General features: G+C 41.5%; 119 protein-coding genes and 1 tRNA gene (1 of these 120 only partly in view). 6 read left to right on the top strand and 114 right to left on the bottom strand.

The annotated features are described in order from the left end of the window. The 19 genes from O0550_RS15355 to O0550_RS15265 all read right to left on the bottom strand — a co-directional run. A protein-coding gene (locus O0550_RS15355) for an efflux RND transporter permease subunit (RefSeq protein WP_258426751.1) crosses the window boundary here: on the bottom strand, positions 1-180 show its 5' portion. 2916 nt of this gene lie to the left of the window's left edge; only the first 180 of its 3096 coding nucleotides appear in the window; the start codon lies at positions 178-180; the stop codon falls past the left edge of the window. Beyond that, on the bottom strand, positions 177-1409 hold the full coding sequence (locus tag O0550_RS15350) for an efflux RND transporter periplasmic adaptor subunit (protein ID WP_258426750.1): 1233 nt from the start codon (positions 1407-1409) through the stop codon (positions 177-179). Before O0550_RS15350 ends, O0550_RS15355 begins: the two co-directional genes overlap by 4 nt. 284 nt (positions 1410-1693) lie before the next feature. Next, entirely contained in the window at positions 1694-2428 is a 735-nt protein-coding gene (nagB, locus tag O0550_RS15345; protein ID WP_258426761.1) for a glucosamine-6-phosphate deaminase, read from the bottom strand. 3 nt (positions 2429-2431) lie between these two features. Further along, positions 2432-3601, bottom strand: coding sequence for an N-acetylglucosamine-6-phosphate deacetylase (gene nagA, locus O0550_RS15340; RefSeq protein ID WP_258426749.1), 1170 nt, complete (start codon positions 3599-3601; stop codon positions 2432-2434). A gap of 327 nt (positions 3602-3928) precedes the next feature. Then, entirely contained in the window at positions 3929-5743 is a 1815-nt protein-coding gene (gene pepF, locus O0550_RS15335) for an oligoendopeptidase F (RefSeq protein ID WP_022583832.1), read from the bottom strand. Between the two features lie 121 nt (positions 5744-5864). Next, positions 5865-7175, bottom strand: coding sequence for a UDP-glucose dehydrogenase family protein (locus O0550_RS15330; RefSeq protein WP_258426748.1), 1311 nt, complete (start codon positions 7173-7175; stop codon positions 5865-5867). A 35-nt stretch (positions 7176-7210) separates the two neighbouring features. Further along, entirely contained in the window at positions 7211-8308 is a 1098-nt protein-coding gene (locus tag O0550_RS15325) for a glycosyltransferase (protein WP_258426747.1), read from the bottom strand. 4 nt (positions 8309-8312) lie between these two features. Continuing rightward, positions 8313-9269: an NAD-dependent epimerase/dehydratase family protein gene (locus O0550_RS15320; RefSeq protein ID WP_003341621.1), complete on the bottom strand. Its 957-nt coding sequence runs from the start codon at positions 9267-9269 to the stop codon at positions 8313-8315. Further along, a complete protein-coding gene (locus tag O0550_RS15315; RefSeq protein WP_101668057.1) occupies positions 9266-10117 on the bottom strand; it encodes a glycosyltransferase family 2 protein in 852 nt (283 codons plus the stop codon). The genes O0550_RS15320 and O0550_RS15315 overlap by 4 nt, the downstream gene beginning before the upstream one ends. Beyond that, positions 10114-11175: a glucose-1-phosphate thymidylyltransferase gene (locus tag O0550_RS15310; RefSeq protein WP_003341626.1), complete on the bottom strand. Its 1062-nt coding sequence runs from the start codon at positions 11173-11175 to the stop codon at positions 10114-10116. The genes O0550_RS15315 and O0550_RS15310 overlap by 4 nt, the downstream gene beginning before the upstream one ends. A 115-nt stretch (positions 11176-11290) precedes the next feature. Then, positions 11291-12472, bottom strand: a complete 1182-nt coding sequence (locus O0550_RS15305; protein ID WP_258426746.1) for a glycosyltransferase family 4 protein — start codon at positions 12470-12472, stop codon at positions 11291-11293. Then, a complete protein-coding gene (locus O0550_RS15300; RefSeq protein WP_003338619.1) occupies positions 12469-12909 on the bottom strand; it encodes a hypothetical protein in 441 nt (146 codons plus the stop codon). Before O0550_RS15300 ends, O0550_RS15305 begins: the two co-directional genes overlap by 4 nt. A gap of 261 nt (positions 12910-13170) precedes the next feature. Continuing rightward, positions 13171-13905: a DnaD domain-containing protein gene (locus tag O0550_RS15295; RefSeq protein ID WP_003341632.1), complete on the bottom strand. Its 735-nt coding sequence runs from the start codon at positions 13903-13905 to the stop codon at positions 13171-13173. A gap of 175 nt (positions 13906-14080) precedes the next feature. Beyond that, positions 14081-15046, bottom strand: a complete 966-nt coding sequence (locus O0550_RS15290; RefSeq protein ID WP_003341634.1) for a siderophore ABC transporter substrate-binding protein — start codon at positions 15044-15046, stop codon at positions 14081-14083. A gap of 406 nt (positions 15047-15452) precedes the next feature. Then, positions 15453-16211 carry an iron ABC transporter ATP-binding protein gene (locus O0550_RS15285; protein WP_003341637.1) on the bottom strand — a complete coding sequence of 253 codons (759 nt, stop codon included), beginning with the start codon at positions 16209-16211 and terminating at the stop codon, positions 15453-15455. Further along, positions 16205-17161, bottom strand: coding sequence for an iron chelate uptake ABC transporter family permease subunit (locus tag O0550_RS15280; RefSeq protein WP_163244419.1), 957 nt, complete (start codon positions 17159-17161; stop codon positions 16205-16207). Before O0550_RS15280 ends, O0550_RS15285 begins: the two co-directional genes overlap by 7 nt. After that, on the bottom strand, positions 17148-18104 hold the full coding sequence (locus tag O0550_RS15275) for an ABC transporter permease (protein ID WP_003338614.1): 957 nt from the start codon (positions 18102-18104) through the stop codon (positions 17148-17150). Before O0550_RS15275 ends, O0550_RS15280 begins: the two co-directional genes overlap by 14 nt. A 329-nt stretch (positions 18105-18433) precedes the next feature. Then, positions 18434-19726, bottom strand: coding sequence for an asparagine--tRNA ligase (asnS, locus tag O0550_RS15270; protein WP_003341640.1), 1293 nt, complete (start codon positions 19724-19726; stop codon positions 18434-18436). A 112-nt stretch (positions 19727-19838) separates the two neighbouring features. Then, the gene (locus O0550_RS15265) at positions 19839-21023 is read right to left on the bottom strand and encodes a pyridoxal phosphate-dependent aminotransferase (protein WP_096887567.1); all 1185 of its coding nucleotides are present in this window, start codon (positions 21021-21023) and stop codon (positions 19839-19841) included. Between the two features lie 218 nt (positions 21024-21241). On the opposite strand from O0550_RS15265, the gene O0550_RS15260 reads away from it, so the two are divergent. Then, entirely contained in the window at positions 21242-22225 is a 984-nt protein-coding gene (locus O0550_RS15260; RefSeq protein WP_258426745.1) for a hypothetical protein, read from the top strand. Between the two features lie 131 nt (positions 22226-22356). Here the strand turns inward: O0550_RS15260 and O0550_RS15255 are convergent, their stop codons facing one another. The 5 genes from O0550_RS15255 to O0550_RS15235 form a co-directional block, all read right to left on the bottom strand. Next, complete coding sequence (locus tag O0550_RS15255) at positions 22357-23466, bottom strand: WIAG-tail domain (RefSeq protein ID WP_258426744.1); 1110 nt, start codon at positions 23464-23466, stop codon at positions 22357-22359. Positions 23467-23579: 113 nt separating this feature from the next. Then, positions 23580-25076 carry an AAA family ATPase gene (locus tag O0550_RS15250; protein WP_003338607.1) on the bottom strand — a complete coding sequence of 499 codons (1497 nt, stop codon included), beginning with the start codon at positions 25074-25076 and terminating at the stop codon, positions 23580-23582. Then, the gene (locus O0550_RS15245) at positions 25069-25599 is read right to left on the bottom strand and encodes a hypothetical protein (protein WP_096887570.1); all 531 of its coding nucleotides are present in this window, start codon (positions 25597-25599) and stop codon (positions 25069-25071) included. Before O0550_RS15245 ends, O0550_RS15250 begins: the two co-directional genes overlap by 8 nt. Positions 25600-25798: 199 nt before the next feature. Beyond that, positions 25799-26281 carry a cell wall elongation regulator TseB-like domain-containing protein gene (locus O0550_RS15240; protein ID WP_003338605.1) on the bottom strand — a complete coding sequence of 161 codons (483 nt, stop codon included), beginning with the start codon at positions 26279-26281 and terminating at the stop codon, positions 25799-25801. A gap of 18 nt (positions 26282-26299) precedes the next feature. Beyond that, complete coding sequence (locus O0550_RS15235; protein WP_258426743.1) at positions 26300-27010, bottom strand: hypothetical protein; 711 nt, start codon at positions 27008-27010, stop codon at positions 26300-26302. Between the two features lie 133 nt (positions 27011-27143). Between O0550_RS15235 and O0550_RS15230 the strand changes: the two genes are divergently transcribed. Next, a complete protein-coding gene (locus O0550_RS15230) occupies positions 27144-27323 on the top strand; it encodes a hypothetical protein (RefSeq protein ID WP_003341647.1) in 180 nt (59 codons plus the stop codon). Between the two features lie 97 nt (positions 27324-27420). Here the strand turns inward: O0550_RS15230 and O0550_RS15225 are convergent, their stop codons facing one another. From O0550_RS15225 to O0550_RS15155, 15 genes are all read right to left on the bottom strand, one after another. Continuing rightward, complete coding sequence (locus O0550_RS15225) at positions 27421-28713, bottom strand: amidohydrolase (protein WP_035318530.1); 1293 nt, start codon at positions 28711-28713, stop codon at positions 27421-27423. 37 nt (positions 28714-28750) lie between these two features. Further along, positions 28751-29374, bottom strand: a complete 624-nt coding sequence (locus tag O0550_RS15220; RefSeq protein WP_003338602.1) for a redox-sensing transcriptional repressor Rex — start codon at positions 29372-29374, stop codon at positions 28751-28753. A gap of 11 nt (positions 29375-29385) precedes the next feature. Continuing rightward, positions 29386-30327: a ComEC/Rec2 family competence protein gene (locus O0550_RS15215; RefSeq protein WP_258426742.1), complete on the bottom strand. Its 942-nt coding sequence runs from the start codon at positions 30325-30327 to the stop codon at positions 29386-29388. A gap of 80 nt (positions 30328-30407) precedes the next feature. Further along, positions 30408-33296 (bottom strand): ATP-dependent DNA helicase DinG, encoded by a 2889-nt coding sequence (gene dinG / locus O0550_RS15210; RefSeq protein WP_258426741.1) that lies wholly within the window; start codon positions 33294-33296, stop codon positions 30408-30410. Positions 33297-33346: 50 nt separating this feature from the next. Further along, positions 33347-34816 carry a tetratricopeptide repeat protein gene (locus O0550_RS15205; protein ID WP_258426740.1) on the bottom strand — a complete coding sequence of 490 codons (1470 nt, stop codon included), beginning with the start codon at positions 34814-34816 and terminating at the stop codon, positions 33347-33349. Positions 34817-34913: 97 nt separating this feature from the next. Then, positions 34914-35297, bottom strand: a complete 384-nt coding sequence (gene panD / locus O0550_RS15200) for an aspartate 1-decarboxylase (RefSeq protein ID WP_258426739.1) — start codon at positions 35295-35297, stop codon at positions 34914-34916. A gap of 57 nt (positions 35298-35354) precedes the next feature. Continuing rightward, on the bottom strand, positions 35355-36212 hold the full coding sequence (gene panC / locus O0550_RS15195; RefSeq protein ID WP_258426738.1) for a pantoate--beta-alanine ligase: 858 nt from the start codon (positions 36210-36212) through the stop codon (positions 35355-35357). Beyond that, positions 36209-37075, bottom strand: coding sequence for a 3-methyl-2-oxobutanoate hydroxymethyltransferase (gene panB / locus O0550_RS15190; protein WP_081476707.1), 867 nt, complete (start codon positions 37073-37075; stop codon positions 36209-36211). Before panB ends, panC begins: the two co-directional genes overlap by 4 nt. Positions 37076-37343: 268 nt before the next feature. Further along, a complete protein-coding gene (locus O0550_RS15185) occupies positions 37344-38321 on the bottom strand; it encodes a biotin--[acetyl-CoA-carboxylase] ligase (protein WP_258426737.1) in 978 nt (325 codons plus the stop codon). Positions 38322-38404: 83 nt separating this feature from the next. Continuing rightward, a complete protein-coding gene (locus tag O0550_RS15180) occupies positions 38405-39646 on the bottom strand; it encodes a CCA tRNA nucleotidyltransferase (RefSeq protein ID WP_258426736.1) in 1242 nt (413 codons plus the stop codon). A gap of 199 nt (positions 39647-39845) precedes the next feature. Then, positions 39846-40964 (bottom strand): N-acetyl-alpha-D-glucosaminyl L-malate synthase BshA, encoded by a 1119-nt coding sequence (gene bshA, locus O0550_RS15175; protein WP_258426735.1) that lies wholly within the window; start codon positions 40962-40964, stop codon positions 39846-39848. Between the two features lie 72 nt (positions 40965-41036). Then, on the bottom strand, positions 41037-41738 hold the full coding sequence (gene bshB1, locus O0550_RS15170) for a bacillithiol biosynthesis deacetylase BshB1 (protein ID WP_258426734.1): 702 nt from the start codon (positions 41736-41738) through the stop codon (positions 41037-41039). Positions 41739-41751: 13 nt separating this feature from the next. Next, the gene (locus O0550_RS15165) at positions 41752-42141 is read right to left on the bottom strand and encodes a methylglyoxal synthase (protein ID WP_003341664.1); all 390 of its coding nucleotides are present in this window, start codon (positions 42139-42141) and stop codon (positions 41752-41754) included. A 56-nt stretch (positions 42142-42197) separates the two neighbouring features. Beyond that, positions 42198-43001, bottom strand: a complete 804-nt coding sequence (dapB, locus tag O0550_RS15160) for a 4-hydroxy-tetrahydrodipicolinate reductase (protein WP_258426733.1) — start codon at positions 42999-43001, stop codon at positions 42198-42200. Positions 43002-43012: 11 nt separating this feature from the next. After that, entirely contained in the window at positions 43013-43345 is a 333-nt protein-coding gene (locus tag O0550_RS15155; protein WP_003341666.1) for a nucleotide pyrophosphohydrolase, read from the bottom strand. A gap of 216 nt (positions 43346-43561) precedes the next feature. Between O0550_RS15155 and O0550_RS15150 the strand changes: the two genes are divergently transcribed. Then, positions 43562-44425: a YitT family protein gene (locus O0550_RS15150; RefSeq protein WP_003338586.1), complete on the top strand. Its 864-nt coding sequence runs from the start codon at positions 43562-43564 to the stop codon at positions 44423-44425. Between the two features lie 174 nt (positions 44426-44599). Here the strand turns inward: O0550_RS15150 and O0550_RS15145 are convergent, their stop codons facing one another. From O0550_RS15145 to O0550_RS14895, 51 genes are all read right to left on the bottom strand, one after another. Beyond that, positions 44600-45418 carry a sporulation protein YpjB gene (locus tag O0550_RS15145; protein ID WP_003341667.1) on the bottom strand — a complete coding sequence of 273 codons (819 nt, stop codon included), beginning with the start codon at positions 45416-45418 and terminating at the stop codon, positions 44600-44602. Between the two features lie 48 nt (positions 45419-45466). Beyond that, positions 45467-46078: a DUF1405 domain-containing protein gene (locus O0550_RS15140; protein ID WP_003341669.1), complete on the bottom strand. Its 612-nt coding sequence runs from the start codon at positions 46076-46078 to the stop codon at positions 45467-45469. 188 nt (positions 46079-46266) lie between these two features. After that, on the bottom strand, positions 46267-47064 hold the full coding sequence (locus tag O0550_RS15135; protein ID WP_258426732.1) for a menaquinol-cytochrome c reductase cytochrome b/c subunit: 798 nt from the start codon (positions 47062-47064) through the stop codon (positions 46267-46269). 30 nt (positions 47065-47094) lie between these two features. After that, on the bottom strand, positions 47095-47766 hold the full coding sequence (qcrB, locus tag O0550_RS15130; RefSeq protein ID WP_003338582.1) for a menaquinol-cytochrome c reductase cytochrome b subunit: 672 nt from the start codon (positions 47764-47766) through the stop codon (positions 47095-47097). A 1-nt stretch (position 47767) separates the two neighbouring features. Further along, complete coding sequence (locus tag O0550_RS15125; RefSeq protein WP_003338581.1) at positions 47768-48283, bottom strand: QcrA and Rieske domain-containing protein; 516 nt, start codon at positions 48281-48283, stop codon at positions 47768-47770. A 339-nt stretch (positions 48284-48622) separates the two neighbouring features. Further along, entirely contained in the window at positions 48623-49060 is a 438-nt protein-coding gene (locus tag O0550_RS15120; RefSeq protein ID WP_003338580.1) for a DUF2487 family protein, read from the bottom strand. 76 nt (positions 49061-49136) lie between these two features. After that, positions 49137-49343, bottom strand: coding sequence for an IDEAL domain-containing protein (locus tag O0550_RS15115; RefSeq protein ID WP_003338579.1), 207 nt, complete (start codon positions 49341-49343; stop codon positions 49137-49139). Between the two features lie 10 nt (positions 49344-49353). Then, positions 49354-50469, bottom strand: coding sequence for a hypothetical protein (locus O0550_RS15110; RefSeq protein ID WP_035318533.1), 1116 nt, complete (start codon positions 50467-50469; stop codon positions 49354-49356). Between the two features lie 258 nt (positions 50470-50727). Then, positions 50728-51675, bottom strand: coding sequence for a tetratricopeptide repeat protein (locus O0550_RS15105; protein WP_258426731.1), 948 nt, complete (start codon positions 51673-51675; stop codon positions 50728-50730). A 77-nt stretch (positions 51676-51752) separates the two neighbouring features. Beyond that, the gene (locus tag O0550_RS15100) at positions 51753-52403 is read right to left on the bottom strand and encodes an anti-sigma factor family protein (RefSeq protein WP_003341679.1); all 651 of its coding nucleotides are present in this window, start codon (positions 52401-52403) and stop codon (positions 51753-51755) included. Beyond that, positions 52400-52993: an RNA polymerase sigma factor gene (locus O0550_RS15095; protein WP_003338575.1), complete on the bottom strand. Its 594-nt coding sequence runs from the start codon at positions 52991-52993 to the stop codon at positions 52400-52402. The genes O0550_RS15100 and O0550_RS15095 overlap by 4 nt, the downstream gene beginning before the upstream one ends. 266 nt (positions 52994-53259) lie before the next feature. After that, on the bottom strand, positions 53260-54396 hold the full coding sequence (locus tag O0550_RS15090; protein ID WP_101668042.1) for an amidohydrolase family protein: 1137 nt from the start codon (positions 54394-54396) through the stop codon (positions 53260-53262). Between the two features lie 349 nt (positions 54397-54745). After that, positions 54746-55894, bottom strand: coding sequence for a DUF4097 family beta strand repeat-containing protein (locus O0550_RS15085; protein ID WP_258426730.1), 1149 nt, complete (start codon positions 55892-55894; stop codon positions 54746-54748). Positions 55895-56106: 212 nt separating this feature from the next. Next, entirely contained in the window at positions 56107-57390 is a 1284-nt protein-coding gene (gene aroA, locus O0550_RS15080; protein ID WP_258426729.1) for a 3-phosphoshikimate 1-carboxyvinyltransferase, read from the bottom strand. 29 nt (positions 57391-57419) lie between these two features. Further along, on the bottom strand, positions 57420-58520 hold the full coding sequence (locus O0550_RS15075; RefSeq protein WP_003338570.1) for a prephenate dehydrogenase: 1101 nt from the start codon (positions 58518-58520) through the stop codon (positions 57420-57422). Positions 58521-58683: 163 nt separating this feature from the next. Beyond that, the gene (gene hisC / locus O0550_RS15070; RefSeq protein WP_003338569.1) at positions 58684-59781 is read right to left on the bottom strand and encodes a histidinol-phosphate transaminase; all 1098 of its coding nucleotides are present in this window, start codon (positions 59779-59781) and stop codon (positions 58684-58686) included. 30 nt (positions 59782-59811) lie between these two features. Next, positions 59812-60630 (bottom strand): tryptophan synthase subunit alpha, encoded by an 819-nt coding sequence (gene trpA / locus O0550_RS15065; protein ID WP_003338568.1) that lies wholly within the window; start codon positions 60628-60630, stop codon positions 59812-59814. Position 60631: 1 nt separating this feature from the next. Then, positions 60632-61846: a tryptophan synthase subunit beta gene (trpB, locus tag O0550_RS15060; RefSeq protein WP_096887333.1), complete on the bottom strand. Its 1215-nt coding sequence runs from the start codon at positions 61844-61846 to the stop codon at positions 60632-60634. Then, entirely contained in the window at positions 61818-62519 is a 702-nt protein-coding gene (locus O0550_RS15055; protein ID WP_181749140.1) for a phosphoribosylanthranilate isomerase, read from the bottom strand. Before O0550_RS15055 ends, trpB begins: the two co-directional genes overlap by 29 nt. Next, positions 62516-63337, bottom strand: coding sequence for an indole-3-glycerol phosphate synthase TrpC (trpC, locus tag O0550_RS15050; RefSeq protein WP_258426728.1), 822 nt, complete (start codon positions 63335-63337; stop codon positions 62516-62518). The genes O0550_RS15055 and trpC overlap by 4 nt, the downstream gene beginning before the upstream one ends. Beyond that, entirely contained in the window at positions 63327-64352 is a 1026-nt protein-coding gene (gene trpD / locus O0550_RS15045; protein ID WP_258426727.1) for an anthranilate phosphoribosyltransferase, read from the bottom strand. Before trpD ends, trpC begins: the two co-directional genes overlap by 11 nt. Then, positions 64346-65890 carry an anthranilate synthase component I gene (gene trpE / locus O0550_RS15040; protein ID WP_101668036.1) on the bottom strand — a complete coding sequence of 515 codons (1545 nt, stop codon included), beginning with the start codon at positions 65888-65890 and terminating at the stop codon, positions 64346-64348. Before trpE ends, trpD begins: the two co-directional genes overlap by 7 nt. Positions 65891-66157: 267 nt before the next feature. After that, a complete protein-coding gene (aroH, locus tag O0550_RS15035) occupies positions 66158-66529 on the bottom strand; it encodes a chorismate mutase (RefSeq protein WP_003338561.1) in 372 nt (123 codons plus the stop codon). Then, positions 66526-67635 (bottom strand): 3-dehydroquinate synthase, encoded by a 1110-nt coding sequence (gene aroB, locus O0550_RS15030; RefSeq protein WP_003341696.1) that lies wholly within the window; start codon positions 67633-67635, stop codon positions 66526-66528. The genes aroH and aroB overlap by 4 nt, the downstream gene beginning before the upstream one ends. Then, a complete protein-coding gene (gene aroC / locus O0550_RS15025; RefSeq protein ID WP_003341697.1) occupies positions 67635-68798 on the bottom strand; it encodes a chorismate synthase in 1164 nt (387 codons plus the stop codon). Before aroC ends, aroB begins: the two co-directional genes overlap by 1 nt. A gap of 121 nt (positions 68799-68919) precedes the next feature. Further along, complete coding sequence (locus tag O0550_RS15020; protein ID WP_003338558.1) at positions 68920-69087, bottom strand: hypothetical protein; 168 nt, start codon at positions 69085-69087, stop codon at positions 68920-68922. 89 nt (positions 69088-69176) lie between these two features. Then, the gene (locus tag O0550_RS15015) at positions 69177-69956 is read right to left on the bottom strand and encodes a CheR family methyltransferase (protein WP_003338557.1); all 780 of its coding nucleotides are present in this window, start codon (positions 69954-69956) and stop codon (positions 69177-69179) included. Between the two features lie 116 nt (positions 69957-70072). Beyond that, a complete protein-coding gene (gene ndk / locus O0550_RS15010) occupies positions 70073-70516 on the bottom strand; it encodes a nucleoside-diphosphate kinase (RefSeq protein WP_258426726.1) in 444 nt (147 codons plus the stop codon). Positions 70517-70745: 229 nt separating this feature from the next. Continuing rightward, entirely contained in the window at positions 70746-71711 is a 966-nt protein-coding gene (locus tag O0550_RS15005; RefSeq protein WP_163244396.1) for a polyprenyl synthetase family protein, read from the bottom strand. Positions 71712-71720: 9 nt separating this feature from the next. Further along, positions 71721-72581: a menaquinone biosynthesis protein gene (locus O0550_RS15000; protein ID WP_101668034.1), complete on the bottom strand. Its 861-nt coding sequence runs from the start codon at positions 72579-72581 to the stop codon at positions 71721-71723. Next, positions 72574-73185: a UbiX family flavin prenyltransferase gene (locus O0550_RS14995; RefSeq protein WP_022583870.1), complete on the bottom strand. Its 612-nt coding sequence runs from the start codon at positions 73183-73185 to the stop codon at positions 72574-72576. The genes O0550_RS15000 and O0550_RS14995 overlap by 8 nt, the downstream gene beginning before the upstream one ends. After that, entirely contained in the window at positions 73182-74051 is an 870-nt protein-coding gene (locus O0550_RS14990; protein ID WP_003341705.1) for a UbiA-like polyprenyltransferase, read from the bottom strand. The genes O0550_RS14995 and O0550_RS14990 overlap by 4 nt, the downstream gene beginning before the upstream one ends. 35 nt (positions 74052-74086) lie before the next feature. Further along, entirely contained in the window at positions 74087-74806 is a 720-nt protein-coding gene (locus tag O0550_RS14985; protein ID WP_003338550.1) for a demethylmenaquinone methyltransferase, read from the bottom strand. A 3-nt stretch (positions 74807-74809) separates the two neighbouring features. Next, on the bottom strand, positions 74810-75640 hold the full coding sequence (locus tag O0550_RS14980; protein ID WP_003341709.1) for a heptaprenyl diphosphate synthase component 1: 831 nt from the start codon (positions 75638-75640) through the stop codon (positions 74810-74812). Positions 75641-75793: 153 nt separating this feature from the next. After that, complete coding sequence (locus O0550_RS14975; protein ID WP_003338548.1) at positions 75794-76297, bottom strand: hypothetical protein; 504 nt, start codon at positions 76295-76297, stop codon at positions 75794-75796. Between the two features lie 104 nt (positions 76298-76401). Beyond that, positions 76402-76752, bottom strand: a complete 351-nt coding sequence (locus O0550_RS14970; RefSeq protein ID WP_022583872.1) for a hypothetical protein — start codon at positions 76750-76752, stop codon at positions 76402-76404. 13 nt (positions 76753-76765) lie between these two features. Then, the gene (locus O0550_RS14965) at positions 76766-77734 is read right to left on the bottom strand and encodes a sugar-binding transcriptional regulator (RefSeq protein WP_003338544.1); all 969 of its coding nucleotides are present in this window, start codon (positions 77732-77734) and stop codon (positions 76766-76768) included. Positions 77735-77938: 204 nt separating this feature from the next. Beyond that, a complete protein-coding gene (lpdA, locus tag O0550_RS14960; RefSeq protein WP_258426725.1) occupies positions 77939-79318 on the bottom strand; it encodes a dihydrolipoyl dehydrogenase in 1380 nt (459 codons plus the stop codon). An 11-nt stretch (positions 79319-79329) separates the two neighbouring features. Continuing rightward, on the bottom strand, positions 79330-80691 hold the full coding sequence (locus tag O0550_RS14955) for a dihydrolipoamide acetyltransferase family protein (protein WP_258426724.1): 1362 nt from the start codon (positions 80689-80691) through the stop codon (positions 79330-79332). Between the two features lie 15 nt (positions 80692-80706). Then, complete coding sequence (locus O0550_RS14950; RefSeq protein WP_163244392.1) at positions 80707-81690, bottom strand: alpha-ketoacid dehydrogenase subunit beta; 984 nt, start codon at positions 81688-81690, stop codon at positions 80707-80709. Between the two features lie 27 nt (positions 81691-81717). Continuing rightward, positions 81718-82704 carry a thiamine pyrophosphate-dependent dehydrogenase E1 component subunit alpha gene (locus O0550_RS14945; protein WP_258426723.1) on the bottom strand — a complete coding sequence of 329 codons (987 nt, stop codon included), beginning with the start codon at positions 82702-82704 and terminating at the stop codon, positions 81718-81720. 166 nt (positions 82705-82870) lie between these two features. Continuing rightward, positions 82871-83041: a hypothetical protein gene (locus O0550_RS14940; protein WP_003341721.1), complete on the bottom strand. Its 171-nt coding sequence runs from the start codon at positions 83039-83041 to the stop codon at positions 82871-82873. Then, complete coding sequence (locus tag O0550_RS14935; protein ID WP_258426722.1) at positions 83038-85764, bottom strand: PTS sugar transporter subunit IIA; 2727 nt, start codon at positions 85762-85764, stop codon at positions 83038-83040. Before O0550_RS14935 ends, O0550_RS14940 begins: the two co-directional genes overlap by 4 nt. A 229-nt stretch (positions 85765-85993) precedes the next feature. Beyond that, positions 85994-87337, bottom strand: a complete 1344-nt coding sequence (locus O0550_RS14930; protein WP_003338537.1) for a PTS galactitol transporter subunit IIC — start codon at positions 87335-87337, stop codon at positions 85994-85996. A 28-nt stretch (positions 87338-87365) separates the two neighbouring features. Next, a complete protein-coding gene (locus tag O0550_RS14925; protein WP_003338536.1) occupies positions 87366-87653 on the bottom strand; it encodes a PTS sugar transporter subunit IIB in 288 nt (95 codons plus the stop codon). 18 nt (positions 87654-87671) lie between these two features. After that, positions 87672-88145 carry a PTS sugar transporter subunit IIA gene (locus tag O0550_RS14920; RefSeq protein ID WP_003338535.1) on the bottom strand — a complete coding sequence of 158 codons (474 nt, stop codon included), beginning with the start codon at positions 88143-88145 and terminating at the stop codon, positions 87672-87674. A 286-nt stretch (positions 88146-88431) separates the two neighbouring features. Beyond that, the gene (gene mtrB / locus O0550_RS14915; RefSeq protein WP_003338534.1) at positions 88432-88671 is read right to left on the bottom strand and encodes a trp RNA-binding attenuation protein MtrB; all 240 of its coding nucleotides are present in this window, start codon (positions 88669-88671) and stop codon (positions 88432-88434) included. Positions 88672-88716: 45 nt separating this feature from the next. Beyond that, the gene (locus tag O0550_RS14910; protein ID WP_258426721.1) at positions 88717-89457 is read right to left on the bottom strand and encodes a lytic transglycosylase domain-containing protein; all 741 of its coding nucleotides are present in this window, start codon (positions 89455-89457) and stop codon (positions 88717-88719) included. Between the two features lie 778 nt (positions 89458-90235). Then, a tRNA-Pro gene (locus O0550_RS14905) sits at positions 90236-90312 on the bottom strand. Between the two features lie 2348 nt (positions 90313-92660). Further along, entirely contained in the window at positions 92661-93392 is a 732-nt protein-coding gene (locus tag O0550_RS14900; RefSeq protein WP_258426720.1) for a geobacillin-26 family protein, read from the bottom strand. Positions 93393-93647: 255 nt separating this feature from the next. Beyond that, positions 93648-93791 carry a hypothetical protein gene (locus O0550_RS14895; RefSeq protein WP_258426719.1) on the bottom strand — a complete coding sequence of 48 codons (144 nt, stop codon included), beginning with the start codon at positions 93789-93791 and terminating at the stop codon, positions 93648-93650. A gap of 372 nt (positions 93792-94163) precedes the next feature. Here O0550_RS14895 and O0550_RS14890 point away from each other — a divergent pair, with 372 nt between their 5' ends. Further along, positions 94164-94571 (top strand): D-mannose binding lectin family protein, encoded by a 408-nt coding sequence (locus O0550_RS14890; RefSeq protein WP_003341800.1) that lies wholly within the window; start codon positions 94164-94166, stop codon positions 94569-94571. A 434-nt stretch (positions 94572-95005) separates the two neighbouring features. Here the strand turns inward: O0550_RS14890 and folE are convergent, their stop codons facing one another. From folE to O0550_RS14855, 7 genes are all read right to left on the bottom strand, one after another. After that, complete coding sequence (folE, locus tag O0550_RS14885) at positions 95006-95572, bottom strand: GTP cyclohydrolase I FolE (protein ID WP_173645579.1); 567 nt, start codon at positions 95570-95572, stop codon at positions 95006-95008. A gap of 289 nt (positions 95573-95861) precedes the next feature. After that, a complete protein-coding gene (locus tag O0550_RS14880) occupies positions 95862-96134 on the bottom strand; it encodes an HU family DNA-binding protein (RefSeq protein WP_003338529.1) in 273 nt (90 codons plus the stop codon). Positions 96135-96538: 404 nt separating this feature from the next. Next, the gene (gene spoIVA, locus O0550_RS14875; protein WP_003341806.1) at positions 96539-98017 is read right to left on the bottom strand and encodes a stage IV sporulation protein A; all 1479 of its coding nucleotides are present in this window, start codon (positions 98015-98017) and stop codon (positions 96539-96541) included. Positions 98018-98222: 205 nt separating this feature from the next. Then, the gene (locus O0550_RS14870) at positions 98223-98939 is read right to left on the bottom strand and encodes a hypothetical protein (RefSeq protein WP_181749154.1); all 717 of its coding nucleotides are present in this window, start codon (positions 98937-98939) and stop codon (positions 98223-98225) included. Between the two features lie 10 nt (positions 98940-98949). After that, positions 98950-99294, bottom strand: coding sequence for a 2Fe-2S iron-sulfur cluster-binding protein (locus tag O0550_RS14865; RefSeq protein WP_003338524.1), 345 nt, complete (start codon positions 99292-99294; stop codon positions 98950-98952). Positions 99295-99309: 15 nt separating this feature from the next. After that, entirely contained in the window at positions 99310-99609 is a 300-nt protein-coding gene (locus O0550_RS14860; RefSeq protein WP_101668024.1) for a 2Fe-2S iron-sulfur cluster-binding protein, read from the bottom strand. 11 nt (positions 99610-99620) lie between these two features. Further along, on the bottom strand, positions 99621-99785 hold the full coding sequence (locus tag O0550_RS14855; protein ID WP_255193573.1) for a DUF2768 family protein: 165 nt from the start codon (positions 99783-99785) through the stop codon (positions 99621-99623). A 149-nt stretch (positions 99786-99934) separates the two neighbouring features. Between O0550_RS14855 and O0550_RS14850 the strand changes: the two genes are divergently transcribed. Then, on the top strand, positions 99935-100501 hold the full coding sequence (locus O0550_RS14850; RefSeq protein ID WP_003341812.1) for a hypothetical protein: 567 nt from the start codon (positions 99935-99937) through the stop codon (positions 100499-100501). 132 nt (positions 100502-100633) lie between these two features. Here the strand turns inward: O0550_RS14850 and O0550_RS14845 are convergent, their stop codons facing one another. From O0550_RS14845 to prsW, 16 genes are all read right to left on the bottom strand, one after another. Further along, positions 100634-100897, bottom strand: coding sequence for a stage VI sporulation protein F (locus tag O0550_RS14845; protein WP_003338519.1), 264 nt, complete (start codon positions 100895-100897; stop codon positions 100634-100636). Positions 100898-100980: 83 nt separating this feature from the next. Further along, positions 100981-102015, bottom strand: coding sequence for an NAD(P)H-dependent glycerol-3-phosphate dehydrogenase (locus tag O0550_RS14840; RefSeq protein ID WP_081476708.1), 1035 nt, complete (start codon positions 102013-102015; stop codon positions 100981-100983). A gap of 12 nt (positions 102016-102027) precedes the next feature. After that, a complete protein-coding gene (gene plsY / locus O0550_RS14835; RefSeq protein WP_022583886.1) occupies positions 102028-102633 on the bottom strand; it encodes a glycerol-3-phosphate 1-O-acyltransferase PlsY in 606 nt (201 codons plus the stop codon). 18 nt (positions 102634-102651) lie between these two features. Further along, the gene (gene der, locus O0550_RS14830; protein ID WP_096887354.1) at positions 102652-103965 is read right to left on the bottom strand and encodes a ribosome biogenesis GTPase Der; all 1314 of its coding nucleotides are present in this window, start codon (positions 103963-103965) and stop codon (positions 102652-102654) included. A 55-nt stretch (positions 103966-104020) separates the two neighbouring features. After that, a complete protein-coding gene (locus O0550_RS14825; RefSeq protein ID WP_003338513.1) occupies positions 104021-104203 on the bottom strand; it encodes a capping complex subunit for YIEGIA in 183 nt (60 codons plus the stop codon). Continuing rightward, entirely contained in the window at positions 104200-105114 is a 915-nt protein-coding gene (locus O0550_RS14820) for a YIEGIA family protein (protein WP_003341824.1), read from the bottom strand. Before O0550_RS14820 ends, O0550_RS14825 begins: the two co-directional genes overlap by 4 nt. Positions 105115-105122: 8 nt before the next feature. Continuing rightward, the gene (locus tag O0550_RS14815) at positions 105123-105779 is read right to left on the bottom strand and encodes a YphA family membrane protein (protein ID WP_101668023.1); all 657 of its coding nucleotides are present in this window, start codon (positions 105777-105779) and stop codon (positions 105123-105125) included. 177 nt (positions 105780-105956) lie between these two features. After that, on the bottom strand, positions 105957-107138 hold the full coding sequence (gene rpsA / locus O0550_RS14810; RefSeq protein ID WP_163244383.1) for a 30S ribosomal protein S1: 1182 nt from the start codon (positions 107136-107138) through the stop codon (positions 105957-105959). A 177-nt stretch (positions 107139-107315) separates the two neighbouring features. Further along, positions 107316-107909, bottom strand: a complete 594-nt coding sequence (locus O0550_RS14805) for a lysophospholipid acyltransferase family protein (RefSeq protein ID WP_003338508.1) — start codon at positions 107907-107909, stop codon at positions 107316-107318. 14 nt (positions 107910-107923) lie between these two features. Then, positions 107924-108574 carry a (d)CMP kinase gene (gene cmk, locus O0550_RS14800; protein WP_003338507.1) on the bottom strand — a complete coding sequence of 217 codons (651 nt, stop codon included), beginning with the start codon at positions 108572-108574 and terminating at the stop codon, positions 107924-107926. 119 nt (positions 108575-108693) lie between these two features. Further along, positions 108694-108879, bottom strand: a complete 186-nt coding sequence (locus O0550_RS14795) for a hypothetical protein (RefSeq protein ID WP_003338506.1) — start codon at positions 108877-108879, stop codon at positions 108694-108696. 35 nt (positions 108880-108914) lie between these two features. Continuing rightward, positions 108915-109598 (bottom strand): flagellar brake protein, encoded by a 684-nt coding sequence (locus tag O0550_RS14790; RefSeq protein ID WP_101668022.1) that lies wholly within the window; start codon positions 109596-109598, stop codon positions 108915-108917. A gap of 113 nt (positions 109599-109711) precedes the next feature. Next, positions 109712-111088: a germination protein YpeB gene (ypeB, locus tag O0550_RS14785; RefSeq protein WP_003338503.1), complete on the bottom strand. Its 1377-nt coding sequence runs from the start codon at positions 111086-111088 to the stop codon at positions 109712-109714. A gap of 31 nt (positions 111089-111119) precedes the next feature. Beyond that, positions 111120-111845, bottom strand: coding sequence for a cell wall hydrolase (locus O0550_RS14780; protein ID WP_258426718.1), 726 nt, complete (start codon positions 111843-111845; stop codon positions 111120-111122). Continuing rightward, positions 111775-111939, bottom strand: coding sequence for a hypothetical protein (locus O0550_RS14775; protein ID WP_003341839.1), 165 nt, complete (start codon positions 111937-111939; stop codon positions 111775-111777). Before O0550_RS14775 ends, O0550_RS14780 begins: the two co-directional genes overlap by 71 nt. Before the next feature lie 23 nt (positions 111940-111962). Next, on the bottom strand, positions 111963-112637 hold the full coding sequence (gene prsW, locus O0550_RS14770) for a glutamic-type intramembrane protease PrsW (RefSeq protein ID WP_003341841.1): 675 nt from the start codon (positions 112635-112637) through the stop codon (positions 111963-111965). Between the two features lie 89 nt (positions 112638-112726). On the opposite strand from prsW, the gene O0550_RS14765 reads away from it, so the two are divergent. Beyond that, entirely contained in the window at positions 112727-113698 is a 972-nt protein-coding gene (locus tag O0550_RS14765; protein WP_003338500.1) for an asparaginase, read from the top strand. A gap of 156 nt (positions 113699-113854) precedes the next feature. Here O0550_RS14765 and O0550_RS14760 read toward each other — a convergent pair whose 3' ends face one another. Then, positions 113855-115129, bottom strand: a complete 1275-nt coding sequence (locus O0550_RS14760) for a Glu/Leu/Phe/Val family dehydrogenase (protein ID WP_003341845.1) — start codon at positions 115127-115129, stop codon at positions 113855-113857. Positions 115130-115343 lie beyond the last annotated feature (214 nt).

Below are 115343 nucleotides of genomic sequence, written 5' to 3'. Positions count from 1 at the left end.
CATTTCTTCAGGAGGAAGTGATCCGCCAGAAATAGTAGCAATAATCCAAGGCAAATTCGTTTTTGGAACCAGAAATACTTTAAAGGAGGCAAGAGAAGCAAAGCCTGCGAATAAAATTATGAGAGTTAAGAGATACACAATAAGCTTTCGTTGGAGAAAGAATGATAGGAGTTTACTCATTGTTTTACTCCCTTCACTGTTACGTTCTCACCGTCAACGATATAGGTGATTCCACTTTTTACTACCTGTTCCCCTACTGAAACACCTTTTACAATTTCAATATTTCCATTAATAATCTGTCCGACTTGTACAGGCTGTTTCCTAACAATGCCATTCTCCACCTTCATGACGAAATGGGTCTCATTTGTAAGCCCTACACATTCTAGAGGCAATAAAAATCCCTGCAATGGGCGAGGTACCTTAACGTTCGCAACCATACCACCTCGCCATTTTTTATCTGAATTACTTATATGAATCTCCACTCGATATTTCCCGTTTGCTTGGTCGATCACAGGTGAGACAAACTGAATTGTCCCCTTACTGCTTATACCAGAAGCTTCCTGTACTTCTACCTGCTTCCCTTCCGTAAAAAATCCCACCTCATCGCTTTCAACAGCCAAAACTACCTTAACAGTTTTCAAATCAACTAGCTCAATTACGCTTTGTCCCCCAGCTACGACCTTCCCTGTCTGTTCATGCACTGCTACGATCGTTCCTGAGAATGGCGCAATGATTTTGGTTTGTTGTAAACTCTCCTGCGCTCGTACAGCCTCGCTGTTTGCCTGCGTAATGGCAGCGCTTGCTCTAGCTAGTTGATCTGGATTTGCCCCTCTTTGAAGCTCCTGAAGTGCAATCTGTTCATTTTTTACACTCATCTCTGCTTGCTTTGCTTTGAGAAGAAGAGCCTCATAATCATTTTTTGAAAGCGCACCGCCTTGAAACAAAACATCGCCCTGCTTCGCGGCCTTTTTTGCCTCTGCAGCATTTTGCTGCTCTCGCTCCAGCTTGATTTTTTGCTGAGCAAGTGCTTCTTGAGAGGCTCCTTTCTTTGCTTCCTGAGCGGCAACAGTTGCGGATTGTACTTGCCCTGCGGCAGCCTGAGCAGCTACCTGATATACTTTCGCGTCTAAAGAGGCCAAGACCTGACCTTGCTGCACCTGTGCCCCTTTTTCGGTGTTTACCTGTGCAATTTTTCCTGAACTACCGAAGCCTAGCATTACCTGCTTATTTGCTTCAACTACTCCCGAATATCCTAGTAAAGTTGAAGCTGGTGCCTGTTCAATCTTATAGGTCTCCACCCATTTGTTATTTTTCTCCTCTTGTACACTAGCTACTGGCTCCACATTACTCCCACAGCCACTAACTAACAAAATAGAGGCGCCCAAAACCGATACGACAACACGTCTCACATCTGTTCCTCCCAGCTCTTTCCTTTTTTATTCTATTCTCTCTAATTTTCTGAAATAACAGAACGGCCAGCAGGTGGAGCTTATATCCAACTTAAGACGGAGATTGATATGTTGTATTGAAAATAGTAAAACGAAATTTTATACAAAATTAAAATTAATAACCTTTTTATATAAAAACAGTAACTCAAGTCTATCCTCTTCAATAGGAGCTATCCAACAATTCTTCTCTTCTAAATAAAAAAAAGACCGTCTACTTATATAGACCGTCTTTTTAGAGCTATGTGCTAGTTATGAGTGAGCAGGGAGGCTGCTTCCTTATCTAGAAGGAAGATTACATCAGGATGCTTTTGTAAAATAGAAGCTGGCATCGCTTCAGTTATTTCGCCTTGAATCGCTTTCGCCACTGCCTCTGCCTTTTTTACACCTGCTGCGAGGATTACGATTTTTTTACTTTGCATAATGCTAGCAATCCCCATTGTAATCGCATGACGCGGTACATCCTCCTCACTGTCGAAATAGCGAGAGTTGGCTTGGATCGTGTTCTTAGTCAGCTCGACCATACGCGTGCGAGAATCGAAAGAAGCGCCTGGTTCATTAAAGCCAATATGACCATTTTCACCTATTCCTAGAATTTGAATATCTACTCCTCCGTTTGCTCCGATCTCTTCTTCATATTGGTTGCACTCTGCATCCACATTGGTCGTTTCGCCGTTGGGGAGGTGGATATTGCTTGTTGGTATATTGACATAAGCAAATAAATGATCATGCATGAATGTCCAATAGCTTTGTGGATGCTCACGCTTAATCGGATAATATTCGTCTAGGTTAAACGTACGCAATCTTGAAAAGTCCAGCTTTTGATCTTTATAACTAGTAATCAGGTGTCGATAAAATCCTTCTGGTGTTCCGCCCGTAGCTAATCCCAGAACGGAATCAGATTTTTCCTTAATCTGTTCTAAAAAAATATCTGCTGCATAACGGCTGAGTGTGTCATAATCCTCAAAAACCTGTACCTGCATCATCTATTCCTCCGTCTTTTCAAATACGATTTTTCCTTCCACCCAAGTAGCCATAACCTGATATTCCTTCGATAACAGTACAAGATCAGCATCTTTGCCTACTTGGATGCTACCTTTTGTTTCACTAATGCCTAATTTTTTTGCTTGGTTCATTGTAAGCAAGTAAATTGCTTTTTCCAAAGGGATGTTTGTAAACTTCATAAAGTTAGACAATGCTTTATCCAGGGTAAGAACACTTCCCGCTAATGTACCATCAGAAAGACGCGCTTCATCCCCACGAACGATCACATTTTGTCCACCCAAATCATATTCACCATCATCTAAGCCTGCTGCACGCATCGCATCGGTAATGAGCATCATTTGATTTAATTCGCATGCTTTTGCCAAAATACGGATGAAGTTAGGAGATAGATGAATACCATCACAGATAAAATCAAATGTCATTTCTGGATTCTGCATGGCTAAACCGATAATGCCCACATCACGATGGTGCAAGCCCTTCATCGCATTTCCTAAATGGGTCGCGTGGTTTACCCCTTTGCGTAAGCATTGGCATGCGCCATCATAATCTTGTAAGGAGTGTCCAACAGATGCAATGACCTTTTGTTCGCGCAGTAGATCAAATACCTCTTCTTCGGTAACCAGCTCAGGGGCTAATGTCATAAGCTTGACTAGGCCTGGGCGAGCGATTGAGAAAACCTTTTGCATATTAGCAAGTGTTGGGGGCTCAATCCACTCTCCATTTTGCGCTCCCTTTAAGACTGGATTAATAAACGGTCCCTCCATATGAACGCCAACTACTTTAGCACCTTTGTTCTCCTTTAAATTTGAATAAAATTCTAATATTTCAAGATTACGTTCGATGGGAGCTGTCATCGTAGTAGCCAATAGACCAGTAGTACCGTGCTTAGCATGGAAGCTACAAATGCCGTCAACTGCTTCCTGTGTGCTGTCCATAAAATCATATCCCGCACCACCGTGTACATGTAAATCAATGAATCCCGGTGCTAGAGTTGCACCTTTTCCATCGTATACAGATTCTGCTTCTTGTCCATTTTCAGGGCCTACATAGATAATTTTTCCGTTTTCCATAAGGAGAATGGCCTGTTCAAGAATACCTTTTTCTGTGACAATATTCACATTTATAATTTTTTGTGTTTGAGTAACAGTCATGGTGTACTCCTCCTATTTTTCAAACTCCAGGAAGCCTCTGTCTATTTTTGGTTAGGCGTCCGATTTATACGCATTTCCTAGAATTATTATGGAGAAAGCGTTTGTAAAAAAATCTACGTAAGCGATTTCTCACTTATTATTGTAACAGAAAACAAGGCTGTTACCCAAGAATCTTCTTACTCTTCAAGAAACAGACACACAACTGAAGTATTGACATACCAGCATTCTTGCTTGCTTCTAGCTAGTGTTTCTATATGACAAGCTGTAGTAGTTTACAAACAAAAAAGAGGGTTACACACCCTCCCTTTGTGAGTTCCTGCAACGCTTCTATTTAGATAAAGCTAATTGCTCCAATTCATCTAACAAGCCTTTAAAGACTTCCATTGCCTCCTCGATCGGCTCTGGTTTTGCCATATCGACTCCAGCTTTTTTCAATAATTCAATAGGATAATCGGAACCACCACTAGATAGGAAGTTCAAGTATCGTTCGACTGCTGGTTCCCCCTCCTCCAAAATTTGTTTCGACAGAGAAGTAGCAGCTGAGAAGCCTGTAGCATATTTGTACACGTAGAAATTGTTATAGAAATGAGGAATTCTTGCCCATTCAAGATCAATCTCCTCATCGATTACCACAGAGTCTCCGAAATATTTCACATTTAACTCACGATACATGCTGGAAAGCGAGTCTACTGTCAGCGCATGCCCTTCTTCAATGGTTGCATGAATCATTTTTTCGAATTCAGCAAACATGGTCTGACGGAAAACAGTCGCTCTAAACTGCTCTAAGTAGTAGTTGAGCAGGTACATGCGTTTTTCTTTTTCAGTCGTTTGAGCAAGTAAATGCTGCATTAACAGAGCTTCATTTAATGTAGACGCTACCTCTGCTACAAAGATCTGATATTGAGAATAGGTGTATGGCTGGTTTTTATGCGAATAATAGCTGTGCATGGCGTGGCCCATTTCGTGTGCTAACGTGAACATGTTATTGAGGTTATCCTGATAATTCATTAGCACGTAAGGATGAACAGAATATGTCCCCCACGAATAAGCACCGCTCGTTTTGCCTTGATTTTCATAGACGTCTACCCATCCGGAAGTGAATCCTTCATGCAGCACCTTTCCATAGTCCTCACCAAGTGGAGCCAATGAGTCCTCTACTGTTTTAACAGCCTCTTCATAAGGAATTTCCATGTTGGCTTCTGCTACAATCGGAACATATAAATCATACATGTGAAGCTCATCTGCACCCAACACTTTTTTGCGTAAATCTAAATAACGCTGTAGTTCAGGCAAATTCTTATGGATGGTGGCGATGAGATTGTCGTATACGGATTGATCTACATTATCGTTAAATAGAGACGCCTGTAATGCGGATGAATGCTTCCGTGTACGCGCATAGAACACATCACGTTTTACGCTTGCAATCAGTGTTGCTGCAATTGTATTTTTATGGTTTCGGTAGGTTTCATACAAGGCTTTGAAAGCATCGTGACGCACGCGTCGGTCTTTGCTTTCCATGTATTGAGAGTATCGACCTTTTGTTAGTTCAACCTCTTCACCATTCTCATCTGTAACCATTGGAAATTTAATATCTGCATTGTTTAACATTGTAAAAATATTGGAAGGAGCACCTGCAATCTCACGCATTTCAGCAAGCAAGACCTCTTCCTCTGCTGACAACGTATGCGGCTTATAACGAATGATCTCCACTTCTAAAAATTTTCTGTAATGATCTAAACCACTTTCTTCGTTTAGTAAAGCTTCGAGACGCTCATCTTCTATTGCTAAAATTTCTGGTTGGATATATGCCAATGCACTGGAGACCTGCGTAGATAGAGAGGTTGCCCGATCTGTTAAAGCCTGGTATGTAGAGTTTCCGTTATCCTCATCTCTTCTCATGCGAGCGTACACGTACAGTTTTTCTATCAATTGAGATAGCTCATCCATTAATGTCAGCGCTTCTAACAATTGCTTCCCAGAATCAGCCAATTTCCCCTTAAAGCTTTGCGCTTTCTGAATCAAGGTTTTTGCTAGCTCTGCGTCTTTTTCCCAATCGTTAGTGGAAGCATAAATGTCTTCTAGCTTCCATTTGAATTGGTCCGGTACTTCGCTACGTTTGGGTAATGTTTTGCTTTTGTTCACGGTAATACACTCCTTTTTATGGAAAATAGGCAGAGCCATCAGAAAAACTGGTACTATTCTCCATCGTACACCAAGCGAAGCTCTGATTCAATTCTTTGCACCAATAGAAAAAACCTGGCTTCTACACCAGGCTCCCCACTTGATTTCCAATCCCTACATATTCAAATCCAATTTTTCCTAATTCAGAGTGGGCTAATGCATTGCGACCATCAAAGATCAGAGGCTGCCTCATCATGTGGTACACACGTTCATAATCTAATTCAAGAAACTCTCCCCACTCCGTGCAAAGAATCACCGCATCTGCTCCGTTCACAGCCTCATAAGGTGTTTGAGTATAAGTTACCTGCTCACCAGAAAACACGCGTTGCATGTTAGGCATAGCAACAGGATCATAGGCAGTGATGAGCGCTTCCTTTTCTCGTAAGATCGTTAGCAATTTCTGTGCAGGAGCTTCTCGGATATCATCGGTATTTGGTTTAAAAGATAATCCTAATAATGCAATTCGCTTGTTAGCCAGGTCTCCTAAGCGTTGTTCCAGCTTTTGCAAAAACCAAGTAGGCTGTTGCTCATTCACCTTAGCTACTTGATACAAAATAGTCAATGGCTCATCTCTCTCCTCCGCTATTGAGAGTAGAGCAGAAGTATCCTTAGGGAAACAAGAACCCCCATACCCCAAGCCGGCCCGTAAAAATTCTGGACCAATTCTGGAATCAAGACCCATTCCAGTAGCGATAATCGAAATATCTGTTCCTAGCTTATCGCTTAGTCGTGCTAGTTCATTCATGAAAGAAATTCGCATCGATAAAAAAGCATTAGAGGCGTATTTTATCATTTCTGCATTTAATCGACTCGTTTTAACCCGTGGTGCTTCAATATTTTTGTATAATTCTTCTAATCGTTCAAAAGCTTGAGTAGACGAAGCTCCCATTACGATGCGAGCTGGCTGTAATGAATCCTGTAATGCACTTCCCTCCCGTAGAAATTCTGGGTTAGAGACAACGTGTATCTGTGGACAATCGGAAAAAAGCTCTGCTACTTGATCATTACTCCCTACAGGTACTGTACTTTTGATGACTAATATGCGTTCATCATCATCGTGACAAAGCATCTGGTGAACTTGATCTATTACATCCTTAAAAACACGTAAATCAGCCCTTCCCTCCTGATCGGAAGGGGTGCCTACACAGATAAATATGATCTGAGCTGAAAGTAGTGCTACTGTATGATCAGTTGTAAATTCCAGCTTTCTTCTACTTATTACATCAACCAGAGCTTCATCTAAACCTGGTTCATATATGGGTGATTTGCCGGTTTGCAACAAGCGTATCTTTTCTTCGTCTACATCCACTCCCGTCACTTCATGTCCTGCCATTGCTAGTGCGACCCCTGTTGTAACTCCTACATATCCAGTTCCAATGACGGCTACTTTCATGCTGACACCTCCGCCATGATTTGGTGATATTCATGTTACTTGGTTGCTAAGTGCCTATTGTTTTCTTTTATTAGTCGTATATATACGTTTTCTAAAACCTTACGTTGCTTGTTAATGTCATGTTGTTTTTCCACTTTCACACGTGCATTCAAGGTGTATTCTGTCCACCGTTGTTCTTCCTGGATCATACGAATCATCATTTCGGCAAATTTGCGAGGTGACCTCTCGGGAGCAAGTAACCCGCTTACACCGTGCTCTATCAGTTCTGGAATGCCAGCATGGCTGGTAGAAATAACCGGCCTTCCTGTAGCCATGGCTTCCATTAGTACATTAGGAATTCCCTCTTGATTGCCATCTTTCGCTGTTTTGCAAGCAAGTACAAACATATGACAACGAGCCAACTCCTCGGCTACTTGCTGGTGGCTGACACCGCCTTTAAGCGCCACACTATTTTGTAACTTATAGCGCTTAATCAATTTTTTTAGTTTCTTTTGCTGATCCCCTTCCCCTACTATTGTTAACGTAGCATTTGGAAAAACCTTGTGTACATGTCGAAAGGCGCTAATGAGCGTATCCATTCCTTTTTTTTCTACTAGTCGCCCAATACTTAAAAATTTATAGAAATGATTCCAAACAGGTTGCATAGCCTGATAGGCAAATTTTTGAAGGTCAATTCCTGATCGCAGCAACGTTATTTTGTGTTTCGGGCATCCTAGCTTTATTATCTTTTTTTTCATGTGCTTACTTACGACTGTAAATGCGCTTCCTCTCCGAAACAATTGCTTTAATTGTCGTTTATAGTTAGGATCAACATTGGGCCGGCGGGATACATCCGTTCCGTGAAATGACACCAGTAACGGTAATTTGGAACGTTTGGCAACCGGTAGTAATTCAAGCCCCCCTGTTCCAAATCTAGCGTGGAGTATCTTAATCTGTTTTCTCTTCACCCAATGATGGAGATTTGTTAATTTCTTTTTTACGTAGATTGACTTATGAGGAAATTGATCCACATTAATCGGGTTACTCCTAGTTACTACTAGTGGTTCCACCTGTGTATGTCCAATTAGTTGTTCGTAGATGAAGGTTTCACTTCTTGGAAGATAAATTCGGCGATATAAAAGAACACGATGCATGCTTTCATCCCCCCTGGTACAGCTTCTTAATATCCTGAAATTGCTGGTAGAGCCCCTGTTCCAACGAGGTATGTGGACGATAGCCAATCTGTTGAGCTGCTAAGGATATATCAGCACAGGTACGCCTCGAATCACCTTTTTCTGCTATTGTGAAGGTAATATCCGGCTCCACTTGCATGATCTTTGCCATAAGCGAAACGGCCTCTAACAAGCTAATTTCTCGTTCTCCACCGATGTTATAAACCTTCCCCGCCTGACCGAACTCACTTGCCAACAGATTGGCTTCCACCACATCGTGTACGTAGCTAAAGTTACGGCTTTGACTACCATCCCCGTAAATTTGTATGGGTTCTTTGTGCATCATAGCTCGAAAAAACCGATGAAAGGCCATGTCAGGACGCTGTCTGGGGCCATATACGGTAAAATAGCGGAGTGCAACCACTGGTAATTGATAGGCTTTCACATAAGCTTGCATCAAGTACTCCATGGAGACTTTGGTTACACCATAAGGGGAAAGTGGTTCAAGCGGAGCTGTTTCCTGTGTTACTCCTTCTTGCATTGTTCCATAAACAGAAGAGGAGGAGGCAAGCACAATTTTTCGCAATGATTGATGAGTAAGGCTAGCTTCTAATAGGATTTGGGTTGCAGTCACATTGTGTTTAACATACTCCTGAAAAGCATCCCCCCAGCTTGCACGCACACCAGGTAAGGCAGCCAGGTGGAAAATATACTGCACACCCTTTAACAGATAAGACCAGTCAACATCCTGAATGGGTTGATTGATGAAATGAAATCGGGAATCCTGTAAACTATCCTTGATGTTGCGTTCCTTATAAGACAATGGGTAGTTCAGAAGCATATTATCTACACCAATTACTTCATAATCGTCTGCCAGCAATCGCTCTGTCAAATGAGAGCCGATAAATCCTGCGCAGCCAGTCACCACAGCTTTTTTCCTCATTTGCGATGACCTCTTTTCTTTTTGCGCCTCACTAGCTGTTTAATGACTAGAAAACGTCCTCTCGTGCCAAAAATAGCACGATATTTATTCCCCCATCTCTTTAAATAATATTCATACGTCTGCCTCCGTAAATAATTACGTTTTTGAATCGACCCTGGCTCTGTCAATTGTTTTCGATGCTTTGTTCTGTTATATAACGTTTTATCTATATGCTGAACGGGAAACTTTTCAATTAAGCGTAAAATCATTCGACGATCTTCCATAATTCTGCCACCATATTTGTCCGAGGTATCCCATCCCCCTACCTCTTGCAAGGCATTCACGCGATAACAACGCGGTGCTACCATCCAGCCATCATATTGTAAAAAATCATACTTCCCTCTAATTTGCCGATGTCTAATGCCTTTTCGCTTACGATATTTACCTTTATAAACACGCCACACATTCATATTTCCATAGTACAGAGCACATTTTTCCTTTTTTATACTATGTTGATTTTTCAAAATGACTTGTTTAAACCTCTCCAAAGTACGTTTGGCTAACCAATCATCGGAATCCAATTGAATCAGATAAGGAGTACGAGTCAGTCCCAATGCCATATTCATGACCTTCGATATGCCTGAATTCTTTTCCATACGATAGTATCGAATCTTCGAATGAGTAAAAGTGTTAGCGACAATTTCCTCCGTACTATCCGTAGAAGCATCATCCATGACGAGTATTTCCCAATCATCACAGGTCTGCTTCAAGACACTTTTTATCGCCTTTTTTAGCATATCCGATCGGTTATAGGTAGGTATTACGACAGTAAACATGGGGATAACTGCATTATCTTCTATGTCAGTCATGAAACCCCAATTCTCCTTGTCGCAGGTAGTGTTATCGTCGAATGATCACTCATAATAAATATCCCCATATCCTGTCGTGAAACATTTGGTACTCCCCCAACCAAATAAGATGAGCGCCCAAAAATACTGTCATGAATATAACAATCTAAATTTACTAATTTGGTGTCTTCTAATAAAATACTGTTTTCAATTCTTTGGCAATTTCTTACCTCCGCTCCATTTTGGATACATACATAAGGACCAATTGTGCAATTAGACAATAGGCAGTTTTCACCTATCATCACTGGCCCTATAATCTCACAGTTATCAATCATACTTCCCTCTCCTACTTGCACCTCATCTCCAATAGATTTGTCTAGCATCCAGCGATTAGCCTCCAACCATCTCTCCATCGTCCCTACATCGGAATAAGGTAGCTTGGTTGTAGAATGTACTACCTTTTTACCTTGCTGTAAAAGTGCGGCAATGGCATCAGTAATTTCATATTCGCCCCGCTTAGATGGTTGTAATCCAGCAATTACTTGAAAGATAGCAGGGGTAAAAAAGTAGGCTCCGATTACAGCTAAATTGCTTTTGGGGAATTGTGGCTTTTCAACAATGGATTGGATTTGTTCTCCTTGCACTTCAGCTATGCCAAAATCCTGTGGTTTCTCTACCTCGCTTAGTAAAACGGCAGCGTAAGCATCTGTCTTAATGAAGCTGTCGTGTAAACTATGCAAGGACTCCATCATTAAGTTATCCCCTAAAAACAAAGCAAACTTATCTTCAGCTATAAAAGATTCAGCTAATGAAACAGCATGGGCAATACCCAATGGCTCCTGCTGTTCAATATACCTAATCACTGCGCCATATTTTTGTCCATTCCCAACATACGCGGGTATTTGCAATTGGTTTGGACTAATCACGATACCTATTTCCCTAATACCGACATCAAGTAACTTTTGCAAACAATGCTGGATCACCGGTAGATTAGCTACAGGTAGGAGTGTCTTGGGCTGTGAATAGGAAAGTGGATATAGTCGTGTGCCACGGCCAGCGCATAAAATTAACCCTTTCAAATGACATTCACCCCTGTTCCATAGAGATATCTATACTGTATGCACAGGGAAAACAACGGTTTGGGTGATTGGCCATAATTACCCAAATAGTGGCGGATGCCTATGTAAAAAGCGCCTACGTTTTCTGGCGTGGGCGCTGTTTTTTCTGTTCACGTGTCTGAATTGCCTTAGAGAAAACCTCCATATATTCATTAGCTGTTTTTTCCCATGTAAATTCACTTGCTCGTAATATTGAACGAGAGCCAAAGGTTGTAAAGAAAGAGGCAGAATTCCACATTTGTTCCCAGAGGTCTGGTATGGTTTTCACCCATTCCTTAGGAGGAATGAGATAGCCGGTCTCATTGTGTTCGACCACCTCTCCTATTCCTCCTTTTGTTGTAGTTAAAATAGGCTTTCCTGCCGCCATTCCCTCTATATTAACCCGACAAAACGGCTCGTTCCAAACGGATGGGGTAGCTACAACATCACAGATATGATACCACTCTGGCATCTGTTTCGAAGGAATAAAATTAACAAAGCGTACCTTCTCTTTTAGGGGTGTAGCCAATTTTTTCAAATAGCGTACGTATTTGTTTTCCTCATTGTTTCCATATCCTTTTCCGCCAACTATGAGCAGACGTGCATGCTGGTCTCGCTTAGCGATCTGTTCGAAGGCATGAATTAAGAGATGTACCCCTTTTTCACGCATTAATCGCCCGGCATACATCATCACGCGATGGTGCGGTTGATAACCCAGGGATTCTCGTTTTTCGGAAATGATCTTCTGCCCCTCCTTAGACAGTGAATAAGTGGGAACATCTACTCCAAGGTGAACGGCGTATATCTTCTGTGTTGAGATACCATGCTTCTTGATAAGATATTGTCGTAGATAGTTACTGTTGGTAATAAAACAATCTACCTGCTTTTTCACTTTTTTCATACGGAGAGGCGAAATCACCTTACGTGAAGCAAATACATGAGAATGCATATTTAGTACAATAGGTATATCTTTACAAGCCTTGCGCACTATAGAAACAAAACTTGGACGATTCTCTATCAAAATTAAATCAGGCTTGTTTTTTTTTATTCGACTTGCTACTTGCTTCATATAAGATTTTTGTCCATGATACGATAACCGAATATACTTGATTCTGCCATCTAGTTCTGACCGTGGGTAATCTTCACAGGTTCTTGTGTAAATTTCGATATCATGAGACAGTGCTAATCTTTTACTTACCTCATCAATATCCAATTCAACTGAACTACCTCGAACTGGTGGAACAGAAAAAGGGCCAGGACTTATGATTGCAATTCTCATGCTCTGTTTGATTCCCATTCCTTTTTAATGGTAAGAACGATCTGATAAATTTGTTCTCGTTCCTTGTTCCATTGAAGAACTACTTTCTCCACTTGTTGTTTCCATTTTTCGCTATTGTGCTGTAACATCTCCCATCGATTTATCATCGCAGCCATTTTGGATTCCATCGTAGCCATTACCTTCTGATATTCTTTAATTTGTTCTTGCCATACGGTTCGCTCCTTCTCCAACTGATCTAAACGCTGCTGCATTTCCTTCCATTGATTAAGTAATTCTTGTTTTTCTTTCGCCCTTTTTGGATATAGTCCCTCCAATAAAACGGCATCAGGGATCACCCGGCAGTCATTTTGGCCCCCTGAGGCTTGCAAATCAAACATGGCCGAGAAAACAGAAGGCCCTCCCTCAGTATTCAGTTCTAGCTGCTTTCGATTATCCATTAGTTCTCCCTCCTTTACATGTTATATTCTATGTACTTAACCGGCTGATAGGTGCATACCTACTAGGTTGTTCTCATTCAAATCATGCAATGCTCTCACTCGGCATCTTAATGGCTGGCTACTATAAAGCCAAGGAATACAAAAACCCCTTTGCGCATCGGTAAAGAGCATGAAAACATAGAGCCTTTTATCGATTGCGTAAAGGGGTTTTTTCTTTATTTATTTTTTATACTGTAGCCTAGATGATCTCTGATTGCTAACCTACCGTCCCTCTTTTACAGCTACTTGGCGACGAAATCGTTGACTGTACTCTCTCGCTTCCTCAACAGAGCAGACCTGATTGCGTTGCCACTCCAATAAGATACGGTCAATATAGCGGATAAATAGCTTGCCAACAGACTGTGCCTCTCGTAAGGCCGCTATGATTAGCTCTTCTGCATATCTATCCTCTTCCACCCAAATTTGTAATGTCTCTACCTCAATCGGAGAAAGCGGTCGCCCAAATGTTTGTTCAAATTGTGTGTACAAATTATTTGGCTGCTGTTCCTCATCTAGTGTAAATAGCATCGTATCAGTAGGTCCACCCGGTATATCCATGTGAGACGTAACTGCCACTTCCTGTCTGGAATCACTAAATGCTTCACGTTGTACTTGATAACTTTGTTTCAAACACTCAAACAAACGGTCATAGACAACAGAAAGATTGTAGCTTTCCGAACGAAAACCTGTTTGTTCATCAACATTCTCATCAATGCTGATCCATTGATCCTTCATCATTTTCTGCAACAATTGTATTAAACGCAATCCAGACATGGAGAGCCGATCCTCAAGCTGCGATAAGGTGGGAAATTGATTCCCTTCTTGTTGAAATGACAAGAGGTGGATAATTAACATCATTTCTTCGTCCGCTAACGACATACGTTTATAATTTTTTAATAATAAATTAGAAACGGACGTAGAACCCTCTTGTATCAATTGTCTTATTTGTCGATCCATGTCGTGCTTTCACCTCTCCCCTATTATAACAAGGACAGGCAAATTCACCTAGTAAAAAAACATATAAACCATTGGAGGATCTTTCTTTGCCATACAAAAAGCTGAAAAAAGAAAACAGCTAGTAGAAAGGGGGATTTCTACTAGCTGTAACGTTCCTTCAGTGCTATTTTATTTTTTATTTATAAACAGCAGCTGTTTCTTTTACCATTTCAGATACAGATTCTAATCCGCCACCAGATAGGTACCAGTATCCTGGATCTAGGTAAATGACTTTATTGTTTTTAACTGCATTCGTTTTCTTCACAATTTCATTTTCTATTACTTGTTTCGCAGAAGATTCACCTTTTTTAATAGCCGCAGTACGGTCAACTACGAAAATGTAATCAGGGTTTTTCTCCAAGATGTACTCGAACGAAACACTTTGTCCATGTGTAGATGCGCCGATTTTATCATCTGCTTGTTTGAAGCCAAACACATCATGAACAATACCAAAGCGAGAAGTAGAACCATAAGCACTTACTTTGCCATCGTTAGCAAGAATAACTAAAGCTTTTTTCTCGTCAGCTTTTGTTTTTTCATTTAGGTCTTTAATTTCTTTTTCAATTTTAGCTAGCATTTCATCAGCTTTTGCTTCTTTATCAAAAATTTGAGCCAATGTTTTTACTTTAGTAGTGAAGGATTCCATGTATTTCTTATCATCAACATCCATGTAGATTGTTGGAGCGATCTTTTTAAATTCTTCATACTTATCGGCTTGACGACCAGCAATGATGATTAAATCAGGTTTTGCTTCATGAATTTTTTCAAAGTCAGGCTCTTTCAAACCGCCAACATTGATATATTTTTCATCTTTGTATTTATCTAGATAGCTAGGTAGGCTTTTTTGTGGCAGACCAGCTGGTTCTACGCCTAATGCATCCATAGTGTCAAGGGAACCAAAGTCAAACACAACGACTTTTTGTGGATTTTTCTTAACTACTGTCTCACCTAGTTCGTGTTTTACAGTAATTTCTACAGGAGCTGTTTGTTTTGCTGCTTCTGGTTGAGCACCAGATGTTTTATCTGTAGCATTATTTGACCCGCAAGCCGCCGTAACCAATGCTAACATAAATGTAGCAAATACCATTGCTAATTTCTTCAACATTCTCACCTCTATAAATTTTTTGAAACAAGATGTAGATCAGATCATATGCTAGGAAGATCTGCTCTTCCTTTAGCTAATGAAACAAAGGTAAAACTTATCTGTGCCTGCTTTGTACCTTCTTTCTCTTCCTCCAAGTGTCCTATGTCAATTCACGTCCTTACATTGCTACGCGGTCCGTGATCCCCCTTGCTTGAGTGACGACAGGACGCTTGTCATTGGGTATTACCCAGCCTGGAATCAACCCGTAGGTCTCTTCCGTACGTTAAGAAAGGGAGGAAAGAAGGTTTCCCACATCGGCAGGCCAGTTTTGCCATCCTTTGTCGGTTCTTTGTTTCATGAATCCAACTACATCCGTTTTCGTTCTCAGTATGATTTGTAAATTGGTTTTCAGCGATATTCTTTGTTAAGCGAAATAGACACAAATGTCATTACCCTCGATGTTTTGGATATTGAAATCCATCTCATACAAGTCCTGTAAGACCCTAGGGTTAATGATTTCTTGAGTCAAGCCCTCTTTGACGATTTTACCGTCTTTTAATGCAACAATATAATCGGAGTAACAGGATGCAAAGTTAATATCATGAATAACAATGATGATCGTCTTGCCTAATTCAGCTACCAACCGTCGCAGGGTTTTCATGATTTGCACCGAGTGCTTCATATCCAAGTTATTAAGTGGCTCATCCAACAGGATATAATCCGTGTTTTGCGCGATAACCATTGCAATGTAAGCTCGTTGTCTTTGTCCACCGCTTAATTGGTCTAAATATTTATCCTGCATATCTTCCAGTTCCATGTAAGCAATCGCTTCTTCGACATATTTCCAATCTTCCGGTGATAAATTACCCTGTGAATAAGGAAAACGACCGAAACTTATCAATTCTTTCACGGTTAAACGAATATTAATATGGTTGGACTGTTTTAGAATCGAAATCTTCTTGGCCAAATCGTTGCTGTTCCATTTACTTATTTCCTGTCCTTCAATATAAACCTCGCCTTCATCTTTCTTGAGTAAGCGGCTGATCATGGACAGCAATGTACTTTTTCCAGCACCGTTGGGACCGATAAAGGAGGTGATGCTTCCCTTTTTTATCTTCACCGATATATTTTCAACAACAGGCTTATTTCCATAGAATTTTGTGACGTTTTTAACTTCTACCATGCTTTATTCTCCTTTAACAGCAGATATAAGAAGTACATACCACCAATAAAATTGATGATGACACTGAGCGGTGTCGAGAATTGAAAAACCCGCTCCACGATGAACTGTCCGCCAACTAAAGCAATGGTACTAATCAGCATAGAACCAATAAGCAAATACTTGTGCTGATACACCTTTAAGAATTCCCGTGCCAGATTGGCTACCAATAATCCTAAAAAGGTAATCGGACCAACTAATGCGGTTGAAATAGACACTAGCACCGCAATTACGATCAGTAATCTTTTCACAACTCGCTCGTAGTTAATTCCTAAATTAATCGCTTGATCTCTTCCCAAAGACAAGACATCGAGGAATTTTAACTGTTTAAAAATATAACCACAAGCTAAGGCTATTCCAATCACAGATAGTATCAGGATATCTGTGTTTACACTGTTAAAGCTGGCAAACATTTTATCCTGAATGACCTGAAATTCGTTTGGATCAATTAACATTTGCATAAACGAGGATAGACTTGAGAAAAAGGTTCCAAAGATAATCCCCACTAATAGCAAGAAAAAGATATTCCTGCCCTCACCTCTAAACAACGTTTTAAATAAAATGCTTGAGAATACAATCATGAGCCCTACTGAAAGCACAAAGTTAACGTTGTTATTCGTGATTGTGATGTGCATAGAACCAAACAAGAAAATGACCAATGTTTGAATAAACATATACAGCGAATCTAATCCGATGACGCTAGGAGTTAAGATTCGGTTATTCGTTATCGTTTGAAATACAACTGATGAGAACGCAATCGCTCCCCCAGTTAATAAGATAGCAAGTACATTTTTACTGCGTTTGGGAAGAACATAATCCCAATTATTCGCATTTATCTTGTAGAAAATAAATAATCCGATCAAGACGAGTGCGATCATCGCAAGGATGCCCAACATTCTTCTACATTGTTGCATATGCATTTCTCCTCATGAGTAAGTACAGGAAGATTCCACTGCCGATAACTCCGACCATAAGTCCAATCGAGAGCTCATAAGGAAAAATTACGATACGCCCTAATATATCACATGCTAGGACAAATACGGCTCCGAGTAAGGCTGTATGCGGTAGACTGTTCCGTAGATTATCCCCACGATAAATGGAAACGATGTTAGGAATAATTAAACCAAGGAATGGAATCATTCCGACTGTGAGCAATACCAGAGAGGAAATCATAGCAACGATGATTAATCCGATATTGATCACACGCTGATAGTTGAGTCCTAGATTAACCGCGAATTCTTCTCCCATTCCTGCGACCGTGAATTTATTCGCATAAAGAAAGGCGATAATGACAAGCGGGATACTAATATACAAAAGCTCATATCTTCCCTTCATGATCATGGAGAAGTCTCCTTGTAACCATGAGGATATATTTTGTATCAGGTCATATTTATAAGCAAAGAAAGTGCTTATAGAACTGATAATATTACCAAACATAATACCTACCAATGGAATAAAGATATTGTCTTTGAACTTTATTTTTCTAAGGATTTTCATAAAAATAAAGGTGCCGCCTAAGGCAAAAATAAATGCGACAATCATCTTTACAATCGGACTCTCCGTAGTAAATAGCATGAGTGATACCAGCACTCCTAATCGAGCGCAGTCCATCGTTCCAGCAGTAGTAGGAGATACGAATTTATTACGGGTGATCTGCTGCATGATTAAGCCACAGATACTAAGGCTAATCCCAGCCACAATAATGCTAACTAATCGTGGAACACGGCTAATTAAGAAAATTTCAACCTGCTCATTATTAAAATTTAGAATGTCAAGTGGAGTAATGTTTTTAACTCCAATAAATAAGGAGCACATGGATAGGATGATTAATGCTAAAAATAAATATCTCTTTTTCATAGTTCCCCCCGTATGACATTAGCAACTGATGCGATCTTTAGTATTAATCGTTTTATTTTCGTGTTATGGATCAATTATGTAATTGTTTATATTACAAATTATTACAAATGAGATTGATTTTCATTAACCATCATCCAAAGAGTATTATAAATGATTTTCATTCTCATATTCAACTGTTTTTTCGTCTTTTCTACATTTCTAACCTTTTCTTCCCTAAACAAAGTAGTTTTAATCAATAGGAAACAGGAAAAACCTCTTGTTCTTATTTTTGAACAAGAGGTTTTCATACTATTAACAAATTAAAAGTTTATTGATTGATAAACAATCTATTATGGGTATAGTCTATACAACAGACGAGGGAATGGAATTGTCTCACGTACATGATCCAATCCACAGATCCATGCCACTGTTCTTTCTAAGCCCAAGCCGAATCCAGAATGAGGTGCTGTTCCATATTTACGTAGGTCCATATACCATTTGTAGGTTTCTTCAGAGAGGTTATGCTCATTAAAACGTGCCTCTAGTAATTCTGGATCATCAATACGCTGGCTACCACCAATAATCTCTCCATAGCCCTCTGGTGCAATCAAGTCTGCACAAAGAACCACTTCTGGACGTTCTGGATGTGGCTTCATATAAAATGCCTTAATTTCCGCAGGATAATGCGTGATGAAAACAGGCATATCAAAATGCTCAGCAATTGCGGTCTCATCTGGTGCGCCAAAATCGTCGCCCCATTTAATCTCGCTACCTTTTTCTTGAAGAAGCTTAATCGCATCATCGTACGTAATGCGCGGGAATGGCGCTTTCACCTTTTCCAGCTTCGTAGTATCGCGATCTAGTGCTTTTAACTCACGTTGGCAGTTCTTTAATACGGACTGAACCACATGCGACACAAAATTTTCTTGAATGCGCAGGCTTTCCTCATGATCAACGAATGCCATTTCCGGTTCAATCATCCAGAACTCAATTAAGTGACGGCGTGTTTTGGATTTCTCAGCACGGAATGTAGGACCAAAAGAAAATACACGTCCTAAAGCCATTGCAGCAGCTTCCATGTACAACTGACCACTTTGGGAGAGATACGCATCTTCATCAAAATATTTCGTATGGAACAAGTTAGTTGTTCCTTCAGCAGATGTAGGTGTCAAAATCGGCGGATCTACTTTATAAAATCCATTGATTTGGAAGAACTCGTACACGGAACGAATAATTTCGGAGCGAACAGCCATCGCGGCACGTTGACGTGGAGAACGCAACCATAGATGACGGTTATCCATCAAGAAGTCTACCCCATGCTCTTTTAGAGAAATCGGGTAATCTTGAGCAATTTGAATAATTTCTACTCCTGTTACTGTTAGCTCATAACCGCTTGGAGCACGATCGTCTGCGCGTACCATTCCTGTTATGTACAAAGAACTTTCCTGGGTTAGTTCTTTCGCATTGTTCCAAGCTTCTTCGCTTACTTCTGCTTTTACTACAACCCCTTGGATAAATCCGGAGCCGTCACGCAGTTGGAGAAATTGAATTTTCCCACTGCTTCTCTTGTTGTATAGCCAGCAACCTATCTTGACTTCTTGCCCGACATGTTGCCCGACCTGACCAATTGTAATTAATGACATAATAAGACCTCCATTTATCTGTACCAGATAACCCTTACAATTATACTATCCTCGCTCTACTAATTTCAACGCTTGTTCTTGCTTCTTTTTCGGCATGGAAAAAAGCCCCTCCTTAGAGAGACTTTCCTTCCACAAATTGCTTAATACGAGCAATGCCCTTTTCCAATTGTTCCATAGATGTTGCATAAGAAATGCGAATATTTTCAGGAGATCCAAAGCCACTACCCGGGATTAAAGCTACCTTTTGTTGTTCTAATAACGCTTTACTCCAGTCATCTATATTAGTAAAGCCCTGTTTTTCCATGGCTTTAGCAACATTCGGGAAAACATAGAAGGCTCCCTCTGGTTTTAGGCATTTCACACCCTCGATTTCATTTAATAAATCGACTACACGATCGCGACGCTTCACAAACTCGCCACGCATCATTTCCAAGGAAGTTTGAGGTCCTGTCAATGCCGCCAGTGCTCCATATTGAGCAAAAGAAGTTGGGTTAGAAGTACTATGACTCGACAAATCAACCATGGCACGAATCAAATTCTCATTCCCTAAAGCGTAGCCCATCCGCCAGCCTGTCATGGAATATGGTTTCGACATTCCGTTAATAATCACTGTGTTTTCATAGGCTTCTTTGCCAAATGAGGCTACTGTAACGGCTTCATGACCATCATAGATCAGCTTTTCATAAATTTCATCAGATACCATTAATACATTATGTGACAAGCAAACATCAACAATTTCTTCCAATTCCTTACGCGTATAAATGCTGCCAGTAGGATTACTTGGAGAATTTATAATGAGTGCACGTGTCCGAGGGGTGATAGCCTGTTTTACTTGCTCGGCTGTCACCTTGAAATTGTTGGATTCCTTTCCTTCAACAAAAACAGGAACGCCCTCTGCTACCTTGACCATCTCTGGATAGCTCACCCAATAAGGAATCGGGACAATCACTTCATCACCAGGGTTTAACAACGCCATGAACAAGTTGAATAAGGCATGTTTTCCCCCATTGGTCACGATGACTTGCTTGGTGGTGTAAGTCAAATTATATTCCTGCTGATACTTGTTGCTGATGGCTTGTAACAATTCAGGAATACCGGCTGTTGCAGTATACTTGGTTTTTCCTTCGCGCATCGCTTTTTCAGCTGCTTCAATGATATGTTCCGGGGTATTAAAGTCAGGCTCCCCCGCTCCAAAGCTAACAACGTCAATCCCTTGCCGCTTCATTTCGTTTGCTTTCGCCGTAATAGCCAAAGTAGAAGATGGAGAAAGAACTGTGACTCGATTTGCAAGTTTCATGGAAAACCTGAACCTCCTGGTAACGTCGTGTTATAAAAAATGCCAAATACTTTATTGTTAGCCTATCACACATAGATATAGATGTATAGTTCTTCGTTATAGAATCTTAAGGGCTATTATCAAACGTACAAGCGACTATTTTATGAACGACTATGGGAGTTGGTGCATCTAATAAAGGTATCAACTATACTGTCATGTAGCAGTAAGGAGGGGACCTTTTGGAGTATACCAATTTTCTTAAATGCTTAGCTCTCATTTGGGTAATCCCAAAAGAAAATCAAGATGTGGAAGTAGTAAATCCGCCCCCAATACAACCAATCGAAACAGGGAAACAAGGGGCTGTATTCGAATTAATGAATAGTATTTGCGCCAACATGTCTGGAAAGCTAAAGGATTGTGAAGGTAAATATTACGACTTGCCACTTGAACAACATTCAACCTTACTTTCAGACAGCTCCGAGCGCGACAACAATAACATTGTAATGAAACAAATAACTGGAATGGATTTGCGTGAATATCTACAAACGAAGATCTTAACAACAGAATTATTGCTGAAGCTAATACAGCTACTTTTCATCTTTAAAAAAATTAGTTCTGAACAAGGTGATCCGGATAAGAAAAATCTCTACCTGCTCCCATCTGGACAGCTTAAGGTAAAAAATGTGGATAAAAGTCCTGGGCGAGATCGAACCTATCTTTATCCCCGAAAAATACTTATCGGTCTTGCTGCCAAACAAGCCACTCTCTTTCTTGCTTTCATGGAAAAAATGGCATCCGAGCTGTACAACGAATGGAAACAACCTCATGAAATGAACAGCTTAGCCTGTTATATGTACGGGGGCATTTCCCAGAAGAAATTACAAACCCCCGAAAAGATCGCAAATGAAGCAACTCATCCCCTCCTCACCATACATCATCCCGCCCTTTATCAACAATTGCTTGGGAGTATGGTAAGTAACATTCACAAAGAAGAAATAGAAAAAATGCTATCGGAAAAACAAATCGAAACAAAACATGACAATGCTGACCTCAATGAACAAGCTTGCCTAGAGCAAAAGGAACAAGCCCCTGCGTTGAAAAAGCATGTCTCTCAAATGAACTATACCTTTACCATTCAGAGTAACAACACATTAAAGCAAACATATCTTGTGCCTACCGGAAAGAACCAGAAAAACATTGTGGTCATATTTTCAAAGCGCTAATTCTTTAGCATCCACAGACATTGATTCACTTACCTTATTTATGAGGTTTTTCTCCAGTAAAAAGAGAAGGCCGAAACACCATGGCCTCCATGGTGTTTCTCATTAGTAATTATCTCAAGCTCGTCAAATTGCTACTGCACTATTTCAACTACCTGCTCCTCTACCCTTTTTGTACCAATTGCAATCCATTCCACCTGTCCAGATACCTCGCGATTAGCAATTTGACGTAGGATTTCAATAGTCACTTTATCTGATTCCTTCTTCTCTACAACGACAAAACAAAAAGGTATATCTGTCGTTGCCATAAATACATAATCCTTCTCTTGGAAGGGTTCTGTTAAATTGATTGTCAAGCTTGTTCTCACGCGACCTTGTTGTAACGTAAAGTTTTCTTTTCCGACTTGTTGTAAATCTATGATTTCCAACTGATTCGGTGGATGATCCAATGACACCTCAGATGGAACACTTGGAGGATCATTTGAAGGATCACTTAGAGAATCGCTTGGAGAATCGCTTGGAGAACCACTTGAAAGATCACATGGAGGATCGTTAACGATTTGATTTTCCACAACAGAAGTATCTGAATGATTTGATACTGCATGCTCAGCTTCTATTTTTTTCTCAGCGTTTAAAAAATCTTGCAAATGTCGAGTCAAGACGGACAATGGTTGCAGATGATGCTCTGTCAACCCGAAAACCTCTGGCATTGTAAACATAAATTGCGCAACTTGATGCGGAAGTTGAGACAAAATTTGATCGTCTATATTTGATTTTACATTAACAAGCTTGCAATTGCTGTCCTCATAATAGGATGGTACGCCAGAATAAGGTGAATCCTCGTCATTACTTTTTTCTTCATCATTCCATTTTGTAATGAAGTGCTGCTGATTTTGTGGAATTTTTGATGACACTAATTTAAGTTCCGAATATGTTGGGCTTCGCTTAGAAGAAAAACGTTTTGGCTTTCGACGACCTTTTCGTTGCTTTCGCTTTTTGGATAGTGAGCGGTTAGGCTTACGGATTTCCATTTGAGAAGATTCCTGTAGCAATGTCTTCACGTCATTTGCCAAGTGAGGTATAGAGGTCTCCTCCTCTTGGAAGTAAAAATCGGAACTATCATCAATCCAATTATTAACTAAGGCTGTTTCCAGTGCATCTAACTCTTGAAGAGCTTTGTTTTTCTTTTTCAATTTCCTTTGTCTGTTTTTCATATTCTGCTTTTGTAAGTTTTGTTTAGCCATATTCTTTTCCTTTCCTTATTGTTATGAATACGATATTGTATGTAGGAAAGAGAAACATGACCATTCTTTTTTAATTGACAAAAAGAAAAACCGATAGACGAATCCATCGGTCATTACGCTACTACCATATCTATTTCGGCCAGCTTTTCGCGGAATTGATCACCACTTAACACTTCAGCCTCCAATAACACCTGTAGACTATAGCGATAAACTGAATCATGTTCCCCGAGCAAAGACCGTGTTTTTTCAAGCAATCCCTCAATGATAGAATGTACTTCTTGATGGATTGCATTTTTATCCGCATATTGCATATTAATAATCCCTAATCTAGACATACCACTTTGAACAATTTCTTGCGCCATTTGCAAGGCTTGTTCAAAATCATTTTTAGACCCCGTGCTACGTCCGCCATAATAAATTTCTTCTGACACTGCACCCGCAAGGCAAACCATAATCTGCCCTTCCATATAGTCACGGGTATAAAGATAATGATCGTCCATTGGGTTTTGACGTACATAACCTAATGCTTGTCCGCGAGGGGTTAATGTTACCTGTGACACGGAGCCAGGACGTACTCGTTCGCTAACAATAGCATGTCCCAATTCATGAATCGCTACCCGCTCCTTCTCAGTCTGAGGTGCTTCACGATCGGTCATTTCCCCCATCATTACCTTATCGATAGCAAGTGAAAAATGACTTTGCATCACTTTATCGGATTTGTCACGCATTGCATAAATAGCAGCCTCATTGCACACACTTTCTAATTGGGCACCGGAGAACCCAAATGTTTCTTGCGCCACTTTTTCCAATTTTATGTCAAGTGCAAGTGGTTTATTTTCTGTGTGTATGGTTAATATTTGTTCGCGGGCTGGTTTATCTGGCAAATCGACCTGAATGTGGCGATCAAAACGTCCTGGACGCAATAATGCTGCATCAAGCATATCTTTTCGGTTCGTTGCCGCCATAATGAGTATGCGCGGTTTTTCACTTGTTGTCATACCATCCATTTCGGTTAACAGTTGGTTTAAGGTTTGGTCATATTCTCTTTGCTGCTGACCATCGCGTTTTCCACCAATAACGTCAATTTCGTCAATAAAAATAATCCCGCTATCTTGATTGTTTTTCTCTGCTAACGAACGAACTTCCTTAAACAATTCACGAATACGCTGAGCTCCCACCCCTACGTACATCTCTACAAATTGTGAGCCCGATGCTGCAACAAATGCAGAGTTCGTATAATTGGCGGCGGCCTTTGCCATCAACGTTTTACCTGTTCCAGGAGGCCCCGTTAACAGTACACCCTTTAAGGGACGAATTCCGTATTGAGCGATCGCATCTTTATGCAATAAGAAATCTAGGGCTTCCTTGATTTCTTTTTTTGCACGTTGCTGTCCTCCGATATCGGCAAAGGTAATATTGGATTTCTTCACAACCTGACTGCCACTTTTGCTTTTACCGGAACCAATCTGCATGCCACCTTGTTTGGAAAACAACAAGTATGTACCTGCTAAAATTGCCCCAAACAGCAAAAATGGTCCAATATTAATGCCCAAAAACAGCAAGAAAACAATAACCGCTGGTACTACACCAAATAATATTTCTTTACCCAAGGTTTACCACCTCGCTTGTTGACTGTTTACGAGGAATAATTTGGTAGTATTCATCAGTTCCTCGTTTCAAAAAAATATAAACATTTGCATCGTCAATGCGTCCATATGCTTCATCAAGCTTATAACGATCTTTCATTTGAGCTAAAATGGCAGGAATTTGACTATAAGCCTTGCCTTCGATGGCCTCTGTTAGTCCAAATAGCCCCTCATTCCAGACCGGCTTGAGTGAATCAGCTTGATTGGTAAGCATTATATCAAAAGCCTTCCCGCGTGCATAGGCTTGAAGTGTTTTTAACAGCTCCGGGTATTCTTCTACAAATTTATCTGGATTTGTGACTTGTAGCTTCATATCAACACGCTCTTTATTCATCTTAAAATCGACCAAGGTAGCCGACGTTAGTTGTTGTGCCTTTTCTCGTAATGGACTTTCTATCTGCATCTTTTGGTATAAAAACCAGCCACCAAAGAGGAGCGTAAGTGCGGCAAGCAGTGACAGTAACATAGGTACTTTACGTAATTTCACCAATAACTCCCCTTTCTTTGCTCATAAAAACTTTTATTTGTTCCGTTCAGAACGGCTTTATTATCAGTTACGAAACCAAGTATAGCATTTTTATGGTACCTTTTTGCTATGTATTTGCTGGAACTACGACCAATTCCATTTCAAGAAGAGAAAAACGGTGATAAAGTAAGAAAACCCTTTCCAGAAGGAACGGGTCGTCTTATGATTTTGGAATATTTAACGTATATGCCCGTATTTTTTGACCAGTCAAAAAATCATAATATACGTAGTTGTAACGATTTTGCTTGTCCACTAAAGTGACTTCCCATAGCTTCTTATCACCCTCTAAGCCAGGTACAATGCGTTCGATCTGGGCTCCTGGATAAGAGGCTTCCGCTACTTGTTTAACTTTTGTGCGAGGAAAAGCTTTTTCCAGCAAGTCAAATGTGACGTGTTCTTTGCTAAACCAAGCCACCACTGGGGTTCCTACCTTGTTTTTGCCTGTAACTACAATATAGGCTTCCCGTCCTCGATATTCTTCTATCGTATCGATCTCAGCAATGTTTGTTTTTTCTGCTACTAATGCTCTGGCCTCTGCTTCTAACGTGTGACGCTCAGACAATAAGCTGGAAAGTAGCTGATACAGGGATGCGCCTAGCACAACAAGCGCACATGCTGAAATGATCAAGATGCGTTTCCACACAATGATTCTCCTACTTCCCTAAAAATTAAAAATCAGTTGATCTGATCTATCGCCCTTCTGGTTCTTCAACTGAAGCAAGACGACCATACGCTTCAACTGTTTTCTTTCATCATCATACCACAATTGATAGTTAATTGTAGTTGATTGCTGTAATTGTACAAGTTCATTTTCTACAGGAAAAGAAGGTCCCAACCATTCTCGTAAAAGGTCTTTGACTTTTTCTGGCTGTAGGCTAACGCTATACCCTCGCAAACCTGCTTCATCTCTTGAAACGAGTGCGACAGGCTGTAGCTGTGAGATTTGATCCTTCAAAATTGAGGCATGCTCAGATGGTGTAAACAAGGCATAGGGCAGTACGTTCAAATCCCGTAGTTCATTATCTATGACGAGCGAAGCACCTCGATTGTTACGTTCAATTTTCACTTTTTTCCCCTGTAATGCTCCTGTTAGTTGAAAGTGATTGCCTCGATAGCTCCCTGTAAAAGGTTGATTCTGTATCTTGACTCCAAATGGAGTTGCTTTCTCTACAAAAAGCTGATCAATCAATTGTTTTAGATTGGTGTTATTTTGATTTTGATCGGCATTCCATCTACTTTTGTCATGTAGCTCCTTCGTCCTGTCTTGTGCTACAGATAGCTTGTCTGTTGCTTGTCCCAATAATATACCCAAACCAAATAAGCAAGCTAATATTGGCACCAACAGCCAAAGATACCGTTGCTTCACGTACATGGGTAACCCCTCCCTTGCGTATCTCCTAACAATTATGAGATACAAGAAGGTTTTAGAACCACGTGGAAAACTTACTAATTATAGAGTCATGAGAAGGAGCCATACTATCAGTACACCACAAGGAGGTGAGCGTGTGAATCAAACCGACAGGAGCCTTGTCCTACCAAAACAGGGTTGGGAACAACACGATTTGTACGAATCCTGGGTAGGTCTGTCCTCACCGCTGCGTACCTTGCCACCTACCGCTACGCTCTCTGTTCGTCACTCCTCACTTACAGATTTATGGCAAACAGAGATGCAACGGACGGATTAAATTTTTTCTCTGCCTACACACCTACACTACACTGTCTCCTGCCGTATCAACCACTTGGCAGGAGCCTTTGTCATATGGAGAGGCGACTTTTATGAGCTTATTGCTTTAATAGCGCAAACACACGATTCACTTCAGCGATTGCTTTTTGTTCATCCATTGTGATTAACTCTTTATCTTTCATTAAGAAATGACCATCAACAATTGTATCTGTTACATCATAGCCATTTGCTGCATAAACAACATGGGAAATCGGATCATTTGCCGGTTGGAAATGTGCTTGAGCCGCATTTAGCATAATCATATCTGCTTTTTTCCCTACTTCTAAGGAGCCTAAGCTGTCTTTTTGGAACACAGCATCTGCCGCATAACGTGTAGCCATACGAAGCGCTTCTTCTGCCGGAACCACTTCTGGATCATAGGAAACACCCTTATGCAGGATAGCCGCTAATTTTAGCTCTTCAAATAGATTTAAGTTGTTGTTACTTGCTGAGCTGTCAGTTGCCAAGCTTACACAAACACCTTTCGCAAGCATCTCAGGCACTCTTGCTACACCACTTGCCAATTTTAAGTTACTAATTGGATTATGAGCTACTTTAACATTATATTTAGCCAATGTATCAATTTCTTCATCCGTTAAATGCACTGCATGGGCAACTAGTGTAGGGTGATTAAATACACCTAGATTTTCTAAGTGAGCAACAGGGCGTACACCGTAATCCTGAACGTTTTGTTCTACTTCTGCTTTTGATTCAGACATATGGATATGTAATGGTACGTTTAACTCGATAGCCTTCTCAAGGATTTGCTGGATGTACTCAGGAGAGCACGTATAAGGTGCATGCGGCGACATCATGGTATGGATACGACCGTTGGCTGCTCCGTTCCAACGTGATGCGAAAGATGCAGCTTCTTGTAATTTCTGCTGGCGTTCTTCTTCTGAGCAGAAACCAATTACCCCACGGCATAATACACCGCGCATCCCGGATGCTTCCACTTCCTGTGCTACTGTATCCATATGATCATACATATCTACAAAGGTAGTTGTACCGGTACGAATCATCTCGATAATGGAAATAGCTGTACCCCATTTCACATGCTCCGCTGTAAATTGACCTTCCATTGGCCACATTTTATCTTCCAGCCACTGTTTTAAAGGTAGGTCATCCGCAAATCCGCGCAGTAGAGACATGCCTACGTGACCATGTGTATTAATAAATCCTGGCATTAGATATTTATTCGTTCCATCAATGATCTCGTCATATGCTGATAAATCTTCTGGCGTTTTACCTACATATGTAATTTTTCCCCCATCAAAGCCAACTGCTCCATTATAAATAACCTCATTTTGTTCATTAACAGTAATTACGGTTGCGTTGGTAATGATTTTCATCAACGTAGACACTCTCCCTTTATCTGTTAGTCATTACTTAGTTTAAATAATACGCTAAGCTTTGCAAGCTGGAAGTCAAATCGTTATGATCAATTTTTACTTCTTTTTCGGTGCGAATGGTTGTTGGGGCAAAATTGAGGATCGCTTCTATTCCAGCTTCGATCAATTTATTTGCCACTTCCTGTGCGGCGGAGGCTGGCGTTGTAATTATCGCCATCCGAATTTGTTTTTCCTTGATGATATCTTCCATTTTATCAATCGGTTCAATGACCAATCCCCCTAAATCCTTACCTATTTTTTGCGGGTCGGCATCAAAAATGGAAACAATTTTCATGTTATCTTTTAAATACACATTGTAATTGGAAATCGCTTGACCTAGATTACCGGCCCCCACCAACGCTACATGGATCACTTGGTCCAATTTCAAGATATGACGAATCTTTTCAATCAAGTAATCTACGTCATAGCCAATGCCTTTTTTGCCAAAGTCACCAAATGCAGACAGGTCCTTTCGAATTTGGGCTGGATTAATATCCATTGTTTTGCCCATCTGTTGGGAAGACACCGTTTTTACCTGTAGTTCCTGTAGATTTGTTAAATATCGCAAATAGATCGGCAGACGGCGAACGACCGCTTCAGAAATTTTTGGTACTTTCCCCATAAATTGCACTCCTAACTTCGTTGTCTATCACGTGTAGAGGTCTTGACTGCCTTTAAAACCTTATAATCTTGTCCGTTAGAGAGAATGGTAATTGACCCATCCCGGCTAGTCACATACGTATCTGCCCATGATTCCTCCAAACGCTCCACCACCTCACGCATGGAGTCTTTCCATTGCTCACGCACAATACCGGTCTGCACAACAGCAATCTGGGGATCAACCTTAGTTAAGAAGGATTGAATAGAAGCCTGATTGCTGCCTTGTGCCGCAACCTTTAAGATTTCAGCCGGCAGTAAAGAAGGGTATTTCGCAAACAAACGCTCCTCTGCTTTTTCATTGATGGCACTGGTGAACAAAAACTGGAGCTCTCCTTGGGTCAGACTAAACACAAGCGAATTATCCTGTGGTGATAAAAACAGGTTCTCGCTGGGATGTAAAAATGTGATCACCACATCTTTCCCATCCAGTAATTGATCCTTTTCCTTTACATACACAACTTGCTTTTCCCTAGATATATGGATATTACTGTGAATTACGAAGGCTGTCAATTTTGGCATGTAAATCTTATCAAATTGAATTTTCTCCGCAAGCTTATCATAGCCGCCAATATGAGTAGGTAAATCGTTTGTCAATAACAGGTAATCGACTTTTGTAACATGGCGCTCAAGTAGCAAGGAAACCAATTTTTCCGTATCTTTTTCGCTCCCTGTATCAATTAGCATCGTTTTACCAGAAGGGAAGCGAATGAGCGTACATTCTCCTTCTGGTAAAGAGAAAAAAGTAGTGGTAAGCCCAACAAAATCTTCCTCCTGTTCAACAGCATCGGGGTCCTCAATATGCTGTTGCTGATGTGCTATCGCAATGGGGCGGCTTGCTTCAACGGGTTGGGATAATGCAAAGATCATCATGCCTATACAAATAACTAGACATAGGTTATGTCGTTTTGTAGTCATGGATCTGCTTCCCTCCTACTTTATGGCTTGGGTAAAATTCATACAATCATTTTAGATTTGTTTTTCCTAAGGGACTGATTTTATTGTAAAAAAGGAGCTATTCGCTCACGTAATGTGGTCCAGGGACCAGTCTCTACCTGATAAGGCGGCAAAGATTGCAAAAACGTACGACCATATTTAGATTCAATGATGCGTGTATCAAATACAATTACAACACCGCTGTCTGTCTGTTGACGTATTAATCGACCCACTCCCTGCTTAAAACGAATAACTGCATGGGGCAAGGAAAGCGTCATAAAAGGATTCTTTTTCTCGGCCTTCAGCCGCTCCGAACGTCCTTCTAAAAGCGGTTGGTTGGGCGGTTGAAAAGGGAGACGAACAATGATCAGACAGCTCAGTACATTTCCAGGTATATCTACACCCTCCCAGAAGCTATTCGTACCCAGAAGCACTGTTTTTGTCCCGGTTTGAAACCGACGTACCAACTTGCTTCTATTACTTGAATCTACTCCATGGCCTAATAGTTCAAACTCTTCACCCTCGAGTAAGCTCTTCATTCCTTCATAAACGGTTCTAAGCATGCTATATGAGGTAAATAAAATCATTGTTCGCCCCTCACTTGCTCGAACAGCATCAACGCAGCCAGCAATTACGGCTTCAACAAACCGCTGTTCTCCTTCCTTGTTTACAGAAGGGAAATCGGAGGGAATCAGGATGAGTCCTTGCTGCGCATAGTCAAAGGGCGATGGGAGTGAGAGTGTTTCGACCCGTTCTTCTGGAAGATTAGCAAAACCCATTCGCTCCATAAAGTAAGTAAACCTATTCTTCACTGTCAGTGTCGCTGAGGTCATAATAATACTGCGTTTTGGCTCCAGTAAAGTTGTACGCAAGGTATCAGCTATATCTAGTGGCGTTTTAAAGAAAAAGAGTTGTTTGCGGGATGTTCTTGTTTCTATTTCCATCCAGCTTACATACTCATCCTGCTCTTCTACTAACAAAAAATGAAGCTTTACAGCCACTTGACTGATTTCTTCTACTAAACCAGCTGCATCCGTTTGCAACCGCTGTAAGGAGTACGGAGCTTCCCCTTTAGAGGATGGCAGAATACGTAACAGTTGTTCAATTTCCTTGGCTACATTCCCTAACTTTTGTAAAATGAGATCGCTGGATTTTGCAAGCTTCTTATATTTTTTCTTAAAGTCTTCTGTTTTATATCGAAGTGTAGCTCTTTGAGATTCCCCTGTATCCATACCCCGTTCAGAACCCCAATGATAAAAGAGTTGTAGCCAGTTCGTAACAGCCTCTTTTAGCATTTGCTGCTCAATCCTCATTTGTTGTAGGTGCTGTTCTATTCTTGCCTTTTCAGCTGGTTGCCACATTTTCAACTCATTGGCTAGCAGGAGTAGCATTTGCTTTTCTCCTTCTGTTCCAAGCTGCTCTACCAATTGAAACAATTCTACGCTGGAGAGCTGTGTCCCAAAATGTTGACTTGCTACTTCATCAAGCTGATGCGCTTCATCAATAATTGCAACCTCAAATGATGGCAATACACCATTCTCCTTCTCAATATCACCAATTAATAAGGCATGGTTAACAATAATCACATCAGCCTCTTTTGCTTGCTGCTTCGCTTGGAAGTAAAAACAGCGGCTAAACCACGGACACTCTCGATTTAGACAGGAGGCTGTGTCACTTCTGACTGATTGCCAAAAGGACTGCCCACTCGGACTTAAACTAAGCTCCTCTACATCACCTGTAGTCGTTTCGGTCAGCCATGTTAAAATCTGTGCTTTGGCTAGCTGTATATCCTGTGTGGCCCCTTCCTGGCTCTCTATGCTTTGTTCAAATTTTCGCAAGCACAGGTAATTTCCTCGGCCCTTCAATTGAGCAGCTCGAAAGGAAAATGGCAATGCTTTTTGTAAGAGAGGAATATCTTTGCCAAAAAGCTGGTCCTGTAAATGAATAGTATGCGTACTCACGATTACTTGCTGTTTGTGCATACGTGCCCATAGGATACCGGGTAACAAATAGCCCAACGATTTTCCTGTTCCTGTACCCGCTTCTACTAACAAATGCTTCTGATCAGTAAAAGCTTGGTATACAGCATACATCATCGCTTCCTGTGACTCACGTTTCTCATAGTGTTCATGATGAAGTGCGAGCCCGTCGCCATCTAATGCAACCATACGTTCGAAAAATGGTTCAAAAGAAAAATGGATCGGTGGCTGTTCGGATTGCTTCTCCGTCCATTTCTTTCGTCGTTTTAATCCAAGATTTCGATAGATATCATAATTGCTTGTTTCCTCAGGTGCAGAAGATGCAGTTATAAAGGAGCCTGCTTCGTCTACCGGAAAACTGTGCATGAGCTTCTCCATCTCAATTTCTCGTAGTAAGGTCGCTACATCAAAACGGAAAGAAGAGATCATCATCTGTAATCCTTGAATTGTAATAAGAGGAAGCTTATACAGGATATCTAACAATCGTAACAATAAGTGTGCAGTAGCAATAGCGTCACTGTCTGCCTGGTGTGGATTTTCATGCTGAATATCAAAATCAGATGCTAGCTCTACTAGCCGGTAGCCACTTTGCATGGGCAATAATACCCGTGCTAATTCCACTGTATCCAAAATAGGCCCATCAAATGGATAATAGCCCTGACTTAGCAGGGCTTCTTGTAAAAAATTCAAGTCAAACGCTGCATTATGTGCCACAAACGTACGCCCATCTAAAAGGCGCAATAAATCAGGAAGCACTTCTTCAATAGAAGGAGCGTCACTGACCATCTCATCGGTTATTCCCGTCAACTGAGTAATAAATGGCGGGATTGGTTTATCTGGTTTTACAAATGTGGAGTAACTTTCTATTATTTGTCCATTCTCGACCACGACAGCTCCGATTTGTATGATGGAATCTCCCCGCCGTGGCTGATTACCCGTAGTTTCAAAATCTACGACGATGAACTGCTTCATTATCGTCACCTCTATTGACACTCACAACTCATGCTGCTACTGTTTTCTTTTTACCATTCGGCAGTAGATGTCGAAATTCCTGCTGTTTGATTAGTAGTAACCTGCACATGGTCCTTTGTGTTCTTACATCTCTCCCACCATTGATTGACCTCTGGGACAACATCGCTGTAAGAGCGTGCTTTCTCCAGATATTGACTTGCCTCGATTTGGTTTCCCTGTTGAAGAGATAATTTTCCCAGTTGATAATGCCCTAGCATCTGTGAGTACTGATCCTGTTTTTGAATGAGAGTAGTGGCTATATCCTTGGCTTGATCATAAGCTCCTTCTCCCTCATGGGCATAAATTAATCCCAGTAGGCCAAGATGATGATTTTCTGTGGCGTTTAATATTTTTGAAAAGGCGATCCGAGCTGAAGTAATCTCACCTGTTGCGAGCTGCATCCAACCGTATGAAAATAAGTAATCTGGATGCTCAGGTGCCAGTGTAAGTGCTTTTTTTAAAGCAGGCATCGCTTGCTTAGGACCATCTAACAGCCACTTATTCCAAGCAATCGCATGCCAAAGTCCAGCATCTAATGGTTGACGTTCCAAAAGGAATTGGTAGCAACTGAGCGCATGCCTATAAAACCCAGCTTGTTCTGCTAGCATAGCCAATTCCCATAAGGTTGGCGAATCAAGATTTCGATTCGGATCGTACATTTTCAGCATTCGCTCTATATCTTTTTGTGGATATCGAGCAAATAGCTGACGAACAGCACGTAAATAGAGCACTTCCACTTGCCAATCCTGATCATTCTCGGCTAATAGCTGTTCACATAATTTCATTGTTTTTTCCGTGTCTCCCTGCTCCAAATAACAGATGGCCAGGTTGTATCTACTCTCCGTGTACTGAGGACGGACAGATATTGCCATTTCAAATGCCTGTATGGCCTCTAGCCATTTTTGCTCCTGTACATACATACACCCTAAGGCATTGAAACTGATGGAAACAACTTTAGGGGAAACAGCCGTTCGTGTCAACAATCGAAATTCTTTTAGAGCGAGTTCATAATCACAACAATAATATAGGCTATAGGCATAATAAAGGCGTCCACTTTCCCAGTCAGGCGCTTGTTCTAAGAAAGAAGCAAAGTGTTGTTTAGCTTGTTCATATAGCCGCAGATGATAAAATCCTTCTGCCTTTTCATATAGCTCCTTGTGTAGTTCCATTTGTGGCTGTTCATCCTCAAGAAGTGTAGAGAATTCAAGTGGCTGCTTTGCTTCCGACAGCTTATCATATTCTTTTACCAAGCTTTCTGTAGCGGATGCGGGTATATTACTCGTTTGCTTTATCATCCGAATTACTTCATTTAGCTTTTCTTCATATTTTAACCACAGATCAATCACCTGATCACTGCATGTTCGGAGTTGTTTTAGCTGTCGTATCAGGTGTTCCTGCTTTTCTGTAGAAGCTGTTGCCCATTCTTTTTCAATACGATCTACTTTTTGACGTAACTCCTCAAACCAATCCTCAATAAACACAAGAGCCACCCCCTTTATCAGAGTGAGTAGTCTCATTGTCTCACAAGTGGGATGGCTCTATGCAAAAATGGCGCTGGTAGTCCTTCCAGCTCTTGTTCTATAAAATAGTAGCGTGAACTTCTTCCGCTAATAATTGAGCGATTTTATTATGCTCGTCCATAATGGCTACCTTAGGCTTATGCTTGCGTGCCTGCTCATCTGTCATCATCGCATAAGCAATAATAATAACCACATCCCCTGGTTGGACAAGCCTTGCTGCTGCTCCATTTAAACAAATAACGCCACTGCCTGGTTCACCTTCGATAATATAGGTCTCTAAACGCTCACCATTGTTGTTATTTACGATCTGTACTTTCTCATTTGGCAGTAAATCAAGTGCGTCTAAAATTTCTTTATCAATGGTTATGCTACCTACATAATTTAAATTTGCTTCCGTAACGGTAGCACGGTGAATTTTAGCAGTCATCATTGTACGAAACATCTAAATTCGCTCCCTTTTATGTGAATCTTCTCATGTCTATTATCTTTTGTTCACACTTTAATCCATCACCGTAAGAATTACGTTATCTATTAAACGGACACGACCAAATTTTACTGCAAGTGCAAATAAAATTCTATCTCCTGTTTTTAGAAATTCGATATCGCTCATTTCAGGATAACGTTTCAATTCTACATAATCTATTTCTGCTAAAGGCTGACTTTGGATGAGATTACGTACTTCGTTACAAATAACGTCTACGTCTCTTTGATGATTCGCAATCATCTGTTCGGCACGAGTCAAGCTTCTGGAGAGAATTAATGCCTGAGATCGCTCTTCCTCTGAAAGAAAAACATTTCGTGAGCTCATTGCCAGCCCGTCTTTTTCGCGATGAATAGGGCATGGGACAATCTGAACAGGGATTTGTAAATCATAAACCATTTGTTCAATAACAGCTACCTGCTGTGCATCTTTTTGACCAAAGAATGCTTTATGGGGGCCTACAATATTAAAAAGCTTATTGACCACTGTCGCCACTCCATCAAAATGTCCCGGTCGCGACAAACCACACAAGGCTTCCGTAATGTTATGAACAGAAATATTCGTCAGCATAGAACGGGGGTACATTTCCTCTACAGAAGGAGTAAATAAATAGTCTACTCCCCCACTCTCTGCCAATTTCTGATCGCGTGCTAAATCTCGCGGGTAAACGGAATAGTCTTCATTTGGACCAAATTGTAACGGGTTAACAAAAATGCTCATGACCACCACATCTGTTTCGCTTTTTGCCCGCTCTACTAAGCTGAGGTGCCCATCATGCAAGTAACCCATCGTTGGTACAAATCCGATTGTTTTCCCTGCTCTTTTATGCACAGAAAGCGCTTCACGTAGTTCTTTGATGGTGCTAATCGTGATCATACTCGTACCTCTTCTCCATATAATTGCTGAATCGTTTCTTCGGATGCAGCAAAAGAATGGCGTTGTTCAGGGAATTGTCTGCTTCTTACTTCTATTACGTATTGAGAAATCGCTGACTGAATCATGTCACCGATCTGGGCGTATGATTTCACAAATTTAGGCGTTAAATTGGAAGCATAAGAAAGTACATCATGGAACACTAGAACCTGTCCATCGCATTGTACCCCAGCTCCAATACCAATAACAGGGATTTCCACAGCTTCCGCAACTTTTGCTGTTACTTCTGCTGGTACGCATTCCAAAACTATTCCAAACGCTCCAGCCTCTTCTAATGCCTTCGCATCCATGATTAATTGCTTAGCAGATTCTAGATCCTTACCTTGTACTTTATATCCACCTAATTGATGGACAGACTGTGGCGTTAGCCCTAAATGACCCATAACAGGAATTCCAGCCTTTGTGCATCTTTTGACAATAGGAAGAATTTCTTCTCCCCCTTCCATCTTCACGGCTTTTGCATTTCCTTCCTGAATTAACCGGCCTGCATGATGAATGGCTTCTTCTACAGAGCCATGGCATGTCAAAAAAGGCATGTCCGCTACAACAAAGGCTGTTTTTGCTGCGCGTGTAACAGCTTTTGTGTGATGAACCATGTCATCCATGGTAACAGACACCGTAGATTCATAGCCTAGCACAACCATTCCTAGCGAATCCCCTACTAGCAGGATGTCTATTCCCGCTTCTTCTGCCAATTTTGCAGAGGGATAATCGTAGGCCGTAAGCATAGTAATTGGCTCTTTGTTCTGCTTCATTTGACGTAGCTTGGACGTCGTTATCGGTTTTTTTTCCTGCACATCAGACACTCCCGTTGTCTCCTACACCCAATACCGTCTTGAATGTATTCCAATGGCATACCTTTGTTGTGCTTTCTACATACCAAAAAACCTCCGCACCGCAGGCGAAGGTTGTGTTTACGCAATAAAGCACGTATCCATTAGAATTTCTTCCTTCTGTCTCGGTCCATTTAGGCTTAGAGCAGATTTTTGTTTCAGTTGTTTTCCTAGCATACTTCTTAAATGGAAGTGCTATTCCAATAGGATATAGCCTTCAGAAGCAGTATAACAAAATTTCCTAGGTATCGCCATACTCAATATCAGCAGAATATACCTTGTGCATGACTCCCTCATCATCGCGTAATAAGAGCACTCCCTCTTCATTTAAGCCTGTCGCTTCCCCTTCCAATGCTGCTTGCAGAGTCCGGACTGTAACACGACGATGTAAGGACATTGACAATGCTTCCCATTCGACCTTGATTTGACCAAATCCCTCGCTTAGATATGCCAGGTAGAGTTGTTCAAATATACGGCAAAATACTTGAATGAATTGAGATCTCTTTATTGGCTCACCTAATGCTATACGTAATGAGGTCGCAACCTCTTGCAGAGCCGGATCAAAATCTGACTCTTGATTATTCACATTAATGCCAATCCCAATAATTAAATAATTGACACGATCAGCCTCTGCATGTAGCTCTGTTAAAATTCCACATACTTTTTTGCCATTTACAAAAATATCATTAGGCCATTTTATTTTAACCGAGATTTGGAACTCTTGGATCGCTCTCGCCATAGCAACCGCTGTTAGCAACGTCATTTGGGGAGCACGCCCAATCGGGATAACCGGACGCAACACTAAGCTCATCCATATTCCTGTCCCTTTTGGTGAATGCCACACCCGACCCAACCGACCTTTTCCGCCAGTTTGCTGATCTGCTACCACTAGGGTTCCTTCAGGCGCTCCCTTAGAAGCTAATTCATGGGCTAATGCCTGTGTTGTTGCAACCGTTTCGTAGGCAATTATATTTTTTCCAATACGTTCTGTATGCATGGCAGACAAAATCTCTTCTGCCGATAATGAATCTGGTGAGGAACCAAGTCGATACCCTGATTTGCGTACTGCTTCAAACTCATATCCCTCTTGACGCAGCTCTTCAATATGTTTCCATACTGCTGCTCGCGTACAATTACAAATTTGACTTATATATTCACCCGAAATAAATTCATGTGGATGATTACGAAAAGCGCGTAATATTTCCTGCTTAATATTCATAGGTCTCCTCCGTCATAGCCGCAAACAATAACGATTCTATTCCTTTTTCGTACATCCATGAAACGCATATGTAGAACCAAACGTCATTTTTTCATTTCATTTGCAGGATGTTCCATCTCACCATGTATAAAATCTTTAGCCGCTATCAGCAAGGCCTCTGATACGTTAGCAAGTTCTCCAGTTACTGTACGCTCCCAAAGATATTCTAGGGTTTTCTGTATCCAAGGGCCTTGTTTTTGATCACTCAGCTTTCTGATTTCCGATCCATCTACCGCTAAATCCTTCAAGTTTTTTACTGCCATCTTATCTAAAGTAGCTTGGAGTGTGATCTTCTTATTTGAGAGATCGTTCCACCATAGGACATCCAACACCTTTTCCAAGTCATAGCAACGCTCTCGACCATGCTTCATAATCAATCGAGCCCAGTCTATAGATTGACATTGATCCCATAGTGGCTGAAGGAGCATTAGCTGTTGCATGAGAAACGTAATGGTTTCTTCCTCTTTCCGGGACATCTTTAAATATCGGCATAATTCACGCGACTGCTCCCAACTGAAGTCTGCCGCAAAAAGTAACACTACCCATTTATGGATAACGCTCTCCACTGTTTGTAATCGCCATAAATGCATTGTCGATTGATCAAATAATTGTTGTAACAAAGGGATGGACTGAAATATCTTTGTTTGTTTCGCAAATTGGAAGCCTTTATCAGGATGCCTGCTATCAATGAGTTTATTGCATTCTTCGCGAATCCTCTCAACCGCAATATGGATCAGCAATGGAGCATTATCCCTCATAGCTTTTCTTGTTTCATCCTCTATCTGGAAGCCTAGCTGAGAAGCGAAACGAACTCCCCGAATCAGTCGTAATGCATCCTCCTGAAATCTGCGATTAGCATCACCCACTGCTCGGATTACATGATCATTTACATCCTCTAGTCCAAAAAAAGGATCAATTAATTCTTTATTATATTTCATCGCCATTGCATTAATTGTAAAATCACGACGTGCCAAATCCTCTACTACTTCGTTTACGTATGTGACTTCGCTTGGTCGACGAAAATCTTCATATACTCCCTCAGTTCGAAAGGTAGTCACTTCAAATAAATAGCCATCCTGCTTAACAGTAACTGTTCCATGCTGTAATCCTGTAGGAATATGGTCGGGGAACAGCTTCATAATGTCTCCTGGATGGGCATTTGTACATATATCTATATCATGAACAGGACGGTGAAGAAGCCAATCACGGACGCAACCACCGACAAAATAAGCCTCGTATCCGTGTTCTTCCAATTTTTTAAGTACCTTTTTCGCCTCTTCTTTCATTTACTCGCCTCCTGTCCTTTCTTGCTACATCCATTTTTATTATCTACTTTTCAAATAGGGGTGCTAAGATATGCGTATTTTACTAGGAATTGCTGTGCTTATCTCTCAATTCTTCACTTCATTTCGTAGCAAAGCCTAACCACACGTTAGGCCTTGGCTACGTCAATTGATTGCCTTTGATGCAAATAAGGTTGCTCTTTTATGTAGAGAGTAGTTGCTCATATAACGATTCATATTGGGATGTAATAGTGTCATAGCTAAATTTATCCTCAGAGCGACGCAGTCCTTCTACACGAAAGCTTTCGTACAGCTTTTCGTCCTGTAGCAATTTACGAGCATACATCGCCATCTGCTTTGTATCGCCAATCTCACATAGATATCCTGATTCACCATGTGAAACCACCTCTGGCAAACCTCCAGCGCAGGAAGCAACAACAGGCACACCGCATGCCATTGCTTCTAATGCCACTAATCCAAAGCTCTCTTTTTCGGATGGTAGTAGCATGAGGTCAGCTAATGAAATAACTTCTGCTACGTCATCTTGTTTTCCTAAAAAGAAAACATCGTCACAGAGATCTTTCTCCTGAATTAGTTTCCTGATATTGCACTGCTCAGGACCTTCCCCAATCAGAATTAATTTAGCAGGCATTTCATCACGAACATAGCGAAAAGCTACTACTACATCCTGGACACGCTTGACCGGACGGAAATTGGAAATGTGCATGATGATTTTTTCTCCGTTAGGTGCGAATTTTGCCCGCCACTCTGCTACATCCTTACGTGAATATCTTCGCTTATCTACAAAATTGTAAACAAGCTCGATCTTCTTATCTACTTGAAGAGAATCATGTGTTTCACGGATTAAATCAGCAGAAACAGCCGTTACCATATCGCTTTTTTCAATTCCAAAGCGAATCATATCGCGTAAGCTTGGATCATAGCCAAGGACCGTGATATCTGTGCCATGTAAGGTAGTGATGATTTTCAAATGATCGCCTACCATTTGCTTGGCCAAATAAGCACATAATGCGTGAGGTACAGCATAATGAACATGCAAAATATCGAGATTCTCATTTTGTGCAACCTGCGCCATCCGATTTGCTAATGTTAAATCATAAGGCGGATATTTAAATACATCATATTGATTTACTTCTACTTCATGAAAAAATATATTGGGGTGAAACTTCCCTAAACGAAACGGCATGCCTGCTGTAATAAAATGTACATTATGTCCACGCTCAGCCAACAATTTGCCTAACTCTGTGGCTACCACACCGGAACCGCCCAAGGAAGGATAACACGTAATACCTATATTCATTTTCATTCCTCCCTTTTTTTACACAGGAAATGGCCTGTCATCGGCTGACAGGCACTCGGGCGTCTCCCACTGTTACAAGGATGAAAGCACCAAAGGTGTGGCACTCACAAACCCTTCTGCATATTTCACTCCTGCTTGTTGCCCAAATAAACGCTCCCGATACTCTACTAATTCAATATAGCCATTGTTTAACGGAGTGCTTACACTTCCTTCTTCTTGTTCGAATTGACTTCGATACGACTCTAACACCTGTATTTTTTGCGGATACAGCTCTGTGATATCTACAAAGAAACTAGGAGTAGCGGTACTATTAATGAAGTAATAAAAAAATTGCTCAGGACGATAGGCGGGTAATTCGCGTTCGCCTACGAATTTTTTGACTCCTGCCGAAAAAATCGCTTCTTTTACGATCCGGCTTACGCTCTCATGATCAGGGTGTCGATCATGAAAGTACGGAGCTAAAACTACTTTAGGTCGAGTTTTTCGAATAAGATCGACAACCTTTTTTATAGCCATTTCGCGGTTTGCTTCGAGTCCGCGATCAGGCAATCCAAAATTGTAACGAGCAGTTAATTTCATATGTTCAGAAGCAATGGCTGCCTCCTCTTGACGACGTACCACTGTCCCATTTGAAGAAAGCTCTGCATACGTCAAATCAAGGATACCCGTTTTTTTCCCTTGTTGATTGGCTCGTAGCAAGACACCTGCTGCCCCAATCTCTACGTCATCAGGATGAGCACCAATGGCTAATATATCTAAGTGATTCTCTTCCATAATATTCCCCCTGTTAGATTTCCCGCCAAGCCATGTTACCCTGCTCCACAGCTTTTAGCAAGATTTCTGCTGTAGCTAGATTAGTCGCAACTGGTATTCGATGAACATCGCACAATCGTAATAAAGCCAGAATATCTGGTTCATGTGGTTGAGAAGTGAGTGGGTCACGCAAAAACACGATGACGTCCATTTCGTTCTTGGCAATCATAGCGCCAATTTGCTGATCGCCACCTAATGGGCCTGATAAAAAACGGGTTACCTGCAATCTCGTATTTTCCATAATGCGCAACCCTGTAGTCCCTGTCGTAAACAAATGATGCTTTTGTAAAATCCCCTCATAGGCAACAGCTAATTGAACCATCTCTTCTTTTTTCTGGTCATGTGCAATCAATGCGATGTTCATGTAAAATCCCCTCTCAGTCACTCATTCTATCCTTATTTACCACTACTCTTTTGGTATTAATCAATAAGGTGTTCTAGTCCATATACTAACGTCTGTAACGAGACAACTGCCTTAATTGCCATTTGAACACCTGGCATAAATGATTCACGATTTATGGAGTCATGACGAATGGATAAGGTTTGTCCAATTGCTCCAAATAATACTTCCTGATGTGCTACCATACCAGGCAAACGGACACTATGGATACGGAAGCCGTTATAATCCGCTCCACGTGCTCCATCAAGGATCTCTTTCTCATCTGGATGACCTTGCTGGATGTCATTACGAGCTGTAGCAATCATTTCTGCTGTTTTAATCGCAGTTCCACTTGGGGCATCAAGCTTTTGATCGTGATGCAGTTCGATAATCTCGACATGCGGCATGTATTTAGCTGCCATGCTAGCGAACTTCATCAATAGAATTGCTCCGATAGCAAAATTAGGCGCGATGATAGCTCCAAGCTCATTGTCTACACATATTTGTTTTATTTCTTCTATCTCTTCAGGACTAAGACCAGTCGTACCTACAACTGGTCTCACACCATGTTTCAGACACAGAAGCATGTTTTGGTAAACCTGTGAAGGTGTAGTAAAATCTACGACGACATCTGGTTTAAAAGCGAGCAGGGCCTCCTCTAAGGAATCAACCATTGGTACGCCTAGTGGCTTACCGCCTAACACTTCACCCACATCTACACCTGTCATTTTTGAATCAATCCCTGAAACAAACTCCAGAGAGGGATCTTGTCCAAGCATTTTAACCACTTCGCGCCCCATTCTTCCTTTGGCGCCAGCTACGGCAACGCGAATTTTCTTTTCCATCCTACCCTCTCCTACTCTTCTATTCTGGTCCATCTATCCTTGTCACGAGTATTAAACTTGTGCATAATTCGATCGAACGCTTCCTGCAAATCGATACCAAGAGAATTGGCAAAACATAAGACAATGAAGAATACATCTCCTAGTTCATCTTCAACGGTTTTTTCTGCTTCAGTTGATTTCTTAGGCTTTTCTCCATAATAATGATTAATTTCACGAGCTAGCTCTCCTACTTCCTCAGTCATACGAGCCAACATAGCTAACGGAGAAAAATACCCTTCTTTAAACTGAGAGATATACTGATCCACTTCTTCTTGAATTTCTTGTAATGTTTTTTTATTATCCATTTTTTCCTCCCTCATACTAGACCCAAAACCGAGCAAACTATGTAAGCAAGCCAATTAATCAAAAATCCCATTGGCTAAAGTGTATCATAAATAGACAAGGCAAAAAACCTCCTTTATAATGACTCTGATTAGGGTTACAAGCAAGTTTTTCCTACCTGTGTACAGTCAGCATGTTTGCTACCTTTTGATTTACCGGAAAAGGAGAGATTTCCCTTCATGAAATTGCATTTGAAGAACATATTGGCAATTATCCTCGGTTCTATCATCATGGGTTTTGGCATTAACGCTTTTAACATTCCGAACGGACTGGCAGAAGGCGGTATCACAGGGATCAGTATCCTGATCAAGCTAGCCTTTCCAGCTATTGATCAAGGGATTGTGTATCTATTACTCAATCTTCCTTTATTCTTTATTGGCTATCGTTTGTTAGGGAAGGTCAGCTTTTTTTACACCCTTGTGGGAACGGTTTCTTTATCTGTTTCGCTGTCAGTATTTGGCATGATTTTAGATTATGAAAAATTGGGCGACACTTTACTTGCTGCATTATTTGCCGGTGTAGCAATCGGCAGCGGACTTGGAATTATTTTCCGTTATGGTGGAACGACAGGCGGTGTCGATATTATCGCCCGCTTATTAAACAAAATGTTTGGGATCAGTATGGGCCGCACCTTACTCATGGGTGACATTCTAGTAGTCGGTGCCTCTCTGGTCTACTTATCTATTCAAAACGCTATGTATACCTTGGTCTGTGTCTATATTGCTGCACGTGTCATAGACTTTTTCCAGGACGGGGCATATGCTGGCAAAGCTTTAATGATCGTATCGGAGTACCCTCAAAAAATAGCGCAGGAGATTCTGACCACAGGGCGAGGTGTCACGATTCTAAATGGAAAAGGGGCCTTCTCAGGCATGGAGAAGGAGATTGTCTACTGTGTTGTTAGCAGAAATGAAGTCCCTCGTCTTAAAAACCTTATGAATGAAATTGACCCTCATGCTTTTGTGATCGTTAGCGAGGTTCATGAAGTTTTAGGTGAGGGTTTTACATTTGATGAAAATAAAAAGCCCTTGCGCCAAACATAAATGGCTTTGTGCGTTGTTATATCTGTAGTTTGAATTATCAAGACTTTTGGGTGTTCTCATGGATACTTGCGAATCTCTACGCATCCAAAGAGTGATCTCATCTTGATTACTTCAAAAAAGACCTCTCTGATTGTGAGGAGGTCTTTTTTCGTGATGAATCCGTTCCATTCCGCACTAGATTCTTCGTTGCTTCATAGCAGAATACTTTATCCAAGCTACATATGCTAGTGAAACAGTCACTAATGTCGAGATCCAAACCATCAGACGATATGTTGATTCTGGATTATCCATAAATGATCCCACAGCAGTCTGATCCTCCCCAACAAACGCTTCCTGCATCGTACTACTCAGTTCTCTGATAGAAGAACGCATTATCTGCCAATCCAGCTTTTGATTTAATAGATGTTTGGCTATTTCTTCATATTTTCGTGTTACCTTATCCATTGCCTGTTCTTTTAATTGGATCGTCATTGCAGGCCGTAGTGCTAAATACAACTGGTAATTTTCTTCATATTGCGCTCGAAGGGTCTCGGTATCTCGCTCCACAGCGGCTTGCAGTAGATTCTGCATTTGCTTTGAGTAGGAATTATAATAAGTGCGCCACATAGGACTCCTTTGATGGCTCAGAGCATCTACAGCTACTCTCACCTGCGTGGCATGCCACAGCAACCGATTCTCTGTCGTTTTTGGATTTGTATAGGCTTTTTTGGCTGATAAAATGGACTGTGTTACAGCATTCAGACTCTCAATCCGTAAAGATATAGGAAGGGTTTCATTGGGAAATTGAGAAGCTAACCTCTCTATTTTAAGTTTTGCTGTGTCATAATCTCCTTTTTCAGTAGCTCGTAGCATCTCCCCTGCCACCTTATCTAATTCAGCCAAATGTTTTTCTTCTGGCGGTTGGTTCATTTTTGTCACAAAGTAACTAATCGGCATGGATAATAGAAATCCCACCACCAATAAGAGCAGTAGCATTTTGATGTTTTTTGGCACAAAAAAACCTCCTTTCCCATAGTACAGACTATGGAATGGAGGACAAGATTAGACCTGATTTTTATTCGCTTGTGTATGTAAATAATAAATAGTCGCAATGGAAAGCAAGCTTAAAACAACCGTACACAAGCCCACGATACCGGTATATGGAACCAGTGGTGTTGGTAGGTACGGGTGAATTTCCATTACGTAATCGAGAAAATCGTTATTTAACACCCAAAGCGCTGCTATTCCAAGCCCCAACCACGTTATTTGATAGTAACGAGCATATAGCATCGACTCTACTGCCATACCCAAATGAGACGCTAAAAGCATCAAATCCTGCCAACGAACTTCGTTGCCAAGGGACCAGCCTGCAATAATAACTCCAACTGCCCACATTCCGTATTTAAAGTTCGTAACTGATGCTACCGCTTCCAATATTGGAACATTTCGCCCCAATATATACATGAAGATAACTAGAGTAAATAGTCCGCTCCCAGTAGGGCTATCTGGGACAAATAACAGCAAATAGGGCGAATTATAGGCAGCTACATCTGCAAGTTGGTCCTTATACCAGTAAAAACCGTAGATTGTCCCGAAAAAGTTAATGAAGAACAATGTCCAGAGAAACCACGATTTTTTCAATGATCCTAGAAACCAGAGCCACATCCATTTCATTTCCTTACGTCACCCCTATTAGCTGTAAAAAGATACCTCTCTAGTTTACATGTACCAACTTCCATCTGCAACCAATGTACACACGTTTGTAAGAATTGTGTTACAGTTGCGTGTCGAACTGTCTATTATGTATAGTCTCCAAAAATAAGAAAAGCTGACCGAGGTCATCAGCCAGCTTTCGTTCTTTGCTATTTCAAACTCGCTAGGTAATCTACCAGTTTTTTCAGATCCTCATCTGATCCTTTAAACATACCACCTGGCATAGAACCTTTTCCTTCTGCAATGGTTTTGTGGATATCCTCGGCGCTTAGGGTTGAACCAATTTTTTGTAGATTAGGTCCCATACCGCCTTCAAGATTTCCACCATGACACCCAATACAAGACTGATTTGCAGCCCACAATGGGTCAGCTTTAAAGTTCGGATCAGCCTTCGCTGCAGCAGCAGGAGCTCCTCCTCCTCCACCGCCGCCGCTACCGCCACCTAGCTTAGCTAGCTGTTTTTCATGCTCGTCATGAGCTGCCCAAGTTAAGAAGAAGATGGAGAACAAGGACAGAAGCATAAGTCCAGTTGCAACAGGACGACGAATTGGACGTCTCTCTTTACCTGTATCAAGGAATGGCGCTAGAATCATAGCACCAAAGGCAATGCCCGGAATACCGATTACGCCAAGCAGTACGTGATCACCTGCTGCCCATGGATACTTCAATAATTGGTACAGGAACAAGAAATACCAGTCCGGTACTGGAATAAAAGAAGTATCATTTGGGTCAGCTTTTGCTGTTAGTGGTGATTCATGTGAAACCGTTAACACCAAGAAACCAAGCAAACAAACCGCAGCAACCATCCACTCTTTTAACAGAAAGTTTGGCCAAAACGGTTCAGTGGTTCCTGGATAGTCAGAATACGAAGGTGACACATTTGGCATGCGCTTCGCTGAGATCCGAGAGTCTCCAACGAAGGTAGCATTTTTATCCTGTTTTGCCATGCTAATTCCTCCTATTGTTGAAGACTAGTTTTATAGAGGTCCAGAAATACCTTGTACACGAATCATAATAAAGTGAGCACCCAATAATCCCAACAAGCCAGCTGGCAAGAAGAATACATGGATTGCGAAGAAACGAGTAAGCGTTTGCGCTCCTACAATTTCTCCACCCGTTAACAAAGTTTTCGCATAAGGTCCAATTATCGGAATTGAGTCTGCGATTTGAAGCCCTACTTTTGTAGCGAAATAGGCTGTGTTATCCCAAGGTAAAAGATAACCAGTAAAGCCAAGTCCAAGCATAACGAAGAAAATTAACATCCCTACAATCCAGTTTAATTCGCGTGGTTTTTTATAAGATCCTGTGAAGAAGACACGTAAGGTATGTAGGAACATCATGACGATTACTAAACTTGCGCCCCAATGATGCATACCGCGAACGATTACACCAAAAGCAACTTCAGTTTGTAAGTATTTTACTGACTCATAAGCATTAATGATGTCTGGAACATAATACATGGTCAAAAACATTCCAGATAAAATCTGAATTACAGTAATAAAAAAAGTAAGGCCCCCAAAACAGTAAACGAACGCTGAAAAGTGATGTGCGGGATTTACGTGTTCAGGTACTTCATGGTCAGCCAGATCACGCCACATAGGAGTGATATTTAGGCGTTCGTCCACCCAATCATACATTTTTTGTATCATTTTATCCGCTCACCCCTGGACGTGGATTTGGTACAATTTTACCTAAGTAAACTTTACCATCTTTAATTTCTACTTCGTACTCATCAAGCGATTGAGTTGGCGGAGTATTCAGAATGTGCTCTCCATTAATTGCATACCTACCAAAGTGACATGGGCAAAAGTACTCGTTTTTAAAATCTTCACTTGAATTCCAGCTCACGGTACAGCCCAAGTGCTTACAGACAGGCGACAATGCCAACAGCTTGCCATCTTCTAGTTTGCGAATCCAGGCAGACATTGTTGTTTCTGATTCATACCAGCCGTCTTTAGTATGAAGAGTAAAGTTCACGTTCTTTGGTTCCGGCCCAAAATCGCTTACATTTCCAACCGCAACTTTATCTCCAGCAGCCGAAGTTTTCAGCACAGGATCAATGGCAAAGCGAATCATTGGTGTGATCATACCTGCAGCCAAGAAACCACCAGTTCCCATGAGCGCATAGTTTAGAAACGTACGTCTGGAAATTTCTTTTTTGCTCATCTATTTCCCTCCTTATCCTGTTAGATTTCTTTCAGATTTCGACTACATGCATATAGGAAACACTAGGTCAAGACCAATAATAGCTAACCCCTCAAGTAATGTCAATAATATGACTCTTTAGAGTAACCATTGCTTTGCGAAAATACTGATAATGTTAAGATTTTGTCAAAAATTCAACACAATTCAGGCAAATTAGGCTGAAAAAGGAAGAGTTATCCAAAAATCCTTATCATTTCGTCTCTTTTTCACCCTGTTATTGGAAAGAAAGGGATTACTCATCCAGAACTAGGCTTGTCTGTCGAAAAGTAAATGCCCTTTCTTACATTTCTATAAAATAGTCTATCTTTTATGTTTTTGCCAAATTTGTAAAATCTCTTGATATAAAACATCACATGTAATTTGAAAGCGAATCTCTGACTCTAAATCTTCATCACTGATCGTTAAGAACTCCACATGAGTGTCTACATCCTGGTATTGTGGTAGATGAACATCGATTCCAGAAAAACGTAAAATAAAATGATAGTCAAATTCATTGGGTAATTGAATCTCGTTGGGTCCTGCGGCATCCTCTTTTATCTGATACATGAGGGGAAACAACACGATTCTTCCCTTCAATCGTTGTTCCACAGCCATAGCCAGACTAGAGAGGTAACCCATACGTGTAGCATTTGTTGCAATTGATAGCTTCTTGTCAAATATGTAATGCGGTAAAATTGCTGAATCATAATAAGGTCTAACTGCCTCAAATCCTTGCAGTTCTTCTACATTCCATTGCATAGTGCGTACCGCCTCTCCCCGTTATCTTAAGCTAAAACGAGGAAAAACGCCCGCTTACAAGCGAGCTCCTCATTTTTTAACCTGTTTCAGTTATCTCATATGTTAGTAATTCTTTCAATTCATTTGTCAGCATTAGAAACTTTTCCTTATTTTTTACAGCCAATGCTTCATCAATCTCTTTATATAGTGTGCGCTTGCGAAATTCTCTCACCTGCTGATCAATCATGATCTCCGATAGCAATCCCGACATAAAACCATTGCCCAAGTACTTGGACTGTTCCATGACTAGTCCCTCATTTCATTAATATGGTGGTATCGACAAAACCGTTATAATCTCGCAGCCAAACCTCGCAAACGTCCGTTCTTTCATAAACCCACTCGCCTGCCCTCGATTGTCCTACCTTTAGCAATCCAACATGAACCATCATCTTTAAAATACGGTTCGATAGGATTTCCTCTCGTTTGTCATAATAAAAAGACTTCATCCAAGGTAGTAACAAATCGGATAGCTGTTGGGAGGAGTACCATTGATTAGAAGTTAGCATCGCTATCAACTGAACCAACAAGGGAAGATTAGGAATCGCTCGTTTATATAAACGAAACCAAAAACGGATGCATTCACTGTGAGTATGCAGGCTAATTCCTTGTTGGAGAACCTCTAAACCAATCGGTGTGATAAAAACGTGCTTCCCATCCTCAGCAATCCAACCTTTATGGTAACAAAAATCATAAAGTAGCGAGAATCGGTCTGGATATAGGTCAAAATGCAATCCATATCCAAAACGCCATTTCTGTGGAGCAAGTGGTTCCTCTTTTACGCTTAAAAAATGAAATAGCTGTACCTGAAAGCGTCTGTACATGCCTCCATCTTGAGTAAGAGGAACAGGCTCATTTTGCAGGAAACGGAGCAAAATCAGCATATCATCTAATAAAGCCGTTCCTTCATCACGATAAGCACTAGGGACCTCATTCTGGACTTTTATCCCAGGCAAGTGCTGGATCCATGTCTGTACATACAGCTCACGAATATCAACTGGGATTTCAAACTGTCCTTGCAGCCTACCCTTCGCGGGAAACATCCAACCTCGTTTTAAGGCAAACGCTACTTTTTTACGCGCCTCTTCCTTCTTTTCCTCACACTCCTCTACTTGTGCAATTGCTGCTTTTGCTAGTAAATCCTCGAGTGTATACCGCTCGCGTTTATCCAGAAATAACAGCAACAGGAAGTGCAGATCAGCCGAAGAAAGCTGCTCTAGCTCCGTTCGTATTGTCTTTTGATGTCGCAGCCCGGTCATTAAAGTCGTGACCAACTCGTTTTTCGAATGCGGATCGCACTGATAACCATAATGTCTCGCAATCTGATGTAATTGGGCAATATCAGCGTAAACGAGTACTTCAGCTAATTTCATTGCGCATCCCTTCTTACTTTGCAGATTTACTTCCATTGTTGCCCAGTTCATTCTCGTATTAAACCTGCTCCAATCATTTTGATAAAGAAACCTTGGACACATATCAAATCATTATTCGAATGCAATTGAGCCTATTAGGTGATGCGACAATTAAAAAAAGCACAGCTTTCACTGTGCTTTGTAAATGGCATGGGAAGTAGAAAACTGCTAATGAAGTCCAATCAGGCCGTTTGATTACCTTCAACTCAGCCTGCTGATTTATTCTTCGTTTGTCTCTTCTTGTAAATCCCATTGCTCCAATAACTTCTGATATTCTTTTGATTCCTCATAACGACCAGCCTGCATTAATAGAGCTGTTAAACGGCGGATATGTTCTACATCAAAACCAGAAAGATCTACATACTTTTTCAGCGCATCAATCGCTGCTTCTGTCTTTCCTTGGGATAATAAAATATCACTATGCAGCGGGTAGGCGATGACATATTCTTCATCAATCGCAATCAAGAGCTGAATATAGCGCTCTGCTTCTTCCCATTTGTCGGTATAGAAAGACATCAAAGCACAGCCATATACAACCTCTGGTAATTGCTCGTACTGCACTGCCTTTGTATAGAGTTGATAGGCTTCTTCAAATTGACCCTGCTGAGCAAATGTACGTGCTTTTAATACAAGCGCATGAAACGTGGTTTCAGAAATTTCATCTAACAGGTTTATAGCTTCCTGCACCTCGCCTGTTTTCATATACATCTCGCTTAAAGCCGCTCGCAATTCTTCATTATCTGGATCATGTTCGTGAGCAATTTTTAAATACTTTACAGCTACCTCTTCTAAATCCTGGATAGCATACAAGTCAGCCAGTAGGAGATACAATTGAATCTCTTCATAGCCTTCCTCTTTAAGCGCATACAGATATTCATGGGCAGCATCGTAGTCTGCTTCGTCTAACGCAATCTCCGCAGCCATAATTTTGGCTTCCTGATCCATCTCTTTTGGTATAGCGGGATTTGCTAACAAATCTTGAATGATCTTAATTGCTTCCTGATTATGTCCAAGTCCATACCAGACATCTGCCAAACAGAACATTACTTCAGGAATTTCTTTGCCGTGTTCACCTATTTTATGTAAAACTTGCAATCCAAGTTCCATTTCATCATTTTCGATTTTATTAACAGCTTCCTCAATGATACGCAGCCATTTTTTTGGCATGCGAAACACCCCATTTCTATAACTAAGCGATAAAAGACCGTCAAAATGACGGTCCTCTTCCTTTATTTTATATGATTTTAAGCTCTTGTAAACCAGCTCATAGTCAAAACCGTAATTAAAATCCCAAAAAAGCTTAAAATGACACTATAATTTGGTTTATTCGACGATGGTTCCATATCAGAGGTAATCACATTAACACGCATCTCTTTTTGTTGTTTTATTAACGGAGCAGTTGTTTCACCGCCAGAATCAATTGACTGAAATACCACATCTTGATCTGATTCAGAGGCAGTACTTACTTCAGATTTGACATTATCAGAGGACAGAGCTTCTGCTTTTGCAGTATAAGGTACAAACGAATTAAGATTGTCATCTGAATTATGATAAAGAGTGAAGGAACATATCATTAAAAGTACCATGGCCACACTAAGTCCAATACGTCGCATACGCACGGTTAATGTAAACACTTTTTTCCCAATCGGAATGGCCCATTTCTCTTCTGATAAAATGCGTGCCATGACGGCATCTACAATCGAAGTGGCAGGTGGATTAGCTATGTAGTCATCTTTATGCATTTGTATGAATTTGTCGCTATCTAGTAATACATCATATTTAGAATGACAGGAGTCACAACAGGCCAGATGGTTCTGAAGCCTGCGCTCCGATAACTCTGGCAAATCACCCTGTGCATAGTCATGTAACATTTCTTGTGCTTCATCGCACCTCATCGCTTACTCATCCCTTCAGCTTCTTCCAATTGAGAATCGATAAAATAGGATTCCAATTGTAATTTAATGCTTTGTCTAGCCCGAAATAAAAGAGATTTAACCGAACTAACCGTAAGATCGAGGATTTTGGCAATTTCATTGTAATCCAGTTGCTCATACTCACGTAAAATAAGCGCCGACCGTTGTTTTTCGGGAAGATTATTAATCGCTTGTCTCACCAGATCCTCACGCTCTGTTTGCAACAATTGTTGTTCAGGGAGCCGTTCAAAGGAAATGCTTGGAACCTGAACACTATCTTCCAAATAAACGTCAGCGTTACGACTTTTACGCAATTCACTCAATACGGTGTTGCGAGCAATGGTATACAGCCATGTTGAAAATGTAGCTTCCACATCTCGGAAAGAATGAAGGCTTTTATACGCTTTGTAAAAGGTTTCTTGACAAATGTCCTCGGCTATATGCTCCAGATGTGCTTGACGAAGCATATGAGCAACAAAGGTCAAGATTTTCCTTTCATACCGACGTATCAGCTCGGCATAACTCTCAATATTGCCCTCTTTTATTTCGCGAATTAACTGGGAATCGGTCATTGACTAGGTTTACCTCCTAAGCGATTCCAAACTCCCCAGTGACCCATGCACTAAATTAGACCACGCAGATCACCAAAAGTTGCGGAAAAGGCATAAACTTTTTCAGCGATGAAGAATCCGCCTTCAGGAAAAGCATAGCCCTTCTGAAGGGACGCGTTCTACAACTCACCATTTCTTATGCAAAAGTAGCCTACGTAGAGTAACTAAGAAGAAAAACAGGGGACTTCATCATAGTAAGAACAGTATGAAAAAACCCCATGACGGGGTTACATCGCGTAGTTATATGGCCGTAATGGCCTCAGATGTTTTCCTGCACCAATTGTCGAATGATGAGTACCGTTCTGATAAATAAAGACGCCTTTCGACATAACTCTCACAGGATTACATACTTCGCTAAGATTGAGCATAGTGGAAATAGAATGATTTGTCAACCATTTGTCTTTTTTTAGGAACAATAAATCAGCATCTGCACCTGGCAACAAGCTTCCTTTAACCGGATAGCAGCCAGCCAGCTTTGCAACGTTCGTCGAAGCTAGCCGTACTGTTAAGGACAGGATTCGCTCTGCTTGTCCACGCGCCCAAAATTGTGATGGGACAGTTAACTCCTTGATTGAAGCATATAACGAATGGTGCGAATACCAATTTCTTAAGTGCTTCAAGATCCATCCATGCTCTTTCTGTTTTTCTTCAAGTTTCCCAACCGGCTGGAGATGATAAAAAGAAATCGCTTCATTTATTACGTCTTTTGTTTGATTTTCATTTATGCAGGTGCGAATTTTTCCATAATGGCAATATTGCAACCATGCTTCTATGATAATTTGACGATCTTCTTGGGAAATGGTTTCACCCAAAATGTGCAAATGCAATGACACTCGCTCCTGCAGAAGGAGCGGATATAGGCTATTCCAGTTAATTCGGTGCACTTCTTCTACTGTACACACTACAATTTGGATGAGACGGAAACCTTGTTTTATTAATTGCCGAATCCGATCGTGATGGCACTCAGAAGCCATGATTTCGATTCGAACTGCATAATCAAGTGGACTATTGTAATGGGGGGATAGCTGGTACATGCATTGTGACTTATCCATCCATTTGCCTATCTTAATCGTATCAATAAATGTTGTAATTCCTTGTTCGACTAGCATTTGGATCTGCTGAACGTACGATTGGGTAGGCCGATAATTGAGTGAGTGTGCTTTCATTACCTGCAAAAATCCAGGCAAAATATAATAATCGGAAGCATCAATTTCTACTCTAGCTTGTCCACTACTCCATTCTCTGCGCAATGTATCTGGATGAGTGCGCACAATTTTACCGTTTTGAATCCAAATATCCGTTTGTTTCACCGCATGCTGTGTAACAACTGAAGCGTTACGAATTATCGTGAGAAGCCCATCCATGCTCGTCCCCCTCTATATCTTTTCGTTAGTAAGATTATCTTTACTACGAGCATATGTGAAATTTCGATGATTATTCCCAAAATTTTAGGCTTCAGACCATTCGATTCAAAAAAAAAACCGTCGATCGAATGAAAGCGCATTCAATCAACGGTAGCACACTTGTGCAAAATATTTGGATAGGAGTGGAGAGAAACCATACTGTACTTCTAATTATACCCATATTTAGTAACTTGTCAAACTCTTTTTATCGTGAGTATATTTTTGAAAAGTACGTATTTTATAAAGAAATAGAACCCCAGTAAGGAGAGCTTTATTTACAAAATTCTTTCCATTACTGGGGTTTATTTCATTATCGTGTAGCATCAAACGTGATACTTCCTAAATCAGTTGATACCTGGATCGGAAAGGTCCCATCTCCCACGGTTTTGACCGTCTTGACACTTGCTCCGCTCCGTTCAACTTCTAACTCATTCCCTGTAATACTTCCTAACTTGGTACTTGCTGTTAAGGTCACCTGACTCTCTTTTGGGATATGTATCATAACAGCCCCTAAATCCGAGTGCAGTTGCCATGGCCCATTGAGAACTACATCACTTGATACATTAATTTTACCGGCATCATTTCCTACATCCAGCGTTCCTTGCACTGATCCGCTCACCGTAATCATTCCTACATTTGAACGGAGTGTTGTATTCGAAATGTTCGTCGCCTCAATAGCACCTGCGTTAGAACTGACTTTTAGCTGTTCGGTAATATCAGAAACCGTAACCTTACCTGCATCTGATTTCACATCTGCTTTCCTTACCTTCTTAATGTCCGTTACACCTGCTTTTACCTCAGAGATAATCTCCGTATTTTCGGGAACCATCACATATAAGGTTAAATCTCTAGCCTTATTATAGTTATCTCTGATCTCTATACTGGTTTCTTGTCCTTGTTCCACACTTACTTCTATATCCTTGGCTCTTTGCTGGGCCTCTTGCTTCGAATCAGCTTTCACATTCCCATCAACACGAATATGAAAACGTCCATCCGCCGCACCCTCTACCATAATCTTGCCAAAATCATTTGTAAGCCGAAGCGTTTTCATATCAGCCACTTCCAAATCCTTTTCCATGACTGTAACAAATTGCACAGGCCCCTTATAAAGCCGATTCGTTACTAGCTCCATAATGTTTCCATTAGAGAAAGCTTGGTAAACGTTTGCTCCCATAAGAATCACAACCATTAGGATCAAGCTACTAGCATCTAGTTTCCAGCCTGGACTATTCTCAGATGTTTGGAATAATTGACGGAAAATCAATTCAACTCCAATGATAATTAGGAGCAACGGCCAAAACTTTAAGACTGTTGCTAAAACGTTCGTATAAAAAAGTTGATCTACTAGAATACCAATCCCTACGGCTAAAACAGTTATGGCTAACTGCCAAGGACCTATCCGCTTTTGACGCGAGCGGTGGGATTGTAAAGATGATTGTTTTTCTTCCGGCTGACGCATGAACTTCTCCTCTCTAAACTACATCCGTTTGTGCGTTGGCTTAATTGTAGCATAACACATTTGATATCGGCTCAGTCCTTGGACGTATCTTCGACTAAGACCCCCGATTGTTTCATATAAATCTATCATTAAACAAGAAATAGCTCCTACCAATGATGATAGAAGCTATCCCTACTAAACGCTGTTAACTTATAGAATTAAATCCTCTACACCTACCGCTGACAAATGGAAGCAAGTAAGGTAGCAAAGCCAGGAAACGATACGTCGATTGCTTCAGCTTGTCGAACAATTGTTTCACCTTGTGATGCCAATCCCGCAATAGCCATTGCCATACCAATACGATGGTCACCCATACTGTTGATATCCGCGCCGTGTAAGTCGCATTCTCCGGTAATGATCATGCCATCATCAGTCGGTTGAACTTTTGCACCAAATTTCCCTAGCTGGCTTGCCACGGTTGCAATTCGATCTGTCTCCTTCACTTTTAATTCTGCAGCATCCCGGATAATCGTTTCTCCTACGGCTTGTGTAGCCATTACAGCAATCACAGGAATTTCATCAATCAAACGCGGAATGAGATCACCTTCAATAATAGTTCCATGCAATTTTGTATGAGCTACATAAATATCTGCTACGGGTTCCTCGTTCACTACTCGTTCATTGCGTAATTCAATAGTCCCACCCATCGCGCGGACTACATCAATAATTCCAGTACGTGTTGGGTTAATTCCCACGTTTTTAATCAGAAGCTCGCTTTCTGGCAGCATCATAACAGCCGCAATTAAGAAAGCGGCAGATGAAATGTCTCCTGGTACACTGATCTCTCTACCAATCAGTTTTTGCCCACCTTGCACGCTGACACTCTTTCCAGATTGGGTTACTTGGACACCAAAAGCTCGCAACATTCGTTCGGTATGATCGCGCGATACGCTTGGTTCTTCAACAGTTGTGGTTCCTTTAGCTTGCAAGCCAGCTAAGAGAATAGCAGACTTGATTTGCGCGCTAGCCACTGGAGAAGTATAAGTTATGCCTTTCAAATCGCCTCCACGTATGGATAACGGGGTGAACTCACCATTTTTTCGGCCATCTATCTTGGCGCCCATTTCACGTAGAGGACCTACTACTCGTCGCATCGGACGTTTCGCAATAGATTCATCTCCTTCTACTACACAATGAAATGGTTGCGTAGCTAAAATACCACTCATTAAACGAATGGTGGTACCCGAGTTGCCTACATCAAGCTTTTGATCCGGTTCTTGCAATCCAAACCAGCCTTTCCCATGAACTGTTACACGATCACCTTCTCGCCCTATTACAACGCCCATACGGGAAAAACAATCAATCGTACTCAAGCAATCTGCTCCTTGTAAAAAACCACTTATATGCGTGGTTCCCTCTGCCAGTGCCCCAAACATGACAGCCCGATGCGAAATCGACTTATCTCCAGGTACTTGTGTTTCACCCTGTATTCTCTTAGCTGGTTGAATGGTTAACATGACGTTACTCCTCTCTTTACTTCCCTCTTTTAGTCTCTGCGATACACATTGTAATCAAAATACCCAAGGAGTTCTATGCCTTTTGCCAGCTCTGTTTCATTGCGAAAGCTGATTCGCAGCGCGCCATATTCGTCCTCACGTGTTTCTCTGATTTGTATGTTCGTAATACTAATTTCCTTACTTCCCAGTAAAGTGGTAATTCTTCCAATCTCACCTGGATGGTCAGGAATATCCATGTATAAATCATGTAGAGCTGGAATAGCCCCTGGGCGTCGTTCCGGTATCGAGTCACGGAATTCACGCGCATCTTGGAAAAACGACTCAATCTCGTTTGCATCCTCCTGCTCCAGCGCATGGATAATCGCAGTAAAATCCTCCTGCCAATCGCGAGCGATCTGTAACAGATATGTCTTATTGCTTAATAATACATCTCTCCACAGTTTAGGATTGCTAGAGGCAATACGAGTGATATCACGAAATCCACCTGCTGCTAATCGATGATACCATGGTTTTTGCGTGTTGTATTTCGATACTTGATTGACTAATAGAGCAGCGATCAAATGAGGAAAATGACTGATTGCCCCAACGATTTCATCATGCTCGTCAGGCTGTAGCACAATGACCTTTGCACGTAACGGCTCAAGCACTTCCTGCAAAAGCTCTACTTGCTCAAAAGGTGTCTCTTCATCTGGTGTAAGCACATAAAAAGCATTTTCAAACAAACGTTCATTTCCTGCTTCTACTCCTGATTTATGAGATCCTGCCATGGGATGACCCCCGATAAACGTAACACCTTTCTCACGTAAAATGCGCGCACTCTGTACTACCTGATATTTAGTGCTCCCTACATCCGTAATAATCGTTCCTTCTTTTAAACGCAATTGAGCAACTGATCGCATAAGATGATGGATTTGCTCTACGGGAGCTGCAATAAAGATAATATCCGCTTCCTGCACAGCAAGTTGCAGGTCTGTGCTTCCAGAATGGATAACCCCTTTATCTATTGCCTTGTCCAATTGTTCCTGGTGTAAATCAAACCCGACAATTCTGTTGAGAGGGTTCTGACGCAACGCAAGTCCAATGGAAGCTCCTATTAATCCAACTCCCAGAATGGCAATTGTTCTATTCATATTCTCCGCTCCACTCCAAAGAATCTCTCTATTTTTCGTCTATACCTGTCCTCATATTTTGCATGAGAACAAAGGAGTTCATATAGATAGTAGAAAAAGCCGGTGTTGACCGGCCTGCTCTACTACTTTTCTTTCTATTTTGCCCTATTATTTTTTTATTTCGTTATTTTTTAGCAGCTTCTGTCACTAGACTTTCCAAAGCTGCTAACAGCTTATCGTTTTGCTCGCTATTTCCTATCGTGACACGTAGATAACCGGGATGACCGAGCGCATTGCCTGAACGAGTGATAATTCCTTTTTTCAACAAGTATTGGAAGGCCTCGTCTGAATCTCTCTTTACCTCCAATAAAACAAAGTTGGTTTGAGAAGGGAAATAGTGTAAGCCTAGTTCATCACATTTATCTGTGATTCGCTTCATTTGTTGACGATTTTTCTGGCTACATTGTGTCACAAATTCCTGATCTGAAATCGCTGCACGTGCTGCGACTTGCGACAGGGAACCTGTATTGAACGGTCCACGCACATGATTCAGATGTGAGACGACCTCTGGATTAGCTATACCATACCCGATACGCAGAGCCGCCAATCCATAGATTTTCGAGAATGTACGTAAAATAATCATATTTTTATATTTATCAAGGAGCGGTATGGTTTGAGGGTAATTTTCATCCACCACATATTCGTAATAAGCTTCGTCCAATACAACTAATACGTTAGCTGGTACCTTTTCTAAAAAAGCGAGCAGCTCATCAGATGTATTCATTGTTCCAGATGGATTGTTAGGGTTGCATACCCAAACCACTCGGGTCTGTTCATTGATTGCAGCTAGCATCGCCTCTAAATCATGAACGCCATTCTTTAGAGGGATTTCGAGTAAATCAGCACCCTCTACCGTCACATTAGACCTGTATTGAGAAAATGTCGGGGTAGCCATTACGCTATTGGTCCCCTTCTCCAGATAAGCACGGGAGATCATTAGTACAATTTCGTCAGAACCATTTCCGAAAATCAATTGTTCAGGTTGTACGTTTAAAAATTCTGCAAGTTCCCATCGAAGTTGCATACTTCCACCATCTGGATAGATAGCCAGATCATTCATAGCAGCAAGCATCGCTTCTTTTACAACTGGGGAATAACCGTATGGATTTTCATTAGAAGCTAATTTAATTACTTCTGTAAGTCCTAATTCGCGCTTTACATCGTCGATAGGTTTTCCAGGTTTGTACACCGGAACATTTAAAATTCGCTCTTTTGGTAGCACTTGTCCTCACCCCATGCTTTTTTGTTTCTGTTATTTTAACTCATTGGATAAGGATTTTACAAACTTTTTCACACGTTCTAATCCGCTGTTTCGCATCTCCTCACTAGAGAGGGCCTCGATATTTTTCTCAACCTCTCTGACAATTGCGCTTCCCACAATCACAGCATCCGCATAACCTGCAACAGCGCGAACTTGTTCAGGAGAAGAAATCCCAAACCCTACTGCAACAGGTATACTGCTATTTTCACGAGCAGTTTTAATTAAATCATCTAATTCAAACGGAAGATTATCTCTAACCCCTGTAACCCCCAAAGACGATACGCAATATAAAAAACCGTCTGCTTCTTTGCCGATCATCTCGATTCTCTCCTGTGATGTTGGCGCAATTAATTGAATCAAATGTATTCCGTTTTTCTTTGCCGCCCCACGCGCCTCCGCACTCTCCTCAAACGGCAAATCCGGGATAATGGCACCATCAAGTCCATACGCCCGCAAATCAGCAAAGAAACGTTCCACACCATATTGCATGACTGGATTACAATATGTAAAGATCACCAGTGGAATGCTCACCCCTGATGCACGTAGCCTCTCTCCTAATCGAATAGCGTCTTTTAATTTCACACCCTGTGCTAAGGCACGCTGTGAAGCTCGTTGAATAATCGGTCCATCTGCCAAAGGATCAGAATAGGGAACCCCAAGCTCAATGACATCAGCTCCTGCTTCAATAAGCTTGTGAACCAGTTCAAAGGTGACATCTAAAGAAGGATCTCCTACCGTTATGAAAGGAATGAATCGTTTTACTGTTCGATCAGCAAACAGCTCTTCCATTCTTGTCATGGTATGTTGCATGTTAATTCTCCTCCTTGTTCAGATGGTTTTGTAAGGTATGAACGTCTTTATCCCCGCGTCCAGAAAGGCATACAGCGATGATTTGATCGGCATTCATTCGCGGAGCGCGCTTTATGACCTCCGCTATAGCATGAGAGCTTTCCAAGGCAGGTAGTATCCCTTCTAATTTCGTAAGCAATTGGCAAGCCTCTAAAGCTTCCTGATCAGTAATTGCCACATACTCCACTCTGCCGCGGTCTTTTAAATAAGAATGCTCGGGACCAACACCTGGGTAATCAAGTCCAGCCGAAATGGAATGAGCTTCCTGCACCTGTCCATCATCATCCTGCAACAGATATGTTAGGGAGCCATGAATAATACCTGGACGTCCTTTTGTTAATGTTGCCGCATGCTTGTCTGTATCCACACCTTCTCCTGCTGCTTCTACTGCAGTCAATCTCACCTGATCCCCCACAAATGGATAGAAAAAGCCAATGGCATTGCTCCCTCCTCCGACGCATGCGATAAGTTCATCAGGTAAGCGCCCAAGCTGCTCCAGAGATTGGGCTCGTGTCTCTGTTCCAATGATTTTTTGGAACTCCCGCACCATATAGGGATATGGATGAGGTCCCATCGCCGAACCAATTACATAGTAGGTTTCTTCTACATTACTCACCCAATAACGAATTGCTTCATTGGTAGCATCCTTTAACGTGGCTGTTCCTGATGATACTGGAATAACCTCTGCTCCTAAAAGCTTCATCCGAAAAACATTTAACTCCTGGCGTTTAATATCCTCTTCTCCCATGAAAACCTTGCAAGAAAGTCCAAGACGCGCGGCTACAGTTGCACTCGCTACCCCATGCTGGCCAGCTCCTGTTTCGGCAATAATAGCTTGCTTCCCCATTCGTTTAGCCAGTAACGCTTGTGCCAAGGCATTATTTAATTTGTGGGCGCCTGTGTGATTTAAATCTTCTCGTTTTAAGTAAATGTGTGCCCCTCCCAGATGCTCACTCAGACGTTCAGCATGATAAAAGGGAGTCGGTCTTCCCGAATAAAAGCGAAGAAATTGATTTAATTCTGCATGAAAGGTCTCATCCTCCAACGCTTCCACTAAGCTTTTCTCCAATTCGATTAATGCCTTCATTAAGGTTTCAGGAACAAATCTGCCCCCATATTCACCAAATCGACCTGATCGTAGGACAGAATCATCTCGTACATTCGTAGCTTGTGCCATGCTGCTTCACCCTTTCCGCTAAAATTGTTATTTTGTGAGCATCCTTTTCACCATTGGTCTCTACACCGCTGGAAAGATCAATTAAGGCTGGTGCATATTTGCTAAGTAAAGTCTCTACATTCTCTATTGAAATACCACCAGCAATGATTGCTTGTAAGGGAGCTACCATTCGTTGCAAATCAGGAATGTGTTCCCAGGCAAATTTTTTACCCGTACCTCCCGCTTGTTTTGGATCATGCGTGTCAAATAAGTAGGCTTGCACACTATTTTTGTAGGAGGCAAGCTTTTCTATAATGGAATCACTCCCTGTCCCGATGCCAATCGCTTTCCATACAGGCTTGCCAAAGCGTTTTTGGGCCATTTGACAAAATTCTGGCGTTTCTTGGCCATGCAATTGGATCACGTCCAGAGGGACCTGATTCATTATGCGATCAAGCTCAGATACATCTGGATTCACAAAAACCCCTACTAGATGCGGGAAAGGTCTGTTCATATTTTCTAAAACCTCTGCATCCGCTGAAGTCTTAGCCTCTGCAACCAGAGTCCTTGCCTGCTCTACTGTCACCCGACGCTTACTTTCGGCAAACACCAAGCCTGCATATTCCACGCTAAGCTTCTGCAATAAGACCAGTGTATTCGCGTCTTTTATCCCACAAATTTTTAAGGCGGTCATATTGTGTCACCTCGTGAAATCACCTGAGGCTTCATATGTTGATCTTGCATTAGCTCACGAACGGCTCGAACCACGTCCTGCTGACGCATGAACTGCTCACCTACTAAAATGGAGCGCGCTCCTGCCATCCCGACTAAATGAACATCTTCCGCTGTCGCTAACCCACTCTCACTTACGACAGGAATGCCGCTAGGAATCAGCTTCAAGAGATCTACGGAAGTATTTAGATTCGTGGTGAAGGTTCGCAAATCTCGATTATTAATGCCGAGCAGCATAGGCTCTACTGCCGACATCACCTGCTCTAATTCCGTTTGATCATGAACCTCTATTAGCACATCTAGTCCGATCTCTACTGCCATTTGATAAAAGTGCTTGATTTGTTCAGAATCCAGAATGGCTGCAATCAATAAAATAGCATCCGCTCCACTCACTCTTGATTGAGCAACCTGATATTCATCAATAGTAAAATCTTTGCGTAACAACGGCTGAGGAACCAATTCTTTGATCATCTGTAGATACCTTAGTTCACCTTGAAAAAACGTTTTGTCCGTTAAAACTGAAATCGCATCCACACCAGCTTCCTGATAAGACCCAGCAATAGCGGCAGGGTCAAAATTAGCACGAATGATGCCTTTTGACGGAGAAGCTTTTTTTACCTCAGCAATTAGGCTTACCTTCCGAGGGCTTGTGGTAAGAGCGTTGACAAAACCGCGAGTAGCTGGCAGTGCTTTCATCTCCGTTAGCATCTGTTGAAGACTTGTTCCTTGACGCAGGGTCGCCACTTCTCCTTTTTTTTGCTCCACAATTTTACGAAGCATGATGAACCCTCCTCATGACCTGACGTAGTTGTTCAAGCTTACGTATTGCATTTCCATTGTCGATCAGCTCAGCAGCCCGGATGACACCCTTTTGTAAGCTACTTACGTTATCCGTGAGGTACAGAATGGCACCTGCATTGAGCAGCACAATATCGCGTTTCGCACCCCGTTCACCTTTAAAAATTTGCTCTAGGATTAGCGCGTTCTCTGCTGCATCGCCCCCTGCAAGCTCTTCGGAGGTCCCAAGCCTCAACCCTAACCGCTCCGGGTCAAGTCGATACGCCGATACCTCACCATCTCTTAATTCAGCTACTTCGCTTTCCCCTGTAATCGTTAGTTCATCTAAACCGTCTAGTCCAGCAACAACCATGGCTCTGGATACCCCTAACTCACTTAATGTCTTGGCAATCGGAACCAGCAATCCACGATCGTACAAGCCTAATAACTGGCGATCAGCCCGAGCAGGATTGGTTAATGGCCCCAGTAAATTGAAGACCGTCCGTATCGCCAGCTCTTTTCTCGGTATAGCCGCATGGCGCATTGCTTCATGGTATAGGGGCGCAAATAAGAAGCAAAGGTTGGTTTCTTCCAGACATTCTCCCGCTTGCTCAGGCGTCAGTTGAATCGGAATCCCTAGTGCTTCTAACACATCAGCGCTACCACACTTGCTAGAAACGGCACGATTTCCATGTTTGGCTACACTAACACCGCCACTAGCGGCTACAATGGCTGAGGCAGTTGAAATATTAAAGGTAGAAGCACCATCTCCCCCAGTGCCGCATGTATCAATCACGTTTTGCTTAGCAACAGGAAATGCTTTAACCCGTTCACGCATCGCTTCTGCAAAGCCAATCAATTCTTCAACCTGTTCACCTTTTACCCTGAGTGCCGCTAAAAATGCTCCGATCTGTGCATGTGTTGCTTTTCCATCCATGATTTCACCCATCGCTAATCGAGCCAGCGTACGATCTAGATGTTGCTTTCGGGTAATCTTATCTAAGGAGGTCGTTAGCATAACGCTACCCCCTTTGGTTGAAAATGCAGCTCTGCCTTTTCTAGAGCTTTGACCATTGCTGCTGCCTTATTCATTGCTTCTTGATATTCTAGCTCCGCTACTGAATCAGCGACAATGCCGCCTCCTGCTTGTATATGCACATGATTTTGTGTAAACAACAGGGTACGAATCGTAATGCAACTGTCTAAATTTCCAGTAAAGCTGAAGTAACAAATCGAGCCTGCATACGTGTGACGAGCGTCTTGCTCCAATTCTGCAATGATTTCCATCGCTCGCAATTTAGGAGCGCCAGATACAGTACCAGCAGGAAAAGCGGCAAGAAGAGCATCAAAACAATCCAAATCTTCACGCATCTCTCCTGACACATCTGAGACAATATGCATCACATGCGAATAACGGTCTACATGTAAGGGGTTTTCCACCTTTACCGTACCGTATGTAGAGACTCTCCCTACGTCATTGCGGGCCAAATCAACTAGCATATGATGTTCCGCTAATTCCTTTGGATCAGCCAGCAATTCTTGCTCTAACGCCAGATCCTCCTCGATCGTTGCTCCACGTTTGCGAGTTCCAGCTATCGGACGAACCTCAACCTTCTTGTTCTGAACCTTTACTAGCACTTCCGGTGATGCTCCTACCAAAGTCGCTGATCCAAATGGTAGATAATACAGGTAAGGAGATGGATTCGTCGTTCGTAGCATCCGATAAACGGCAAATGGATCCACATCCGTCTTCATCGTCATGCGTTGAGATAGAACAACCTGAAAGATATCTCCGCTGGCAATATAATCTTTTGCTTTAGCGATCATGGTCTTATACTCTGAGAGACTCATGTTACTTTGCAGGCTGCTGGTCTCTGGCTTTTTGACCGCTTCGTCTAGCTGACTTAATTGATATTGCTGTAGCCTTGTGTCCTTCGGTATAGGTGTATGCAGGATGTGATCACGTAAAGCGACCAATCGGGCACTAGCCTTTGCATACTTTATCTGCAACGATTCTTCTGTGTCCTCCTCAGAAACTCTAATGTGAACCATGCATTGAATTTCTTGCTTTGCATGATCATAAACCAGCATTTCATCTACAAAAACGACATGCATATCCGGGATATCAAGCGGTTGGTTCTGATGCTTAGGCAATTGCGTCTCTACATAGCGCAATGTATTATATCCTAAATATCCGATTGCTCCTCCTGTTAACGGTGGAAATTCAGCAATGGATGGCGCTCTATATTGCTGACATAATTCTCGCAGTACTTCCATGGGATTGCGGTTATACTGCTCTCGTTCCCCCGATTCTTTAAGAAGCGTCACCTGCTGGTCTATCGCTTCTACTCGCAAAAAGGGGCGTAGTCCTATAAAGGAGTACCTAGACCAGCGTCCTCCCCCTTCAACACTTTCTAGTAAAAAAGCTGCTTGTTCCGTACATTTTTGATACAAACTGATCGGCGTTTCCTGATCAGCTAACAAAGTAAGGCGAATGGGAATAAAATTGTGTGTAGATGCATAGTGCTGCACCTCTTGAAATGTGGGCTCTAACATGGACAACACACCTCTCTTCTTTTGATAGAAGAGGATGGTCGTATAGAAGATGGGATAATATGTAAGACAAAAAACACCCAGGAAAGAGTCCTGGGTGTTGGTTTATAGCATAACGAAACCAGTCTCAGCTCTCCTCGTCTCATACAACCTATCTCTTCTCAACTCTACTCGGCTCTCGACTAACTTACTAACTTGCTCGTAACTACCTTCATGCTCTGAACTTGTAAAACTTGCTCTTACTTTACAAAACCTAGCCCCTACTGTCAACTATTCTTTTACTAAATCTGGGCGTAATCGAATTGCTTCTCCTAGAAAAATATGCGTAATTTCATGTGGAGACTTGTCAGTATTGATGTGAAGCATAACACGAATACAATTTTTTAAACTCCCAGCCACAGGAATTTCTTTTGCACACATCAGGGGAACATGCTCCCATTTTAAAAACTCACGGGCAGCCTGAGCTGGAAATACAGCATCCAGCTCCTCGGTCATCGTGATTATAGCACTTGCTATATCGTCAGTTTCAATTTTATTTTGATGAATCATTTCACGTAAAAGCTCTGCTGTTGCCTCTAAGATTTCACTTTTATCATTTCGGATGACCGTTGTTGCCCCACGGACTCCTCGTACCTTACTCATTTTTGTGATTCCTCCCACTCTTCGCTCATAAACCGTAGTACATCTTCCTCTTTTACCCTAGGCACGATCTCTACATGCTCCATAGATGTTGGCAAAACAAGTGTAAGTGTACCTGCTACGCCCTTTTTATCCAAATGCATTGCCCGTAAAACATCTTCTGGATGCAATTCTTTTGGCCATTGAGTTGGGAGTCCAAAGGCTGCAAGCACTCTTTTTGTACGTTTTGCTACACCTTCTGGCGACATTCCAATGGATTCTGCATAACGGGCGGCTAAAACCATCCCAATCGAGATTGCTTCACCATGATTAAGCTGACCGTAACCTGTTAACGCCTCAAAGGCATGACCAAAGGTATGACCTACATTTAAGGTCATGCGAATATCTTGCTCAGTTTCGTCTTTGGCTACTACCGCCGCCTTCACAGCACAGCCGCGATAGATGGCTTCACTAACCAGTTTTGCATCCAATTCCATTAGGCCTTTTGCATGCTCCTCCAACCATCCAACAAAGCCCTCATCTGAAATCAGTCCATGCTTGATCACTTCCGCAAAGCCAGCGGAGATTTCTCTGCGAGGCAATGTTTGCAGAGTATCCACATCATAAATAACCATCAAGGGTTGGTGAAAAGCCCCAATTAGATTTTTGCCCAAACGATGATTAATCGCTACCTTGCCACCTACCGAGCTATCATGAGCCAATAAGCTTGTGGGAATTTGCACAAAATCAATTCCACGCATATATGTAGCCGCTACAAAGCCTGCCAGGTCACCTACGACTCCACCGCCTAACGCTAGCACGACAGATTTACGATCAAGTCCTGCCTCAATAGCAGCTGTCATCACCTCTTCATAAACAGCAAACTGCTTCGCTTTTTCACCAGCTACAACAATATGGGAAAAAACCTGGTATCCCGCTTGTTCTAGAAGAAGCTGCAACGGCTTCAAATAATGCTGCGCCACATGAGCGTCTGTAATGAGGAATAATTTTTGAGAGACTTTGATGTTTGCCTCCTGCAATAGGGCAGGTGTTTGGCTCAACAAACCTGCCCCAATATGAATAGGATAGGTTCTTTCATTCAAGTCAACTAGTAACGTACGTTTTTCCATTAGAATCTCTCCGTATAAGCTCGATATTCTTCCACGTTTGCCACCATATCGTCTAAAGCATCAGACGGGAACTTCTCACACATGGCACGCGCTATTTCCCAAGCAACAACTGCTTCGGCAACTACACTTGCTGCTGGTACAGCACAACTATCTGAACGTTCAATAGTTGCTGCAAATGGCTCCTTCGTATCAATATCTACACTCATTAACGGTTTATATAAAGTAGGGATAGGCTTCATTACACCTCGCACAACGATAGGCATTCCAGTGGTCATACTACCCTCCAAGCCGCCTGCCCGATTCGTTTTGCGACTGTAGCCTTTTCCTTCTGTCCATTCAATCTCATCGTGTACCTGAGAGCCTGGCAATCCTGCCGCTTCAAAACCGATTCCGATCTCTACTCCTTTAAAGGCCTGAATGCTCATAATAGCTTGCGCCAATCTTGCATCCAGCTTGCGATCCCATTGCACATGACTACCTAAACCAATCGGTACACCTTCCACAATTACTTCTACAATTCCGCCTAAAGAATCGCCTTCTTCTTTAGCACGATCGATAAGCTCCATCATTTTTTTCTCTGCATCAGGGTCAATGCAACGTACAGGTGAATCCTCTGTTATTTGCATTAGCTCATCTAGGGACAATTCACGTTCTTGGGCCACTACCTGTCCAATCTGCTTAACATGCCCAGCTACCCGAATACCGAATTGGGATAACAATTGACGTGCCACCGCACCTACGGCTACGCGCATTGTCGTTTCCCTCGCACTAGAGCGCTCCAGAATATTTCGCATATCCCTTTGGTGATATTTAATAGCCCCATTCAAGTCAGCATGACCAGGACGCGGACGTGATACACGACGACGTGCTTCATCCTCTTCTGGCACAGGTGTAGCACTCATAATTTTTTGCCAGTGGGTCCAGTCATTATTCTCAACAACCAACGTAACAGGAGCCCCCGTTGTATAACCATGACGAACACCAGATACGACCTGAACAGTATCTTTCTCAATCTGCATCCGGCGACCTCGGCCATGCCCCTTTTGGCGACGGTGTAATTGTTTGTTTATTTCGTCAAATGAAAAGGGGAGATTGCTAGGAATTCCTTCAATAATAGCTGTTAATTGTGGTCCGTGTGACTCTCCTGCGGTTATATATCTCACTCTTCTCTCCTCCAGTCAAATCCTTTAACACTTTTAAGCGATATAATATCATACATAGCCTAAGATGAAAACAAAAATAGACAAAATGCTTCTCACAATAAGGAGAAGCATTCTGCCATCTCTATAGATGATCGATTGTTATCAGTCGATCAGCCTGCTCACGATAGTAGAGTCGCTTCTGCATTACTAGGTTTTCCAGCTGGCGAGTTTCCGCTCCTAGAATTTGTCCGCACTCCTGCAAATTGATGAGCCCAAGTCGATACGCTTCAATCACCTTTGATTTATCCATTGACTCATTGCCTCCATCTGGAAATGTTTATCTTCCTAGTAGCTATTGTTCAATAAATAAATCATTGGTATACATCTTTCATTACGATTTTACAGTGTTTTTTTGTAAAAAAACGTATCTTCTACTTCAAACTGATATTGTTGCGGCTGGAAAATTTGCTCTGTGCTTCCCACAAACAATACGCCGCCAGGGCGTAGGGCACGACTAAACTTTTGATATAATTCATGCTTCGCTTCTTCTGTAAAATAAATCAAGACATTTCGGCAAATAATTAGATCAAAGCCTGTATCAAACGACTCCGCAAGCAGATTATGCTTTTTAAAGTTCACGGCATTTTTAATTTCTTGATCTAAACGATAAGTGAGCTGGTCCTTATGAAAATATTTCTGTAATAAATCTTTAGGGCAATCTTGTAAGGAACGCTCCAAATATACACCCTGCTTCGCTTTCGCCAGCGCTCCCTCGTCAATATCGCTAGCAAGGATGCTAGAGGACGCTAGTAATTGCTTTCTTTTTAACACAAGTGACAGTGTATACGGTTCTTCTCCCGTCGAACACGCTGCGCTCCACACCTTCAAACGACGGGATTCTGCATATAATCTTGGCAAAATTTTATTTTCGAGCGTCTCCCATCTGCCTGGATTTCGGAAAAACTCTGAAACATTTATTGTCATCCGATCCAAGAATTCGTAAAATAAATCCAGATCTTTATTCAGGGCCTCAAAATACGCGACAAAGCTGTTATATCCGCGCTTGATTCGTAATGAGGTTAATCTGCGTTTCATTTGTGCTTCTTTATATAACGCTAGATCAATCCCTGTTTTCTTTTTAATCAGTGCAATAAATTGCAAGAAGTCTTTATCCTCCACTGTGTGTATCCCCCTTTTGCCTTACTCCAAGCCATTCGTTACACTATTCGTCAAATCCTGCTACGATACGAAAAAAAGACCTTCAAAAGAAGGCCCTTCTTACGAAATTTGTCATTTTAGATCCAACGAGCGATCGTTTTTTCTACGGAAACGATTTCATCCTTTGAGAACCAAAGACCAATTTCACGCTCTGCACTTTCAGCAGAATCAGAACCGTGAATGATATTCATGCCTACAGATACTGCGTAATCACCACGGATCGTACCAGGTGCTGCATCTGCTGGGTTCGTTTTCCCCATCATGTTACGGGCAGTGCTAATCACCTTGTCGCCTTCCCATACCATTGCAAATACAGGACTAGAAGTAATGAAGTCTACTAATTCACCAAAGAATGGACGCTCTTTATGTTCAGCATAATGCTCTTCCGCTTTTTCACGGCTCACATTCATTAGTTTAGCGCCAACCAAAGCAAAGCCTTTTTTCTCAAAACGGGCAACGATCTCTCCTACAAGATTACGTTGTACGCCGTCTGGCTTTACCATGATAAAAGTTTTTTCCATTCGAATGCCCTCCATACCTCTATGTAGAAAATATTTGTACCAACGAAAATTTTATCAGAAGAAAGCCGTACAAGCAACCGATCAATTGCAGAAACTTCAATAAATTTGATCGATATGGAAAAGTTGTTATTTTCATATAGTAAGAGGCCTGCATCTGTTAATTATGCAAATCCTCCCTATACATAAAGCCCCTTTCCCACAAGAAAGAGGCTTCTTCATCAACTCTGGATTAAAATTTACGCCCACCAATATAATCAGCAATTTGTAGTAATGATTTTTTGGTCGGAGATGCAGGCAGATCTGCTAATGCTAGTTTTGCTCTTTTTAGATAGCGTTCAGCCAACGCTTGTGAATAAGCAATTCCTTCTCCCTGATGAATCAGCGGAATTGCCTGTTCAATACGAGAGTTGATATCACCCTTACGAATCCACTCCTGAAAGACATCCTTTGTACTGCCCTGATAAGCGCTATAAAGAGCTGGCAAAGTGACGTTTCCTTGACGCAAGTCACTTCCCGCCGGCTTACCTAGCTGTTTTTCTGTTCCTGTAAAATCTAGAATATCATCTGTAATTTGAAAAGCCATTCCAACATTATACCCAAAATGGTACATACGGCGCACGACATCTGCCGATGCATTAGTCGCAACTGCGCCAAGCTGACAGCTAATCGCAATTAAAAGCGCTGTTTTGCGTTTAATCCGGCGGAGATAATTGCGCAAGCCCTGATTCCAATTCCCCAAATCACGAACTTGCTCAATCTCTCCTTTACACATCTCCACAATAGCTTTGGAGAGAATCTGATGGATCGCTGGATTAGGTAATTGCGTTACGATACCTAAAGCTCTTGCCAGTATGTAGTTTCCAGAATACATCGCCACTCGATTGTCCCATTTCGTGCGTACGGTGTCTTTGCCTCGGCGCTTGTTTGCATCATCCACCACATCATCATGAACAAGTGTAGCCATATGAATAAGCTCAAGCGGTACAGCTACTTGAGATAAATTTTGCACATTATAATCACCAAATTTCCCCGCTAGCAACACAAAGACAGGGCGGATTCGCTTTCCGCCTGCCTTCAGAAGATGGGTAGAAGATTGGTAGAGTTCACGAGACTCTGGATTAATGGCTCGTTCCAGTTCTCGTTCGATATATGAAACATCACTTTTTACTTGCATATAGATATCGACCAGATTCATTTCATCCACCTAACTCGTTGACATAGTAGTAATGTTGTCCGTTGCCCAAAATGCTACTTTCACCGGCTTGGGCAATAGACCAAGATCAGCCGTGCAAGCATAGTAATGTTCCAATCCCATAATTTGTTCCTGCGTAAAATCATGAATGAGTCCAGTAAAATATCCTTCCCAGAAAGATACATCGCCACCAAAATGCTGGTGAGCATACTGAACGATTTCACTACAATCGGCATGACTCTTGTTTTTGCTATGAACAAACTCCTCATGAAGCTGATGCAACAATTTACCATGTGTTTCAACAGCTTCTCTGCGAATGGCCCATACAGCAAACGTCATTGGGTATCCTGTATGCTCATACCACAGCTGTCCTAAATCGTACACATAATATCCCAGATCCTGCTGACGGGCTAGAATTGCTTCATCTCCAATGAGCAGGGAAGCATCGTGTTCCTCCATCATCGACTTGATATCAGGGCGCATTGTGGTGTATTCAAGACTCATACCCTTAAATTTTTCCAATATTACCCGCAACAAATTAACAGAGGTAGCAGAGGTATTCGTTAATGCAATACGAGCTTGATCCAGTTGATCAATCGGACGTTTACTAAATAAGAAAATAGAACCTACAGGACCTTTAGCACCAACACATACATCTGGCATTAGCACATATTGATCTTCATGTTCCGCGTAGCTGAAGGAGGATATAGGACCTACGTCAATGATCCCATCTGCCATAGCTTTATTTAATTGTGCAGGATATTGCTGGATAAAATCAGCTTTCCCCAAAAAGCGGTCTAAATTTACATAAAAATAGACAGGAAGCGTGTTTGTATATAAGATTTGTCCGACCTGTAGTTGTCTTTTACTCATGGCCCTCTCCCCATCTCGTAAACAAATGATTTTCCACATCAAGTTGGTCAAGTGCTTTGCCAACCACGAAATTCACTAGGTCATCAAGTGTTTGCGGGCGTTGATAGAAACCAGGCATCGCAGGGAGAATCTTAACTCCGATACGGCTTAGTTTCAGCATATTCTCTAGATGTAGCGCGTTAAAGGGTGTTTCACGTGGGACCAGCACGAGCTTGCGTCCCTCTTTAATCATTACATCAGCACAGCGTTCTAATAAATTACCGGAAGCACCGTGAGCAATACCCGAAAGTGTTCCCATCGAACATGGGATAATAATCATCCCATCACTCTTATACGAGCCACTTGCCATCGGACAATTAAAATCTCGCAGCGTCCAATAATGAAGCTCGCCTGCAGAGTATTTCTTAAAATACCCTTGTAAAAACGTCTCACGTTCATCCACAGCAGGTGCAAAATCCAATTCGTCATGAAAAACCTGCCAACCAGCTTCTGTTATCATCAAGTGAACCGTATGTCCAGCTCTTAGCAATTCTTCAACTAGTCGAATTCCATATTTGGCACCACTTGCTCCTGTTATGCCTACACCTAATTTCATCTTTTTCATAGAATCACCAAGTCCAGAACAGTAAAGCAGCATATCACTACGCTAAAAATACCATTCATTGCAAAGAAAGCAATTTCAATTTTAGACAGGTCGTTATGTTTAACTTGACTGTGCTCATAGAATAAAATCGCTGCCCCAGCAATAATGCCGACAAGAAACCATACGGAAAGATTAGTCGTCATATACATCAAGAGAAGACCTAGAATGGTTAACAAATGACAGAGACGAGCAATTATCAGTGCATTCTTAATTCCAAACCGACTAGGGACAGAGTAGAGACCTTCTTTAACATCGAACTCTGTATCCTGACAAGCATAAATAATATCAAAACCGGCTGTCCAGATCATGACTGTAAAGAACAGTAGCATTGCAGTTCCATCTACTTGACCTGTGGTTGCAATCCAACCGCCCAATGGCCCGAATCCAAGGGCTACACCTAAGATAAAATGACAGAGCCACGTAAATCGTTTGCAATAGGAATATAAGACTAATACAAAGACTGCAAGTGGTAAAAGCTTAACTGCTAATGGGTTTAGTTGCCATGCAGCAACGAATAAGACCAAGAAAGAAACAATAATAAAAAGAAGAACTTCCGTGACAGACAGCAATCCTGCCGGAATGGCACGCTTCGCTGTTCGCGGGTTTTTTGCATCAATGACACGGTCTATCAACCGATTTAGTGACATCGCTGCGCTTCTTGCCGCTACCATCGCTATCGTAACCCAGAAGATTTCTCCCCAGGTAGGCCATGTACCTTCTATAATGATATTGCCTAGTACTGCCCCAATAAAAGCAAATGGCAACGCAAAAATACTATGTTCAAATTTAATCATTTCGAGAATGATTTTCACTTTATTAAAGACCATTTTGACTTGCACTTCCATTCTATTTTGCGGATAGGCTATGGATTTTTCGTACCGATATGCAGGGCAGAGACACCGCCCATAAACAATTTTACCTGTACATGATCAAGCCCCGCTCTTCTAAACATCTCAGCCAGCTCTTTACTGTCAGGAAAATTTGTAAGGGACTGAGGTAACCAAGCGTATTCTTCATACTTATTAACTACCATTTTAGCAACAATTGGTAGCATTTTATAGAAATAAAGATAAAATAGCTTACGATATGGGATAAATGGTGGCTTCGATACCTCTAAAGACACAACCTTGCCCCCTGGCTTTACAACGCGTGTCATCTCGTTAAGCACCGTTTGTACATCGGGCACGTTGCGTAGGGCAAATCCAATCGTAACAAAATCAAACGTATTATCTTCAAAGGGCATTTTCATGGCATCAGCATTCACTAATTGCACTTGACTTAGCCCTTCCTTTTCGACCTTGTACGCTCCTACATTCAACATATTTTGACTAAAATCAAGCCCTATTACTTTCCCAGTAGGACCTACTGTTTTGGCCAAGCTAATTGTCCAATCACCAGTCCCGCATGCAACATCCAGACAAGCATCTCCTGGCTTCACCTGCATTTGGTTCATCGTATACTTGCGCCATGATGAATGGCTGCCAAAACTGATGACATTATTCATACGGTCATATTCATTCGCGATGCTCTCAAAAACGGAATGTACATATTCCGCCTTCGATGGTTGTCCATTTGTGTTCAAAGCCTACATCTCCTCTGCCCGCTTTAACCGTTGTACGCGATTGGTATAGCGGGAAGTCATCCACGCTAACTCGCTTTGTGTGTCGCCCGATTTTAAGGTAACGATCAATTGCTCACAGATATGCAATAATTCCATGACTTTCCCTTCAATCATTTCGACTGCATTGGCGATTGTTGAGCCTGGCTTCTGTAGCAAAAATTGTGTCAAGCCGTTTGGAGCTTGCTCTTGCCATTGTAACTGCTCCCATTCCCCGATCAGTTGTTCAAAGGCTGAGGTCTGTTCAAACAAGCTGGTCCAAAATTCGCGTACAGAGTCATTTTTTGCATATTTGTCTACAAAAGCTACATAAAGAGCCGTATCAATCTTTTTGCGCAAGCTAAGATACGTCTCCTGTGTCAATTTATTTTCTTTCTGAGCAATATATAGCTTCATTTTCGTTTCGTGAGCAAGCTGATTACCTACAGCCAAAACTTGAATTGCTTCAATCTCATTAGCGTCAGCGAGTATATTATAGTAAAGACTACTGTAGTAATCCCCCGCTAAAACGGTTAACTGTCTATTACGTTCGGAAACCAGCGTTTTTTCATAATGATTCCGTACGGTTTCATGTGTATCAATGCCCAATTGTACGAACCCAGTCGCTACCGAGAGTAGATGAGCTCGTTCTTTTGTGAAGCCGTTCTCATGTAAAAAGAAGAATAAGAGAGCGAGTCGATTTTCAGCCATAGCTGGGACATCCACATATTGTTGAATATATGTTTGTTGTATTCGACCTTGAATTTCTTCGATGATAGCTTTTAATTCCTGTGAATATGCATTTCGATCTGTGCCCATTATGCCTCCTCCATTTAAAGCGTTGAAGCTCCATCACTGTCCCCATTTTTTACAAAGAATGTAATGTTTTTGAACACAAAAAAATGGTACGCAGTAATCCATCGCCATACAGTATATCACACTTTTAAAGGAAGGAATAATTTTCTGCTGTAATCAAGTTGCTTCTTTAACAAAAAAATGCTGCTTTACATACTGCTCTGCATCGCTTAGTTCAGTTGGGCTTTTCCATTTATCTTCTTGTCCCATTTGCGCTCGATCTGCTTGGATCAGAAGCGTAGCTGGGCTTTGTGCTTTTTGTTCATTGGATCTAGTGAATTGGAGGGTGACATGCTTAACATTCGTCGTCTTATTCATCAGTACATAAACAATTGAATAGGCATCATGATACATGAGGTCATTTACTTTCTTGTGGTCTTCAGGCAAGGACAGCGTGAGCATGATGGAAGGCTGATCCCACTCTACATGACTTATCTTATAATGAGTTTCCAGTAAAGTAAATAAATCCACAAGATTGTGTGAACTTACTGTAAGTCTAGGAAATTCTCGAAAGGTTGGGACGTCAGCGACAGGTCCTTTTTTTGTAAAAACCGGCAAAACGGACAGCATCAGTGATAAACCTACTGAAATCATCATTGCAAATAAAAATCGCCGTGGCATTTTATGCATTCCCCCTTTTTCCATTCTATAAAAGAAAAAAGCAGGCTATGCCTGCCAGAGAGAAAAATGCTGGTAATCCCTTCAAAGGAGTAGAAACGATTTTCTTATTTATCTATCTTTGATGAATCAGTGTAGCCTTTTTTTCTATAGCGGAAAATCGCCTTTAGCTCCTTATACGTACGAAAAGGCTTGCTGATAACACGGTACGGCATGGTTGAGATAAAATGACTTAAATCTTCTCTGAATTCCTGAGTGATCCGTTGTGGCTTCGAAATAATTCGGTCAACATACTGCGAATAAATTTCTTTCAACAAATCTGGTTCCATAACGCTCTCTTTTCCACACTGCTCACATTTAACCATATATAAAATATCATGTACATACGTGACAGTGTGAGGTGCTTGACCAAGACAAGTTATGCAGTAGAGTTCTGTTTCAATCACTGTCTCTTCCAAACCCGTTCCCTCCTTACTCCTCACTGTTGCCTTTATCATCAGATGTAGCAATTAATTCTCTAGCTGTGCGCTCGTCTACAAATAATTTATGGAAATAACCACCACGTAAAGCAGCTCTAATTGCTGTCACTTTCGCTAACCCAGTCGCCACTGCAATAACAGTGGGAATTTGAAATAAATCGGGCAGGTCAATCCCAATAACGCGATTGTTCAACGGTATCTGAATCTGTTTGCCATCCTTGTCGATAAAGCGGGAGCCTATATCCCCTACAGCTTGATTTTGCTTTAGCTCTTCCATTTCCTCTTCTTTTAAATATCCCATGTTAAACAATGTTGATTCTTCCAGAAAACCGATTCCTAACAGGGCAATTTCCACCTTGCGAATTTGATCTAGTAAAACGCGAATGGATTCTGATTGTAGAATTTGTTCCTTGAGATCTACTGTTTCTACCAATGCCGGTGCATATAAAAATTCACAGTTTGCACCCATTCGTTTTGAGAGCTCATAGGCTAATTGGTTAGAATGGATTTCCACGTGCTTTCGTCCTGTCCCTCCAACTAGAGGGTACACCATCATTTCTGGATTTCGTTCGTACGGGTATTCATTTACCATATGATAGAGGGTAGTCCCCCATGATAATCCGATGCTTTTGACGTTTTTAGCCAATTTAGATAGATGCATGGCCGCTTCCTTAGCTACTAGCTGCTTGATTAATTCCTGATTCTCTATTCCGTTCGCAGGCACAACAATAGCTTCATCTAAAGAAAACATTTCTTCTAGCTTTTGTTCAATCTCCACTACGTTTACAGTCTCATCTTTAATAATGATCTCTACTATTCCAGCATCTTTTGCTTTTTGTAGGAGTTTGGATATTACAGGGCGGGAAACCCCGATCTTTTTAGAGATTTCTGCCTGGGTTAGTCCTTGAAAATAATATAGTTTAGCGACACGCACGAGTTCCCTTTTCTCAGCCCAATCCATTGTCTCACCTCTCTTACATCTATCATCCTTCATCTATTATAAACATAAACTCATAGGAGCGCGAAAAAGATTACAAATTCCTGTACCATCGTAAGCAATCCATAAATCTCTAAGATAAGAGGAGCAAAAAAGAACTGAGGAAGGGCGTCCCCAGTTCTTCTTTTATGTTGTGTCCCATGTAAGCTGCTCTATAGATATCAACCTTTACGAGTGGATACCTTTTCCTAACCAATCACTGGCCGCTTCTAGTAATCCTTCTGATACAGTTGGATGTGGAAAAATCAGATTTGCCATTTCTTCAACGGTTCCTTCCAATTGCATATAAGCAGAGATTTGTGAAATCATCTCAGTCACATGTGGGCCAACCATCACAGCCCCTACTATTTCCCCGTAGGTCTCATCTGCAATCAGCTTTACAAAGCCTTCTGCTTGCCCACTTGCTAAGGCCTTACCGTTCACTGCGAGCTGATACATTGAGGTTTTTATCTGAAAGCCCTTTTCTTTTGCTTCACGCTCGCTAAGCCCTACACTTGCTATCTCAGGGTAGGTGTAGATGCATCTTGGGACGATATGGTATTCCATATCTGTAGCGTGCCCTGTCGCATTCAGAGCAGCTACAATTCCTTCTGCACTTGCTACATGAGCCAATTGCCAATTGCCAACCACGTCACCTATAGCATAGAGATTTGGTACACTTGTTTCCATACGTACATTTACTTTAATAAATGGACCATCCATATCAAGCGATAGGTTAGCAGATGCCGACAGATTCGGGCGACGTCCAATTGCGACTAGTATTTCTTCCGCGACAACATCCTGTTTTGCTCCAGCTTCATTGTAGATCATAAGCTGTTTTTGCGAGCCAAGGGCTTTAACCGCAGCTACTTTCGCCTTGGTGAGAATCGTAATTCCCCTTTTGCCTACATGTTTTGTTAGTACCTGTGAAGCCATTTCATCTTCTGTAGCCAAAATGCGATCTGCCATTTCAATGATTGTTACCTTTGTTCCCAAGCTTTCAAAAATGCTGGCAAACTCTACACCAATAACACCACCACCAATAATGGCAAGGGACGCAGGAATTTTCTCTATATCAAAAATAGTATCGCTTGTGTGATATGCTACCTGCTCTAATCCTTCAATCGGAGGTACGGCTGGAGAGGAGCCTGTCGCAATAATGATTGACCCTGCCTTGATTCTCTCTGGTTTATCACCCGTAATTTCCACGATCTGGTCTGGTTGAATCTCAGCCTTACCATGATAGAAATCAATATTTCCCGTTCGTAATAGATGGGCAATTCCTCCACGGAGCTGATTAATAACCTGATTTTTTCTCTGCATCATTTTTGGTAAGGAGAGCCTCATGTCTCCTACCTCAATTCCGTATTTGGACGCATCTCTGATAGCATGAATCATTTCAGCATGCTTCAATAACGCTTTTGATGGAATGCACCCTCGATTCAAGCATGTTCCTCCCAAATGTCCCTGCTCAATAAGTGCCACCTTCTTTCCTTCTTTTGACGCGCGAATGGCCGCTACGTATCCGCCCGGTCCTCCCCCGATGACAACAATATCGTAGGTTTTCATGGCTGTTCCCCCTAGACTAGTAGCTGATATGGTTCTTCAAGAGAACGTTTCATACTTTGTAAAAATTCTGCTGCTGGTGCTCCATCCACGATCCGGTGGTCAAAGGAAAGGCTCAAAGTCATCTGCGGACGAAGTTTTAACTCTCCGTGAATCCCAACTGCTTTTTCCGTAATACGGCCAACCCCTAAAATGGCAACCTCTGGCTGGTTAATAATGGGTGTAAAGGCATCAATGTCGTACATTCCAAGATTGCTAATGGTAAAAGTGCCTCCCTGCATCTGATCAGGAAGCAATTTACCTTCTCTTGCTAATCGTCCCAGCTCTTTGCACTCTGTCGTTAATGTCGCCAAGCCTTTCTGATCAGCATGTTTGACAACTGGCACTAGTAGACCGTTTGGTACTGAAACCGCAAGACCCGTGTTTACTTCCTGTTTATAGAGAATATAGTCACCTTCAACGGAAGCATTCATCTGTGGATGTTGACGCAATGCTATCGCAACCGCTTTCATGATGATCTCTGTATAAGACAACCGATATCCTGTCTGATTCTCAATCACTGGGAGTAAGCTTTTGCGAAGCTTGATTGCATTGCTCATATCTACTTCCGTTACTAGCGTGACATGCGGTGCTGTAGTAACACTTCGGATCATTCGCTCAGAGATAACCTTACGCATGCCCTCCAGTTTCACACGCGATAACTCCACAGATGATTTTGTGTTGTTTGCTACACTGCTGTTCATAGCTACTTGCAAACGATTAGGAGGAGCCTGCAGAACATCATGTTTTGTGATTTTTCCATTAGCACCTGATCCCTGTATGCTGTTTAACTGGACTCCCGTGTTCGAGGCGATTTTTTTCGCTAGAGGTGTCACCATTCTCTCTTGAGATTGTTTAACATAAGCTTCTACATCTTCGGCATGAATGCGCCCATATGTTCCACGCCCTCTAATCTCATGTAGTGCGACACTGTTTTCTCGTGAAAGACGTCGAGCCGCTGGTGTAGCCCGCACTTTATTCGCTTCTTCTTCAGAAGTAGAAGTCTCTCTTTTAGCTTCGCTCTCCTCACTAGCTTTGTTTATATCAGCAGGAGTTTTTTCTTCCTCCAGCTCTAGAGGCATGTCTGGAACTTGTTCTCCCGGCTCTCCAATATACCCGATGATTTTTTGTACAGGTACAATCGCGTTCACATCATCATAAATTTTTAGTAACGTACCTGTTGCATATGCCTCTACTTCAATGTTAATTTTGTCTGTCATCACTTCTAGTAGTAGGTCACCCTCTTCTACCGGGTCTCCCTCTTTTTTAAACCATTGCAAAATGGTTCCCGTCTCCATTGTCATACTAAGCTTCGGCATGAAGATTCCTGTTGCCATGTTCCTCTCCCCCTTCTAACGATGTGCCACTGTGTCTTTTACTGCTTGTATAATATCAGGCACCTGCGGGATTGCCGCCTTTTCTAAAACAGGATTATAAGGCATTGGTATCCACTTGCCGCCCAATCGTCTAATAGGGGCGTCTACATAATCGAAGGCTTCACTCTCGGCAATCATGCTGACTATCTCTCCGCCGAATCCGCCGAACTTGACCGCTTCATGAACCACAATTAGCTTTCCTGTTTTCTTCACTGACCGAATAATGGTGTCGGTATCCAATGGCACCAATGTTCGTGGATCGATAACTTCCACAGAGATGCCTTCCTTTTCTAATTCGGAGGCTGCTTCTAATGCTTTGTGTATCATAATAGCAGTGGCTACAATTGTTACGTCTGTGCCTTCACGTTTTACATCTGCCACACCAAGCGGAATACTGTATGATTCTTCTGGGACATGCCCCAATGTTTTATAGAGGAGCTTGTGTTCATAAAAAATCACCGGGTTATGATCGTCGATGGCTGCCTTTAATAACCCCTTTACATCATAAGCAGTTGAGGGCTGGACCACTTTTAGCCCGGGAATATGGGCCATCCACGCTTCCAAGCTTTGTGTATGCTGCGCCGCGGCACCTGTACCCGAACCAGATGGTGTACGCACGACCATCGGCACATTCCCTTTCCCACCAAACATGTAGCGATTTTTCGCAGCCTGATTTACCAACTGGTCCATCGCAATGGTTATGAAGTCAGAGAATTGTAGCTCCATGATAGGTCGCATGCCAGTCATAGCGGCTCCGACAGCAGCCCCTGCAATCGCCGCTTCGGAAATCGGTGTGTTGCGGATTCGCTCTGGACCAAATTCTTCAATCATCCCACGCGACACCCCAAACGCTCCTCCATATACTCCAATGTCTTCTCCCATCAAAAAAACATCTGGATTGACACGCATCTCCTGAGTCATCGCTTCTCGGACCGCTTCTAAGTACGTAATCTCTCTCATGAGGTTCCCTTCCTTCTTTTTTATCCGTTATGCGTAAACGTCTTCTTCCAACGTATCTAGGGAAGGCATCGGGCTTTTTTCTGCAAACACCACTGCTTCCTCGATCTCCTTCTTTGCCTGCTGTTCTATTTCTTTGGCCTGTTCTTGTGTAAGTAGGCCTTTTTCTATCAAGATTTCCTGTAATCTTTTGATACAATCACGATTTTTCCGCCAATCCAGTTCTTCATCACGGGTCCGATATTTTTTCGCATCACTCTTAGAGTGCCCTTTATAACGATATGTTTTGGCTTCGAGTAAAGTAGGTCCTTCACCACGCCGAGCTCGTTCTGCTGCTTCAGCTACAGCATTCATGACTGCCAAAAGATCGTTTCCATCTACTACTACACCAGGAATACCATAGGCTTTTGACCGATCCGCAATATTTTCGATATTCACCATTTCCGTTACAGGACCAGACATTCCATATTGATTATTTTCACAGAAAAAGATAACTGGCAATTTCCAGATGGACGCCATATTTAGTGATTCATGAAAACTGCCTTCATTGCTCGCCCCATCGCCAAAAAAACTGATTGTAACATAGCCTAGCTTCTTCATTTGTGAGGTTAGCGCTGCTCCAACTGCAATAGGGATACCGCCACCGACAATTCCATTCGCGCCTAAATTGCCTTTCTCTACATCCGCAATATGCATTGATCCGCCTTTTCCCTTGCAATATCCTGTTTCACGACCAAATAGTTCAGCCATCATTTTATTAACATCAGCACCTTTGGCAATGCAGTGACCATGACCTCGGTGCGTACTCGTAATTTTATCCGTTGGTTGAAGCACAGCGATTGCACCTACCGCCGTTGCCTCTTGTCCGACACATAGATGGGTTGTTCCGTGAATTAATCCTTTTGCGAAAAATTCATCTACCTTTTCATCAAAAAAGCGTATGACCCACATTTGATGTAATAAATCAACCAACTTTTGCTCCGTAATCATCTTAGGTAATTCCCAAGCAGTAGTCATGTTGTACCCTCCTTTGCTCTTTAGAAAAACAAAAGGCCGAATACCTCCACACAGGGAAGCATTCGGCCCGAGGCCCCTTTTACATTTGTTCTAGTTGGTTACATTTGTTCTACACCTTTATTTTACCTCTTTTTTTATATCCGTCAACTATTACTTTCTGGGCTGTCTATCCTTCTAACAGCTTTGGGTTTTCTTCCAATCTTTTTTTAAATTCCTCTTTGGTCAACTTTTCAATGGAAATAAGAAATACTTCTTCCGTACCCTCACATACAAATTTATCGTGTTCAAACAATTTATATATTTTTGTACCAGGAGTCACTCTTTTCATTGATTTCATCTCCCTTCCTCCCCACCTCTGGTTGTAATCTTCTGGATATTTGCTGGTTCCTCCAATGCTGCCATTAATTCTTCCACAGCAAATTGGCATGTATCATTAACTGCCAGCATGATCACCCAGTCTACCTGAATTCCCGGTTCCCACTCCAGAGGGTGAGCTAATTGCAAAATGGCAATGGCAGGATTGATAGTCTGAGCAGGTTCTGCATGCGGGATAGCAATACCACCTGCGAGTGATGTTGCCCCAAGCTTTTCTCGTTCCCACACCTTTTGCACGAATTCGGGTTTTACATAGCCTTTTTCTACTAGCTTGTGAGCAAGAAATAGAATTGCTTCCTTTTTATTCGAAATGTTGCAAGCAGAAAAAATAAGGTCGGTCACTATTAAATCCTGCATGTGTAGCGGTGTTCGTTGATCAACAGAAGCTTGTCCAACGGTCAGATCCCCGATCATTAACAAGCGATCTAAAAACGAAAATCCGCTTCCTTCAATTAAATGCTGTAAGGAGATGAATGGTAGTCCCTCAACCAATGGATCAATCGTGCCTACAACAGCTAAAATATGATATTCCTCTTTCCACCTTGTATAGGAGGAACGTACCGTATGAGTATTAGCAAATAAATAATGCAGATCACCACCACGATCACCGACATGCTCGCTCACAATTTGTCCAAGCTGACGTGCTGCCCCTTCCCCCGTCAAGCAAACCAACATCAACGCTTTGGGTTTCACTATTTTCCACTCATCTAAAAAAGGGGAAACAGGCATACGCCATTGAACAATTTCCTGAGCGACATGAGACAATGACTTTGGTGCATATAAACACCGGCGCATAACCTCCATAGCAAATGGCAAGCTCAAGGGGGCAAATATCAATGTTTCGACTTGAACATGTTCTCGCCAAATCTCTTCACTACCTACCATCCGTCCCGCATCTGCCAAGACAACGACTCCCATGCCATGATCTGCGCGTTTAATCGCAGAGCTAACTTTGGACAAAAAACGCTCCTCCGAATCATCTACAGAGAGACTAACTGCTTGAATGTGATGCTGTCCAAATAAAGAATGTAATTGTTCTGCCATACTCTCAGCAATACTGCCGTATGAAACCAACACCATACCTACCGTTGGTGAATTTTTTTCAATCAGGGTGCAATGCTTTACATAGCGAGCCAGCATTTCTGTTTCTGCCTTCGTAATGCTAATTCCCCACGTGCTTTTGATTACCTCTGCCATCTCCTGAGCAACAATCCACTCCATAGAAAGGTAGGAGGAAGCTGCTTCGCTTTTTTGATTCCCATGATATATCTGATTTGGCTCTGTAACCTGATAACGTTCTAGCATTCCTTTCACATGCAAGGCAAGAGCCATTACTAGTTTTTCATGATCGAGTACGAGGTGCTTTTCTGCAATCCATAGCATTTGCTCTACCATTTGCATGACCTTTTCTCCGACAAAAATACTTAAACTACGCACACGTTCGGCATCTGATTTACGTTTTCCACTGTCATCTCTTAATCGTTCACGGCATTCCTGCTGTAATCGGAGTCGAATTAATTCAGGCCGAACTCCCTGTTGATTCATTTGGGAAAATCGAATGTGGAGCCAATGATAAATGGAGTCAGGAGCTAATGCTGGTAGAGCGCTTCGTGTCGTTCTTTCATCACCTTGGACAGGAGAAAGATGTTCAACTAACCAATCTATGAATTCGTTACAAACAAAAGCGCGAATGTCTGCTTGTAGCTGCGTAATGTTCCCCGCATACCCATTCATCAGTTTTTTACGCTCGTCACATTTATCCTTATGAATCGGGCACCCCGCTTGTTGTGCTTGCTGCTGAATCATATCATCAATTAACCGAAGCTGTGACTCCCTCGGCCATGAAGCTAAGGATGGCAAGTTAACCTGAATAGGAAATAGACGATGCAGTAAGTCAGGATCACCCCAACCTGCTGTATTTGTGCTGGACGCAAAAATGAATACGGGTGAGTCCATCTCTCGTACACGCTTAAGCACCGCTTCTATAGACTCAAGAGATAAAAGCTGAATTTCCCGAATATACAATGCCCCGCCTACATCTTGATAGCTACTTAGTGTATCGCAGATCTGTTGCTCAAATAATGGGCCTTCCGTCATTTCGCGTATATCTATTTCTGTAAAAATTGCTTCTGATTTCAGTTGTTTCTCCTGTTTTGCAAAGGAAAAGGCGGCTTCTGCTATAGCTCGCTTTCCTGTTCCCTTTTCTCCCTGAAATAAAATGGGGAGCTTTTGGTACGGATATAAGATGACCGCCTTCACCTGTTGGACAAATGGTAAAAGGAAGCCATCGCTCTCGATCAAATCAGCAAACTGACGCAGTTTTCGGTGTACTGACCGTTCCTTGCCTAAAGAAGTATGAGATCCGGTAGCCAGAGGCATCTCTTGCCAATCTTCCTGCTGTTCTTTCCGTAAATTCATCACAGTAAATTTTGATATTTCAAAACCTATTTTACGTAGCTCTCCTGTTAGCTTGCGATCGGATATCTGTGAATGCTCCTTTAAAATCCGGTTCATTTCTGCAAGTAGCAATGGTAACCGCCGTTTGCGGGAATCAGGGATTTGAAGCTGCTGACGCAACAACGTACATTTATCTCTCCTAATTCCTAATTTTCCGGCAATCTCTTCGTCAGTCAGCGGATTTTTGGGATCTTCATCCCTTACAATCTGTAGGAACTGTCTCTTCATTTGCCACCATTCCTTCCCTTTTTAGCAGAATCCCTGACAATTGCTCACAATTCCTTTCATTTATGGAGATTGATTCACACCGATCACTCAATCTATACCAATGGTAGAAATTGTTCTTCACAGGCACAAAAGTGCGAGACAAACGTAGACGAACCAGGAGATTATGCTCTCCTGGTTATCCATACTTGTGATCTAAAGGAACAACTGATCTTTCGTTATTATATTTTTATCACATCTCGCGTTGTTGTAGTATCTCTCTTTTTTCCCGTCGTCTTCGATAAATGGCTGTACCTATGGCAATAGCGCCAATACCAATGATACCGAAGTAACCCAGCTTAGCCCCAAAAACAAATAATGCTGTGGTAGGAACGGCACCATCGACCAAGGAAGAGATTGCAGCAGCACCTTCAGGGAATTTAAACCCTGCCATAGTTGCCGCGGTAGTAATGAGCGGAGATACGTAGGTAGCTAATAGTAAACCTACTCCCAGAGCGATCGTCGAACCCAGAACCGTACGTACTACGTTGCCTTTAAACACAGGAACCATTAAGCAGACAATAAACGGAATGGTCGCTAAATCTCCGAAGGGTAATACCTTATTCCCAGGCAGTAGTACGGCTAATGCCAGCACGATAGGGATCATAATTAACGATGAAGCTATAGCAGCTGGATGTCCTACAGCTAACGCAGAATCCATCCCAATATTTACTTCTCGATCTGGAAACTTACTGCGAACAAATTCTGAAGCCGCTTCTGATACTGGCAACAGCCCTTCCATCAGAACAGCTACCATTCGAGGCAACAGTAGCATCACCGCGGCTGTATTTACCCCTAAGGTTAAAACGTCCTTGACACTCCATCCAGCTAAAAGGCCAATAATAATACCTAATATAAGACCTAACACAGTTGATTCACCCAGCACTCCCATCCGTTTTTGGATAGAATCTGGATCGGCTTTTAAACTGCGTAACCCTGGAATCATATCAAATAATTTTTCGAGCGGCATGGCGATCACATAAAAAGCAGTGGAGGTACCATGCGGGAACGTAACCCCCTGATAACCATAAAATTCTGACACATGCTTCGAAGACATGTCTGCTAGTACAAGTAACACGATTGCATGAACAATCGCTGTTAATAGCCCCATCGGTACACTATTAGTCATAACTGTTACCAACGATCCTGTAAACGCGATATGCCACAGGTTCCAAACATCCACATTTAATGTCTTCGTGAGTCCGAAAAGAAGCATCGCTAGGTTGACACCAAGGCCAATCGGGATAGCTAAAGCACCAATCGTTGTCCCAAACGCAATGGCTGAGCTAGCCGGCCAGCCTACATCAATAATCGTTAACTCCACTCCCAAATTTTTAACCATATCCTGAGCGGCAGGACCGAGTGAACTGCTAAGTAATCCGATAATCAGATTGACCCCAACAAATCCAATCCCAATAGTGAGTCCAGCCCGGAATGCCTGTCCAGGCTTTGTTTTTAAGAGAATCGCAAAAATGAAGATGATGATGGGCAATACAACAGTTGGCCCTAAATTAACAATCTTTTGTAAATACTCCATTTCCTCATCCCCTACCTCAATAAAATGGCTATTCGGCGGTCATCCGTTTTTCAATTTCGGCAAACACTTTTTCTTTACCGATTCCTGTTAACAAAGGAACAGCATTAATCACTTTATCCTGTATATGAGCCGGTACTGCTGTAGTAGAAATAATCAGATCATACTGGTCACCTTTATTTAAAATATCACTTACTTTTGATTGTTCTAAATTAGCCTCTAATCCTTTTTCTTGTAAGAACGTTTTTAATTTCTGCATAACCACTGTAGAAGTTGCTACACCTGTGCCACAAATCACCATAACTTTTTTCTTTGCCATAATGAATTCCTCCTAAAATTAGTGGTTGTAACTGTTAACAGGTTGGATAACGGAAAGTAATTCTACTGGTGTGCTAGCCTGACTAAGCGCCTCCAAGCGTGGAGCATCCTGAATGAACGTCATAATTTCTTCCAGCATCTCCAAATGAGCCTCACTTTTTTCAATCGCTAGCATGATAATAAGCTTGACTGAAATGATTCTGCTGGCATCTGCCATGCACTGAAACTTGGTACCCTGTTTCACAAGACCCAATGCAATCGTCTGCTGTTTAACATGACACGCATCCGTGTGCGGAATAGCCACATGTACATCAGCCAACTCCAATCCAGTAGGATAATGCTGCTCACGATCCTTGACAGCGTTTACATAGCTCTCGTGCACAAAGCCCTTCCTCCATAACGATTTTGCCATGGTTTCTAAGATTACGTCTTGGCGGGTTTCATCTGGAAAGATAAACAAATGATCTGTTTGCACCATCTCCAAAAATGACATGTGGATTCTCCCTCCTATCTAAGCTGACTCTGTTTTGTGTAAAAAGCCAATTTTTCTATACAAAAAAAGGCTAGATCGTATGACATTCATACGAAACTAGCCCGCGGCTCTTTTCACAAATTATTCCATTATTTCCTGTTACATTTGTTCTTACTTTTATCATTTGTTCCTTATAGCTTAATCATACTATCCTTACTGATAAACGTCAACAACATTTTCTTCACTTTTTATACCGGAAAAGAAAAAAAGCGACCTATGGTCACTTTCTCTTCTACATTTTCTACCATTATTCCTCTGTATCAATAACTCCATGTCTGGTTTGAATAATTGCTTTGCCACGTACCTTGATAGCAGATGTATGCTCAGTAAATTGAGCTAGCATAACTTCACCCTTATCTAGCTTTTCTGTATGGTGGAAGCGTGTATCTGTGCCACGGGTTAATCCAATAACATGTACTCCGTTTTCTTTTGCTTTAATGACAAAAAAGTCTTGGCTGCCACCGCTTCGTTGTTGATGTTGTTCCATCTACGTGTCCCCCTAAGAGAATTTCTCCTCTTTACTATACCCTACCTAAACTTCCGCTTGCAATTTCGTCGTTATTTTGGCGACATAGCGCTGTGTCTCTTGAGGAAGATTAGCTGCTAGACGATCAAAGTCTTCATCTGTCTCAATTCCAGCCCTTCTGACTCGACCAGATCCTGCATTATAAGCAGCCAAAGCAACCTTTACATTGCCATCATATCGATCTAGTAATTTGCCCAAATATTTGGTTCCGCCCATCAAATTTTGATCGGGATCGTAAGAATTGCGTACCCCTACACTACGAGCAGTATCGTCCATTAACTGCATAAGTCCTTTTGCTCCCGCGTGAGAGGTAGCAGTAGGGTTAAAGTTAGACTCGGCGCGGACTACCTCTCTGACCAAGGAAGAGTTGACACCAAAGCGTTTGCTCACCTGCTCAATTTTATCCACAATCTGCTGACGGCCCCACGTCATGGATTCGTCCTTATTAGAGGTGAGATCAAGTGAAGGTGAAGAGTAGGTTAGAGAGGAATTCCAGCTATTTTGCTGCTGGTTCGTTCCATCTAATTCAGCTAGAACCTGTTCTTTAGAGATTACATGCTGATATTTTTGCAGTTCATTTTCAAACACATCAGAAAACAAGGGATCTTGTCCATCTGGATTTGTCTGATTATCCAAAAGCCCTTGTGATTGTGCTACTTGAGTAACATCACTCGATGTGTATTGTCCAGTAGATGCAAGGGTTTTAATAAACTGATTATTATCTATTTTCACGATTAGATCATCCATTCTCCTCTGTCTTTTATGTTCTATTATAAGGGAAGGCTTTCCATAGAGCCAAGAGAAAAAAGGCCCGGGCGCAAGAAAATCTTTACCTGCATTCTATTACAAATCAAAATAGGAAAACAAAGCGGAAACCTTTTCATTCTTTTGTTGGCAGCTTGAAAAATGGCTATCCTTTTCAGAATGTAATCATGTCACCTGACAGAAAACATTTGCGTTTTGCCTATGATCAGCTTCTTTATAACAAAACATTTTATTGCTTCTATTTATTTTATCGTTTAAACGCGGATAATTTTTATAGGTCAAAAGCCCTTGTAAAACTTACTTGCTATAAACATCTTTATGCCGAATGCTTTAAATCAGAACAAGCTGATTGAGCCTTGCATTATAAAGGAACGTAGGCAGTATTGAGGTCTGTTGTCAGAGTGGACTTTACGGAATGGGATGAAACTACATTCACCCTTAGTAGGGTTTGTTTGATTTCATAATAGGATAGAAGACTTCTTACCAGATTAACGTGATTAGGGTTACTTGTTTTTGTAATAGCATTGTTTCACACAGCCTAAATCGTTGATAGCTCCATGTATTTCAAATGACAAAACTAGTATCTTATCAACCTTCTAGTGACGCTTTTTAATTAATAAATGAAGTAGGTAAGTTTTCTGATTGGATATTCGTTTTCAGTGAAGGATGAATACAGCATAAATAGTCAAAATTCATATAGCTGTCTTATCTAAAAACACTTCTTCGCATCAAAATGCAGAAGAAGTGCCTAAATTCTAAATGGTCGGAATGCAGGGATTCGAACCCTGGACCTCACCCACCCCAAGGGTGCGCGCTACCTGGCTGCGCCACATCCCGATGTTTTAATCAGGTTATAACGTTGTAAAGCGTTGATTTTATGGGGATTTTCCGTCTGTTCTCAAAAACGACCTTTCTTCGTAACAACCCCATTTTAACATATAGGCGCGCACCCTTGCAATATTTGGGAGCGCACCCATGTGTTATTTTTCTTTCATTATATAGGACATAATTTCCGTAGGCTTTGAGATATATTAGCTTCCGTTCAGTTGGTTATTTAGTCACTGACCCTTGATAATCTTTACAAAGAATCCGACATCCCTTAATGCACTTAAACCGTACCATAATAACTCCATTACACAACACTGGCGATATATCCCAAGTCTTCCCACGTCTACTCACCATGTTCTCCTTCCATTCTTACTTAAGAACGGTATCAAACGAGCTGGCAAAGCCCCTCAAGAACTCGCCCCCCTTCCTCAGATACCTCGCGCCAACATTGATGCAGTGTAACATTCGAAATGTTCACGTTTTCTCGGTAAGTAAAAGCGATAAAAATCATTATAGTGCTTATTTTCATAGTAAGAGATTAACGCAAAAAACCCCGGAAGAAATCCGAGGTTCATTTTTTATTTCACTATAGCATTAAAACAATGTTATAAATAAAAATAATAATACCAATAGAAAGATAAATGAGAAGAAAAGAACTAATATAATTGAATATTTTCCTTATCCTTGGTAATTTTTTATTGTTTAAAAAAAACAATAAAATAAGTGTAAGTACAAGAAAAGCTATATAAAAAAGAATAACCCATTTATTAAACATGATATTTAATAGTATCATTCCGAATCATACGCGTCTCTGAATGCGCGTTTAACCTTTCTTTCTTGTAGGTAAATATCAAGCAAAATTGAACCAGCACCCAGCTCAGCCGATTTCATTACATCGTTGACGCTGAAACATGAGTTTTCCATGTCAACTAATCACGCTGTATGGACAATGTACCCCTATAATTTTGCTGCCTTCAGAAAGGGTTTTCAATTCTCACAAGGAGCATATATTGATAAAGGGCCTGATTGGAATTCTGTTAACCTCCAAGTATGGGATGAATTTTGGCTTAGTTTTAGTACTGGTTCAAACTCTGCTGACTTACAACATAAATATAATGTAAAATATTTCTATAACGACGACAGATTAAGACTTACGACTAAAGAATAAACACTTTATACTTTTCTGGGGGTAAATTTTGAAAATACTTATATTCGTACTATGTTTGATGATCTTTACTATTAATTCTTATCTTTATATTTTTGTGAGTAGTATAGAAAGAAATAATCATCCCATAGAAACCCAAAGCATATTTTATTTAATTAATATCGTGCTGCTTTTCTTGGTTGTTCAGACACATAAAAGATATAAGTAATCGTAAAGTTATTTTTTGATGTAATTTCTAGAATATCGAAATGACCTTAACTGACGACTAATGAATTTAGGCGTCAGTTTTTTTCCATTCATCTTACTACTTTCGACATAGAGGTTCCTCCGTCAATTCCGAATTTTCTAGCCCTCATAGCCCGAAAGGACAGACTACCAGCGCCAGCCACACCCTCAGACGAGGTTGGTCTTTGTTACGACTAATACCAGGGACCGTCAGTCTAACCCCGACCCCCGTTTTGGAATTACGTTGTACTGCCCAGTCTGATTCGGTCATGCCCCGTAATCTCCTAATTTAGTGACCGGGATTGTCGATCCAATCAACGATACCTTGTGGATTATCAGTCCAATCATAAATCAAATCGTGATTCCTCCCTCGTTTTAGTATCCGGGGTCATCAACCCAATTAATATCGTACCTCATAGGATTCCCTCCTCTAATTAGTGTCCAGAATCGTAATGCCATTCTGGATTAGCCATGTCATATAACCTCCCTATATTAATCGCCGTGGGCATCGTGCCAATCCGGGTCTACATTGTGTTTCCACTCCGGAAATCTTTTGAAACTCCAACCCGAACCATTATGTGTATTCACCCTATCCTCCTTGCCTACACCTTTCGATAAGAAAATTACAAAATCCTTCCAAATACAAAAAACCGCCGGCTATCCGACGACTAATTGCATTTTTTCACGGCTTGTACCAACGCGGTGATCGAGAAGTCCAACGCTACCACTGCAATTACCAATGTAATAGTTTAAAAAAAAGAAAAGGACATTATGGAATAAAAAAAATATATAAACATGATAAATGAGTATGCCGTCACTACAATATTTATAATATAGAGCACTTTTCGTAACTTTTCGAATTTACCCTTTAAAAGAAAAGGTAGGATTGCTAGATTAAGGAATATATACAAAGGTAAAAGAAGTATAATCCACTTGCTAAAAAAAATACTTGCTATTATTTCACTCACTACTTTTCTCCTTCCATAATACTATCAAATGCACGTGCTGCTTTTCTCTCAGCTATAACCACATCCGCAGCATTAACGGCCGCTGCCAAGCCAAAACCAGCACCTACAAAAAAGGCAATCATGCTATCAGCGCCCCAACCTGATTTAATTCCTTTTGTACTTGCCATAAATGAAGTGGCTGAAACAGTTGAGTTCACCACTAACAGAGCCTCAGCTTTCATTAACTCATCAACTTTATCCTCATAATGAAACAAATCAACTTTGTTACTAGAGGTTTGTTTTACATAGGTTCCTTCTTTACCGTTTCCAATATCCCAGTACTTTTTGCTACCACTTTTATCAATTACATAATAATAACCATAGTATTTTTCATGTGCTTTTCGTACGATATCTTTCTTTGCATAAGCCGCCATTTTAGACTGTTTTTGCTTGTGTTTTTCTTTCTTTACCTGTTCTTCAGAATCTGCTATCGAGACCTGTGTTATGGTGCTATCATCGAATTCCATAATGTGATTCATCTTATCATCTGTAGCCTCGATAATTCCATTTTCACTCTCTACCCTTACACTGTCATTATCCTCTAAAATCTCAATCTTATATCTATTTCCTTGACTGTCTTCAAGGGTTTCTGCTTCAACCACTTGATTAGATTCATTTATAGCAAAAGCAGGAATACTAGTTGAAGATAGTACTGATAAAACAAGAGCACTAGATAAAATCACTTTTTTCATTTTCTCCTTGGAAATATAAACTAATTATTTTACATAAATTAGTATAATTTCTAGTATCCAGAATATCAATAGCATATTGTAAAAATTAACAAAGTAAAAATGAAACGGTATTCGAGAAGCCTGCAGATATATTCGATACGAGTCGTGATATTACCGACATTATTGAACGATTAAACGCACAAAAAGGACACCTAATGTTGTCGTCAGATGTCCTTTTTGACTACACTTTCGATATACGATTACTTACTAAAAAAACTAATAATTACAAAACCATAGCCCGCCTTTAAGTGGGATGCAAATTAGATCGGAGGGCTGTGAGGCTTGTGCCGGCGTAGGAGAATATCCAGCTATTCCAAAAACTAGACCAAAAGCAAGTGAGAATGCTAAAACTTTTTTCATGGCTTTAACCTCCTTCCTTATATTTATATTCTTGTTATATTTTGAATCTTATGAACAAAAATTGTTTTCTATAACAAAGATTTTTAAAAACAATGGCCCACTGGCACGAGCCAGTAGTTCTTGCACACTGCCTTTATAGGTGGTGTTTTTTCATTTCAATCCCCCAATCTCCCCACCACAAAGAACTCCAAAGTTTCCGGAGATTCCTTCCTTCACGATATCTTATTCAACTTGCTAGGTCTAAATAAAGGTACTCAGCAAAAAAGACTAACTCAATAATGAATGTAGGAATAAAAAATATATTGGTAATTTTTAGAATCATATGATATTATTTCCACATATCAACATACCAAATGAAAGGAAGTGTTTCATGTGCTAAAAAAGGTTACTGCTTCATTTTTTCTCTTTGCCATGATGCTATTGTTAAGCATCCCAGCTTTCGCGGCTGCTGGAGAAGATCACCTCGATCCGGGTGAAAAGCTTGTCAGAGGACAGTATTTGAAATCGACCAATGGTGAATATCAATTGGTCATGCAAGATGATGGGAATCTCGTCCTTTATGGAAGAGGAAGAGCATTGTGGAATTCTAATACACATGGCCAAGCTGCTAGTAACTTAATTATGCAAGGAGATGGCAATCTAGTAATTTACGGTTATCCTCATGCAATTTGGCATTCCAATACTCACAATAACCCAGGAGCTAGATTGGTTGTACAAAATGATGGGAACGTGGTTATATACTTAGCTCAAAAAGCAATCTGGTGGACAGGTACAAACTAGATTTCTTTATGGACGCACTGCCATTACAGGTGGTGCTTTTTTCATTTCATACTAATCGATCTAGTTTGTATCACATCATTATTCATTTTATTACATAACTCCATTAAGGTGGATAGCTAACAAAATACCTGTTGTTAACCCATAGGTTCCGTTTTACACCTCAACTTAGCGTTTATTTCCCCCTATACTCCTCACGATCCCCCTTCTTTTTTCCTAATTGAGAATTGTGGTTCAAAAATATAATGACCATATCAAAATGAATCCAGCGTTATGTAAAAAGCCCACGCATCCTATGTATGAGGAGTGGTGGGCATTGCGTTCATTTCAAAAATAGTTCATGAAAACACACTAAAACCCGCCTTATAAAGAAAGGCGGGTTTTCATTTTCTTGTTATCATAGGAAGTAAAATCGGCTCGCTCTTCGCGACAGGATACTAAGCTTTGATGTATTGCAAAACCTCTGCACGTGCATTAGCATCTTTTTCAAATACTCCACGAACAGCCGTAGTTACAGTAGAAGAGCCAGGCTTTTTCACACCACGCATGGTCATGCACATATGCTCTGCTTCTACCATCACCATAACACCATGTGGCTCTAGTTTCTTCATAATTGCGTTCGCTACAGTGGAAGTAATACGTTCTTGCAATTGTGGACGACGTGCTACCGTTTCTACAGCTCGTGCTAATTTACTCAATCCTACAACTCGTCCACCCTTTGGTATATAAGCTACATGCGCTTTTCCAAAAAACGGTACTAAATGATGTTCACACATAGAATAAAAAGGAATATCTTTAACGAGTACAATTTCTTCATGGTCTTCGCTGAATATGGTTTCGAAGTATGTCTCTTCGTCAACATTCATGCCTTCAAAAGCTTCTGCGTACATTTTTGCTACGCGTTTAGGTGTATCCAATAAGCCTTCTCGGTCTGGATCTTCACCGACAGCTTCTAGGATCATTCGAACAGCTTGTTTTATTTTTTCGTGATCTACATTCATAATGACAGCCTCCTCAAACCCTTTGCAACAAGAACAAGCCAATTTTATCATACCCTATATAAAAATACAAAACACCAATGTGTAGAAACTTACTTATTACTATATCCTAATTAGACTGCTTTTTCATCCTTTATGATAACAATTTACAGATTAGGAGAGCATTTGGATTGCACTTTGAGAGTTTAAGAGGACATTTATTAGTGAAATCGCCAAAAAAGGCCCCTAAAAGAAGGTAGCAAATTGCAGCTACTTCTCTTTGGGACCTTTATATGTAAGATCTTGGAGCTTCAATCTATTTGATTGAATCCTTCAGCTGTTTACCAGGTTTGAAGGCAGGAATCTTACTGGAAGCGATCTCGATCTCTTCCCCTGTTTGTGGGTTACGGCCTTTACGGGCAGCACGCTCGCGCACTTCGAAGTTTCCAAAGCCAATTAATTGAACTTTGTCACCCTCTTTTAGCGCATCAGAAATCGCATCAAGAACAGCGTCAACTGCTTTTGTAGCATCTTTCTTAGTTAGTTCAGACGTTTCAGCTACCTTTGCAATGAGTTCTGTTTTATTCATTACATTCACCTCCCCTCAAAACTTGGAGTTGCATAGATGGTATTACATGTCTTAACAGATTCAGCTAATTTTATACGCAGAATGGCGTAATTATGCCTTCTGACAAGCTTATAGTAATACAGAGATTTTATTTTTACAAGACTTTTCCACATCAAATGCGAAAAACAGTTCTCTAGCAGGAGAACACTGGTTAAAAAAACACGATAGCACCTAAAAAACATTCGTCATCTATTATATAAAAAATGAAAAAATCTGTTGCTTTTTCAATCAAGCTCAAATAAATAATGTTGATGGGTTCCTTCCTTATGTCGCATTATATTTTCTTCTCTTCAATAGCAAAAAACCCTGTTCTCCTCTCTCGTACTACAAAGAAAGAACAGGGTCTATCTATAGTGGCTTCACCTTTATAAGATGATGGCAATGAGTCCTCCAGAGCCTTCGTTAATAATACGTCCAAGAGTCTCTTGCAGCTTATAGCGAGCATTGTCAGGCATCATCAAAATCTTGGCTTGGATACCTTCGCGTACAATGGAATGCAGGGATCGGCCAAAAATGTCTGAGTTCCAAATCGCCAGCGGATCTTTATCAAAATCTTGCATCAGGTATCGCACCAGCTCTTCACTCTGCTTCTCCGTTCCTATAATCGGGGCAAACTCAGATTCCACATCAACACGAATCATGTGAATAGATGGTGCCGTAGCTTTAAGACGGACGCCGAAGCGTGGTCCTTGTCGAATCATCTCTGGCTCATCCAATGTCATTTCATGCAGAGATGGAGCCGCAATTCCATAGCCGGTGGAACGAACCATATGCAGTGCCTCTGCAACCTGATCATATTCTCGTTTTGCATGAGCAAATTCTTGCATAATTCGTAGTAAATGATCCTTGCCACTAATCTCCTCGCCAACGATTTCCATCAGGATTTGGTCATACAGGTGATCTGGTGCAATCAAATCAATCTCCGCTACACCGTGTCCCATATCCATACCGGCTAATGCGGCTTTTTCAATGAACTCATATTCGTTAAATTGTCCTACTACACGGTCCACATCGCGCAGACGACGAATATCTTTAACGGTCAATCCTACTGCTTCCTCATAGTTCTGACGCAACCAATGGCCGCTCTCAAGCACCATGACCCAGCTTGGCAGATTTACGTTTACCTCATGTACAGGGAATTCAAATAATACTTCTTTTAGAATCAAGAGAACTTCCGACTCTGTCATTGAATCAACAGAGAGAGCCACAACCGGAACATCATATTTCTCTTGAAGTTCGAGGCGTAATGCTTGTGTTTCTTCTGAGCGAGGGCGGGTGGAATTAATTAAGATCACAAAAGGCTTGCCTACTTCCTTCAATTCAGCTACTACACGCTCTTCGGCATCCACATAGCCTTCACGAGGTATTTCAGCAATACTACCATCTGTTGTAACGACGATTCCGATGGTGGAATGCTCTTGGATGACTTTCCGCGTTCCTACTTCCGCCGCCTCTTCAAATGGGACTGGTTCTTCATACCAAGGCGTATTAACCATCCGAGGACCATTCTCATCCTCAAATCCCTTTGCTCCAGCTACTGTATATCCTACGCAATCCACAAGGCGTACATTTATATTAAGGCCTTCTGTTACGTTTATTTGTACAGCTTGGTTTGGAACAAATTTTGGCTCGGTCGTCATGATGGTTTTTCCGGAAGCACTTTGCGGTAGTTCATCCGTGGCACGAATACGATCTGCCTCGGATGGAATATTAGGAATGACCGCTTGCTCCATAAAACGTTTGATAAATGTTGACTTCCCAGTACGGACAGGACCCACAATGCCAAGATAAATATCACCGCCCGTACGTTCTGCTATGTCTTTAAAGATATCGATTCGTTCCACCATCGAAAACCTCCTTGTGATTGTCTATTTAAATCTATGGCTCTTTTTCTTATTTATCCCTGATTTCGAACATTTTTAATAATCTTTTTTGTACAAGTGTTGTAGACAGTATCAATATATGAATAGATCGTATTTTTAGAACTAAAAAAAACGCCTGCAATATGCAGACGCCCGTTCATTATTCATGTCTATTTCTACTACTCGCTTATAATTGCAATAATTCTGGTTCATGATTCACCAGCTTGTAAGGAAAGGACTTCACAGGTACGAAAAATGTTTCCCGTGCCAATACATAGCGTGGATCTGTTCCCTTTGGCACATTCCATTTCTTCTCACGTAGAAGCGTAGCGATATCAATAGCGTAATCAATGCCTACTTCACCTTTCGCATTCATGATTAATGAGAGAGTATTTTGTGTATAGGGGCTATGAATTACAGGCTCCTTTATACCAATAAGATCATAGCGAATAGAAAAATAACCATTGCTTATGTGCTCCTTAATAGGTAGCTTATCATGAGAAATTTGATAACGGATAACCGCTTGCTGAACATCTGCCACTAGACTAACTGTAGGTAGATTAATGAGTTTCACCAATGGCTTTTCTTCCACATCAACCAAGACGTACTTAAAGTTACCCCCTTTTTCAAAAGCATTGGCCGGGGCATCTGGCATGTACTTTGGAACTAGTCTGGTAAAATCCACCTCATACTTTTCAAAGTAAGGCGTTGATGCATCCTTCGTAACAATAGGTAACACTCCAGATTGCTCTTGAAGTTGTTCTACTGCCTTTTGCGTTTGTTCTACATAAATTGGATGCGGTATCTGATTCTCCGATTTCCGGTCTGCTGGGTATAAGCAACCGCTTACGAAACTGGAAAGCAAAAGTACAAGAGCAAATAATATAATCTTCTTCTGAATCATGCTGTTCCTCCTACCATTCTTCCTCCTCAAGGCGTTGACGCTCCAAGGCTTTCTCCACAACTGATTTCCATCTTGACTCAGGAATACGCACGACAAGGTCTTCCTCAAGCACTCGGACCTGACAAGCTAAACGCATTCCCCTCGCTTTATCACGCTCGGCTAATTTACGTTCTTCACCAGCTGATAACGGCGAGGCTGTTCCCTTCTCAATCGTTACTTTGCATAACAAACAAGCAGCATTTCCATCACAACGGGTAGGTATAGCGACACGAGCTACTCGGGAGAGCTGCAATATTGTTTGCCCCGGACGAGCTTTTATGGTTTTTTTACTCGGATAAAATGTTACTTTTGGCATATCTGCTCCCTCACTTTAATATGGGACATGCCACAAACGAACGGGGCCCTCTTCCTGAACTTGGATTTGACACCCCAAACGATAATGGTCCTGACGCTCTGCTTTTTTTAGACGCAGTTTTTCTTCTTTTGTGACTTCATTAAGAAATTCTGCTCCTTCCAAAATCTTTGTACGGCATTGTGCGCAGATACCTCTTTCGCATGCATGACCCCATTGTATTTTATTTTTTTTCGCTAATTTTACAATAGTCATATTTTTTTCAATTATGACTTCATGAGACTCTCCAAGCTTGGTAACCAATGTCAATTCTTTCATTCTACCATCTCCTAGACTAGTAATACGATTAAAATCATTCCAAACACAATCAACAGCATGAGAAATGCCAAGATTTTCAGAATAATACCTAGGAATGTCCCCGCTTTTTTACGTGAAAATAACAAGAGTAAATTGCACACAAACATAAGAAAAATCGCAAGAAGCGAAATATTCATTTTAGTCATGGGGTCAATGTACATATTCTTCTGCGTCCTTTACTTTTTCTTTTTAGCCTGATTATAGCATAATTATCCGGGTCAAGAACCTATTTAAGAGTAGTCGCATAGGATATTGAGATAATCCACGCCCATATGGAGGGAGCTGCATGAGTAAGCGAAAATGGCGAAATCCTTATGTCACCATTAATAAAAAACCTTCTCGTCCGAGTGCCAATAAAGCCAAAACAAAAGTAAAAGAAAATGCAACTATTGCTGTAAAAGAACCTGTAGTGGCAGAAACTGTTCAAAAAAAGGGACTTTTATCAAAGCTGCCATCGCTGGACATTCTAAGCAGTCTTGATTTGCGTACCTCTGTCACCAAGGTGAGAACTAACATTAAAGGGATTAGCTCAACTATTCGCCAAATGGAAGATACAATGGAATCGATCTTTGGTGCGATGGAGATGTTGGACTCGTTTAGGAAGGTAAATAAAAGCGGGGACGTGAAAACAGCCAGTGAAGAGAGCTCAAATCAAAAGCAACAACATGAATCTGCCTTTCTCTTTGACGATGAGGAGGAGACGGAAGAAAAAGCTCCTGCTCAAGAAAATACGTCAAACCCATTTAGCGGACTAGATATTGGCCAATTGTTGGGATTGCTGCAATCACCTTTAGTGCAAAGTCTTTTAACCCAATCATCAAGCGACTCTGGCAAACGAAAAAAAGAGGGGTAAGATTCCCCTCTTTTTTTCTTGATTGGATAGAGCAGCCATGTCCCTGTAGAGCCATGATTGTTCCTATTTTACTCTATGTGATTGTAGAAGGCTGGGAACTAGCGCAGTGGCCCATTTATGAGCAAAAGAAGCCTATTTCATTTTATCAAGCATTCCAGATAGATCAGCCGGATTAAAGGAGCCATTTTGAACCATGCCCATAATCTCTTCTTCTTTGTCTGAACTTACGGCAACTCCGCTCATCATGGAAACCATCTGAATCAACTGACGCAGCTTCTGCTCATCTTGTAGGTCCTCTTTACTAAAAGAACTAGCAAGCTGGAACAACTGCGATTGATCAATGTTAGTCTTGCCCGTTAACTTGTTGAACAAACTTCTAGAAATTCGCTTATTCATGTGTAACTCCTCCTCATACGTCCCAATTCTCAAAATGGGTACTCTCTTTAGCGTATGAAGCGGGAGCAAAATTGGTGTAAAGCCTATTTATCCTTATAGCGAACGATATCTTCTAGCTCAAGTCTGCGCCCTCTCCCCATCAGCTCTTCCACTGCCTGACGAGGGGAGCAATCCCCAAAGAACACCTGATAAAACACCTTGGTGATGGGCATCTCTACGCCTTCTCTCTCAGCTAGTGCTTTTGCAGCCTTAGTGGTGCGCACTCCTTCAACAACCATTCCCATATGAGCAAGAACCTCATCAAGATTTTTTCCTTGGCCTAGCAAATAGCCAGCTCGCCAGTTACGGCTATGCTTACTGGTACACGTCACCACCAAGTCTCCTACTCCTGCAAGTCCAGCAAACGTTAAAGGATTAGCACCCAATTTTACACCTAAACGTCCTATTTCGGCCAAACCACGGGTTAACAATGCAGCTTTGGCATTATCCCCATATCCTAAACCGTCGCTAAGACCAGCTCCGAGTGCAATAATATTTTTTAAGGCACCCGCAATTTCAGCACCGATCATGTCAGGGTTGGTGTATACACGGAAGTAGGAATTCATCAAAATATCCTGAGCTTTGAGCATACTTTCCTCACATTCGGAAGCTACAACGACTGTTGTTGGTGATTGTTGAATTACTTCTTCAGCATGACTTGGTCCTGTTAACACCACAACGCGATCACCAATCTCCTTAGGCACCTCTTCTCTGATCACTTCTGACATGCGTTTTAGACTCTCCAGCTCGAAGCCTTTGGTTGCATGAATAAGTGTCACGTCAGGGTGTAGCCACGGAGATATTTGCTTTACTACCTCACGCATTGCCTTTGAAGGTAATGCTAGAATAATAGAAGTTTTTTCTGTAACCACTTGTTGCAGGTCTGTTTCTGCAACGATCGTGTCGGATAATGTGATGCCTGGTAAGTACTTTTCGTTGGTATGGTTTGTGTTGATCTCATGTGCATTTTTTGGATCTCGAACCCATAATGTCACCTGAAAATCATTCGCTGCACAGACTGAAGCTAGGGCGGTACCCCAACTGCCTGCTCCAATCACTGCTATGCGCTTAGTCAACATTCTTCCCTCCACTCAGCTTAGTTTCCTATTCGATTTATCACCAAGTTTACGCTCTGTTCCGTTCCATAGATTAACCAAATTGGAATAATGCCGATAATAAGCCAATGCAGGAATGGCTAAGGTAATCAAGAAAATATAAATGTCCTGTTTAAAAAACCAAATCAAGATAGGAAATAAAGTAACAAAAAGCAACGATCCCACAGAGACATATCTGGTAATAGCAATACAAATAATAGTCAGAATCGTACAAATCAAAAATGCTAGTGGCGATAAGGCCAAAGCTACCCCAACAGTTGTAGCAATGCCTTTGCCGCCACGGAATCCATAAAAAATGGGCCAATTGTGCCCAACGATCGCTAATATTCCAGAAAAAGCATACGCCACAGGATCTCCATTAGTAAGCCAATGAGTTATGTACATGGCTAGCACACCTTTTAATAGATCCAAAAGTAAAACCACAATCGCCGGTCCTTTACCTAGAACACGAAGCGTATTAGTCGCTCCAGCATTCCCACTTCCATGACTTCGGATGTCAATACCAGCTATTTTTTTAGCAACTAAATAGCTGAAACTGACCGAACCAAGCAAATAACTGATGACCAGAGAAATCAATACCATCATTGCATTCTCCACTCCCTATGTTTTCTTACGGGTTAAAATACGGATTGGCGTTCCTTCAAATTCAAACGCTCCGCGAATTTTATTTTCTAAATATCTTTCATAGGAGAAATGCATTAACTCAGGATCATTTACAAACACGATAAACGTTGGTGGTTTAACAGCAACCTGTGTCGTATAATTGATTTTAAGACGTTTTCCTCTGTCTGTTGGCGGAGGTGCCATAATGGTAGCATCCGTAATCAAATCATTTAAGACCGAGGTGTTCACTCGCATTGAATGTGAATCTGCTACAGCATTGACTTTAGGTAAAATGGTATGAACACGTTGTTTCGTCTTCGCAGAAACATAAAGAATCGGTGCATACGATAAGTATTTGAACTCTTCACGGATTAGCTCTGTAAAACGTTGCATGGTTTTATCATCTTTTTCCAAGGCATCCCATTTGTTCACGACAATGATGACTCCACGGCCAGCCTCATGTGCGTATCCGGCAATCTTCTTATCTTGCTCGATGATGCCTTCTTCGCCATTGATTACCACCAATACAACGTCAGAATCCTCTATCGCTTTAAGTGCGCGCATTACGCTATACTTCTCGGTACCTTCGTATACTTTGCCTTTTTTACGCATACCGGCTGTATCTACTAGCACATACTCCTGTCCATCACGTTCAAACGGCGTATCAATCGCATCGCGTGTTGTACCTGCGATCTCGCTGACAATTACGCGCTCTTCGCCCAAAATTGCGTTGGTTAAAGAGGATTTCCCTACATTAGGACGTCCAATGATAGACACACGAATCACATCATCGCGCTTCTCCTCTTCATCCACAGGAGGCAAGTGATGGAAAACCTCGTCTAGCATATCACCTAAGCCAAGACCATGTGATCCTGAGATCGGGAATGGCTCTCCTACGCCCAATTGATAAAACTCATAAATATCATTACGCATCTCAAAATTATCTACTTTGTTGACAGCTAATACAATTGGCTTACCTGTCCGGTTTAACATACGAGCTACATTTAAATCAGCATCAGTGACGCCAGAGCGTACATCAACGATCAAAATAATAACATCTGCCTCATCAATAGCCAATTCTGCCTGATAGCGCATTTGCGTTAAGATTTGATCCGTCTCAGCAAATTCAATTCCACCTGTATCAATGACGTGAAATTCACGATTTAACCATTCACCTTTTGCATATAAACGGTCACGTGTAACTCCTGGTTTGTCTTCTACTATAGCAACTCTTTCGCCGATCAATCGATTAAAGATCGTTGACTTCCCTACATTCGGGCGGCCTACGATTGCAACTACTGGTAATCCCATACTACACAACACTCTCTCTCTGCTAGCTTATTTCATCTATTAATCATACCATATTCTACTTGTGCCTAACAATGACCAGGATTTCTGGTGTAATTTGATGAATCATTGCATCTGTTATTTTTTCTAGTGTAAACGCCATATCTTGCATCTCTTGATTATCCTTGGCAAAAAAGATAGGCGCTCCGCCTGCTACATCTCCTTTTCTGGTTGTAATGATCGCCACAATACCAGCATTCATGATGAACTCCCCTTTGGCTGATTTACCTTAGCTTCACTAGGCATCCGAATGGCACTTTCAATAATAGGCGTATTTTCAAGGACACGCTGCCCTTTTTCGATTCCATGCTCATAGGGTAACAGAAAAATCCCCATGCGACCCGTTTTCAAATCTCGTTTTACCAAAGGAGTAAGAGAAGGCTCCCCCTCGTCTGAATAAATTCCTAAAATCGTTGAGGCATCGTGAAGAATAGCCTGGCGTTGTCCTGGATGCGCAATCGTTACCTTTGCATTGGCATTCTTAGGAATTAGTATATAGCCTACACCTCGCTCCCTGATGGTGTCCTGAGCTTCGGGTGACCCTACATTCATTATATAAATGTCGTCTACATATAAATGCACGCCATCGAGACGAATAGATGATGGTACCACGTCCGCTATGTGTTTCAATGATTTCCCCGATTTAAAGGCACGAGAAATCAATAAAACAACTATCCCTACCAATACTCCTCCGTACCAATTGAACAGCACAGTCGCAAACGTAGTACAAAATGAAGCGAAAATGACCAGATAATTACGCCCTTCGAAAACCATCGCAATTCCTTCAATATAACTCCCACCTCGTGGAACGAGTTCGTGCTTATCTATCTCTGTCAGGGTTGCGCGTTCCATGTTCCGAACATCCCTAAACTGTTGAGCAGCAAGAGCTAAAAACGTAATCGCTGTGTAGTCCTCCTTTAAAAAGGATGGTACCGCAACCGCCCCTAATCCAGAGGCAATAATTCCTAATGCTATATGAATTAGTTTACCATGAGGATAAGTAGGATATTGCCGATAATCTGTCCGCAGTAAATACAGCCGTGTGACAATCCCAGCGAGAATTCCAAGTAAAAGCGGGACCACGTACTCATTTGAAAGCAATTCTTTGATCATATGTTGTTTCACCTGTTCGTAGGGGATTTTGATTTAAACCGAATCAAAGGGGCAATTCTTGTGCGAAAGGCCACACCCGTTTTTTGAAGCAATTGAATCACCAAATAACAGCTTGACCACAAGGCGAATGCTGTCCAAAATAAATCTTGCTGGTACTCTCCTCCAATGATGCAGCGTTCTGTAAGGGAGAGAAAAGAAGCCTGATAAAACGCATCTGATAATGGAAAAGCAACACACAGTAAAAACCAATGGTAGATAGCATGCCTGGTCACAATAAAACACAAAATGACACAAAGAACCGGTAAAATCATGATCTCATCTATGAATAAAAGCACCGGGTCCCAAAAAAACAATTTACGCAACAGGATAAGCGCAAAGGCTAGAAGGATAGCACTCGTTATCATATACTTTCGCCGCTTCTTTTTGAGATGATACCATAATGTCCCGCCTAACAATAAGGGGAGAAGCATCCCGCTCACATTAACCTCTACAGGCAGAAGAAAAAGCCGCCACTCACTGTAGCTTGTAACAAGAAAAGCCGTTAGAATCAACAACGCTGTTGAACGTTTCCAGCCCATTTGATGTAAAAAACGATCAGTAAGTCCCATCCAGACCACGCAAAGTAGTGTCCACTCTACAATCATGGCTATTGTTCCATCATTCATTTGACAACACCTTCATTAGTTAACATAGGCTTCATAGGTAAGTAATCCTAGTATGACTCAGATACAGGACAAGTAATCCCATTTGACAAAATCTACTAAAAAAGAGGCAAGCCACTCCATTAATCTAATGATTAACGAGCACTTGCCTCTTTCACGTATAGTACGGTATTTACGTGTTTATTTTAACTTGTCACGTAGGTCGCCGAACAAATCGCCCAGCGTTACACCCATACCCTGTTGATTGTTGTCTTGTGTATATTGTTGCAGTTCCTTACGAGATACACGTTCTGCTTCTTCGTCGCGATCTTCTTCTACCGCGCGAATACTTAAGCTTACACGTTGCTCAGCAGGATTGATTTCCAGGACCTTCACATTTACTTCTTGCCCTTCTTTTAATACCTCACTAGGTGATTTCACACGGCGGTTTGCGATTTGTGAGATATGCACCAAGCCCTCTACATGAGGAGCAATCTCTACAAATGCACCAAAACCGGTTAAACGCTTCACTGTACCAGTGACCACGTCACCTTTTTTGAACTTCTCAGCGATATCATGGTAAGGTCCTGGTTGCGCTTCTTTCATGCTCAAGCTGATGCGCTCATTTTCCTTATCCACCTTCAAAACCTTCACTTTAACCTTGTCGCCTTCTTTTACTACATCAGCAGGTTTTTCTACATGCTCCCAAGCTAATTCGGACACATGTACCAGCCCGTCTACACCACCGATATCAACAAATACGCCAAAATCAGTCAGGCGTTGCACAGTACCCTCAAGAATATTTCCAGCTTCGATTCTATCCAGTACTTTGCCTTTGCTCGCTTTGGCCTCTTCTTCTAACACAGCTTTATGAGAAAGGATCACCTTGTTCTTTTCTTGATCCAATTCCATAACTTTTAGCGTGAGCGTACGTCCTTTGTAATCGCTAAAATCCTCTACAAAATGACGCTCTACCATAGAAGCAGGGATAAAACCACGCAGACCTACATCAACTACAAGTCCACCTTTTACTACGTCTTTCACTTCTGCTTCGATCGTTTCATTGTTTTGTTGCTTTTTAGCTAGTTCTTCCCATGCTATTTGAGCATCTACCGCTTTTTTCGAAACAACCAGCTCTTCTTTTTCTTCATTCAGTTTTGTTACTTTTACAGTAAACTCATCGCCTTCTGAAACAATATCAGAAGTTTTTTCTACATGAAGACCAGAAAGCTCACTGATTGGGATAAGACCATCATATTTGTAGCCTACATCGACCAATACTTGTTTCTCTTCTACCTTTGTCACTTTTGCCTTCACAATGTCCCCTACGGACAGAGTTTGAACATCTGTTAGACTTACGTTGTTATCTGTGCCATCGACCATTGAACAAACCTCCTCGAATGCCAACATTGACATGTAAGTGTTATTGAAGCCAACCTGTGAACAAAATATATTAAACCCCGCCAATGGCGTGTGGTCTTCCAAATTTTAAGCAGGAGAGTAGCTATTAGTATATGATGATACTGGAAAAACCATACAAATTCCAGAAATGTAACTTTGCTACTGTTGATGAGTATCTTTCAATTTTTGAATCTCGCTCATAATCACCTGCGTTACCTCGCGCATCGTTTCACTGCTGCTTTTAGCCTCTCGGTATTTCGAGATATCAATTGGCTTTCCATACACGACCTTTACTTTGTGGAACAAACGGTATGGTCCAATGATTGCCACAGGAATGATAGCTGCCTCTGATTTGAGAGCAAACATCGCTACTCCCGTCTTTCCCTCGCCCAATTCTCCGGTTTTGCTTCGCGTTCCTTCTGGAAAAATACCAAAGACCTTTCCCTGCTCTAGAACCTGTAGCGTAGTGCGGATAGCACCACGGTCATTACCACCACGCTTAACGGGAATAGCATTAAAGCTTTTCAATACATGGGACAAAACAGGGAACCTAAACAATTCTTCTTTTGCCATATAACTGACTTGTCTATCTATTCCACATCCTAGTAAGGGTGGGTCCCAATTACTGATATGATTAGAGCATAGAATGACTGGACCTTCATTTGGCACATTCTCATATCCAATGGACTCATACCGGTATAGTCCTTTAAGCACAATACGGAAGATAGCTCGAAAAAATTTATAAAGAATCAATGTATTTCACCCAATCATTTGCAAAGCGCAAGAATTTTATTAACAACCTCATCTAGCGGCATTCCGGTGGTGTCTAATAAGATAGCATCATCTGCCTGCTTAAGTGGGGCTGTTTCTCGCTCACGGTCACGTTTATCACGCTCTGCAATTTCCTTTTGTAATTCGTTTATATCAGGTTGCTCTCCTTTTGCAAGAAGATCACCAAAACGACGTGTAGCTCGCTCTTCAATGGAAGCTGTCAGAAAGATCTTCACCTCAGCTTCAGGTAACACGTGAGTACCTATATCACGCCCATCCATAACCACATTTCCTTGCTGAGCCATCTCACGCTGTAGTATCAGCATCGTAGCACGAACCGCTGGATAACTCGCCACTACGGAAGCATAATTACTAACTTCCTGTGTGCGAATTTGATGAGTGATATCCTCATGATCCCAATACACACGCTGTCCTTCCTCTGTGCGCTTCAACTCAATCTTGGCTTGCTGTAGCAGGCTTGCAACGGATTCCTGATCCTCAATTGCAGTGCCGTTCTTTAATACAGCCCATGCCAAAGCCCGATACATCGCTCCTGTATCAATATAAACGTACTGTAATGCAGCAGCCACAAGCTGTGCTACGGTACTCTTCCCTGCACCAGCAGGTCCATCAATTGCAATATTCATTATGTAAATTCACCTACTAGAGTTTAAATACGTTAATAATGAAGAAAAGCCTCGAGCGAAGACAGTTCGTCGAAGCCAAGCTATGGTATATTGTACCACAGTAGCGCATATGAAGCAAATTAGCGGATGGCTGGGATGCCCTCCACTCTCTCAACGCGAACGAAATAAGGGCGAATGGAACCCCATGTTAAAATAGTTTGAGCCAACAGTAAAGAAGCAATAAAAACAATGATAGCTTTCACAAGATGTCTCTCTAAACGACTGGACAGCAATATAAAGCGAGCATCAAACGTTGATTTTTTCATGGAGTAACGCTCCTCTTCCTGTTGATAGTCAACCGTTATTCAACTATACCTTTTTGTCTTATTTCCAATTGACGTTCATAGCATACACGAACAATTTTAGCTCGATCTGCTTCCGATATGGCTGTAAACTGTAGAGATATCCAATTAAAGTCACTCAGCTCCTGCTCCTGAACGCGTGCTACCTGTGCTTTTGCAAAGGCATGACTAGCAGTCCCCGCTTTAGCTGGCAAGCTAATCCACATATCTACTTCCTGCTCTTCTTCTAAGAAATGGTTCTTGGGACATGCAAATGCTAGACCACCACCACTAATATCCAGCGTCTTCGCTAGGAACTTCTGTTTTCCTCGAATGCTTGGATAGCTAACAGATATCTCAAAGCTTGCAGGTACTCGTAGATAGCCTCTGCGTTGCGTGCGAACGATCTGCTCCTTTGGCACTTTTTCCATTAAAAGCATTGGTATATTTTCTTGCTTGGTACCAACAATTTTGGTTTCAAAATCAAAACGCGAGCCATCCTGTCCAACATACCATACGAAACAGGTCGTCCCAATTGAAAGAGTCTTCGTTCTGCCTGTTTCTTCGTCGATGGGTAATTCAATTGCAATGTTTTTTTCAGAATAATCTGCTACTCTAGTCTTATATACTTCTTTACTTTGCTCTTCTGACAAGGACGCGAGAGATAGACGCATCACTTGTCCTACTTGAGGTAGCACACTCACTCTTATTTCCTCCCCTTCTCACCCTCTTCCAACATTATACACACGCTGTTATCCATACAGCAAACAAAGAAGTTTGCCCTTAGACAAACTTCTTTGTACTCTCTCTTACCCTCTTATCCTTTTTCGCCATGATTTGGCATTTTTTGCTCGCCTACACTCATTTTTATTACATCCTCTTCTTCACCTGTCTGGGCATTGATATAGATCATATAGATATCCTTTTCAAATTGCCCAGAGAACTCATATGCTAATACTTCTTTCCCGTTATTTTTCCCTTGAATCATGGCAAGTCTAGATTCCGTAACCTTAACATGTGGATTGATCATCGTTCTTGCTTGCTTGGCGGATACCTTTGCTTTTGGAATGATGCGCTGCTTATGGTTAAATAAATATTCGACAGCATGAAAACCATTTACATCCCCATTATCAAGCGCTACTTTGACCGTTACGGAATCAGGATAGATGAGTACGTCTTCCACTTTTGGCACAAACGTAAATACTCCTATCCCTCCGTATGTATCTCGTTCCGTCGCTACCATGTCGCCGTATCCCTTTTCTTTTAGAAACTTCTTAGCACTTTTTTCAGCCTGATCTAAGTTCAATTTTGTTTGTTTGATTTCTCTTTCGTTTAATAACCAGACTACCTTTCCGCCTTTTTTGGTTACATCCATATTGATCGGACTAGCGTTTTTACCAGTTATACGGACACTGTATGCATTGTATTGCATGCCTTTTCCGTTCTTTTCAACAGAAACCTTGTCACCAGACGAAATTTTACCAACGAATTTTTTAGCAATATCGATCGCTTGCTGTTCACTAACTGTTTTTCCTGATATGCCCTTAATGCGTTGCTGGCGTTTCGTTTCCATATTTTGGACAGTCATTCCCCACTCCATTTCAGGGAACTCCTGCACTTTTTTATCAATCGTTTTAAAACCGTCAATGATGGTGTTATCGCCAGGCTGTTGCTGTTTAGCTAAGGCCGTTTCTACATCCATCCAGCGCAATTTACTATCAAGAACCTTAGTTTGCACACCAGATAATTCTTTTTGGATGTGCTTAGAGTTCTGGTACAATTTATTGAGTGTTTTATACTCTTTTTCACTCAACGGATGCTGATTTAAATCTCTCACGGCTACTTCATAAGAAAAATCTGCTACTTTGGATAAAAATTCTTCTGTGTGATTGAATGGCATTAGCGTCAAAGGAAGTTGACCGACATCGTTTTGCGAGGTATACGCTAAACGCCACACATTCGTAAGACACGGAGCTAGTTGCTTGCGTGTGTTTAATACAACAGATTTTCCTAACTCATCATGCAGTTTATTCATATGAAAGTTTAAATCATGGAAGGCTCTTTGGTATTGATTCTCTGCTTTGATTAGTATGCTGTTTTTTTCGTTATGTTCCTGATAGCCCCATACACCAACACCGACCAATCCGATTAAACATACTGGAAACAGCACTCGTGAAATTGCACCATAAACCATTTCTAGATCCTCCTTCTTCCGTTGTTATTGATTAGCGGCAGAATATATGTTTACCAATTTTTTTTACTTGAGGACGCCCCCATATCCATTTGGATGTAGCTGTTTCGGGATTAAAATAATAGGTACATCCTTCAGTAGGGTCCCACCCCTTTAAAGCATCCTTCACTGCTTTCTTCGCATTTTCATTCGGGCTTAAATAAATCTGACCATCTGCTACCGCAGTAAAAGCACGAGGTTCAAAAATAACAGCGGAAGGCGTATTGGGAAACGATGAACTCTTTGTCCGATTTATAATTACGGCCGCAATCGCTACTTGCCCGATGTACGGTTCTCCACGCGCTTCTCCATATACCGCATTTGCCATTAGCTTAAGGTCATTTTCTGATAGCTGTGAAGCTGAAAACGTTTTTTGTGCTGTGGTAGCTGCCACTGGTGTTACCTTAGATTCCATCGGCTGATCCACATGCTGGTGCTCCACTTGGGGTGGGGTAGTAGCAAGTATTAAATAGAATGCCGTACAGATCACTACAACTGTACTTGCAACCATTAGCCTCCATGTTTTGACCTCTTTACTCCTCATTGGACTTCCTCCTTCAGACCGGTAAATTTCCTTTCCTTGTCTGTATTGTTCGTGAGGGAAATCATGTTTATACAAAAAGAAAGAGACCAGTAAATACCAGTCTCTTTCATTCTTCCAGATGGGTAATATCAAATTTTTCTTGATTGTCGCAGATACATTGCTTAAATCCTGTGTCAACTTTTCCTTCCATGCCTGGGCGACCACGCAAGATAAATTTTTCGCCGCATTGGTTGCACCGTATCATGATTTTAGATCGCTGGGTTTTGAACAATTACAGTCGCCTCCTCATAACCTTTATTGTGGACGATTGTATATATTTTTAGAACTGATATCGTGAGCCAGTTCTACTTTTTTCATTCCAAACCACCAAAGTATTGCCATATATGGCACGACCAGGAACAACCAATAATTAACAGACAGAAAAATAAAATTGTAAATCGCATGATAACACATGGGCAGCATTAAAGAGACAAATAATAACCATAGTGGATTCTCGTCGGCATTTGCAAATTTAGCTCTACCCATAAAATAGCCCATATAGATACCGAACAAAGCATGGCTAGAAACTGGTAATAATGCACGCCACATGGCAACTTGCTTTCCGTTAATCACAAGATACAAAAAGTTTTCAAGCGTCGCAAAACCAAGGGAAACCGCTACAGCATAGACAATACCATCATACGGCTCGTTAAACTCTACATGCTTATATGCGGTATGAAATACAACTAACCATTTAAAAAATTCTTCCACAACCGCAGGTGAAATTACCGTGTTAAACCAGACGGAATCGATGCCCCACTCATTTTGAAAAATATATTGCAACACCATTACGGGAAAAGCAAGCAAGATACCAAAAATAAAAGAGCGCACTACCATTGAAATTGGCTCCGGCTCTAGGTTATCGCGCAAATAAAAATAACACAGCAAAGCAAGTCCTGGCGCCAAAGCTGCACCAATTAACGGAATCATATTTTCTTGTTTGCTCCTTTACATAGGTTCCCTATTCATCGTACCATGAAAGATAATATATGAAAACCCGCAACAGGAGAGAGATCCCTATGAAAAAAGTGCTAGTGATAAATACAGGCGGTACCATTGCCATGTCAGTTGAAGAAGGTACAGAAAGCGTTAAACCGTTAGACGAGCATGTCCTAAATCATAATCTTCCCTATTTAAGTAAATATGCTGATGTTGTCATGAAGGATTTCGTTAATCTACCAAGCCCACACATGACGCCTGCTATTATGAATAAACTACGGGAAATCATTGAGCAAGAGCTGTTACAGGATACTTACGATGGCATCGTTATTACTCATGGTACGGATACCCTCGAAGAAACCGCATACTTTCTTGACCTTACCCTGCCAGTAACCGTGCCGATTGTCGTTACAGGCGCTATGCGATCTAGTAATGAATTAGGAGCTGACGGTCCAGTCAATCTGATTTCTTCCGTTCGCACGGCTATCGACCCTAGCAGTCGCAACAAAGGTGTACTTGTTGTTTTTAATGACGAAATTCATGCAGCTCGGCACGTAACGAAAACCCATACCTCTAATGTAGCTACTTTCCAATCCCCCTCCTACGGGCCGATTGGGACTATCTCAAAGAAATCCATTCAATATCATCATGCACCACTTTCACGCGAGTTTTACGAAATATCGCATGCGGATGGAAATGTACCGCTTATTAAGGCAGTCACAGGTATGGACCCTGCCTGGCTTCACTTTTTATTAGACCAAAAAATTGACGGAATGGTAATTGAAGCATTCGGATTAGGAAACCTGCCTCCGATGATCCTTCCTGTATTAAAGGAGCTATTACAGCGAAATGTACCTATTGTAGTTGTTTCTCGTTGCTACAATGGACAGGTACAAGACCTATATGGATATGAAGGTGGAGGCCGTCAATTAAAAGACATGGGTATGATCTTTTCAAACGGATTAAATGGACAAAAGGCTCGTCTGAAGCTGTTGGTAGCCTTGCAGCAAACGGTTGATTCAACTAAATTGCAAGATTGCTTCGATCACTAAAAGCTTAGTGTATATTCGTAACAGCCACGTAGAAGTAGGATATTTCCTTTCTGCGTGGCTGTTTTGGTTTGCTCTACCCGTTCCCCATCCTTGCTCATTAAAATGATAAGAAAAAAAGCCTTCTTGGCATTAAACCAAGAAGGCTCTTCATTTAGCTTACACCCATCCGCGGAAACGTGATGCTTCCGCCATCTTACGAGCGCCTACCATATAAGCAGCTAAGCGCATATTTACACGGCGTGTTTGAGAAGTCTGATAGACGTTTTCAAACGAGCGCACCATTACACGTTCTAGCTTCTCTTCCACTTCTTCTTCTGTCCAATAGTAACCTTGGTTGTTTTGTACCCACTCGAAGTACGATACTGTTACACCGCCAGAGCTAGCAAGTACGTCAGGCACTAACAAAATGCCGCGTTCTGTCAAAATTTTTGTAGCCTCCAAAGTAGTTGGTCCATTGGCTGCTTCTACTACAATAGAAGCTTTGATGTTATGTGCATTATCGGCTGTGATTTGGTTTTCAATAGCAGCCGGTACAAGAATATCGCAATCCAATTCCAATAGTTCTTTATTGGAAATGGTATTAGTAAATAGTTTGGTAACAGTACCAAAGGAATCACGACGATCTAAAAGGTAATCAATATCCAAACCATTTGGATCGTATAGAGCACCATAAGCATCAGAGATACCTACCACTTTAGCACCTGCATCATGCATGAATTTAGACAAATAGCTTCCTGCATTACCAAAGCCTTGTACAACCACGCGAGCACCTTCCAGGTTGATACCTACTTTCTTAGCAGCTTCTCGAATGCAGATCGTTACTCCCTTTGCTGTAGCAGTTTCACGACCATGAGACCCACCTAATGCAATAGGTTTACCTGTAATAAATCCTGGAGAGTCAAACTCACGAATGCAGCTATACTCATCCATCATCCAAGCCATGATTTGTGAATTGGTAAATACGTCTGGAGCAGGAATGTCTTTCGTTGGTCCAACTAGTTGACTGATAGCGCGTACATAACCGCGGCTAAGACGCTCTAATTCTGGGAAGGACATTTCACGCGGATCACAAATAATTCCACCTTTTCCTCCACCATAAGGCAAATCAACAATTCCCGCTTTCAAGCTCATCCAAATAGAAAGCGCTTTCACTTCATCCTCTGTAACTTCTGGATGGAAACGTATGCCGCCTTTTGTTGGACCAACAGCGTCGTTGTGTTGGGCACGATAGCCTGTGAACACTTTAGTCTCGCCATTGTCCATTCGAACTGGGATGCGAACAGTCAGGACTCGCAAAGGCTCCTTTAACAGTTCGTACATCGACTCTTGGTAACCTAGTTTTTCTAGTGCTTCCTTAATCACCGTCTGCGTCGAAGCCAAAAGATTCAAACTTTCTTTTTGTTGCGCAGTCTCAGTGTTGTTGGTTACCATTTCGTGATTCCCCATTGTATAATCACCTCAAAAAGTTATGTTCAGTAAATCCATCGTTCAGTATACACGCTCAATACCTGAAAGAGAAGTAAAAATTCTGCTTTTTCCTTATTTATAAGAACTTTCTAGAAAAAACAGAAATTCTCGCTTGTCACTAAACTTTCCTACAGCCAAAGCATACTCCTCTTTTACTAAAATGAAAAGGGTTACTTGC

This window comes from Brevibacillus halotolerans, from assembly GCF_026891775.1.
Classification (GTDB): domain Bacteria; phylum Bacillota; class Bacilli; order Brevibacillales; family Brevibacillaceae; genus Brevibacillus_B; species Brevibacillus_B halotolerans.
Note: the sequence above shows the minus strand (reverse complement) of the source record. Positions and strands in the feature narration are given on the sequence as shown.

Bases quoted from the DNA above. Each gene is read 5' to 3' on its own strand.
- nagB (WP_258426761.1), bottom strand. From the start codon at position 2,428: ATGCAGGTACAGGTTTTTGAGGATTATGACACACTCAGCCGTTATGCA.
- nagA (WP_258426749.1), bottom strand. From the start codon at position 3,601: ATGACTGTTACTCAAACACAAAAAATTATAAATGTGAATATTGTCACA.
- O0550_RS15330 (WP_258426748.1), bottom strand. From the start codon at position 7,175: ATGAAAGTAGCCGTCATTGGAACTGGATATGTAGGAGTTACAACAGGG.
- O0550_RS15325 (WP_258426747.1), bottom strand. From the start codon at position 8,308: ATGCATCGTGTTCTTTTATATCGCCGAATTTATCTTCCAAGAAGTGAA.
- O0550_RS15320 (WP_003341621.1), bottom strand. From the start codon at position 9,269: ATGAGGAAAAAAGCTGTGGTGACTGGCTGCGCAGGATTTATCGGCTCT.
- O0550_RS15315 (WP_101668057.1), bottom strand. From the start codon at position 10,117: ATGACTGACATAGAAGATAATGCAGTTATCCCCATGTTTACTGTCGTA.
- O0550_RS15305 (WP_258426746.1), bottom strand. From the start codon at position 12,472: ATGAGAATTGCAATCATAAGTCCTGGCCCTTTTTCTGTTCCACCAGTT.
- O0550_RS15300 (WP_003338619.1), bottom strand. From the start codon at position 12,909: ATGGATAATCGAAAGCAGCTAGAACTGAATACTGAGGGAGGGCCTTCT.
- O0550_RS15295 (WP_003341632.1), bottom strand. From the start codon at position 13,905: ATGGATCGACAAATAAGACAATTGATACAAGAGGGTTCTACGTCCGTT.
- O0550_RS15285 (WP_003341637.1), bottom strand. From the start codon at position 16,211: ATGGTAGAAGTTAAAAACGTCACAAAATTCTATGGAAATAAGCCTGTT.
- O0550_RS15280 (WP_163244419.1), bottom strand. From the start codon at position 17,161: ATGCAACAATGTAGAAGAATGTTGGGCATCCTTGCGATGATCGCACTC.
- O0550_RS15275 (WP_003338614.1), bottom strand. From the start codon at position 18,104: ATGAAAAAGAGATATTTATTTTTAGCATTAATCATCCTATCCATGTGC.
- asnS (WP_003341640.1), bottom strand. From the start codon at position 19,726: ATGTCATTAATTACAATTGGTCAGGTCGGGCAACATGTCGGGCAAGAA.
- O0550_RS15265 (WP_096887567.1), bottom strand. From the start codon at position 21,023: ATGAAACTTGCAAATCGAGTCACAGTTCTTTCTCCATCTTCTACTTTG.
- O0550_RS15255 (WP_258426744.1), bottom strand. From the start codon at position 23,466: ATGGCTAAACAAAACTTACAAAAGCAGAATATGAAAAACAGACAAAGG.
- O0550_RS15235 (WP_258426743.1), bottom strand. From the start codon at position 27,010: ATGTACGTGAAGCAACGGTATCTTTGGCTGTTGGTGCCAATATTAGCT.
- O0550_RS15225 (WP_035318530.1), bottom strand. From the start codon at position 28,713: ATGAAAATCATTACCAACGCAACCGTAATTACTGTTAATGAACAAAAT.
- O0550_RS15220 (WP_003338602.1), bottom strand. From the start codon at position 29,374: ATGGGGAAAGTACCAAAAATTTCTGAAGCGGTCGTTCGCCGTCTGCCG.
- O0550_RS15215 (WP_258426742.1), bottom strand. From the start codon at position 30,327: ATGACTACAAAACGACATAACCTATGTCTAGTTATTTGTATAGGCATG.
- dinG (WP_258426741.1), bottom strand. From the start codon at position 33,296: ATGAAGCAGTTCATCGTCGTAGATTTTGAAACTACGGGTAATCAGCCA.
- panD (WP_258426739.1), bottom strand. From the start codon at position 35,297: ATGTTTCGTACAATGATGACTGCTAAAATTCACCGTGCTACCGTTACG.
- panC (WP_258426738.1), bottom strand. From the start codon at position 36,212: ATGATCACGATTAGCACCATCAAAGAACTACGTGAAGCGCTTTCTGTG.
- O0550_RS15185 (WP_258426737.1), bottom strand. From the start codon at position 38,321: ATGAATATTAAGCAGGAAATATTACGCGCTTTTCGTAATCATCCACAT.
- O0550_RS15180 (WP_258426736.1), bottom strand. From the start codon at position 39,646: ATGAAAGAAGAGGCGAAAAAGGTACTTAAAAAATTGGAAGAACACGGA.
- bshA (WP_258426735.1), bottom strand. From the start codon at position 40,964: ATGAATATAGGTATTACGTGTTATCCTTCCTTGGGCGGTTCCGGTGTG.
- bshB1 (WP_258426734.1), bottom strand. From the start codon at position 41,738: ATGGAAGAGAATCACTTAGATATATTAGCCATTGGTGCTCATCCTGAT.
- O0550_RS15165 (WP_003341664.1), bottom strand. From the start codon at position 42,141: ATGAACATCGCATTGATTGCACATGACCAGAAAAAAGAAGAGATGGTT.
- dapB (WP_258426733.1), bottom strand. From the start codon at position 43,001: ATGGAAAAGAAAATTCGCGTTGCCGTAGCTGGCGCCAAAGGAAGAATG.
- O0550_RS15155 (WP_003341666.1), bottom strand. From the start codon at position 43,345: ATGGATAATAAAAAAACATTACAAGAAATTCAAGAAGAAGTGGATCAG.
- O0550_RS15150 (WP_003338586.1), top strand. From the start codon at position 43,562: ATGAAATTGCATTTGAAGAACATATTGGCAATTATCCTCGGTTCTATC.
- O0550_RS15140 (WP_003341669.1), bottom strand. From the start codon at position 46,078: ATGAAATGGATGTGGCTCTGGTTTCTAGGATCATTGAAAAAATCGTGG.
- O0550_RS15135 (WP_258426732.1), bottom strand. From the start codon at position 47,064: ATGGCAAAACAGGATAAAAATGCTACCTTCGTTGGAGACTCTCGGATC.
- qcrB (WP_003338582.1), bottom strand. From the start codon at position 47,766: ATGATACAAAAAATGTATGATTGGGTGGACGAACGCCTAAATATCACT.
- O0550_RS15125 (WP_003338581.1), bottom strand. From the start codon at position 48,283: ATGAGCAAAAAAGAAATTTCCAGACGTACGTTTCTAAACTATGCGCTC.
- O0550_RS15120 (WP_003338580.1), bottom strand. From the start codon at position 49,060: ATGCAATGGAATGTAGAAGAACTGCAAGGATTTGAGGCAGTTAGACCT.
- O0550_RS15115 (WP_003338579.1), bottom strand. From the start codon at position 49,343: ATGGAACAGTCCAAGTACTTGGGCAATGGTTTTATGTCGGGATTGCTA.
- O0550_RS15110 (WP_035318533.1), bottom strand. From the start codon at position 50,469: ATGAAATTAGCTGAAGTACTCGTTTACGCTGATATTGCCCAATTACAT.
- O0550_RS15105 (WP_258426731.1), bottom strand. From the start codon at position 51,675: ATGCCAAAAAAATGGCTGCGTATCATTGAGGAAGCTGTTAATAAAATC.
- O0550_RS15100 (WP_003341679.1), bottom strand. From the start codon at position 52,403: ATGAGGTGCGATGAAGCACAAGAAATGTTACATGACTATGCACAGGGT.
- O0550_RS15095 (WP_003338575.1), bottom strand. From the start codon at position 52,993: ATGACCGATTCCCAGTTAATTCGCGAAATAAAAGAGGGCAATATTGAG.
- O0550_RS15090 (WP_101668042.1), bottom strand. From the start codon at position 54,396: ATGGATGGGCTTCTCACGATAATTCGTAACGCTTCAGTTGTTACACAG.
- O0550_RS15085 (WP_258426730.1), bottom strand. From the start codon at position 55,894: ATGCGTCAGCCGGAAGAAAAACAATCATCTTTACAATCCCACCGCTCG.
- aroA (WP_258426729.1), bottom strand. From the start codon at position 57,390: ATGTTAACCATTCAACCAGCTAAGAGAATACAGGGTGAAACACAAGTA.
- O0550_RS15075 (WP_003338570.1), bottom strand. From the start codon at position 58,520: ATGAATAGAACAATTGCCATTCTGGGAGTTGGATTAATAGGAGCTTCC.
- trpA (WP_003338568.1), bottom strand. From the start codon at position 60,630: ATGCAACATACCATGACAAGAATGGAAGAGCTGTTTGCTGATCGAACA.
- trpB (WP_096887333.1), bottom strand. From the start codon at position 61,846: ATGGCACAAGCTACGAATGTACGAGATGATTCTGTCCTACGATCAGGT.
- O0550_RS15055 (WP_181749140.1), bottom strand. From the start codon at position 62,519: ATGACCGCCTTAAAAATTTGTGGGATAAAAGACGCGAATACACTGGTC.
- trpC (WP_258426728.1), bottom strand. From the start codon at position 63,337: ATGCTTCGTAAAATTGTGGAGCAAAAAAAAGGAGAAGTGGCGACCCTG.
- trpD (WP_258426727.1), bottom strand. From the start codon at position 64,352: ATGCTAACGACCTCCTTAGATAAGATTACCCGAAAGCAACATCTAGAT.
- trpE (WP_101668036.1), bottom strand. From the start codon at position 65,890: ATGTTAGAGCCCACATTTCAAGAGGTGCAGCACTATGCATCTACACAC.
- aroH (WP_003338561.1), bottom strand. From the start codon at position 66,529: ATGAGTAAGGTACGAGGAGTCCGTGGGGCAACAACGGTCATCCGAAAT.
- aroB (WP_003341696.1), bottom strand. From the start codon at position 67,635: ATGGAAAAACGTACGTTACTAGTTGACTTGAATGAAAGAACCTATCCT.
- O0550_RS15020 (WP_003338558.1), bottom strand. From the start codon at position 69,087: ATGGATAAATCAAAGGTGATTGAAGCGTATCGACTTGGGCTCATCAAT.
- ndk (WP_258426726.1), bottom strand. From the start codon at position 70,516: ATGGAAAAAACTTTTATCATGGTAAAGCCAGACGGCGTACAACGTAAT.
- O0550_RS15005 (WP_163244396.1), bottom strand. From the start codon at position 71,711: ATGAATCTGGTCGATATCTATATGCAAGTAAAAAGTGATGTTTCATAT.
- O0550_RS15000 (WP_101668034.1), bottom strand. From the start codon at position 72,581: ATGAGTAAAAGACAACTACAGGTCGGACAAATCTTATATACAAACACG.
- O0550_RS14995 (WP_022583870.1), bottom strand. From the start codon at position 73,185: ATGAAAAAGATGAAATTAGGTGTAGGCATAACAGGAGCAAGTGGTGCC.
- O0550_RS14990 (WP_003341705.1), bottom strand. From the start codon at position 74,051: ATGGTCTTTAATAAAGTGAAAATCATTCTCGAAATGATTAAATTTGAA.
- O0550_RS14980 (WP_003341709.1), bottom strand. From the start codon at position 75,640: ATGGGCACAGATCGAAATGCATATTCACAGGAATTAAAAGCTATCATC.
- O0550_RS14975 (WP_003338548.1), bottom strand. From the start codon at position 76,297: ATGCCACGGCGATTTTTATTTGCAATGATGATTTCAGTAGGTTTATCA.
- O0550_RS14965 (WP_003338544.1), bottom strand. From the start codon at position 77,734: ATGGATTGGGCTGAGAAAAGGGAACTCGTGCGTGTCGCTAAACTATAT.
- lpdA (WP_258426725.1), bottom strand. From the start codon at position 79,318: ATGAAAACCTACGATATTGTTGTCATCGGGGGAGGACCGGGCGGATAC.
- O0550_RS14955 (WP_258426724.1), bottom strand. From the start codon at position 80,691: ATGGCAACAGGAATCTTCATGCCGAAGCTTAGTATGACAATGGAGACG.
- O0550_RS14950 (WP_163244392.1), bottom strand. From the start codon at position 81,690: ATGAGAGAGATTACGTACTTAGAAGCGGTCCGAGAAGCGATGACTCAG.
- O0550_RS14945 (WP_258426723.1), bottom strand. From the start codon at position 82,704: ATGACTACTGCTTGGGAATTACCTAAGATGATTACGGAGCAAAAGTTG.
- O0550_RS14940 (WP_003341721.1), bottom strand. From the start codon at position 83,041: ATGAAATCAATGAAAAGAGTGACTCCTGGTACAAAAATATATAAATTG.
- O0550_RS14935 (WP_258426722.1), bottom strand. From the start codon at position 85,764: ATGAAGAGACAGTTCCTACAGATTGTAAGGGATGAAGATCCCAAAAAT.
- O0550_RS14930 (WP_003338537.1), bottom strand. From the start codon at position 87,337: ATGGAGTATTTACAAAAGATTGTTAATTTAGGGCCAACTGTTGTATTG.
- O0550_RS14925 (WP_003338536.1), bottom strand. From the start codon at position 87,653: ATGGCAAAGAAAAAAGTTATGGTGATTTGTGGCACAGGTGTAGCAACT.
- O0550_RS14920 (WP_003338535.1), bottom strand. From the start codon at position 88,145: ATGTCATTTTTGGAGATGGTGCAAACAGATCATTTGTTTATCTTTCCA.
- mtrB (WP_003338534.1), bottom strand. From the start codon at position 88,671: ATGGAACAACATCAACAACGAAGCGGTGGCAGCCAAGACTTTTTTGTC.
- O0550_RS14910 (WP_258426721.1), bottom strand. From the start codon at position 89,457: ATGGATGATCTAATCGTGAAAATAGATAATAATCAGTTTATTAAAACC.
- O0550_RS14900 (WP_258426720.1), bottom strand. From the start codon at position 93,392: ATGAAAAAAGTGATTTTATCTAGTGCTCTTGTTTTATCAGTACTATCT.
- O0550_RS14895 (WP_258426719.1), bottom strand. From the start codon at position 93,791: ATGAAAAAAGTTTTAGCATTCTCACTTGCTTTTGGTCTAGTTTTTGGA.
- O0550_RS14880 (WP_003338529.1), bottom strand. From the start codon at position 96,134: ATGAATAAAACAGAACTCATTGCAAAGGTAGCTGAAACGTCTGAACTA.
- O0550_RS14870 (WP_181749154.1), bottom strand. From the start codon at position 98,939: ATGATTCAGAAGAAGATTATATTATTTGCTCTTGTACTTTTGCTTTCC.
- O0550_RS14865 (WP_003338524.1), bottom strand. From the start codon at position 99,294: ATGCCAAAAGTAACATTTTATCCGAGTAAAAAAACCATAAAAGCTCGT.
- O0550_RS14860 (WP_101668024.1), bottom strand. From the start codon at position 99,609: ATGAAAGAATTGACATTGGTTACCAAGCTTGGAGAGTCTCATGAAGTC.
- O0550_RS14855 (WP_255193573.1), bottom strand. From the start codon at position 99,785: ATGAATATTTCGCTTCTTGCGATTTTTCTTATGTTTGTGTGCAATTTA.
- O0550_RS14850 (WP_003341812.1), top strand. From the start codon at position 99,935: ATGAGTAAGCGAAAATGGCGAAATCCTTATGTCACCATTAATAAAAAA.
- O0550_RS14845 (WP_003338519.1), bottom strand. From the start codon at position 100,897: ATGAATAAGCGAATTTCTAGAAGTTTGTTCAACAAGTTAACGGGCAAG.
- O0550_RS14840 (WP_081476708.1), bottom strand. From the start codon at position 102,015: ATGTTGACTAAGCGCATAGCAGTGATTGGAGCAGGCAGTTGGGGTACC.
- plsY (WP_022583886.1), bottom strand. From the start codon at position 102,633: ATGGTATTGATTTCTCTGGTCATCAGTTATTTGCTTGGTTCGGTCAGT.
- der (WP_096887354.1), bottom strand. From the start codon at position 103,965: ATGGGATTACCAGTAGTTGCAATCGTAGGCCGCCCGAATGTAGGGAAG.
- O0550_RS14825 (WP_003338513.1), bottom strand. From the start codon at position 104,203: ATGAATGCTGGTATTGTGGCGATCATTACAACCAGAAAAGGAGATGTA.
- O0550_RS14820 (WP_003341824.1), bottom strand. From the start codon at position 105,114: ATGATCAAAGAATTGCTTTCAAATGAGTACGTGGTCCCGCTTTTACTT.
- O0550_RS14815 (WP_101668023.1), bottom strand. From the start codon at position 105,779: ATGAATGATGGAACAATAGCCATGATTGTAGAGTGGACACTACTTTGC.
- rpsA (WP_163244383.1), bottom strand. From the start codon at position 107,138: ATGGTCGATGGCACAGATAACAACGTAAGTCTAACAGATGTTCAAACT.
- cmk (WP_003338507.1), bottom strand. From the start codon at position 108,574: ATGAATATTGCAATTGATGGACCTGCTGGTGCAGGGAAGAGTACCGTA.
- O0550_RS14795 (WP_003338506.1), bottom strand. From the start codon at position 108,879: ATGAAAAAATCAACGTTTGATGCTCGCTTTATATTGCTGTCCAGTCGT.
- ypeB (WP_003338503.1), bottom strand. From the start codon at position 111,088: ATGGTTTATGGTGCAATTTCACGAGTGCTGTTTCCAGTATGTTTAATC.
- prsW (WP_003341841.1), bottom strand. From the start codon at position 112,637: ATGATTCCGTTAATTGGTGCAGCTTTGGCGCCAGGACTTGCTTTGCTG.
- O0550_RS14765 (WP_003338500.1), top strand. From the start codon at position 112,727: ATGAAAAAAGTGCTAGTGATAAATACAGGCGGTACCATTGCCATGTCA.
- O0550_RS14760 (WP_003341845.1), bottom strand. From the start codon at position 115,129: ATGGTAACCAACAACACTGAGACTGCGCAACAAAAAGAAAGTTTGAAT.